The sequence below is a fragment of the Aurantiacibacter hainanensis genome (genome assembly GCF_036321025.1).
GTDB lineage: Bacteria > Pseudomonadota > Alphaproteobacteria > Sphingomonadales > Sphingomonadaceae > Alteraurantiacibacter > Alteraurantiacibacter hainanensis.
In genome coordinates, this window is sequence record NZ_JAZAPB010000001.1 from 897,620 (window position 1) to 1,007,363 (window position 109,744).

120 protein-coding genes and 2 pseudogenes (2 of these 122 cut by a window edge) are annotated in these 109,744 nt (G+C 65.4%); 69 read left to right on the forward strand and 53 right to left on the reverse strand.

The features are described 5' to 3' along the window. On the forward strand, nt 1–707 hold the 3' portion of the coding sequence (locus AAA989_RS04440; protein WP_338241399.1) for a prephenate dehydratase. It extends 190 nt beyond the left edge of the window; the window shows 707 of its 897 coding nt (coding positions 191–897); the start codon falls outside the window, past its left edge; the stop codon is at nt 705–707. Nucleotides 708–709: 2 nt separating this feature from the next. Further along, nucleotides 710–1,186 carry a GNAT family N-acetyltransferase gene (locus tag AAA989_RS04445; protein ID WP_338241400.1) on the forward strand — a complete coding sequence of 159 codons (477 nt, stop codon included), beginning with the start codon at nt 710–712 and terminating at the stop codon, nt 1,184–1,186. On the opposite strand, the gene AAA989_RS04450 is transcribed toward AAA989_RS04445, so the two are convergent. Continuing rightward, nucleotides 1,183–2,748: a tryptophan halogenase family protein gene (locus tag AAA989_RS04450; RefSeq protein WP_338241401.1), complete on the reverse strand. Its 1,566-nt coding sequence runs from the start codon at nt 2,746–2,748 to the stop codon at nt 1,183–1,185. The two genes, AAA989_RS04445 and AAA989_RS04450, sit on opposite strands and share 4 nt — an antisense overlap. Before the next feature lie 80 nt (nt 2,749–2,828). Here AAA989_RS04450 and AAA989_RS04455 point away from each other — a divergent pair, with 80 nt between their 5' ends. Genes AAA989_RS04455 through AAA989_RS04490 form a run of 8 tightly spaced genes read left to right on the forward strand, consistent with a single transcriptional unit; the run spans nt 2,829 to nt 10,872 of the window. Beyond that, on the forward strand, nt 2,829–3,503 hold the full coding sequence (locus AAA989_RS04455; protein WP_338241402.1) for a hypothetical protein: 675 nt from the start codon (nt 2,829–2,831) through the stop codon (nt 3,501–3,503). Then, nucleotides 3,500–4,753: a DUF4350 domain-containing protein gene (locus AAA989_RS04460; RefSeq protein ID WP_338241403.1), complete on the forward strand. Its 1,254-nt coding sequence runs from the start codon at nt 3,500–3,502 to the stop codon at nt 4,751–4,753. The genes AAA989_RS04455 and AAA989_RS04460 overlap by 4 nt, the downstream gene beginning before the upstream one ends. Further along, entirely contained in the window at nt 4,750–5,727 is a 978-nt protein-coding gene (locus AAA989_RS04465; protein ID WP_338241406.1) for an AAA family ATPase, read from the forward strand. The genes AAA989_RS04460 and AAA989_RS04465 overlap by 4 nt, the downstream gene beginning before the upstream one ends. A gap of 17 nt (nt 5,728–5,744) precedes the next feature. Continuing rightward, entirely contained in the window at nt 5,745–7,097 is a 1,353-nt protein-coding gene (locus AAA989_RS04470) for a DUF58 domain-containing protein (RefSeq protein ID WP_338242180.1), read from the forward strand. Then, nucleotides 7,097–8,149 (forward strand): stage II sporulation protein M, encoded by a 1,053-nt coding sequence (locus tag AAA989_RS04475; protein ID WP_338241407.1) that lies wholly within the window; start codon nt 7,097–7,099, stop codon nt 8,147–8,149. The genes AAA989_RS04470 and AAA989_RS04475 overlap by 1 nt, the downstream gene beginning before the upstream one ends. After that, a complete protein-coding gene (locus tag AAA989_RS04480; RefSeq protein WP_338241409.1) occupies nt 8,146–9,039 on the forward strand; it encodes an RDD family protein in 894 nt (297 codons plus the stop codon). The genes AAA989_RS04475 and AAA989_RS04480 overlap by 4 nt, the downstream gene beginning before the upstream one ends. Then, complete coding sequence (locus AAA989_RS04485; protein ID WP_338241411.1) at nt 9,036–9,566, forward strand: GNAT family N-acetyltransferase; 531 nt, start codon at nt 9,036–9,038, stop codon at nt 9,564–9,566. Before AAA989_RS04480 ends, AAA989_RS04485 begins: the two co-directional genes overlap by 4 nt. A 52-nt stretch (nt 9,567–9,618) precedes the next feature. Continuing rightward, nucleotides 9,619–10,872 (forward strand): sensor domain-containing phosphodiesterase, encoded by a 1,254-nt coding sequence (locus AAA989_RS04490; RefSeq protein ID WP_338241412.1) that lies wholly within the window; start codon nt 9,619–9,621, stop codon nt 10,870–10,872. Between the two features lie 9 nt (nt 10,873–10,881). Here the strand turns inward: AAA989_RS04490 and AAA989_RS04495 are convergent, their stop codons facing one another. Continuing rightward, on the reverse strand, nt 10,882–12,636 hold the full coding sequence (locus AAA989_RS04495) for a cation:proton antiporter domain-containing protein (RefSeq protein WP_338241414.1): 1,755 nt from the start codon (nt 12,634–12,636) through the stop codon (nt 10,882–10,884). Nucleotides 12,637–12,664: 28 nt separating this feature from the next. Continuing rightward, nucleotides 12,665–13,675, reverse strand: coding sequence for a zinc transporter ZntB (locus tag AAA989_RS04500; RefSeq protein ID WP_338242181.1), 1,011 nt, complete (start codon nt 13,673–13,675; stop codon nt 12,665–12,667). A gap of 101 nt (nt 13,676–13,776) precedes the next feature. On the opposite strand from AAA989_RS04500, the gene ispG reads away from it, so the two are divergent. The 7 genes from ispG to AAA989_RS04535 are packed head-to-tail and all read left to right on the forward strand — an operon-like array spanning nt 13,777 to nt 19,029. After that, nucleotides 13,777–14,916, forward strand: a complete 1,140-nt coding sequence (gene ispG, locus AAA989_RS04505; protein WP_338241416.1) for a flavodoxin-dependent (E)-4-hydroxy-3-methylbut-2-enyl-diphosphate synthase — start codon at nt 13,777–13,779, stop codon at nt 14,914–14,916. Beyond that, entirely contained in the window at nt 14,913–15,437 is a 525-nt protein-coding gene (locus AAA989_RS04510) for a thioredoxin family protein (RefSeq protein ID WP_338241418.1), read from the forward strand. Before ispG ends, AAA989_RS04510 begins: the two co-directional genes overlap by 4 nt. Before the next feature lie 8 nt (nt 15,438–15,445). Then, on the forward strand, nt 15,446–15,799 hold the full coding sequence (locus AAA989_RS04515; protein WP_338241420.1) for a hypothetical protein: 354 nt from the start codon (nt 15,446–15,448) through the stop codon (nt 15,797–15,799). A gap of 34 nt (nt 15,800–15,833) precedes the next feature. Beyond that, nucleotides 15,834–16,727 (forward strand): histone deacetylase family protein, encoded by an 894-nt coding sequence (locus AAA989_RS04520; RefSeq protein ID WP_338241422.1) that lies wholly within the window; start codon nt 15,834–15,836, stop codon nt 16,725–16,727. A gap of 11 nt (nt 16,728–16,738) precedes the next feature. After that, nucleotides 16,739–17,272 (forward strand): retropepsin-like aspartic protease family protein, encoded by a 534-nt coding sequence (locus tag AAA989_RS04525; protein ID WP_338241424.1) that lies wholly within the window; start codon nt 16,739–16,741, stop codon nt 17,270–17,272. Between the two features lie 11 nt (nt 17,273–17,283). Next, nucleotides 17,284–18,207, forward strand: coding sequence for a hypothetical protein (locus AAA989_RS04530; protein ID WP_338241426.1), 924 nt, complete (start codon nt 17,284–17,286; stop codon nt 18,205–18,207). Between the two features lie 54 nt (nt 18,208–18,261). After that, nucleotides 18,262–19,029, forward strand: coding sequence for a murein L,D-transpeptidase catalytic domain-containing protein (locus tag AAA989_RS04535; protein ID WP_338241428.1), 768 nt, complete (start codon nt 18,262–18,264; stop codon nt 19,027–19,029). A 7-nt stretch (nt 19,030–19,036) separates the two neighbouring features. On the opposite strand, the gene AAA989_RS04540 is transcribed toward AAA989_RS04535, so the two are convergent. Next, the gene (locus tag AAA989_RS04540) at nt 19,037–20,392 is read right to left on the reverse strand and encodes a L,D-transpeptidase family protein (protein ID WP_338241430.1); all 1,356 of its coding nucleotides are present in this window, start codon (nt 20,390–20,392) and stop codon (nt 19,037–19,039) included. Between the two features lie 154 nt (nt 20,393–20,546). On the opposite strand from AAA989_RS04540, the gene AAA989_RS04545 reads away from it, so the two are divergent. Beyond that, nucleotides 20,547–21,446: a DMT family transporter gene (locus tag AAA989_RS04545; RefSeq protein WP_338241431.1), complete on the forward strand. Its 900-nt coding sequence runs from the start codon at nt 20,547–20,549 to the stop codon at nt 21,444–21,446. A 12-nt stretch (nt 21,447–21,458) separates the two neighbouring features. On the opposite strand, the gene AAA989_RS04550 is transcribed toward AAA989_RS04545, so the two are convergent. Then, nucleotides 21,459–21,635: a hypothetical protein gene (locus AAA989_RS04550; protein ID WP_338241432.1), complete on the reverse strand. Its 177-nt coding sequence runs from the start codon at nt 21,633–21,635 to the stop codon at nt 21,459–21,461. A 179-nt stretch (nt 21,636–21,814) separates the two neighbouring features. Here AAA989_RS04550 and acnA point away from each other — a divergent pair, with 179 nt between their 5' ends. The 3 genes from acnA to AAA989_RS04565 all read left to right on the forward strand — a co-directional run bounded on the left by acnA (nt 21,815) and on the right by AAA989_RS04565 (nt 26,088). Next, nucleotides 21,815–24,490: an aconitate hydratase AcnA gene (gene acnA / locus AAA989_RS04555; protein WP_338241433.1), complete on the forward strand. Its 2,676-nt coding sequence runs from the start codon at nt 21,815–21,817 to the stop codon at nt 24,488–24,490. Between the two features lie 116 nt (nt 24,491–24,606). Further along, nucleotides 24,607–25,314, forward strand: coding sequence for a 2OG-Fe(II) oxygenase (locus AAA989_RS04560; protein ID WP_338241434.1), 708 nt, complete (start codon nt 24,607–24,609; stop codon nt 25,312–25,314). Nucleotides 25,315–25,374: 60 nt separating this feature from the next. After that, nucleotides 25,375–26,088: a prolyl hydroxylase family protein gene (locus AAA989_RS04565; RefSeq protein WP_338241435.1), complete on the forward strand. Its 714-nt coding sequence runs from the start codon at nt 25,375–25,377 to the stop codon at nt 26,086–26,088. Nucleotides 26,089–26,153: 65 nt separating this feature from the next. Here the strand turns inward: AAA989_RS04565 and AAA989_RS04570 are convergent, their stop codons facing one another. Then, complete coding sequence (locus AAA989_RS04570; RefSeq protein ID WP_338241436.1) at nt 26,154–26,417, reverse strand: PEP-CTERM sorting domain-containing protein; 264 nt, start codon at nt 26,415–26,417, stop codon at nt 26,154–26,156. On the opposite strand from AAA989_RS04570, the gene AAA989_RS04575 reads away from it, so the two are divergent. Further along, on the forward strand, nt 26,305–27,174 hold the full coding sequence (locus tag AAA989_RS04575) for a hypothetical protein (protein ID WP_338242200.1): 870 nt from the start codon (nt 26,305–26,307) through the stop codon (nt 27,172–27,174). The two genes, AAA989_RS04570 and AAA989_RS04575, sit on opposite strands and share 113 nt — an antisense overlap. Nucleotides 27,175–27,516: 342 nt before the next feature. On the opposite strand, the gene ruvB is transcribed toward AAA989_RS04575, so the two are convergent. Genes ruvB through ruvA form a run of 4 tightly spaced genes read right to left on the reverse strand, consistent with a single transcriptional unit; the run spans nt 27,517 to nt 30,072 of the window. Beyond that, nucleotides 27,517–28,557, reverse strand: a complete 1,041-nt coding sequence (ruvB, locus tag AAA989_RS04580; protein ID WP_338241438.1) for a Holliday junction branch migration DNA helicase RuvB — start codon at nt 28,555–28,557, stop codon at nt 27,517–27,519. Then, nucleotides 28,554–29,102 (reverse strand): DsrE family protein, encoded by a 549-nt coding sequence (locus AAA989_RS04585; protein WP_338241440.1) that lies wholly within the window; start codon nt 29,100–29,102, stop codon nt 28,554–28,556. Before AAA989_RS04585 ends, ruvB begins: the two co-directional genes overlap by 4 nt. Continuing rightward, a complete protein-coding gene (locus AAA989_RS04590) occupies nt 29,099–29,470 on the reverse strand; it encodes a hypothetical protein (protein ID WP_338241442.1) in 372 nt (123 codons plus the stop codon). Before AAA989_RS04590 ends, AAA989_RS04585 begins: the two co-directional genes overlap by 4 nt. Then, nucleotides 29,467–30,072, reverse strand: coding sequence for a Holliday junction branch migration protein RuvA (ruvA, locus tag AAA989_RS04595; RefSeq protein WP_338241444.1), 606 nt, complete (start codon nt 30,070–30,072; stop codon nt 29,467–29,469). The genes AAA989_RS04590 and ruvA overlap by 4 nt, the downstream gene beginning before the upstream one ends. Before the next feature lie 246 nt (nt 30,073–30,318). Between ruvA and aroC the strand changes: the two genes are divergently transcribed. After that, on the forward strand, nt 30,319–31,389 hold the full coding sequence (aroC, locus tag AAA989_RS04600; RefSeq protein WP_338241446.1) for a chorismate synthase: 1,071 nt from the start codon (nt 30,319–30,321) through the stop codon (nt 31,387–31,389). A 112-nt stretch (nt 31,390–31,501) separates the two neighbouring features. Here aroC and AAA989_RS04605 read toward each other — a convergent pair whose 3' ends face one another. Next, entirely contained in the window at nt 31,502–31,951 is a 450-nt protein-coding gene (locus AAA989_RS04605) for an META domain-containing protein (RefSeq protein ID WP_338241448.1), read from the reverse strand. Between the two features lie 256 nt (nt 31,952–32,207). Between AAA989_RS04605 and AAA989_RS04610 the strand changes: the two genes are divergently transcribed. Continuing rightward, a complete protein-coding gene (locus AAA989_RS04610; RefSeq protein ID WP_338241450.1) occupies nt 32,208–32,951 on the forward strand; it encodes a hypothetical protein in 744 nt (247 codons plus the stop codon). Between the two features lie 10 nt (nt 32,952–32,961). Next, complete coding sequence (locus AAA989_RS04615; RefSeq protein ID WP_338241452.1) at nt 32,962–33,633, forward strand: hypothetical protein; 672 nt, start codon at nt 32,962–32,964, stop codon at nt 33,631–33,633. On the opposite strand, the gene AAA989_RS04620 is transcribed toward AAA989_RS04615, so the two are convergent. After that, on the reverse strand, nt 33,597–33,965 hold the full coding sequence (locus tag AAA989_RS04620) for a hypothetical protein (protein ID WP_338241455.1): 369 nt from the start codon (nt 33,963–33,965) through the stop codon (nt 33,597–33,599). The two genes, AAA989_RS04615 and AAA989_RS04620, sit on opposite strands and share 37 nt — an antisense overlap. 64 nt (nt 33,966–34,029) lie before the next feature. On the opposite strand from AAA989_RS04620, the gene AAA989_RS04625 reads away from it, so the two are divergent. The 4 genes from AAA989_RS04625 to katG all read left to right on the forward strand — a co-directional run bounded on the left by AAA989_RS04625 (nt 34,030) and on the right by katG (nt 39,435). Further along, nucleotides 34,030–34,518, forward strand: coding sequence for a hypothetical protein (locus AAA989_RS04625; RefSeq protein ID WP_338241458.1), 489 nt, complete (start codon nt 34,030–34,032; stop codon nt 34,516–34,518). Nucleotides 34,519–34,693: 175 nt separating this feature from the next. Further along, on the forward strand, nt 34,694–35,260 hold the full coding sequence (ahpC, locus tag AAA989_RS04630) for an alkyl hydroperoxide reductase subunit C (protein ID WP_338241459.1): 567 nt from the start codon (nt 34,694–34,696) through the stop codon (nt 35,258–35,260). Nucleotides 35,261–35,410: 150 nt separating this feature from the next. Continuing rightward, nucleotides 35,411–37,003 (forward strand): alkyl hydroperoxide reductase subunit F, encoded by a 1,593-nt coding sequence (ahpF, locus tag AAA989_RS04635; RefSeq protein WP_338241462.1) that lies wholly within the window; start codon nt 35,411–35,413, stop codon nt 37,001–37,003. A 212-nt stretch (nt 37,004–37,215) separates the two neighbouring features. After that, nucleotides 37,216–39,435 carry a catalase/peroxidase HPI gene (katG, locus tag AAA989_RS04640; protein WP_338241464.1) on the forward strand — a complete coding sequence of 740 codons (2,220 nt, stop codon included), beginning with the start codon at nt 37,216–37,218 and terminating at the stop codon, nt 39,433–39,435. A gap of 81 nt (nt 39,436–39,516) precedes the next feature. On the opposite strand, the gene AAA989_RS04645 is transcribed toward katG, so the two are convergent. After that, on the reverse strand, nt 39,517–40,869 hold the full coding sequence (locus AAA989_RS04645) for a S41 family peptidase (protein ID WP_338241466.1): 1,353 nt from the start codon (nt 40,867–40,869) through the stop codon (nt 39,517–39,519). Nucleotides 40,870–40,946: 77 nt separating this feature from the next. Here AAA989_RS04645 and AAA989_RS04650 point away from each other — a divergent pair, with 77 nt between their 5' ends. Further along, complete coding sequence (locus AAA989_RS04650; protein WP_338241469.1) at nt 40,947–41,423, forward strand: Lrp/AsnC family transcriptional regulator; 477 nt, start codon at nt 40,947–40,949, stop codon at nt 41,421–41,423. Between the two features lie 17 nt (nt 41,424–41,440). Beyond that, nucleotides 41,441–42,445, forward strand: coding sequence for an amidohydrolase family protein (locus AAA989_RS04655; RefSeq protein ID WP_338241471.1), 1,005 nt, complete (start codon nt 41,441–41,443; stop codon nt 42,443–42,445). A 7-nt stretch (nt 42,446–42,452) separates the two neighbouring features. On the opposite strand, the gene AAA989_RS04660 is transcribed toward AAA989_RS04655, so the two are convergent. Then, nucleotides 42,453–43,247, reverse strand: a complete 795-nt coding sequence (locus AAA989_RS04660; protein WP_338241474.1) for a LytTR family DNA-binding domain-containing protein — start codon at nt 43,245–43,247, stop codon at nt 42,453–42,455. A 164-nt stretch (nt 43,248–43,411) separates the two neighbouring features. Here AAA989_RS04660 and AAA989_RS04665 point away from each other — a divergent pair, with 164 nt between their 5' ends. Further along, nucleotides 43,412–43,945 carry a DUF2306 domain-containing protein gene (locus AAA989_RS04665; RefSeq protein ID WP_338241475.1) on the forward strand — a complete coding sequence of 178 codons (534 nt, stop codon included), beginning with the start codon at nt 43,412–43,414 and terminating at the stop codon, nt 43,943–43,945. 3 nt (nt 43,946–43,948) lie between these two features. On the opposite strand, the gene AAA989_RS04670 is transcribed toward AAA989_RS04665, so the two are convergent. From AAA989_RS04670 to AAA989_RS04680, 3 genes are read right to left on the reverse strand one after another with little or no spacing between them, the layout of a single operon-like run. Further along, nucleotides 43,949–44,518: a Smr/MutS family protein gene (locus AAA989_RS04670; protein WP_338241477.1), complete on the reverse strand. Its 570-nt coding sequence runs from the start codon at nt 44,516–44,518 to the stop codon at nt 43,949–43,951. Further along, the gene (gene mltA / locus AAA989_RS04675; protein WP_338241479.1) at nt 44,515–45,705 is read right to left on the reverse strand and encodes a murein transglycosylase A; all 1,191 of its coding nucleotides are present in this window, start codon (nt 45,703–45,705) and stop codon (nt 44,515–44,517) included. Before mltA ends, AAA989_RS04670 begins: the two co-directional genes overlap by 4 nt. 14 nt (nt 45,706–45,719) lie before the next feature. Beyond that, nucleotides 45,720–46,379, reverse strand: a complete 660-nt coding sequence (locus tag AAA989_RS04680; protein WP_338242182.1) for a Tim44/TimA family putative adaptor protein — start codon at nt 46,377–46,379, stop codon at nt 45,720–45,722. Nucleotides 46,380–46,613: 234 nt separating this feature from the next. Between AAA989_RS04680 and secB the strand changes: the two genes are divergently transcribed. The 5 genes from secB (at nt 46,614) to AAA989_RS04705 (ending at nt 51,698) form a co-directional block, all read left to right on the forward strand. Beyond that, the gene (gene secB, locus AAA989_RS04685; RefSeq protein WP_338241482.1) at nt 46,614–47,171 is read left to right on the forward strand and encodes a protein-export chaperone SecB; all 558 of its coding nucleotides are present in this window, start codon (nt 46,614–46,616) and stop codon (nt 47,169–47,171) included. Between the two features lie 28 nt (nt 47,172–47,199). Continuing rightward, nucleotides 47,200–48,789, forward strand: coding sequence for a murein biosynthesis integral membrane protein MurJ (murJ, locus tag AAA989_RS04690; RefSeq protein ID WP_338241483.1), 1,590 nt, complete (start codon nt 47,200–47,202; stop codon nt 48,787–48,789). Continuing rightward, nucleotides 48,786–49,835, forward strand: coding sequence for a tryptophan--tRNA ligase (gene trpS / locus AAA989_RS04695; RefSeq protein WP_338241485.1), 1,050 nt, complete (start codon nt 48,786–48,788; stop codon nt 49,833–49,835). Before murJ ends, trpS begins: the two co-directional genes overlap by 4 nt. Before the next feature lie 155 nt (nt 49,836–49,990). Next, nucleotides 49,991–50,713: a DUF4136 domain-containing protein gene (locus AAA989_RS04700; RefSeq protein WP_338241487.1), complete on the forward strand. Its 723-nt coding sequence runs from the start codon at nt 49,991–49,993 to the stop codon at nt 50,711–50,713. 106 nt (nt 50,714–50,819) lie between these two features. Next, the gene (locus tag AAA989_RS04705) at nt 50,820–51,698 is read left to right on the forward strand and encodes a hypothetical protein (protein ID WP_338241488.1); all 879 of its coding nucleotides are present in this window, start codon (nt 50,820–50,822) and stop codon (nt 51,696–51,698) included. 17 nt (nt 51,699–51,715) lie between these two features. Here AAA989_RS04705 and AAA989_RS04710 read toward each other — a convergent pair whose 3' ends face one another. Next, the gene (locus AAA989_RS04710) at nt 51,716–52,738 is read right to left on the reverse strand and encodes a winged helix-turn-helix domain-containing protein (RefSeq protein WP_338241491.1); all 1,023 of its coding nucleotides are present in this window, start codon (nt 52,736–52,738) and stop codon (nt 51,716–51,718) included. A 125-nt stretch (nt 52,739–52,863) separates the two neighbouring features. Here AAA989_RS04710 and AAA989_RS04715 point away from each other — a divergent pair, with 125 nt between their 5' ends. After that, a complete protein-coding gene (locus AAA989_RS04715) occupies nt 52,864–53,418 on the forward strand; it encodes a hypothetical protein (RefSeq protein ID WP_338241493.1) in 555 nt (184 codons plus the stop codon). On the opposite strand, the gene dut is transcribed toward AAA989_RS04715, so the two are convergent. From dut to AAA989_RS04735, 4 genes are all read right to left on the reverse strand, one after another. Continuing rightward, the gene (gene dut, locus AAA989_RS04720; protein WP_338241494.1) at nt 53,415–53,885 is read right to left on the reverse strand and encodes a dUTP diphosphatase; all 471 of its coding nucleotides are present in this window, start codon (nt 53,883–53,885) and stop codon (nt 53,415–53,417) included. The genes AAA989_RS04715 and dut overlap by 4 nt on opposite strands. Continuing rightward, nucleotides 53,878–55,596: a bifunctional phosphopantothenoylcysteine decarboxylase/phosphopantothenate synthase gene (locus AAA989_RS04725; protein WP_338241496.1), complete on the reverse strand. Its 1,719-nt coding sequence runs from the start codon at nt 55,594–55,596 to the stop codon at nt 53,878–53,880. Before AAA989_RS04725 ends, dut begins: the two co-directional genes overlap by 8 nt. A gap of 159 nt (nt 55,597–55,755) precedes the next feature. Continuing rightward, a complete protein-coding gene (gene ubiB / locus AAA989_RS04730) occupies nt 55,756–57,309 on the reverse strand; it encodes a 2-polyprenylphenol 6-hydroxylase (protein ID WP_338241497.1) in 1,554 nt (517 codons plus the stop codon). Between the two features lie 4 nt (nt 57,310–57,313). After that, nucleotides 57,314–58,045, reverse strand: coding sequence for a class I SAM-dependent methyltransferase (locus AAA989_RS04735; protein ID WP_338241498.1), 732 nt, complete (start codon nt 58,043–58,045; stop codon nt 57,314–57,316). Between the two features lie 56 nt (nt 58,046–58,101). On the opposite strand from AAA989_RS04735, the gene mutM reads away from it, so the two are divergent. The 5 genes from mutM (at nt 58,102) to AAA989_RS04760 (ending at nt 62,762) form a co-directional block, all read left to right on the forward strand. Then, the gene (mutM, locus tag AAA989_RS04740; RefSeq protein WP_338241499.1) at nt 58,102–58,917 is read left to right on the forward strand and encodes a bifunctional DNA-formamidopyrimidine glycosylase/DNA-(apurinic or apyrimidinic site) lyase; all 816 of its coding nucleotides are present in this window, start codon (nt 58,102–58,104) and stop codon (nt 58,915–58,917) included. Between the two features lie 165 nt (nt 58,918–59,082). Then, on the forward strand, nt 59,083–59,343 hold the full coding sequence (gene rpsT / locus AAA989_RS04745; protein ID WP_338241500.1) for a 30S ribosomal protein S20: 261 nt from the start codon (nt 59,083–59,085) through the stop codon (nt 59,341–59,343). Nucleotides 59,344–59,874: 531 nt separating this feature from the next. Then, nucleotides 59,875–61,278, forward strand: a complete 1,404-nt coding sequence (gene dnaA, locus AAA989_RS04750; RefSeq protein ID WP_338241502.1) for a chromosomal replication initiator protein DnaA — start codon at nt 59,875–59,877, stop codon at nt 61,276–61,278. 88 nt (nt 61,279–61,366) lie between these two features. After that, on the forward strand, nt 61,367–62,152 hold the full coding sequence (locus AAA989_RS04755) for a HesA/MoeB/ThiF family protein (RefSeq protein WP_338241504.1): 786 nt from the start codon (nt 61,367–61,369) through the stop codon (nt 62,150–62,152). 145 nt (nt 62,153–62,297) lie between these two features. Next, on the forward strand, nt 62,298–62,762 hold the full coding sequence (locus tag AAA989_RS04760) for a hypothetical protein (protein ID WP_338241506.1): 465 nt from the start codon (nt 62,298–62,300) through the stop codon (nt 62,760–62,762). A gap of 96 nt (nt 62,763–62,858) precedes the next feature. On the opposite strand, the gene AAA989_RS04765 is transcribed toward AAA989_RS04760, so the two are convergent. Both AAA989_RS04765 and AAA989_RS04770 read right to left on the reverse strand, forming a co-directional pair. Continuing rightward, nucleotides 62,859–63,620 (reverse strand): hypothetical protein, encoded by a 762-nt coding sequence (locus AAA989_RS04765; RefSeq protein WP_338241507.1) that lies wholly within the window; start codon nt 63,618–63,620, stop codon nt 62,859–62,861. A gap of 42 nt (nt 63,621–63,662) precedes the next feature. Next, nucleotides 63,663–64,361, reverse strand: coding sequence for an NAD-dependent deacylase (locus AAA989_RS04770; protein WP_338241510.1), 699 nt, complete (start codon nt 64,359–64,361; stop codon nt 63,663–63,665). A gap of 35 nt (nt 64,362–64,396) precedes the next feature. Here AAA989_RS04770 and dapB point away from each other — a divergent pair, with 35 nt between their 5' ends. From dapB to AAA989_RS04800, 6 genes are all read left to right on the forward strand, one after another. After that, entirely contained in the window at nt 64,397–65,128 is a 732-nt protein-coding gene (gene dapB, locus AAA989_RS04775) for a 4-hydroxy-tetrahydrodipicolinate reductase (RefSeq protein ID WP_338241512.1), read from the forward strand. A 25-nt stretch (nt 65,129–65,153) separates the two neighbouring features. Continuing rightward, nucleotides 65,154–66,332 carry a M48 family metallopeptidase gene (locus tag AAA989_RS04780; protein ID WP_338241514.1) on the forward strand — a complete coding sequence of 393 codons (1,179 nt, stop codon included), beginning with the start codon at nt 65,154–65,156 and terminating at the stop codon, nt 66,330–66,332. Next, on the forward strand, nt 66,329–67,126 hold the full coding sequence (locus tag AAA989_RS04785; protein ID WP_338241517.1) for a potassium channel family protein: 798 nt from the start codon (nt 66,329–66,331) through the stop codon (nt 67,124–67,126). Before AAA989_RS04780 ends, AAA989_RS04785 begins: the two co-directional genes overlap by 4 nt. A gap of 4 nt (nt 67,127–67,130) precedes the next feature. Continuing rightward, nucleotides 67,131–67,781 carry an endonuclease III gene (gene nth, locus AAA989_RS04790; protein ID WP_338241519.1) on the forward strand — a complete coding sequence of 217 codons (651 nt, stop codon included), beginning with the start codon at nt 67,131–67,133 and terminating at the stop codon, nt 67,779–67,781. A gap of 71 nt (nt 67,782–67,852) precedes the next feature. Next, nucleotides 67,853–68,626, forward strand: coding sequence for a DUF2189 domain-containing protein (locus AAA989_RS04795; RefSeq protein ID WP_338241521.1), 774 nt, complete (start codon nt 67,853–67,855; stop codon nt 68,624–68,626). A gap of 112 nt (nt 68,627–68,738) precedes the next feature. Then, the gene (locus tag AAA989_RS04800) at nt 68,739–68,942 is read left to right on the forward strand and encodes an LPXTG cell wall anchor domain-containing protein (RefSeq protein ID WP_338241524.1); all 204 of its coding nucleotides are present in this window, start codon (nt 68,739–68,741) and stop codon (nt 68,940–68,942) included. Nucleotides 68,943–68,957: 15 nt separating this feature from the next. On the opposite strand, the gene AAA989_RS04805 is transcribed toward AAA989_RS04800, so the two are convergent. Genes AAA989_RS04805 through AAA989_RS04820 form a run of 4 tightly spaced genes read right to left on the reverse strand, consistent with a single transcriptional unit; the run spans nt 68,958 to nt 72,417 of the window. Then, the gene (locus AAA989_RS04805; protein WP_338241525.1) at nt 68,958–69,356 is read right to left on the reverse strand and encodes a GFA family protein; all 399 of its coding nucleotides are present in this window, start codon (nt 69,354–69,356) and stop codon (nt 68,958–68,960) included. A gap of 9 nt (nt 69,357–69,365) precedes the next feature. Beyond that, entirely contained in the window at nt 69,366–70,601 is a 1,236-nt protein-coding gene (locus AAA989_RS04810; protein WP_338241526.1) for a dicarboxylate/amino acid:cation symporter, read from the reverse strand. After that, a complete protein-coding gene (gene dapE / locus AAA989_RS04815; RefSeq protein ID WP_338241527.1) occupies nt 70,598–71,755 on the reverse strand; it encodes a succinyl-diaminopimelate desuccinylase in 1,158 nt (385 codons plus the stop codon). The genes AAA989_RS04810 and dapE overlap by 4 nt, the downstream gene beginning before the upstream one ends. Continuing rightward, nucleotides 71,752–72,417: a glutathione S-transferase family protein gene (locus AAA989_RS04820; protein ID WP_338241528.1), complete on the reverse strand. Its 666-nt coding sequence runs from the start codon at nt 72,415–72,417 to the stop codon at nt 71,752–71,754. The genes dapE and AAA989_RS04820 overlap by 4 nt, the downstream gene beginning before the upstream one ends. A gap of 299 nt (nt 72,418–72,716) precedes the next feature. Between AAA989_RS04820 and AAA989_RS04825 the strand changes: the two genes are divergently transcribed. Next, nucleotides 72,717–74,918, forward strand: a complete 2,202-nt coding sequence (locus AAA989_RS04825) for an EAL domain-containing protein (protein WP_338241530.1) — start codon at nt 72,717–72,719, stop codon at nt 74,916–74,918. 203 nt (nt 74,919–75,121) lie between these two features. On the opposite strand, the gene yihA is transcribed toward AAA989_RS04825, so the two are convergent. From yihA to AAA989_RS04855, 6 genes are all read right to left on the reverse strand, one after another. After that, nucleotides 75,122–75,763: a ribosome biogenesis GTP-binding protein YihA/YsxC gene (gene yihA, locus AAA989_RS04830; RefSeq protein WP_338241532.1), complete on the reverse strand. Its 642-nt coding sequence runs from the start codon at nt 75,761–75,763 to the stop codon at nt 75,122–75,124. Next, the gene (gene yidC / locus AAA989_RS04835; protein ID WP_338241533.1) at nt 75,760–77,526 is read right to left on the reverse strand and encodes a membrane protein insertase YidC; all 1,767 of its coding nucleotides are present in this window, start codon (nt 77,524–77,526) and stop codon (nt 75,760–75,762) included. The genes yihA and yidC overlap by 4 nt, the downstream gene beginning before the upstream one ends. Before the next feature lie 20 nt (nt 77,527–77,546). Beyond that, nucleotides 77,547–77,774 (reverse strand): membrane protein insertion efficiency factor YidD, encoded by a 228-nt coding sequence (gene yidD / locus AAA989_RS04840; protein ID WP_338241534.1) that lies wholly within the window; start codon nt 77,772–77,774, stop codon nt 77,547–77,549. Then, nucleotides 77,771–78,151, reverse strand: a complete 381-nt coding sequence (gene rnpA, locus AAA989_RS04845) for a ribonuclease P protein component (RefSeq protein ID WP_338241536.1) — start codon at nt 78,149–78,151, stop codon at nt 77,771–77,773. The genes yidD and rnpA overlap by 4 nt, the downstream gene beginning before the upstream one ends. A 189-nt stretch (nt 78,152–78,340) precedes the next feature. Next, nucleotides 78,341–78,475, reverse strand: coding sequence for a 50S ribosomal protein L34 (rpmH, locus tag AAA989_RS04850; RefSeq protein ID WP_137676786.1), 135 nt, complete (start codon nt 78,473–78,475; stop codon nt 78,341–78,343). A 70-nt stretch (nt 78,476–78,545) separates the two neighbouring features. After that, nucleotides 78,546–79,283, reverse strand: coding sequence for an alpha/beta hydrolase (locus AAA989_RS04855; protein WP_338241539.1), 738 nt, complete (start codon nt 79,281–79,283; stop codon nt 78,546–78,548). 138 nt (nt 79,284–79,421) lie between these two features. On the opposite strand from AAA989_RS04855, the pseudogene AAA989_RS04860 reads away from it, so the two are divergent. Beyond that, nucleotides 79,422–80,336 (forward strand): annotated as a pseudogene (locus tag AAA989_RS04860) (YifB family Mg chelatase-like AAA ATPase); the annotation flags it as partial. Between the two features lie 38 nt (nt 80,337–80,374). Here AAA989_RS04860 and AAA989_RS04865 read toward each other — a convergent pair. Both AAA989_RS04865 and AAA989_RS16405 read right to left on the reverse strand, forming a co-directional pair. Next, nucleotides 80,375–81,307 carry a hypothetical protein gene (locus AAA989_RS04865; RefSeq protein WP_338241541.1) on the reverse strand — a complete coding sequence of 311 codons (933 nt, stop codon included), beginning with the start codon at nt 81,305–81,307 and terminating at the stop codon, nt 80,375–80,377. Further along, nucleotides 81,259–81,492 carry a DUF6471 domain-containing protein gene (locus AAA989_RS16405; RefSeq protein WP_353527002.1) on the reverse strand — a complete coding sequence of 78 codons (234 nt, stop codon included), beginning with the start codon at nt 81,490–81,492 and terminating at the stop codon, nt 81,259–81,261. The genes AAA989_RS04865 and AAA989_RS16405 overlap by 49 nt, the downstream gene beginning before the upstream one ends. A gap of 105 nt (nt 81,493–81,597) precedes the next feature. On the opposite strand from AAA989_RS16405, the gene AAA989_RS04870 reads away from it, so the two are divergent. Next, the gene (locus AAA989_RS04870) at nt 81,598–82,557 is read left to right on the forward strand and encodes an IS1595 family transposase (RefSeq protein ID WP_338241543.1); all 960 of its coding nucleotides are present in this window, start codon (nt 81,598–81,600) and stop codon (nt 82,555–82,557) included. On the opposite strand, the gene AAA989_RS04875 is transcribed toward AAA989_RS04870, so the two are convergent. From AAA989_RS04875 to AAA989_RS04885, 3 genes are all read right to left on the reverse strand, one after another. Further along, entirely contained in the window at nt 82,554–82,775 is a 222-nt protein-coding gene (locus AAA989_RS04875; RefSeq protein ID WP_338241545.1) for a hypothetical protein, read from the reverse strand. The two genes, AAA989_RS04870 and AAA989_RS04875, sit on opposite strands and share 4 nt — an antisense overlap. Then, entirely contained in the window at nt 82,776–83,039 is a 264-nt protein-coding gene (locus AAA989_RS04880) for a hypothetical protein (RefSeq protein ID WP_338241547.1), read from the reverse strand. Between the two features lie 158 nt (nt 83,040–83,197). Further along, the gene (locus tag AAA989_RS04885; RefSeq protein ID WP_338241548.1) at nt 83,198–83,632 is read right to left on the reverse strand and encodes a hypothetical protein; all 435 of its coding nucleotides are present in this window, start codon (nt 83,630–83,632) and stop codon (nt 83,198–83,200) included. Nucleotides 83,633–83,695: 63 nt separating this feature from the next. On the opposite strand from AAA989_RS04885, the pseudogene AAA989_RS04890 reads away from it, so the two are divergent. From AAA989_RS04890 to AAA989_RS04900, 3 genes and pseudogenes are all read left to right on the forward strand, one after another. Then, nucleotides 83,696–84,289: pseudogene (locus tag AAA989_RS04890) on the forward strand (ATP-binding protein); the annotation flags it as partial. A 45-nt stretch (nt 84,290–84,334) separates the two neighbouring features. Next, on the forward strand, nt 84,335–84,898 hold the full coding sequence (locus tag AAA989_RS04895) for a manganese efflux pump MntP (RefSeq protein WP_338241550.1): 564 nt from the start codon (nt 84,335–84,337) through the stop codon (nt 84,896–84,898). A 48-nt stretch (nt 84,899–84,946) separates the two neighbouring features. Then, on the forward strand, nt 84,947–85,444 hold the full coding sequence (locus AAA989_RS04900; RefSeq protein ID WP_338241552.1) for an MgtC/SapB family protein: 498 nt from the start codon (nt 84,947–84,949) through the stop codon (nt 85,442–85,444). Nucleotides 85,445–85,476: 32 nt separating this feature from the next. On the opposite strand, the gene AAA989_RS04905 is transcribed toward AAA989_RS04900, so the two are convergent. Then, the gene (locus tag AAA989_RS04905) at nt 85,477–85,764 is read right to left on the reverse strand and encodes a hypothetical protein (protein ID WP_338241554.1); all 288 of its coding nucleotides are present in this window, start codon (nt 85,762–85,764) and stop codon (nt 85,477–85,479) included. Between the two features lie 35 nt (nt 85,765–85,799). Beyond that, nucleotides 85,800–86,273 carry a winged helix-turn-helix transcriptional regulator gene (locus AAA989_RS04910; protein ID WP_338241557.1) on the reverse strand — a complete coding sequence of 158 codons (474 nt, stop codon included), beginning with the start codon at nt 86,271–86,273 and terminating at the stop codon, nt 85,800–85,802. Between the two features lie 154 nt (nt 86,274–86,427). On the opposite strand from AAA989_RS04910, the gene AAA989_RS04915 reads away from it, so the two are divergent. Continuing rightward, entirely contained in the window at nt 86,428–86,739 is a 312-nt protein-coding gene (locus tag AAA989_RS04915; RefSeq protein ID WP_338241559.1) for a DUF8200 family protein, read from the forward strand. An 89-nt stretch (nt 86,740–86,828) separates the two neighbouring features. Here AAA989_RS04915 and AAA989_RS04920 read toward each other — a convergent pair whose 3' ends face one another. From AAA989_RS04920 to galE, 3 genes are all read right to left on the reverse strand, one after another. Continuing rightward, nucleotides 86,829–87,452, reverse strand: a complete 624-nt coding sequence (locus AAA989_RS04920) for an HAD family hydrolase (protein WP_338241561.1) — start codon at nt 87,450–87,452, stop codon at nt 86,829–86,831. A 69-nt stretch (nt 87,453–87,521) separates the two neighbouring features. Next, complete coding sequence (gene ykgO / locus AAA989_RS04925; protein WP_007165381.1) at nt 87,522–87,647, reverse strand: type B 50S ribosomal protein L36; 126 nt, start codon at nt 87,645–87,647, stop codon at nt 87,522–87,524. 89 nt (nt 87,648–87,736) lie between these two features. Then, nucleotides 87,737–88,744 (reverse strand): UDP-glucose 4-epimerase GalE, encoded by a 1,008-nt coding sequence (galE, locus tag AAA989_RS04930; protein WP_338241571.1) that lies wholly within the window; start codon nt 88,742–88,744, stop codon nt 87,737–87,739. 88 nt (nt 88,745–88,832) lie between these two features. Between galE and AAA989_RS04935 the strand changes: the two genes are divergently transcribed. The 3 genes from AAA989_RS04935 (at nt 88,833) to AAA989_RS04945 (ending at nt 91,644) form a co-directional block, all read left to right on the forward strand. After that, nucleotides 88,833–89,441, forward strand: a complete 609-nt coding sequence (locus tag AAA989_RS04935) for a DUF4136 domain-containing protein (protein WP_338241572.1) — start codon at nt 88,833–88,835, stop codon at nt 89,439–89,441. Then, entirely contained in the window at nt 89,438–90,583 is a 1,146-nt protein-coding gene (locus tag AAA989_RS04940; RefSeq protein WP_338241573.1) for a M14 family metallopeptidase, read from the forward strand. The genes AAA989_RS04935 and AAA989_RS04940 overlap by 4 nt, the downstream gene beginning before the upstream one ends. A 77-nt stretch (nt 90,584–90,660) precedes the next feature. Next, nucleotides 90,661–91,644: an endonuclease/exonuclease/phosphatase family protein gene (locus AAA989_RS04945; RefSeq protein WP_338241574.1), complete on the forward strand. Its 984-nt coding sequence runs from the start codon at nt 90,661–90,663 to the stop codon at nt 91,642–91,644. 7 nt (nt 91,645–91,651) lie between these two features. Here the strand turns inward: AAA989_RS04945 and AAA989_RS04950 are convergent, their stop codons facing one another. Continuing rightward, nucleotides 91,652–92,350: a glycoside hydrolase family 25 protein gene (locus AAA989_RS04950; protein ID WP_338241575.1), complete on the reverse strand. Its 699-nt coding sequence runs from the start codon at nt 92,348–92,350 to the stop codon at nt 91,652–91,654. A gap of 19 nt (nt 92,351–92,369) precedes the next feature. After that, nucleotides 92,370–92,861 carry a UPF0262 family protein gene (locus AAA989_RS04955; RefSeq protein WP_338241576.1) on the reverse strand — a complete coding sequence of 164 codons (492 nt, stop codon included), beginning with the start codon at nt 92,859–92,861 and terminating at the stop codon, nt 92,370–92,372. 155 nt (nt 92,862–93,016) lie between these two features. Between AAA989_RS04955 and AAA989_RS04960 the strand changes: the two genes are divergently transcribed. Both AAA989_RS04960 and AAA989_RS04965 read left to right on the forward strand, forming a co-directional pair. Continuing rightward, the gene (locus AAA989_RS04960; protein WP_338241577.1) at nt 93,017–94,537 is read left to right on the forward strand and encodes a replicative DNA helicase; all 1,521 of its coding nucleotides are present in this window, start codon (nt 93,017–93,019) and stop codon (nt 94,535–94,537) included. Nucleotides 94,538–94,601: 64 nt separating this feature from the next. Further along, the gene (locus AAA989_RS04965) at nt 94,602–96,737 is read left to right on the forward strand and encodes a S9 family peptidase (protein ID WP_338241578.1); all 2,136 of its coding nucleotides are present in this window, start codon (nt 94,602–94,604) and stop codon (nt 96,735–96,737) included. A gap of 3 nt (nt 96,738–96,740) precedes the next feature. On the opposite strand, the gene AAA989_RS04970 is transcribed toward AAA989_RS04965, so the two are convergent. Beyond that, nucleotides 96,741–97,910 (reverse strand): phospholipase D-like domain-containing protein, encoded by a 1,170-nt coding sequence (locus AAA989_RS04970; protein WP_338241579.1) that lies wholly within the window; start codon nt 97,908–97,910, stop codon nt 96,741–96,743. 99 nt (nt 97,911–98,009) lie between these two features. On the opposite strand from AAA989_RS04970, the gene rpoZ reads away from it, so the two are divergent. Then, nucleotides 98,010–98,354, forward strand: a complete 345-nt coding sequence (rpoZ, locus tag AAA989_RS04975; protein WP_338241580.1) for a DNA-directed RNA polymerase subunit omega — start codon at nt 98,010–98,012, stop codon at nt 98,352–98,354. A 163-nt stretch (nt 98,355–98,517) separates the two neighbouring features. Beyond that, complete coding sequence (locus AAA989_RS04980; protein ID WP_338241581.1) at nt 98,518–99,246, forward strand: ParA family protein; 729 nt, start codon at nt 98,518–98,520, stop codon at nt 99,244–99,246. A gap of 9 nt (nt 99,247–99,255) precedes the next feature. On the opposite strand, the gene AAA989_RS04985 is transcribed toward AAA989_RS04980, so the two are convergent. Continuing rightward, nucleotides 99,256–99,489 carry a DUF3072 domain-containing protein gene (locus AAA989_RS04985; protein WP_338241582.1) on the reverse strand — a complete coding sequence of 78 codons (234 nt, stop codon included), beginning with the start codon at nt 99,487–99,489 and terminating at the stop codon, nt 99,256–99,258. A gap of 111 nt (nt 99,490–99,600) precedes the next feature. On the opposite strand from AAA989_RS04985, the gene AAA989_RS04990 reads away from it, so the two are divergent. Beyond that, entirely contained in the window at nt 99,601–100,737 is a 1,137-nt protein-coding gene (locus tag AAA989_RS04990) for a DUF3667 domain-containing protein (RefSeq protein ID WP_338241583.1), read from the forward strand. A 70-nt stretch (nt 100,738–100,807) separates the two neighbouring features. On the opposite strand, the gene AAA989_RS04995 is transcribed toward AAA989_RS04990, so the two are convergent. The 3 genes from AAA989_RS04995 to AAA989_RS05005 all read right to left on the reverse strand — a co-directional run bounded on the left by AAA989_RS04995 (nt 100,808) and on the right by AAA989_RS05005 (nt 104,568). After that, nucleotides 100,808–101,086 (reverse strand): hypothetical protein, encoded by a 279-nt coding sequence (locus AAA989_RS04995; protein WP_338241584.1) that lies wholly within the window; start codon nt 101,084–101,086, stop codon nt 100,808–100,810. A 56-nt stretch (nt 101,087–101,142) separates the two neighbouring features. Continuing rightward, entirely contained in the window at nt 101,143–103,095 is a 1,953-nt protein-coding gene (gene ftsH, locus AAA989_RS05000; protein ID WP_338241585.1) for an ATP-dependent zinc metalloprotease FtsH, read from the reverse strand. A 276-nt stretch (nt 103,096–103,371) separates the two neighbouring features. Continuing rightward, nucleotides 103,372–104,568, reverse strand: a complete 1,197-nt coding sequence (locus AAA989_RS05005) for a winged helix-turn-helix domain-containing protein (protein ID WP_338241586.1) — start codon at nt 104,566–104,568, stop codon at nt 103,372–103,374. A gap of 90 nt (nt 104,569–104,658) precedes the next feature. On the opposite strand from AAA989_RS05005, the gene AAA989_RS05010 reads away from it, so the two are divergent. From AAA989_RS05010 to AAA989_RS05030, 5 genes are all read left to right on the forward strand, one after another. Further along, nucleotides 104,659–106,776 (forward strand): TonB-dependent receptor, encoded by a 2,118-nt coding sequence (locus AAA989_RS05010; RefSeq protein ID WP_338241587.1) that lies wholly within the window; start codon nt 104,659–104,661, stop codon nt 106,774–106,776. A gap of 220 nt (nt 106,777–106,996) precedes the next feature. Then, a complete protein-coding gene (locus tag AAA989_RS05015; protein ID WP_338241588.1) occupies nt 106,997–107,179 on the forward strand; it encodes a hypothetical protein in 183 nt (60 codons plus the stop codon). Further along, entirely contained in the window at nt 107,176–107,787 is a 612-nt protein-coding gene (locus AAA989_RS05020; RefSeq protein ID WP_338241589.1) for a hypothetical protein, read from the forward strand. The genes AAA989_RS05015 and AAA989_RS05020 overlap by 4 nt, the downstream gene beginning before the upstream one ends. Continuing rightward, the gene (locus tag AAA989_RS05025) at nt 107,784–108,209 is read left to right on the forward strand and encodes a hypothetical protein (RefSeq protein ID WP_338241590.1); all 426 of its coding nucleotides are present in this window, start codon (nt 107,784–107,786) and stop codon (nt 108,207–108,209) included. Before AAA989_RS05020 ends, AAA989_RS05025 begins: the two co-directional genes overlap by 4 nt. Beyond that, complete coding sequence (locus tag AAA989_RS05030; protein WP_338241591.1) at nt 108,206–108,403, forward strand: helix-turn-helix transcriptional regulator; 198 nt, start codon at nt 108,206–108,208, stop codon at nt 108,401–108,403. Before AAA989_RS05025 ends, AAA989_RS05030 begins: the two co-directional genes overlap by 4 nt. Before the next feature lie 14 nt (nt 108,404–108,417). Here the strand turns inward: AAA989_RS05030 and AAA989_RS05035 are convergent, their stop codons facing one another. Beyond that, nucleotides 108,418–109,401, reverse strand: coding sequence for a hypothetical protein (locus AAA989_RS05035; RefSeq protein ID WP_338241592.1), 984 nt, complete (start codon nt 109,399–109,401; stop codon nt 108,418–108,420). 11 nt (nt 109,402–109,412) lie between these two features. Beyond that, nucleotides 109,413–109,744, reverse strand: the 3' portion of a protein-coding gene (locus AAA989_RS05040) for an NHL repeat-containing protein (protein WP_338241593.1). The gene runs 886 nt beyond the window's last position; 332 of the gene's 1,218 nt are visible here — the last part of the coding sequence; its start codon lies beyond the right edge, outside the window — the gene reads right to left on this strand; the stop codon is at nt 109,413–109,415.

Sequence of the window (109,744 nt, forward strand, 5' to 3'; positions counted from 1 at the left end):
AGGACGGACTGGCCTCGTGCGCGATGATTCCCATCGAGAATTCGCAGGCCGGCCGCGTCGCTGACATCCATTTCCTGCTGCCGGAAAGCGGGCTTTCCATCGTCGGCGAACATTTCCTGCCGATCCACCATGCATTGATGGCGCTCGACAGCGAGGGGCCGTTCGATGCCGCCTACAGCCATCCCCACGCGCTCACCCAGTCGCGCCACTACCTGCGCGACAGGGGAATCGTGCCGCTCAGCCATGCCGATACGGCCGGGGCCGCAGCGCACGTCGCCGCCCTGGGCGACCCCAGCATCGCCGCCATTGCGCCGAAACTGGCCGCCGACCTCTACGGGCTCACCATCGTCGACGAAAACGTGGAAGACGCCGAGGACAACACCACGCGCTTCGTGATCCTGGCGCGCGAGCCGTTGTATCCTGCCTCTTTGCGCGGACAGGACGCGATGACGACGTTCGTCTTCGAAGTAAAGAACATCCCCGCCGCGCTGTACAAGGCGCTGGGCGGCTTCGCCACCAACGGCGTGAACATGACGAAGCTGGAGAGCTACCAGAAGGGGGCGAGCTTCGCGGCCACGATGTTCTATGCCGATATCATCGGCGCGCCCGGCGATCCTGCGGTGGACCGCGCGCTGGACGAGCTTTCGTTCTACTGCGAGGGGGTGCGCATGTTCGGCACCTACCCCCAGGCCCGGCCGCGGGGATAGCCATGACGACGGCGTCCGATGCCTTTGTCATCGCGCCCGATCCGGTGGAGGCGCCCGAGGTTCTTGCCCTGCTGGAGCGTCACCTCGAGGAAATGCATCGCTGTTCTCCCGCCTGCAAGGTCCATGCCCTGGACGCGCAGCGGCTTAAGGAGCCCGGCGTCACCTTCTATGCCGCGCGGCGAAACGGCGAGCTGGCCGCGGTAGGAGCGCTGAAGCGGCTGGGCGAGGGCATGGGCGAGATCAAGTCCATGCGCGCGGCCGACGCCTTTCGCGGCACCGGAGCGGGGGAAGCGATCCTTCTTCACCTGATCGCGACGGCGCGAGCCGAGGGGCTTCGCTGGCTGGGCCTGGAAACGGGCCGCCACCCGGTTTTCGAACCGGCCCAGCGCCTTTACGCCAAGCATGGCTTTGCCCCCTGCGATGCCTATGCCGATTACGTTCTCGACGATTTCAGCATGTGCATGGGTATGGACCTCTAGGCCATTTCCCTCGCGGCACAGTTGCGTGCGATGAACTCCTCGTGCGGCGGCAGGCGGTCGGCGGCCTGCGCGCATTCCTCCGCAATCCGGCGAACCTGACCCGCAATCTCGACTGGGTCGGCTCTGTCGGCCAGCGCGTGGACGCCTTTGGGCAGGAAGCGCTGCCCGATCATCATGGATGCCCAGCTGCCGATCTTGAACAGGTGCCCGCCGTTTACCGCCAGGTGCCCCCGCGCGCGCCAGACCTCCAGCGTCTCCGCCAGCGTTTCGGGCACATCCATGCTGCGCGTGTAGCGCCAGAATTCGGAATCGTCCCGCTCGGTCAGCTTGTAGTGGCCGATGATGAAGTCGCGGACCTGCTCCCACTCCAGCTGCGTTCGGGCGTTGAACTGATCGCGCAGCACCGGATCCATCGCGCGTGTGGGGAACAGCTCCACCAGCCGTTCCAGCGCGGTCTGGACGAAGTGGATCGAGGTCGATTCCAGCGGCTCGAGGAAGCCCGAAGACAGGCCCACGGCCACCACGTTGCCCACCCATGCGCGCTCGCGCCGCCCGGTGGCAAACTTGATCAGGCGCGGTTCGGCCAGCGGGTCTGCGTCGAGGTTGCCCAGCAACCGCTCCTCCGCCTCGCTCTCGCTGGAAAAGGCGCTGGCGAAGACGTGACCGTTGCCGGTGCGATGCTGCAGGGGAATGCGCCACTGCCAGCCGACGCTGTGCGCGATCCCCTGCGTATAGGGTTTCAGGCCACCCTCCGCCCGCCTGGTCGGCACGGCAAGCGCCCGGTCGGAAGGAATCCACTTCGACCAGTCCGTCCACTTCTCCCCCAGTTCGCTGCCCAACAACAGCGAACGAAAGCCGGAGCAGTCGATGAACAGGTCGGCTTCCAGCGTCCGCCCGTCCTGCAGGGTGACGCCGGTGACGAAGCCGCTTTCCCCGTCGCGCTCGACACCCGTGACCATGCCTTCCACGCGGTCAACCCGGCGGCTTTCCGCCACGCGGCGCAGCAGAGCGGCATAAAGGTGGGCGTCGAAGTGATAGGCATGGGTGTAGCGGTTGGGCAGTTGCTGCTTGTCCGGCCCGGAGGGGGCGAAGCGATTTTTGCGCGCTGCGTGATAGGCGACATGGCAATCCTGCCATTCGGGATAGTCCTCGCGCGTGTCTGCCCTGCGCCCCAGCAGCCACCAGTGATGCAGAGCGACCAGCGCATCCAGTTCCCGCCCCACGGTGCCGAACTGGTGCAGGTAGCGATCCCCCACCCGGCCCCAGTTGTGAAATTCGATCCCCAACTTGAAGGTGCCGTTGGTCTCGGCAACGAATTGCCGTTCGTCCAGCCGCAGGAAGCGGTTGAACTTCTGCATCGGCGGAATTGTCGCCTCGCCCACGCCGACGATGCCGATTGCATCGCTTTCGACCAGCTGCACCTGGATGTCGCGCGAAAGCGCCGTCGCCAGCACCGCCGCCGCCATCCATCCCGACGATCCTCCACCCACGATCAGCACCTTGCGAACGCGTTGTTCGCGCGGGGACTGTAGCGGGTATTCTCCACCTGCAATCTGCGTCATGCGCGTCCTTTTGCGGATTTGTTTGCCGCGATGCAATGCGGACCGTTGCTTCGCCTGCGTCCCCATGCAACCAGTACGCGGTGACGACGGGTCAGGGGAATGCCGCGCCGCCTGCAAGGGCAGAGGACTTCGCTTCGGCGTGGCGGGAGCTGCGGGCCGATGGCGAAACCCAGTTCGCGCCTGTCGAAATCCCGGAAGAAGAGCCGCCGCCCGACTGGCTGACGCAGTTCCTCGACTGGCTGGGAGACGTTCTTTCGCCGGTGACCGAGACGCTGGTGGCAGGCTGGCCCGTCATCGCCTGGATCCTGATCGGCGCGGCCGTGCTGGCAGCGGCGTACTTCCTGTATCGCACCTTCGGGCCCGACCACAACAAGCGCCGGGGCGAGCGCAGTGGCGATGAGGGATGGGTTCCGCCGGAGGACGAGGCGCTGGCCTTGCTGGAAGAGGCTGACCGGCTGGCGGCGGCAGGCGATTACGACGAGGCCACCCACCTGCTGCTGAAGCGGTCGGTGAGTCAGATCGCCGAGGCGCGCCCCGACCTGGTGGAACCGTCCAGCACCGCCCGCGAACTGGCATCCGAACCGCGCCTGCCGGAAGCCGCGCGCACGGCATTCGGCCTGATCGCCGCGCCGGTGGAGCGCAGCCTGTTCGCCCTTGCGCGGCTGGAGGAAAGCGACTGGAAGGCCGCCCGCGCCGCCTATGCCGATTTCGCCCTGGCGCACAAATCGATGTCCAGGGGGGCGCTTGCCGCATGAGCCGCCGGGCCAATCCCTTCAGTCCCGGCACCGTGCTCGCCATGCTGCTGGTTGGCAGCCTCGCCTTCCTGCTGCTGCTCTATTCGCTGGGCCAGGGCTGGACTGGCGGGGAGAACCGCGACGGTGGCAGCCATGCCGCCTCCAACGGGTTGAACGGCTACTCCGGCCTTGCCGCGCTGCTGGAAAGCGCAGGCAGCAAGGTCACGCTGACGCGCAGCCAGGCCGAACTGCAGGACTATGGCCTGCAGATCCTCACGCCCCCGCTGTTCAGCGACGTCGAGGAGATCGACGCCATCATCGAACGGCGCATGAACTATGCCGCAGGGCCAACCGTGCTGATTCTGCCCAAGTGGATGGCCATGCCGGTGCCCGATGGAGCGGGGATCGAGAGCCCGGACGGCTGGGTGATGCTGCTGGGCGCCGTTTCGCCCGGATGGTTCGGCGATCTGGAGATCACCGACGGCACCAGCCTCGCCGTCGGCGAGACCGGGGGATGGCAGGGCTTCGGGCTCGAGGGCGACCTTCCGGACGAGAGCCAGGTGCAGGCGCTGGTTGGCGACAGGGCCGGAGTCATGCGACCGCTGGTGGTGGACGATGAAGGCGATTTGCTGGCCGCCGAACTGGTGCAGCAAGGCGGCTACGACGATTACGACCCGTGGCCGGTGATCGTCGTGTTCGAACCGGACCTGCTCAACAACTACGGCATGGCGGACCGCGATAGGGCGCAGGCCGCGATGCGGCTGGTCGAAAGCGCGACCTTGGGCGAAACCATGCCGGTTCGCTTCGATCTCACGCTGAACGGCCTCGGCGCTGCGGAAAACCTGCTCACGCTCGCCTTCCGCCCGCCCTTCCTCGCCGCCACCCTGTGCATGCTGCTGGCCGCGCTGGTGATCGGCTGGCGCGCGTTCCGGCGGTTCGGCCCTCCCGTGGCGGAGGCTCCCGCCATGGCGCAGGGCAAGCGCCAGCTTGCCCGCAACGGCGCGGCCCTGCTGGAGCGCGTGAAGCGCTGGCACCTGCTGACCGGACCCTATGAAGACATGACGGGGCGGCGCCTTGCCAGGGCGCTGGGCCTGCGCGACACCGACGGCGAACATCGCGAAGCCGCCATCGACATGGCCCTGCAACGCCGCGGCCACGATGGGCCGACCTTTTCCCGCCTCGCCGCCGATCTGCGCGAGGCCCATAACCCGAAAGACATCGTTCGCGCGGCACGCGCCCTGCGATCATTCGAAAGGACGCTGACACCATGAGCGAAACGCCCGCCACCATGACGCTGGAAAAGACCGCCGATCTCGCCCGATCGATCCGGGCCGAGGTCGGCAAGGCGATCGTCGGGATGGACGAAATCGTCGATCACCTGCTGATCGCGCTCGTGGCGCAGGGGCATGTCCTGCTGGAAGGACCGCCGGGAACCGCCAAGACCTTCCTCGCGCAGTGTTTCGCCCACGCCACGGGAATGGAATTCGGCCGCATCCAGTTCACGCCCGACCTGCTGCCGGGCGACATCCTCGGATCCAACCTGTTCAACTTCCAGACCAGCCAGTTCACCCTGACGCGCGGCCCCATCTTCCGCGAACTGCTGCTGGCCGACGAGATCAACCGTACTCCGCCCAAGACGCAGGCTGCACTGCTGGAGGCGATGCAGGAACGCCGCGTGACGCTGGACGGCGAGACGCACTCGCTGAGCGAGAGCTTCATGGTGGTGGCGACGCAAAACCCCATCGAGAACCAGGGCGTCTATCCCCTGCCCGAGGCGCAGCTCGATCGCTTCGCCTTCAAGCTGCTGGTGCCCTATCCCAGCATCGAGGAAGAAAAGCAGATCGTGCACCGTTTCGGCGAACGGGGCGGTCCGCAGGGGCCGCTCGACTTCGACATCGCGCAGGTTGCCAATGCCGGGTCCATTTCGGCAGCGCAGGCAGCAGTGAAGCAGGTCACGCTATCGGACGAGGTGATCGGCTATACCGTCTCGCTGGTGCGCGCGACGCGCGACAATCCCGATATCGCCAGCGGGGCCTCTCCGCGCGCCGCCGTGCTGCTGGCCAACGCCGCGCGCGCCCGCGCCGCGCTGGAGGGCCGAGCCTATGTCGTGCCCGACGACGTGAAGGCGCTCGCCATCGCCTGCCTGCGCCATCGCCTGCTCCTTTCCCCCGCTGCCGAGATCGAAGGCAAGCAGGTGGAAGACCTCGTGGCGGGCCTTGTCGAGCAGACGGAGGCGCCGCGGTAAGGCAGATCGTGAAAGCCCTGCGCGCCTTTCTTGCCCGGCTTCCCGCCGTGCCCATCGTGCCCACGCCGCGCACGCTGGTGCTGCTGGCGCTGCTGGTGCCCGTGGCCGTGGTTATCGCGGCCACGGCACCGGGCGCATGGATCGTCGCGCCTGCCGCCGCCCTCGCCCTGTTGATGGTTGCCATCATCGACGGCTGGCTGGCGGGCAGGCTGGTGTCCTTCGCGTGCCACGTTCCCGCCGATGCCGAGGTGGGGCAGGATACGGTGTTGCGGGTGGAGGCGGAAATCGAGCGCGACGGCGATGCCGCGCTGCCCGAGGCCGCGATCGGTTTCGAGCCCCGGCTGGGCAAGGACGGCAATACCGAGTTCGCGCTTCGGCCAACGGGCGATCCGGGCAAGTTTGCGGGCGAAGGCAGGATCATGCCGGTGAGGCGCGGCACGGGCAGTCTGCATGACCTGTGGCTTCGCTGGCCCGGCCCCCTTGGCCTGGCGGTCAGGCAGACGCGCGAAACGCTCGACGACCGCATCCGCGTCTGGCCGGATCTTTCCCCGGTCCGATCCCCCGTCCTGCACAGCTTCCTGCGCGACAGCCAGTTCGGCCTCGTCGCCCGCCGCGTCCGGGGCGAAGGCACCCAGTTCGAGGCGCTTTCGGAATACGAACCCGGCATGGATCGCCGCCGCATCGACTGGAAGGCCAGCGCGCGGCACACCTCGCTCTACGCGCGCGAGAACGAGGCGGAGCGCGACAACCAGATCGTCTTCGCCTTCGACTGCGGCCAGTCGATGTGCGAGCCGGTGGACGGCCTGCCGCGCATCGACCGCGCCGTTTCCGCCGCGCTGATGGCCGCCTACGTGGCGCTGAAAGGCGGTGACAAGGTAAGCCTGTTCGGATTTGCCGACCATCCGCAGCTGATGACACCGTTCGTCACCGACACCCGCGCCTTTCACCGCCTGCAAAGCGCCGCGGCGGAGCTCGACTACACCGCGCGCGAGCCGAATTTCACCCTGGCGCTGGCGACCCTGACTGCGCGCCTCAAACGGCGCTCGCTGATCGTCCTCTTCTCAGATTTCGCGGACCCCACCTCGGCGCAACTGATGGTCGAAAGCGTCGAGAGGCTGGTGCGCCATCACCTGGTGATCTTCGTGACGATGGTCGATACCGAGCTCGAGGAGCTTTCCGCTACCGAGCCCGAGACAATCGGCGATATTGCCGTGGCCGTCGGGGCGGATGCCCTTGCCCTTCAGCGCCGCCTGGTCCTCCAGCGCCTTCGCCGGCTGGGCGTCAACGTGATCGAGGCCCGTCACGAGGATATCGGTTATCGCCTGATCGACCTCTACCTCGAAACCAAGCGGGCGGAGGCGATCGGCTGATGGTCCTCCCCTTCTTCAACCGCTCCAACGAGATAACGCCGCCGGCCGATATCGAGGCCGCATCGCTGCGATCCGACCGCTTCCGGCTGGAGCGCGAGGTGGACTGGCAGCGGCTTGAGGCGATCGTCGTCGCACTGGAGAAGAACAGTCCTCGCCGGATCAGCGACGAGGACCTGCTTGAACTCCCCGTGCTCTACCGAAAGACGGCATCCAGCCTGGCCGTCGCGCGCGAGACGTCGCTGGATGCTGCGACGCTGGACTACCTGGAGTCGCTCGTCCGCCGTGCCTGGTTCCAGGTCTACGGACCGCGCATCGGCCTGTTCGGCTGGCTGCGCCGGTTCCTCGGCGGAGGCTGGAGCGCTGCGGTGCGCGCGATCTGGCTGGACATCTGCATCGCGCTGGCAGTCATGGTCGCGGGCACGATCGTCGGCTGGCTGCTCGTCGAGCAGGACGACCGGTGGTATTACGCGCTCGTGCCCGGAGCTATGGCCGGGGGCCGCGCGCCGGGAGCCGATCCCGCGCTCCTGCGCGAAAGCCTGGGCACAGCGCAGAACGCCGACGGACTCGGCGTCTTCGCCGCCTACCTGTTCTCCAACAACACCGGAGTCTGCATCCTCGCCTTCGCACTGGGATTTGCCTTCGGCGTGCCCACCCTGCTGCTGCTGGTCTACAACCTCTCGCTGCTGGGGGCGATGTACTGGGTATTCGCAGAGGCCGGACTGGGCCTCGATTTCGCCGCCTGGATCAGCGTGCACGGCACCACCGAACTCGGTGCCATCCTGCTGTCGGGCGCGGCAGGCCTGCATGTCGGGCGCACCATGGTCTTTCCCGGAGACCGGTCGATCCTGGCAGCCATGCAGGGCGCCGGCGTGCGTGCGGCCCAGGTGATGGCTGGCAGCACGATCATGCTGATCGTGGCCGGACTGCTGGAAGGCTACGTCCGCCAGCTCGTTGGCGACACGCCATCGCGGCTGGGCATCGGTCTTTGTATGCTGGCGCTGTGGATCATCTACTTTACGATGATGCCCGCCCCGCAGGAGCGCGAGACGTGAGTGCCGTAAGCCCCCGTCAGATCCTGCAGGCGGACCAGGCCAAGCGCGCGCGCACCCTGGTGACGCCCGAAGGGCTGGCCCTGCCGCTGACGGTAGGCAGCCGCGGCGGACGGGCGGGTGCCCTCCTCCTCGACCTCGTCATCCTTTTCACGGGCACGATCGCCGTACTGCTGTTCTTCTCGGCAATCGGCCTCGGGCTCTACGATATCGGGCTCAGCAGCGAGACCAACCCGCTGATGCAGATGCTGATGATCGTCATCACCATGCTGCTGTTCCTGATGCGCTACGGCTATTTCCTGTGGTTCGAACTCGGCCCGCGGGGGGCGACGCCGGGCAAGCGGATCGTCGGATTGCGGGTTGCCGCCCGCAATGGAGGGCGACTGGCGGCCGAGATGGTGATTGCCCGCAACCTGATGCGGGACGTGGAGGTGTTCGTGCCCGCCTTCTTCGTGCTGGGAGGGGGACAGAACGCCGGGATCAGCGGCCTCGCCGCATTCATCTGGCTGGCCATCTTCGTGCTCTTCCCGCTGTTCAATCGCGATGCCCTGCGCGCCGGCGACATCGTGGCGGGCACCTGGGTCGTGGAAGCGAAACAGGCGCGGCTGAAGGAGGCGATGTCGCTCGCTCCCGACCGGCGCAACGACTACCAGTTCGGAGAGGCCGAGCTTTCCGTCTACGGAGAGCACGAGCTGCAGGTGCTGGAAAACGTGCTGCGGCAGGATCGGCCCGAATCCCTGCGCGAGGTGGCGGAGGCGATTACGGGCAAGATCGGCTGGGAACTTGGCCGGGGAGACGAGCGCGAATTCCTCGAAGCGTTCTACGCCGCGCTGCGCGGTCACCTGGAAAGCAACATGCGCTTCGGCAAGCGCAAGCGGGACAAGTACTCGTGATCCTGCTGCGCGATGCCGTGCCCGAGGATGCCGAAAGCCTTGCTCGCCTCGGCCGCGACAGCTTCTGCCATGCGTTCGAGCACCTCTATCGCCCGCAGGACCTGCAGCCGTTCCTGGAGGAGGTCTATTCGGTAGAGGCCGTGGCGCGGGAAATTGCCGATCCCGGCATCCGCCACCAGCTGACGCAGGATGCGCCGGGCGCCGGGCCGAGCGCCTTCATCAAGGTGAAGTACGAAAGCCCTTACGCGGAGCATTCCAGCGCGAAAAATCCGCTTTGCCTCGGCCAGCTCTACACCGACCCCGCACGGACTGGAGAGGGACTGGGCGCGGCGCTGATGGACTGGTGCCTCGATCTGGCGAAGCAGCGCGGGTGCGACGCCGTGCAGCTGTCCGTCTACAGCGACAATCACGGCGCGCAGCGATTCTACCAGCGATACGGCTTTGGGAAGATCGCCGATATCGGCTTCTGGGTGGGAGAGCAGCGCGACCATGAATTCCTGTACGAATTGCGTCTTCAGGGCACCTAAAAAGGCATTGGGTTAAGAGGCCCTTAGGGCTTTTCGTCCATGCCTCGCGGAGATGGGAAACCTTGCACTCCAACTGCCCGATTTCGACGACACTCCGGCAGGTCCGCTTGCCGACGAACTGGTCAGCGATCCCGGCATCGACCGCATCCTTGAGACCGTGCGCGGGCACCTCGGGCTCGAGATCGCCTTCGTCTCGCGCTACGTCGAGGGCGAGCAGAGGGAACTGACGCATGTCAGCTCCGACCTCGACCTGCCGATGGGCGTGGGTTTCCGCGAGGACCGGGCCGACAGTTACTGCTGGCATATCCTGCATGGCCGCCTGCCCGAACTGATCCAGGATCCCTCCGACCATCCCCTGACGAAGACGCTCGGGATCACCGACTTCCTGCCCGTGGGATGCCACGTGAACACGCCCCTGAGGCTGGCGGACGGCACGGTCTGGGGCAGTTTCTGCGCCCTCGGCCGCGAACCGCGTCGTGACATGAACCCGCGCGACCTCGAGATCCTGAAAAGCTTCGCCGGGCTCGTCGGCGAACGTATCGAGACGGCGCTGCAGGAAGACGTACTGCTGCGCCAGGCCCGCCAGCGGGTGGAGGCCATGCTGGACGGCCATGCCATCACCATGTTCCAGCAACCGATTCACGAGCTGTCGAGCGGCCGCCCGGTCGGCGTGGAATGCCTCGCGCGTTTCCCCGATCTCAACAAGCGCGGCCCCGAAGCCTGGTTCGAGGATGCGGAGAGAGCGGGCCTGGGCAACGACCTGGAGATGACGGCCGTGCGCTGTGCCCTGGAGACCGTGGACCAGGTGCCCGACGGCATCTACGCCGCCATCAATGCCTCGCCCGCGACGATCCTGTCGGGCCGCCTGCGCGAGACGTTGCGGGAGGCGGGGGCCCGCAACCTGGTGATCGAGATCACCGAGCACCAGGAGGTCGAGGATTTCGACGCACTGGGGCGCGAGATTTCGGCGCTGAAGGAGTTCGCGAAGATCGCGATAGACGATGTGGGGACAGGTTATGCCGGCCTGCGCCACCTGATCGAGCTTCAGCCCGACATCCTGAAGATGGACATGGTGCTGACCCGCAACATCAACGACGATCCCGCCCGCCGCGCAATCTGCGCCGCCATGGTGCAATTCGCCCGGGATATCGGCGCGAAACTTGTCGCCGAAGGGATCGAGACCGAGGACGAGAAATCCGCCATGACGGACCTTGGCGTCGACTACGGCCAGGGTTTCCTGTTCGCGCGCCCGTTGCCGGTGGTGGCGGCGCAGCAGCATCTGCTGGGGGTCACGATGGAAGAGTAAGCCCCGGCATCACTTTTCGCGGCGCAGTTCGCGCTGCTGCTCGCGCGTCATTTCCTTGGCCGCGTAGATATCGCCACCCTCGATCTGCACGTTCATCCGCTTGCGATCGTTTTCGCGATATGTCGTTTCGGCCTGATCGATCTCGCGCTCGTTCAGGCCGACGTCCTCCAGCGCCATCCGCGCCAGCGTGATGGCGCTTTCGTACACCTCGCGCATCACGTAGGCCGCCTTGCTGTTGGCCAGATTGATCACGCTCGTCCGGTCGAAACCGCGGACATAGATCGTCGCCTTGGGAAAGGCGTCGGCCACCGAATTGATGAATTCGGCATCGGGCACCTCGTCGATGCAGAACATGATCAGTTCGGCATCCTGCGCCCCGGCCTGGCGAAGCATGTCGAGCCGCGTGCCGTCGCCGTAATAGACCTTGCTGCCGAACTCTTCGGCGATGTCGATCTGCGAAGTCTTCTTGTCGATCAGCGTAACCGTCAGGCCCCCGGCAAGCAGCGTTTGCGCAACGGTCTGCCCAAAGCGGCCGAACCCTACCACCAGCGCCCCCGCGCTCTCGTCGTGCGGCTCCTCGCGCCCGCCATCATCGGACTTGGGTTCCTGCCGGATCCTGCGGGTGGCGATCATCAGGAACGGCGTCGTCGCCATCGACAGCGTCACGATCGCGCCGAACAGGCTCGACTGTTCGAGCGAGATCAGCTGCCCCTGAACGGCCTGGGTATAGAGCACGAAGGCGAACTCGCCGCCCTGGCTGAGCAGCAGGCCAAGCGCCAGTGCGGCGCGCCAGGTCATCTTCAGGGCGAGGCCCAGAGCCATGATGATCGCCGTCTTCACGACGATGAGAAGCGCGGCGAACCCGATCACGAACAGCGGGTTCTCGGCGATCACGCCAAGGTCCAGCATCATGCCTACGGCGACAAAGAAAAGCCCCAGCAGGATGGCGCGGAACGGCTCGATATCGGCCTCCAGCTCGTGCCGGTACGGCGTATCGGCCAGCATTACGCCGGCGATGAAGGCCCCCAGCGCCGCCGACAGGCCCAGGAACTCCATCGTCACCGCGCTCGCCAGCACGGTGAACAGCGCCGCGACGATGAACAGCTCGCGCTCGCCAAGGCCGCCGATCAGGCTGAACAGCGGCCTGATGAGAAGGCGTCCCGCCGCGATGAGGCCCACGACGGCCACCACCGTGAGCAGACCCAGCATCCATCCCGAAGGCCCTTCCTCCGCGCCTGCGCCCAGCGCGGCGACGATGGTGATGAGCGGGATGATCGACAGGTCCTGGAACAGCAGGATGGCAAAGGCGCGCTCCCCGAAGGGTGTGCGCAGGCGGCCGCCGGCCTGCAGCATGGGCAGCACCTGCGCGGTGGAGGACAGGCCTAGCGGCAGGCCGATGGCCAGCGCCGCCGCCAGCGGATAGCCCGCCAGCGCCAGTACCGTCGCGCTTATCGCCAGCCCGCAGGCCGTCACCTGCGCCAGGCCGAGGCCGAAGATCGCGCCTTTCAGTCGCCATAGCCGGGCGGGGCTGAGCTCGAGGCCGACGACGAAGAGCAGCATGACGATGCCCAGTTCGGCGACCTCGGCCATCTCCTCTGCCCCGTCGACGAGGCCAAGTACTGACGGCCCCAGCAGCGCGCCGGCGACGAGGTAGCCAAGCGTGGCGCCCAGCCCCGCGCGGCGGAAGGCCAGGACAGCCACCAGGGCGAAGCCCAGCATCAGCAGCGCATCGCGCAGCAGCAGGCCGGTTGCATGTTCTTCCATCAGGCGCGCCCCCCAGACCCAGCCGGAACTAGAGCCATTTCCATTTCCAGAACAGCATGAGTTGCACCAGCAGGATCGCGCCGCACATGCCCACGACGATCCAGAAGGCATCGGCATCGTTCACCCCGGGCACCCCGCCCACGTTGATGCCCAGCAAGCCGGTGATGAACCCCAGCGGCAGGAAGATCGCGGCAACGATGGTGAGGAGGTAATTGGTGCGTTCGGAGCGTGCGACGGACCGGGCGCGGATGTCGTCCTGCAGCACAAGCGCGCTTTCCTTGGAGATATTGATATCCTCTAGGAAACGGCGAAGCCGGTCGATGCTCTCGGCGATCTCGCGACGGTCTTCCGCCTCGAACCAGTCGGGCGCGGTGCGGGCGATGGTCTCCAGCGCTTCGTGCTGCGGAGCCATGTGGCGCTGGAGGCCCAGGCAATTGCGCCGGATCGCCGCGATGCGCTCCAGCATCTCGTCGGTCTCGGCCTCGGTGCCCTCCTCCTCCATCGCGTCGATCGTGTCGTTCATGTCGACGATGGAGGAGTTCATGCGATTGATCAGCCCTTCCACCAGGTCTGTGATCACCCTGCCCGCATCGCGCGGTCCGCGCCCGGCATCCACCATCGCGCAGACGTCGCGTGGGGATTGCAGGCGGCGGCGGCGCAGGGTGAACACGCGGTCGCCGTCGCTCCAGACCTGCAGGGCGACCATGTCCTCCGGCTCCGCGCCGGGGTTGAAATTGATCCCGCGCAGCGTGGCGACCAGCGCGTCGCCCTCGCGAAAGGCACGCGGCCGGGTTTCGTCGCTGATGAGCAGTTCCACCGTGGGCTCGGGGATGCCGAGGCTCTCCAGCCATTCCTGCACGCCGGGACGGTTGCGACAGACGTGCAGCCACAAGACCTCTCCCGGCCCGCCGGGTGTCCAGGCCTGCGCATCGGCCCAGCTGATCGGTCGACCGGATCCCTTGCCGTCGAGCACGCGCCCGAACAGCATGGGTCCGTCGAGAATTTCCTTGGGATCTGTTTCGTCGGTGGCCATGTGCATCCGATCAAAGACCATTGTGGGCCTGCGGGCAATACGCGCATGACGGCGAGGCGCGAAACCATGCCTTTAACCTGTCACCGCAAGGCCCTATAGTAGTGGCCATGTCTTCCGTACGCCCATGGCGCGATATAGAGCGCCGCCAGTCCCGCCAGATCATGGTCGGCAACGTCCCCGTCGGCGGCGATGCCCCGATCACCGTGCAGACCATGACGAACACGCCGACAGAGGACGTGGGCGCCACCATCGACCAGATTCGCCGGTGCGAGGAGGTGGGGGCCGACATCATCCGCGTGTCCTGCCCCACGGCGGAATCGACCCGGAACTTCGACCAGATCACGAAAGCGGCGAACATCCCCATCGTCGCCGACATCCATTTCCACTACAAGCGGGCGCTGGAAGCTGCCGACAAGGGCGCCGCCTGCCTGCGCATCAATCCGGGCAATATCGGCGACGACAAGCGCGTTGCCGAAGTGGTCCGCGCGGCCAAGGCCAACGGCTGCGCCATCCGCATCGGCGTGAACGCGGGCAGTCTGGAAAAGGACCTGCTGGAGAAATACGGCGAGCCCTGCCCGGAGGCGCTGATCGAGAGCGCGCTCGACCACATCAAGTTGCTGCAGGATCACGATTTCCACGAATTCAAGGTGGCGGTGAAGGCGAGCGACGTCTTCCTGGCGGTCGCGGCCTATCACGGACTGGCGGAAACGGTGGACTGCCCGCTGCACCTCGGCATTACAGAGGCCGGCGGACTGATCGGCGGCACGGTGAAGAGCTCCATCGGTATCGGCAGCCTGCTGTGGGCGGGCATTGGCGACACCATCCGCGTCTCGCTTTCGGCGGAGCCGGAACAGGAAGTGCGCGTCGGCTTCGAGATGCTGAAGGCGCTGGGCCTGCGTACGCGCGGCGTGCGCGTCGTTTCCTGCCCCTCCTGCTCGCGCCAGGGTTTCGACGTGATCCGCACCGTGGAGGCGCTGGAGGCCCGGCTGGAGCACATCAAGACGCCGATGAGCCTTTCCGTGCTCGGCTGCGTGGTGAACGGCCCCGGCGAAGCGCGCGAGACCGACATCGGCATCACCGGCGGCGGCGCTGGCAAGCACATGGTCTATCTTTCCGGCGTGACCGACCACCACGTGGAAAGCGATGCCATGCTCGATCACATCGTCGAACTGGTGGAAAAGAAGGCCGCCGAGATCGAGGCAGGCACGGCGACCGCTTTCGATCCCCACGCCGAGGCGGCGGAATGAAGCCGCTGGCGGCGCTGGCTGCCCTCGCCGCCGCTTTCTCCCTTGCCGCATGTGCCACATCAGGCGAGCCGCGGGCCGAAGGCGCTGCTGCCATCGTGCATCCCGAGGGCGCCATCTTCGATCCGTCCCTCGATGCGCACGAGGCGGTCGATACCGCGCTGGCGCGCGCGGCGGGAAGCGATCGCCTGGTGCTCCTGGTAATGGGCGCCAACTGGTGCCACGACAGCCGCGCCCTGACGAGCTACCTGATGGAACCGGAACACGCCGCCCTGCTCGAAGAGCATTACGAAACGGTCTACATCGACGTCGGCCTCCCTCAGACCGGCGACGGCTTCAACCTCGACGTGGCGGAGCGGTTCGGCGTCACGCCCGAAGGCACGCCTAGCGTGCTGGCGCTGACGCCTACAGGTGAACTGGTGAACACGCCCGAGGACGCGATTTCCTGGCGCAACTCTGCCAGCCGCTCTCCGGCTGCCGTTCTTGCGACGCTCGAAGACTGGGTCGCACAAGGAAGCCGGTAGTTCGGATCGTGCAGGAGATCTGGGCCATCCTGAACTATCCCGGCGACTTCACTCTGGCCGGAATCTGGATTGCCGCCGTTTTCGGTCTCGCGGCGACGGCCATCGTCTGCGCCTGGTGCGACCGCATGCCCCGGCTCGTCTATCGCTGCATCTTCCAACCGCTGGAAATCTGTGTCGCACTTGGACCGGCGGGACTCATCGCCGCGCTTGCGTTCAATCACAGGGGCGAAACCGGCGAGGCGGTAGTGTTCATCTTCGCCGTCCTGACCTTCTTTGCCACCATCCTGGCGATCGAGCGCTGGAGCCGAAGCTTCTTTCACTACGCCGCCGACCTCAGGGCCGGCAGTAACGCGGACCGCTGACGCCTTGCTCCACGTCGTCCACCACGCAGACTACATGGCCCCGCGGCCCGAACGCGGTTCCTTCAGGTTCGACAAGTACTACCTCGTGATGGAGGAACTGCGCGCGAGCGGCGAACCTGTCACCGAGCACGCCCCGGATCCCATGCCGCGCGAATGGCTGGAGGCGGTGCACTGTCCAGACTATGTCGAACAGGTGTTCGCCGCCCAGGTCCCGCGCGAGAAGGAGCGGCGGATCGGCTTTCCGGTCACCCCGCACATCGCCAGCCGCGTGCGACATACCAACGGCGGCACCTGGCTCGCCGCGCAGCTGGCCATGGAGCATGGCTATGCCGCCAACTCGGCGGCAGGCAGCCACCATGCCCTGCACGATACCGGCGCGGGTTACTGCGTCTTCAATGATCTTGCCGTCGCGGCCAATCGCCTGATCGCGCAGGGCGATGCCGAGCGGATCCTGATCGTCGATCTGGACGTCCACCAGGGCGATGGAACCGCCAGCCTGACGGCGCTGCGCGACGACGTCTTCACCCTGTCGATCCATGCCGAGAAGAATTTCCCGGCGCGCAAGGCACGGTCCAGCCGCGATATCGGTCTGCCGGACGGAACCGACGACGATGGCTATATGGCTGTCCTGGAACGCGAAATTCCCGCCCTTATGGCCGACTTCGCACCAGACCTGGTGCTTTACCAGGCGGGCGTCGACCCGCACGAGAACGACAAGCTGGGAAGGCTTGCCCTGACCGACGACGGCCTTGCCCGGCGCGACCGGTTCGTCGTGGCGCAGGCACGCAGGCGCGGCCTGCCGATCGCCAGCGCGCTGGGCGGCGGATACGGGCCGGATCAACGCGCCGTCGCCCGGCGTCATGCCGCCTCCATGCTGGCCATGGCCGACGAGAACCGCCTTTACCCCTCGGCAATGCTTGCCCGCTAGAATGGGGCGTGATGGACACGCGTCTTCCCATAGCCTGTGTGCTGATCGTCGGCGGTGCGATCGGCATTGCCATGCCCATTTCCGAGGCAGGCCGGCAATTCTCGCCGGAGCAGGTGCAAGGGGGCGACGAGGTCGTCACGCTCGCCGCGACGCAGGAAATCCAGAGCTCCGGCTGGGGCAACGAGTTCTCGCTCAATCGCGAGCCTGACGGACATTTCTATGCCGATGTCCATGTCGACGGCGTGCCCTCGCGCATGCTGGTGGATACCGGTGCCAGCGTCATCGCCCTGACCGGAGACGATGCGCAGGCCATGGGGATTTACTGGGATGACAGCGAAGTCGCTCCGGTCGCGCAGGGGGCGAGCGGCACGGTCTATGGCGTCAACACCCAGCTCTCGCGCGTCCGCCTGGGCGATTTCGAGGCGCGCGACGTCAGGGCCATCATCGTGCCGGAGGGGCTCAGCATCTCGCTGCTCGGGCAGTCGTTCCTGGAAACCGTGAATTCCGTCCGCATCGCGAACGATCGCATGGTGCTGGAGAACTGACTGCCATGAACATGAGCAGCCTTCTCCCCCGGCGCTGGCGCTCGCGCAAGGAAGCCACGCGCCACGCGGAGGCCATCACCGAAATTCTCGAGACGCCGCCAATCGCGCCGAGGCAGGACGGCGTCGTCCTGTTCTCCATGATCGGAACCGAAGTGCTGCTGCCCTACCTGGTGGCGGTCAAGTCGCTCTGGCACCACCTGCGGCGCGGACGCGTCGCCATCCTCGACGATGGAACGCTGACCGCACCCGACCGCGCGATCCTGGCGCATCATTGCGGCGACCCGCAGATCATCCGCATCGGCGATGTGAGGCTGGGTGACTTCCCTTCGGGCGGAACCTGGGAACGGCTGCTCACGATCCTGGACAATCGCGCAGGCGAGTACTGGATACAGCTGGACAGCGATACCGTGACCATCGGTGACCTGCCCGAAATCGCGGAGGCCATTGCCCGCAACCGCAGCTTCCTGTTCCTTGGCGACAAGGACGCCGAAATCGGCCCCTTGCCGCTGCATGAATTTCGCGAGCGGTTCTATCCTGACGGCGCGGCAGACGGGCATGTGCAGGTGCGCATCGAGTCACGTCTCGACAGCATCGATGTGCGCAGGGACTGGAAATACGTTCGCGGCTGCTCCGGCTTTGCCGGATTCGCCGCGACGGGCAGCGGCCGCCCGCTTGCGGCGGCCTTCCTTGCCGAGATGAAGCGGATGATCGGAAACGAGGACGTGACCATCTGGGGCACGGAGCAGGTCACTTCGAATTTTCATCTCGCCAACGAGGCACAGCCGGTCGTGCTGCCCTACGCCCGCTATCTCAACTACTGGAACGAGCCCTGGGGAGAGGATGCCCGCTTCGTCCACTTCGTCGGCACGCACCGGCACGACAACGGGGCCTATATCGATGCCAGTCTCCAGGCCATCGGCCAGCTGAAGAGCTAACGGGCGCAGCTTCGTATGGACAAGGTTCACCTTCGTCCTGCAATATATGCCACCATGAACAGGCGCCAGATTCTGAAAGGAACGCTTGCCGCCGGCGTAACGCTGGCTGCGGCACCCTCTCGCGTGTTCGCGCAGGCCGCACCGGACCTGCAGGCGCGCAGGCTGCTCGACATTGCCCGGCGCGAGGTCGAGCGGGCGGGTGCGCAGCTGTGGCGACGCGATCTGGTGGGCATCGCCGATTTCGGCCTGCACTCCAGCGTTCCGCGGTTCCACTTCGTCGATCTGGAGGCGGGCGCAGTGAACAGCGTGCTCGTCACCCACGGCAGCGGCTCCGATCCCGAGCACGACGGCTGGCTCAACGACTATTCCAACATGCACGACAGCTGGGCGACCAGCCGCGGGGCCTACATCACCTGGGAGTGGTACGAGGGGCGTTTCGGCACGTCGGTTCGCCTGGGCGGGCTCGACCGGAGCAATTCCAACGCCTTTCCGCGCGCCATCGTGATGCACAAGGCCGACTATGCGACGCCCGAACACGTCGCACGCTGGGGTCGCCTCGGCCGCTCCAACGGCTGCTTTGCCTACGGGCCCGATGTCTTCCCGCAGGCCATGTCGCGCCTCATGGGCGGACGCCTGCTCTATGCAGAGACGCTGGGTATCGGTCCCGATGGACGCGATGTCGCCCGTCCCTCGCAGCAGCCTGTCGATTTCGAAGCCGCGGTGGCCCGACGCAATGGCGGCGCGGGAGAGCAGGATCCGGGCGAACTGGAACGCGTCTATACCTCAGCCAATCCCGGCCTCGACCTGACGAGCGGCAACTAGCCGCGCATCAGGTGGTCGAGCGCGGGTCGTTCACCACTTCGATCACTTCCTCGGCGCTGAACGTCTGGCGGTTGCCCACCCGCGCGGCGTCCAGCGAGGCAAGCACCGGCGCGTCGCGGCCGTAGATATCCTCGAACTCGCGCAGCTTGCCGTCCACATCCACGCCGTAGGTGAAGTAGGTAATGTAGACCGGGATCGTGCGCTCCACCGGAACGCGGGTGTATTCCCCGCTGTCGGAGACGGAAACCGCCTCGTCACGCGTGGCGCCGCCGCCCAGGATGGCAACGGTCATGGCCAGTTCCAGCGCCCGTTCCACACGGATGCAGCCGTGGCTGCGCGCCCGGTCTTCGCTGTCGAACAGGCCCCGCGCGGGGGTATCGTGGAGGAAGATCGCATGCGGATTGGGCATGTCGAGCTTCATCTTGCCGAGCGAATTGCCGGGGCCAGGCTGCTGAATGACGGTGATGAAGCCATCGGCACCGCGAGTGGCGGTGTAGCCGTTGTTTCGCGCCCAGGTGGGGTTGTTCAGGACACGCCGACCAAGCCCTTCGCCCACGACGATGCTCTGCGGCACCGTCCAGTTGGGGTTGAAGATCACGCCCTCCACCGTTTCCGCAAGTTGCGGCGTCGCCGTGCGACCGGGTGCGCCCACGATGGTGCGATAGGTGCGGATGATCTGGTCGTTCACCATCAGCCGCAACTGGTATTCGGGCACGTTGGTGATGAGATACTGGCTGCCCAGATCGCGGGGCAGCCAGCGCCAGCGATCCATGTTGGCGCGGATGATCCGGCGCTTTGCCGTGTCGCCCGGTGCGGTTTGCGCCAGCGCATCGCGCAGCATGGCATAGTCCTCATGCCTCGGAGCGAGCATGTCGACGATTCCGGCCAGGTCGCCGCTCTCCAGCGCCTGGGCCATCAGGTCGCCGGTCGGCAGCAGGTCGCCATCGGGATCGACCACGAACCACTGGCGCCGCGAATCCATCGGCGTGCGTCCGTCGCGCAGGTCCTCCACCAGCCAGGTGAAGGCGCCGCTGGCGCGCACATCGAGCTCGCGGCTTTCCCCGCGGGCGATTTCCTCGCGCAGCTTGTCGGGGCGATAGTCGGCGGGATCCAGCCCTTCCGAGCCGATCGCTTCGAGCACCGCGACCAGCGCCCTCGCATTCTCGACGCTCCAGTGCTGGACGGCAGCCTCTCGCGGGTCCTCCTGCACGATTTCGCGCGTTTCGAAGGTGGGCGTGGCGGAAACGGTCACCGCATCGTCGTCCTGCAGCGGATCCTGCGCAGAAAGCGTCTGCGCAGCCGCAGGAAAGGCCAGCGCCGCAGCAGCCAGCAAACCAATGCCGCAGGTGCGCGACGATGCCATACGAATCGTTTCCTTGTTTACCATGTCAGTCCTGTAATTTTGCCGTCAGGCGAGCCGACGATCAAGCAAGCGTGCTTTCGTGAGTCTGAATATCGCCAGCCGGCGAACCGCGAATGGAGGTGACGCGCCCTCGTCCCGACTCTAGGACCGTCGCATGGACCGCCAGCATCATCACCTGCTGCCCCTGCTGGTGGCCTTCGCCGGAGTCGGTTTCCTGGCGCTGATGGATGCCTTGATGAAGGGGGCATCGCTTGCCAGCGGCGTCTATACTGCTTCGCTGCTGCGCTCGCTTCTTGCCGCCCTTCTGATTGCGCCCGTGTGGCTTACCACGAAAAAGGCCTGGCCAACCAGTGCCGTAATGCGATTGCATGTCGAACGCGGCGTCATTTCAGCCTTCATGGCGCTCACCTTCTTTTACGCGCTCACCAAGCTGCCGATCGCTGAAGCCATCGCCCTCAGCTTCATTGCGCCGCTCGTGGCCCTCTATTTCGCGCACCTGCTGCTGGGTGAGCAGATCAGGCGCAGCGCGATCTGGGCGTCGCTATTGGGCATCGTGGGGACGCTCGTCATCGTCAGCGGCAGGCTGGGGCGGACGCAAATGGAAGACGACGTGCTGCTGGGGCTGGCCTCGCTCTTCGTTTCGGCCCTGCTCTATGCCTACAATTTCGTGGTGATCCGCAAGCAGTCGCAGCTTGCCGGGCCCGTGGAAGTCGCCACTTTCCATGCCGGTGTCAGCGGTCTCGTCCAGTTGACGGCGGTCCCGTTCCTGTTCGTCATGCCCGGTATGGGGGCGATGAATTCGATCGTAGCCGCGGCGGGGCTGACAGTCGCTGGATCGATGGCGATCGCATGGGCCTATGCCCGGGCGGAAGCGCAGGTGCTGGTGCCGATGGAATATACCGGCTTCCTGTGGGCCGCGCTGTTCGGCTGGCTATTGTTCGAAGAGGCGGTGACCGTGCCCACGCTGATCGGCGCGGTGCTGATCATCGTGGGATGCTGGCTTGCCGCTCCCCGAGCCAGGCGCGCCGCAAGTACCGAGGCGGCCAACGTCTGACCGTCCTCCCGGTCAGCCGCCCGGCGCCTCCACGGTCACCAGCTCGTCCTGCGTTTCTTCTTCGAACCAGCCCGACTGCTGCCAGACCAGCCCCAGAGCCGCTCCCAGAAAGGCCGCTACCACGAGGCCGAACAGCATCAGGCCCACACGCAGCGACGCCGATCTCTTTCGCGGTCTGCCAATGGCCATCCTTGCTCTCTTCCCGGTTTCGGCACGGCGGAACATCCGCATCCCGTGCCGCGTTGCACCATCGTATCCATGACCTGCACACTTGACCAAACGAACGCAAACGCGCAGGTCGCCCTCGAACAGGCTCCTCCCTCGCAAGTACGGAGCCGATCCGCAACACTCTAGAGGACCAATCGCCCATGACACAGGTCGGCTCCAACTCGCTCGGCACCCGCAAGTCTCTCGACGTGAACGGCAAGACATATGCCTATTACTCGCTCGCCGCGGCGGCGGAGAAGGTCGGCGATGTCAGCCGCCTGCCCTTCAGCCTGAAGGTGCTGCTGGAAAACATGCTGCGTTTCGAGGACGAGGGTTTCACCGTCGGCGAGGAGCATGTCCGCGCGATCGTGGACTGGCAGAACAACCCCGTCACGGGCGACGAGATCCAGTACCGCCCGGCGCGCGTGCTGCTGCAGGATTTCACCGGCGTTCCCTGCGTGGTTGACCTGGCCGCCATGCGCGATGCCATCGGCAAGCTGGGCGGCGATACCGCCAAGATCAATCCGCAGGTGCCCGTGAACCTGGTGATCGACCACTCCGTGATGGTGGACGAGTTCGGCACTCCCAAGGCTTTCGAGGCGAACAAGGCGCTCGAGTACCAGCGCAATGCCGAGCGGTACGACTTCCTCAAGTGGGGCGCCAAGAGCCTCGAGAACTTCTACGCCGTGCCCCCGGGCACCGGCATCTGCCACCAGGTGAACCTGGAGCACATCGCCAAGGGCGTGTGGTCCAGCGAGGATCAGAACGGCGAACTCGTCGCCTATCCCGACACCTGCGTCGGCACCGACAGCCACACCACCATGATCAACGGCCTGGGCGTGCTGGGCTGGGGCGTCGGCGGGATCGAGGCCGAGGCGGCCATGCTTGGCCAGCCGATTTCCATGCTGATCCCGGAAGTCGTCGGCTTCAAGCTGGAAGGCAGGATGGCCGAAGGCGTCACCGCCACCGACCTGGTGCTCACCTGCGTGCAGATGCTGCGCGAGCACGGCGTCGTCGGCCGCTTCGTGGAATTCTACGGCCCCGGCGTTTCCAACCTGTCGCTGGCCGACCGTGCCACCATCGCCAACATGGCGCCCGAATACGGTGCAACCTGCGGCATCTTCGGCATCGACGAGAAGACCATGGAATACCTAGAGCTGACGGGCCGCAGCAAGGAGGATATCGCGCTGGTCGAAGCCTACATGCGCGAGCAGGGCATGTGGTTCGATCCGGATGCCGAGCCGGTCTTCTCCAGCACTCTTCAGCTCGACATGGAAAAGGTCGTGCCGAGCCTCGCCGGGCCCAAGCGCCCGCAAGACAAGATCGCCCTGCCGCTGGTGGACGAGAACTTCAACGACGACCTGAAGAAGGTCTACGGCAAGGACGCACCCGTGCGCGTCGATGTCGAAGGCTCCGGCCATGACGTGGGCGATGGCGACGTTGTGATCGCCGCAATCACCAGCTGCACGAACACCTCCAACCCCGACGTGATGATCGCTGCCGGCCTCGTCGCCAAGAAGGCGCGCGAAAAGGGCCTGCTGCCCAAGCCGTGGGTCAAGACCAGCCTCGCGCCGGGTTCGCAGGTCGTTACCGACTACCTCGTGAAGTCGGGCCTGCAGGACGATCTCGACGCCATCGGCTTCGACCTTGTCGGCTACGGCTGCACCACCTGTATCGGCAACTCCGGCCCGCTGGCCCCGCCGATCAGCAAGGCCGTGAACGAGAACGACCTCGTCGCCGCCTCCGTGCTGTCGGGCAATCGCAACTTCGAGGGGCGCATCTCGCCCGACGTTCGCGCCAACTTCCTTGCCAGCCCGCCGCTGGTGGTGGCCTATGCGCTGAAGGGCACCGTCACCGAGGACATCACCGATACCCCGATCGGCCAGGATCAGGCGGGCAACGACGTGATGCTGGCCGACATCTGGCCCACGAACGAGGAAATCCACAAGCACCGCGCCGCCAACATCGACCGGCAGATGTTCGAGACCCGCTACGCCGACGTCTACAAGGGCGATGCCGACTGGCAGGCGATCGAGGTGGAAGCCTCCGATACCTACAACTGGAACCCGTCCAGCACCTATGTCGCCAACCCGCCCTATTTCGACGGCATGGGCATGGAGCCGGCACCGGTGGAGGATATCGTCGGTGCGAAGCCGCTGGCCGTTCTGGGCGATTCCGTGACGACCGATCACATCTCGCCCGCCGGTTCGATCAAGGAAGACAGCCCCGCCGGCGAATACCTGATCAACCACCAGGTCGCGAAGAAGGACTTCAACTCCTACGGCTCGCGCCGCGGCAACCACGACGTGATGATGCGCGGCACCTTCGCCAATATCCGCATCCGCAACGAAATGGTCCCCGGCGTCGAAGGTGGCTACACCACCTACAAGGGCGAGCAGATGCCGATCTACGACGCCGCCATGAAGCACCAGGCCGACGGCACGCCGCTGGTGGTGGTCGCCGGCAAGGAATACGGCACCGGCTCCAGCCGCGACTGGGCGGCCAAGGGCACCATCCTGCTGGGCGTGCGCGCCGTGATCGTGGAAAGCTACGAGCGTATCCACCGCTCCAACCTGATCGGCATGGGCGTGCTGCCGCTGCAGTTCAAGGAAGGCGAAGGACGCCAGAGCCTGAACCTGACGGGCGAGGACAGCTTCACGATCAAGGGGCTGGCGAACCTCTCGCCGCGCCAGGACGTGGAAGTCGAAGTCACCCGTGCGGACGGCTCGACCCAGACGTTCACCGCACTCTGCCGCATCGATACCGCCAACGAAATGGAATACTACAGGAACGGCGGCATCCTGCATTACGTGCTGCGCAAGCTGGCGGCAGCCTGACGGGACGCGCTGCAACGAACGGGAGCACCGAATAGGACGACGAGCCGGGGCATGTTTGCGACGACATTGCTCCGGACGTCGTGCCAAGGACCTGCCGCCGCCGTTATTACTCCCGGATGCAACAGTTCCGTCCGCAGACTCCGTCTCTGGGCCCCGATCCAATGGCCGATCCCGCCAGGCTGGCCGCGTTCACGCAGCAGGTGCGTGCGCGGCTGGACGCCCACGATGCGGCCCGCCCGCTCGGAGGCGACAAGGCCGACCTCTATCTGCTGCCCGATTTCCTGACCCGCGCCGAATGCAAGCGCCTGCTGCGCACGGTCGATTCGCGGATCGGTCCGTCAGAACTGTTCGACGGTACGAGGATCGATGGCTTTCGCACCAGCGCGACGCACTATTTCGACCGCGACGACCAGGCCACGCGCGAACTCGAGCAGCGCATGGACGGCGTGCTGGGAATCGATCATCAGCATGCCGAGGTGCCGCAGGGTCAGCGTTATCGCACCGGGCAGCAGTTCCGCCATCACTACGACTACTTCACCACTGACCAGCCCTACTGGCAGCAGGAGCGGCAGCGCGGCGGACAACGCACCTGGACGGCCATGGTCTTCCTGAACGTGCCGGAGAAGGGTGGCGAAACCGATTTTCCCGAACTCGGCCTTAGCGTGCGGCCGCAACGCGGCGCGTTGCTGACCTGGAGCAACATGGACCGCGACGGTCGGCCCAATCCAGCCACGCTGCATGCCGGCCTGCCGGTGCTGGAAGGTGACAAGCATATCGTCACCCAGTGGTATCGCCAGGAAGCCTGGAGCCTCGAGCTTCGCTAAGGGCCTCCTGGCGAACCGCGTTAATCACCTTTTCGAACCTGGACGGTATTCCGGCGTATCATGCCGATGCCACTCTCAGGCGAAGCCGTGGACACCGCGTCCGCATCCAATGACCCGGCCGTACTCGCGCGGATCGGGCGGGACGTGCGCGCCCGGCTGGACAGGATCCCGGCCTTCGAAAGGGTCGCGACCGATCTCGCTGACTTGTACGTGGTCGAGAAATTCCTGACCGGGCCGGATTGCAGGCGGATCATGCAGGCGATCAACCGGCATGCCGTTCCCTCGACCCTGTACAGCGGTACGCAGACGGCAGGATTTCGCACCAGCCACACCCATCATTTCGAGCGCGACGATCCGCTGACGCGCGACCTCGAACATTACATCTGCGAGGTCAGCGGACTGGACATTCTTCATGCCGAACCGCTTCAGGGCCAGCGCTATCAGAAGGGCCAGGAATTCCGTCACCACCACGATTTCTTTCACGTCGGCGAGCGGTACTGGGAGGGCGAGGCCCGCCGCGGGGGCCAGCGCACCTGGACCGTCATGCTGGCCCTAAACGAGCCGAGGGAGGGCGGCGAAACCGACTTCCCGCAGCTGGGCTTTCGCTTCCGCCCCAGGACCGGGCGCCTGCTCGTGTGGAACAACATGGACCGCGACGGACGGCCGAACATGAGGACGCTCCATGCCGGGTTGCCCGTTACCAGGGGCATCAAGCATATCGTCACGCTATGGTTTCGCCAGGAGCCCTGGCGACTGCTGAACCCCGCGCACTAGCCGGACACGAAAAAGGCGGCCCCTAAGGACCGCCTTCCCCCCGTTTGATACGCGAAGTTCGCGATCTATTTCGCTTTTGCCTTCCGGCGGCGTCGCCAGCCTGCCGCGGCGCCCGCTCCCGCGCCGAAGAGCAGCAATGCGCCCGGCTCCGGCACCTGCGTACCCGAACTCGAAGGAGGCGGCGGCGGTGGTGGCGGCGGCGGTGGCGGAGGGGGCTTGCCCCCGCTGCTTGTGCTGGTGCTGGTGCTCGTACTGGTGCTGGTGCTGGTGCTCGAAGAAGTCGACGAACTCGTGCTGGAGGACGAAGACGAACTTGTCGTGCTCGACACGTTGCCCGATGTCGTGGTGGTGCTCGAGACATTCCCCGAGGTGGTCGTGCTCGACACGTTGCCGGAGGTCGAAGACGTGCTCGACACGTTGCCAGAGGTCGAGGATGTGCTGGAGACATTGCCGGAGGTCGAGGACGTGCTCGAGACATTGCCGGAGGTGGAGGACGTACTCGAGACGTTGCCCGACGTCGAACTGGTGCTCGATACATTGCCCGACGTGGTGCTGGTCACGTTTCCGGAAGTCGTGGTGGTCGTGGTGGTCGTCGATCCCGAAGCCGTTGGCGGTGGCGGAGGAGGAGGAGACGGGTCCCCGCTCGACGAGCTGGTGCTGGTGCTCCCTCCCGACGTGCTGGTGCTGCCTCCCGACGTGCTCGTGCTTCCTCCAGACGTGCTTGTGCTGGTGCCGCCCGAGGTCGTGGTGGTGGTGCTCAGGTCGACGACGGCGCTGCCGCCACCACCGCTGCCACCGAAGAAGCCGCCGAAGAAGCCGCCACCGAAACCGCCACCGAAGCCGCCGCTGCCACCGATGATGACCGGCGGACCGCCGCTGCCGCCGCTGATCGGCGCAGAGGGAAGCGGGGGAAGCGGAAGCGGCGGCTGCGCAAGAGCCAAGTGCGGCGTTTCCTCGCAGCATTCGGTTTCCACCACGCGGCGCAGGCGGGCCTGTTCGCGCGGACGCGGCGGGATCGTGCGGCGGGCTGTCGTCTCGTCCTTGACGTATAGGAGTTCGGTTTCCTCGCCCTTGTCCGACTTGTAAGCGACTTGCGCTGCCTGCGGTTCGGCAACGTGCACCGCGCCCCCGGCGACGACTGCCCCGCCCGCGGCGGCGGCAGTGAGTTTCGCAATGGCCATACGTACCGACATGCAAGGTCTCTCTCAGCTTCGCCGGAAGGCTGGCCGGGGACCATGTCGGCACCCCAAATCCTTTTCCGGTTGCTGGCAGTGAGACGTTCATTGCGCCTGTGTGCAATTGGCTTAACCATGTTTTCGGCCCTCGACGGCCAAAAAAAATGCCCCTTTTCCGGGCTTCGCGCCGCTCTGTCCCACTATGGAACCGAAACGCCCGCCCGGCTGCGCGGCATCGCGTCAATCCTGGCGCTCAGCCGTCGTCCTCGAACAGCCCGCCTTGTGCCCCGCGACCCGATTCGGCAGGCGCAGGCAGGCCAAGGTGCTGCCACCCGCCATCGTTGAGGCACCGCCCGCGCGCGGTGCGGGCGATCAGGCCGAGCTGGATGAGGTAGGGCTCGATCACTTCCTCCACCGTGTCGCGCGGTTCGGATAGGCCGGCCGCCAGCGTTTCCACCCCCACCGGTCCGCCCTTGTAGGTGGTGGCGATCATGGTGAGGTAACGCCGATCCATCGCATCGAGGCCAAGGTTGTCGATCTCCAGCCGGGTCAGCGCCTCGTCCGCGATGGAGGCGGTGACGGTGCCCGACGCCTTCACCTGCGCGAAATCGCGCACCCGCCGCAGCAGGCGACCGGCCACGCGCGGCGTGCCGCGAGAACGCCGCGCGATCTCGCGCGCGCCTTCCTCGGCAATGTCCATGCCCAGCAGCCTCGCCCCGCGCGTGACGACCCGCATCAGCTCGCCCTCTGTGTAGAACACCAGCCGCACGGGTATGCCGAAGCGGTCGCGCAAGGGGGTGGTGAGCAGGCCCTGGCGCGTGGTCGCGCCCACCAGGGTGAACGGCGGCAGGTCGATCCGCACGCTGCGCGCCGACGGCCCTTCCCCGATGATGATGTCGAGCGCGCGGTCCTCCATCGCCGGGTAGAGCACTTCCTCCACCACCGGATTGAGGCGGTGGATCTCGTCGATGAACAGCACGTCGTTGGGCTCGAGGTTGGTGAGCAGTGCGGCGAGGTCGCCCGCCTTGGCGATCACCGGGCCGCTGGTGGCGCGAAAGCCCACGCCCAGTTCGCGCGCGACGATCTGCGCCAGCGTAGTCTTGCCCAGCCCCGGAGGGCCGAAGAACAGCACGTGGTCCATCGCCTCGGCGCGGCCTTTCGCCGCCTCAATGAAGATGCGCAGGTTATCGCGCGCGGCTTCCTGCCCGACGAACTCGGTGAGCGACTTCGGTCGCAGCGCCGCGTCCGGGTCGTCCGGCTGACGGTCTGGGGAGTGGATGGGTTGATCGGTCAAAACGGGTTCACCGTGTAGCCCTGCCGTTGCAGCAGCGCATGGGCGGTCATGGCGGAGAGGGCCACTTCCACGCCGGGGATCAGGTCGTCGTTCGACACGCCCTGCCCCGCCGCGCTCTGGCCGCAGACGACGAAGCGCACGCCGGCGTCCAGCATTTCGCGAACGTTGGCGCCGCCCGGATTGGTCTCGCCCTCGAGATCGCGCGCGGCCCAGGCCTCGTCGGTCAGCAGGTCGAGCACCGCGCGGCCGTGGACCACCACCGCCACCTCGATCCTCTCCGGGTCCACGCCGTTCGCGGCGTGCATGTTGACGAAGCGCGCAGCGCTTTCGAAGCCGCGGTTGAAGCGGCCTTCCTCTGCCGCCGCGGCGACATCGAAGCTATGGCGCAGGCTGGTATCGGCGGGCAGCGGATCGGTCAGCTCGACGCTGGCATGCGGGCCGAAGTCCTCGAAAACCGGGCCGGTGGTGAAGGACGACATGTCCGCCTGCTGCGCGGCGGCGGGAGTTGCCAACGACAGAGTGATGAGCAGCAGCGGACGCATCATGTATCTTCCTTTGGACTAAACTTGCGGATCAGCGCCACCAAAGCGAGCCAAAGGAGTGCGAACGCTAGCTGGTAGATCGGCAGAAATATGAAAATCAGTCCGTCCTGCGCGTCCGAAGGCGGAATCCATGCTGTGTCGATATAGACGAGCGCACCCACAGCAGCGCTGATGGCCGCTCCGATACCATTGGAAGTTTGCGCGAATGGCAAAAGGCAAAGCAGAGCGACCGGTGCCAGCGCCCATAGTAGGAAAGGGACGAACAACACAAACCAATCCCAGTGATCGGGTCGACCCATATAGAGCATCGCGGCTGCCGTTAGAGCGAGATAGCATGACAGGATAAGACGACGCCAGTGATCAGCCATCATCCAGCCGCCTTCTTCAGCGCCACGCGGATGAGGTCGCCTTCCGCAGCGCCTTCGCCCAGTTCCTCGTGCGCGCGCGCAACGGCCTGGGCGGCGACCGCGGGTTTGAAGCCGAGGTTCTGCAGGGCGCTGACCGCGTCGGCGCTGGCGCCTCCTCGCGGCATCACCGGCGCTCCGCCCGAACCTGCGCCACCGCCCGGCAGCGCGCCGGCCTTGTCCATCAGTTCGTTGACGATGCGTCCGGCCAGTTTCGGCCCCACCCCGTTCGCCCGCGCCACGCTGGCGGCGTCGCCGCCCGCGCAGGCATCTCGCAGTTCGCCGGTCGAGAGGGCGGAGAGGATGGCCAGCGCCACCTTGCTGCCCACGCCCTGAACGCCGGTAAGCAGGCGGAACCAGTCGCGCTCTCCCGCTTCCGCAAAGCCCAGCAGGCGCATGTCGTTCTCGCTCACCTGCAGGTCCGTATAGAGCGTGCACGCCTCGCCCTTGCTGCCCAGCGCGGTGAGCGTGCGGTTCGAGCAATGGACGAGGTAGCCCACCCCGCCCACGTCGATCACGGCCCAGTCCTCGCCGGTTTCGTCGAGCGTTCCTGTCAGCTTTGCGATCATGATCTGTTCCTGCCCGCACAAGCGCGCGAAAGCCAGCGCAAAGGCGCGTTTGTCCGCAGGTGAACGGCTAATGTGGAACACCTGGAACACTGTCCTGATGGCAAAAAGTGCGGGCCGCATTCGGCCTCGCGAGATCGGACGGAGGGTGGCGGTGCAGGTCATGCCCCAATCGGTGCGCGCGCAGGTGAAGGTAGGAAAGTTTCCGAATACTCGACAGCCGCGCAACTTTCGCCCAAAGCGTGCCGCATGAGCTGGAACACATTCGGACGCGTCTTTCGCTTTACAACCTGGGGGGAAAGCCACGGCCCCGCGCTGGGCGTCGTGGTGGACGGGTGCCCGCCGGGCATCGCCCTGTCCGAAGAGGACATCCAGCCGTTCATGGATGCGCGCAAGCCCGGCCAGTCGAAATACACCACCCAGCGGCGGGAGGCGGACGAGGTGCGCATCCTGTCTGGCGTGTTCGAAGGCAGGACCACCGGCACCCCGATCAGCCTGATGATCGAGAACACCGATCAAAGGTCGAAGGACTATTCCGAAGTCGCCAAGGCCTATCGCCCCGGCCACGCCGACTACACCTACGACGCCAAGTACGGCTTCCGCGACTATCGCGGCGGCGGGCGTTCAAGCGCGCGAGAGACAGCGGCGCGGGTGGCGGCGGGCGCGATCGCCCGCAAGGTGATTCCCGAGGTCGAGATAACGGCATGGGCAGAGCAGATTGGCGAGCTGGCGATGGATTACGACCGCTTCGATGCAGGGCAGATCCGCGCCAACCCGTTTTTCTGCCCCGATCCCGACACGGCTGCCCGGTGGGCGGAGCTGGTCGATACGGCGCGCAAGGAGGGATCCTCGCTTGGCGCGCTGGTGGCCTGTTCGGCCAGGGGCGTGCCCGCCGGCTGGGGCGCGCCGGTCTATGCCAAGTTAGACAGCGAGCTGGCCGCCGCGATGATGACGATCAATGCCACCAAGGGCGTCGAGATCGGCGACGGTTTTGCCGCCGTGACCAACACCGGCGAAACCAATGCCGATGCCATGCGGCCCGACGGCGATGGCGGCGTGGCGTTCGAGGCCAACCATTCGGGCGGCATCGCGGGCGGCATCTCCACCGGCCAGCCGGTCACCTGCCGGGTGGCCTTCAAGCCAACGAGTTCGATCCTGACCCCGGTCGACACCATCACCAGCGAGGGCGAGGCCACCCAGATCCGCACAAAGGGTCGCCACGATCCATGCGTGGGCATTCGCGGCGTGCCGGTGGTGGAAGCGATGATGGCGCTGGTGCTGGCGGACCAGAAACTGCTCCACCGCGCGCAATGCGGCTGATTGCATGACGAAACGCAGTTCGCGATCCGTGCAGGTCGATACAACCGCTTAGGCGCGTGCGTGCCCGCAATCCCGGGTCGTCAGAGGGGCTATTCTGGCAGGCGAGATGAGGTCAGCGCAGCGCCTCGAAACCGAACACGGCATCCTGCGTGATGATCGTCAGGGATCCGACACCCGGAGTGATGCGGTAACCTGTCGCGCCCGGCAGGGCCGAAGCCAGCCGCTCTCCGTACGAGGGGTCGGGGCACAGGGCACGGGTCGCCGCCACCGGTCCGATGGAAAGGTCCCCGCTTCCGGCAGAGCCGGGATAGGCCCGCCAGTCGGCATTACCGCGATTGCAGTCCAGCTGCATCATCAGCGAGCCATCGGCGTCGAAGTTCAGCGTGTGGCGGTTGCTGAACTGCGGGCGCAGGCGCACGTCCTCGTTGTCGTCCATGATGGAAACGAGCGCCCATTCGTTCGCGACGAGCGCCTGTTCGTCGGGCGAGAGTTGCGGCGTCGTCGCACAAGCGGCAAGCGAACCGGCGCCCAGCGCCAGACAGCACAGTTTACCGAATTGCATGATGTTTCAACTCCTTGTCTTTCGCCCTCTAAGCAATAAGGCGAACGATACTCTGGCTTCGGGACTTTGCAACAGACAAGCAACTTGCGAATATTGATACTAGGCCTTTAGTCCATGGGTATTGACCGCCGAAAGACCTTGGATGACGATGCGACTCGGTGAAGGGGTGACCCACTTCTCGTCACCCTGCTTCGCGGGACGGGAGGTCGATATGGCTATTTCACGTATTACTGTCTTTGTTCTTGCAGCCGGCTCCATGGCTGCGCTGCCGATTGTCGCAGCTGCGGAGGAGGCACGGCAGTTGGTGGACATCAACGGCATGTATGCCTCCGAAGCGGAAAGCGCTTTGCGAAGCAGGGGTTTCTCGCACGAATCCAGTCATGACAGTCACTCCAACGGATACACCTACAGCTACTGGTGGGATCGTCAGGACGACAACTGCGTCCGGGTGGAGGAATACGTCGGCCGGGTGGAAAGCATAATAGATGCCGAGGACGGGGATTGCGGCCACGGCGGCAACGGTGTGGGCACGGCGCTGGCCATCGGCGCGGGCGCTGCCATCCTGGGGGCGATCCTTTCCAGCAAGTCTCACCACCGCGACAACGACGAAGACGACAGCGGCGACAACCGCCGGGAGTTCGACGCCGGATACCGCGACGGCCTTTACAACTATGCCTATCACAACAACAGTCGCAGCGATTCCTACTCGCGCGGATATGCGGCCGGCGTGGACGAGCGGCAGGGCAACGCAAGGCACCACACCAATCGCGGCGGATATCATCCGGCGGTGAGCTTCGGCGACCTGCAGGGCGCGCGTGCAGCCGGGGCAATGGACGAAATCGAACGGCGCGGCTTCGAACAGGTCGACAACTTCACCTCGGGCAACACGCGCTATTCCATCCAGTGGAACGACGAGACGCGCCAGTGCGTGCAGATGACCATCGCGGACGGACATATCTACGACATCCGCGATATCCAGACCCACCCGCAGTGCCGCTAGGGAGATTGCCATGCGTAGACTGATACTGGCGGGGGCGCTGTGCGCGCTCCCCCTGGCCGCCTGCAACGGCGAAGCCGCCGAAGGCGAAGCGGACGAGTTTGCCTGGCCGGATAGCGTCGCGGCATTCGGAGATGGCTACCCCGAAGCCGGCGACCCGTGCCGTCGCCTGGGCGAAAGCGCTGCGACCTCCAACTGGCTGAACGCCAGCGCCATCCTCGTCGGGTGCCCGACCCCCGCGCAGGCGGACCAGCTCGGCGGCGAGATCGTCGATACCGTCGATGGCGTCACCATGGTCTCGATCCCCATGGGCGACGAAAATGCCGGGATGGCGGAAATGCAGTCGCCGGTGGACAGCGAGGATGCCCTCGTGCCGGGCACGCAGTACAATGCCACGGCTTCGGTCCAGTGCGGCTTCGACGATGCCGAGCCGACGCAAAGCTGCGAGGCCGGGGTGATCCGCAACTGGGGCGAGGATGGCACGACGCTGGTCGAGGTGTCCAAGCCGGACGGGCGAACGCGGGCGATCTTCTTCCGCGGCACCGAGGCCTACGGCGCGGACAGCGCGCAGTCCGACGGCTCCGCCGGCTGGGACTTCGAATCCTCGATCGAAGGGGACCGGATCATCATCGACTACGGACCCGAATCCTACGTGATCGTCGATGCCCTGATCACGGGCGGCTGATGAGTGCCGGGGCCGGGGCCGGTGCCGCGCGCGTCATCGGCCCTTCGGCATCGCTCCCGCAGCCCCGGTTCGGGGCGCGCGAAGCGCCCTGAGGAAAAGCGCTTCCATATCGCGTAGAGTATTGCCGCATTCACCAGTGGTGCCAGAATGGCGACAGCCGCATTGCTCTGCCCGATGCGGTCGGCAAGCAGGTTCCAGGGCAGGCCCAGCGGCACCAGGAAGACGCCGGAAAGCGGATCCTGCTCCTGCCCGAACCAGCCGAACGTGCCGATCGCCAGCAGCAACAGGGCGATCGCATAGAGACCCACGAAAACGAAGAAGACCCACTTCATGGCAATCCGTAACCCCCGAAAAACCGCGCGGCCCGCAACGCTAGTGTTGTCCTTTGCGGCCCTGTTGTCCAGCGCTGGTGCATCAGCCCAGGAATCGTCCGCTGCCGAGGCCGCGTCCGCCCACGACTGGGACATGATCGCGTTCGAGGTGAAGAGCTGGGGAGCGCCGATGTGGCAGTGGCAGTTCAGCCCGGAATATGGCGGCGTCTGGGTAGAGGCCGTGAGCGAGGACGGCGCGCCGATGAGCGACCGCACCCTGAAATTTCACACGCTGGAGACCGATCCGCAGCGCTACGTCGCGCTGCAGGATATCTTTCGGCAACTGCCGGACCCCGCACCTGACAGCGCGGACTGCGAGCAGATGATGACCGACATGGCCTATGGCACCGTGCGCCTGACACGCGGAGCCACCACCACCGAGATCGCCTGGAACTCCGGCTGCATGGACGAGGATTATGCCGAATTCCTCGCCCTGCTGCGCGAAGCCGACCAGATGGTTTCGCAATGGGGCCGGGAAGCGCCGGTGTCGAGAACCGAGCCTTCGCGGCAGTAAATCCTCCGGGGGAGTTGCGTAAATCGCAACACCTCTTGCACTTTTCGAAACTTGCGCGTGGCTGATCGATTATTCCGATCTTCGCAATCGCACAAAATCGCTTTTTCGCATCGCAACAATCCCTACCTGAGGCGTTGAGTTCACAAACGCAACGCAACCAAAAAGGGATTTTCCAATGGGTATCATCGGCAGCCAGATCAAACCGTTCAAGGCCACCGCGTTCCAGGCCGGCAAGGACTTCTTCGAAGTCACCGACGAGGACGTGAAGGGCAAGTGGGCGGTGTTCTTCTTCTACCCCGCCGACTTCACCTTTGTCTGCCCCACCGAGCTGGAAGACATGGGCGAACGCTACGACATGCTCCAGCAGATGGGCGTCGAAGTCTATGCCGTCTCCACCGACACGCATTTCAGCCACAAGGCCTGGCACGACACCTCGGAGCGTATCGGCAAGCTGAAGTTCCCGTTCCTGGGCGACCAGTTGCACACGCTGTCGAAGAACTTCGACGTGCTGCGCGAGGAAATGGGCCTGGCCGATCGTGCCACCTTCGTGGTCGACCCCGACGGCGTGATCCAGATCATGGAGCAGACCTGCGAAGGCGTGGGCCGCAATGCCAACGAACTGACCCGCAAGATCAAGGCCGCCCAGTACGTCCGCAACAACCCCGGCCAGGTGTGCCCGGCCGCATGGGAAGAGGACAGCGAGACGCTGACCCCGTCGCTGGACCTCGTCGGCAAGATCTAAGTCAACCGAACGTGGGCGGTCCTTACCGGCCGCCCGCTTTCCTTCCCGCTGCCACCAACCCGGCTCGGGTCGCGAAGAGGCCCGGAGCATCCCCCCCTCCCCCCGCTCCGGGCCTCCACGTTTTTCCATCCCCTTTCGAAGGAGACCGAAATGCTCGATGCGAACATGACGCAGCAGCTCGAGAGCTATCTTGGGAACTTGCGCGAACCGATCGAACTCGTCGCCTCGCTGGGCGATGACGACAAGAGCGCGCAGACGCGCGAACTGCTGGAAGAGATTGCCGCGCTGAGCGACAAGGTTTCCGCCTCGTTCGACGGCGACGACGCGCGCAAGCCCAGCTTCATCATCCGTCGCGGCTCCGATGCCACCAAGTGGGTCCGCTTTGCGGGCCTGCCGATGGGGCACGAGTTCACCAGCTTGGTGCTGGCCCTGCTGTGGGCCGGTGGCCATCCGCCCAAGGTGGAGCAGGAGGTGCTGGACCAGATCGCCGCGCTGGAGGAAGACCTCGAGTTCGAGATGTATTTCTCGCTCTCGTGCCACAACTGCCCGGACGTGGTGCAGGCGCTGACCCTGATGGCGCTCGTCAACCCGCGCATCACCGCCACGCTGATCGAAGGCGGCACCTTCAAGGACGAGGTCGACAGCCGCGACGTGATGGCCGTGCCCGCCACCTTCCTCAACGGCGAGAGCTTCTTCAACGGCAAGATGAGCCTGGAGGAAGTGCTGGCCAAGGTCGACACCGGCGCCAGCGACAAGGCGGCCGAAAGGCTTTCCGCCAAGGACCCGTTCGAGGTGCTGGTGGTGGGCGGCGGCCCCGGCGGCGTTGCCGCGTCCATCTATACCGCGCGCAAGGGCTTTCGCACCGGCATCGCTGCCGAACGCTTCGGCGGTCAGCTGAACGATACGCTGGGTATCGAGAACCTGCCCGGCACCGAATACACCGAAGGCCCCAGGCTGACGGCCGACCTGGAACGCCAGGTGAAGGCGCAGGACGCCATCGACCTGATGAACCTTGCCACGGCGAAGAGACTGGTGCCGGCCGGGAAACCCGGCGGCATGCACGAACTGCACCTGGAAAACGGTGCCGTGCTCAAGGCGCGCAGCCTGATCCTTTCCACCGGCGCTCGCTGGCGTGCACTGGGCGTGCCGGGAGAGCAGGACTATCGCAACAAGGGCGTGGCCTATTGCCCGCACTGCGACGGACCGCTGTTCAAGGGCAAGCGCGTGGCCGTGATCGGCGGCGGCAATTCCGGCGTCGAGGCCGCGATCGACCTTGCCGGCATCGTCGGCCATGTCACCGTGATCGAATTCGACGCGAAGCTGCGCGCCGACGAGGTGCTGCAGAAGAAGCTGCGCTCGATGTCGAACGTCGAAGTGCTGCTGAACGCCCAGACCACCGAGATTACCGGAGACGGCAACAGGGTGGGCGGCCTGACCTACAAGGATCGCGCCTCTGGCGATGAGCACCACGTCGAGCTCGAAGGCGTCTTCGTGCAGATCGGCCTGGTGCCCAACACCGAATGGCTGAAGGACAGCGGTATCGAGTTGAGCGAGCACGGCGAAGTGGTGATCGACAGCCACGGCGCGACCAACCTGCCTGGCGTCTTTGCCGCGGGCGATTGCACCACCGTGCCCTACAAGCAGATCGTGGTGGCCATGGGCGCAGGCTCCAAGGCGGCCCTGTCCGCCTTCGACTACCTGATCCGCAACGAGGCAACGGACGATATCGCAAAGGCGGCCTGACCCGCCTGCCAGGACATCGGCCGGACATTCGAAGGACCCGGCGCTGCCCGATGCAGCGCCGGGTCTTTTCGTGTCGGCGCACATTTCCAACGGCCAATCGTCAAAGCGATCAAAGCGATCAATAAGTGCCAACTTATCGATTGGACGAATTACAGGATGAGCGCCATCCTCTCTCCTGCAAGCGAGTCGAAATTTCACAAGAGGAGAGAACAATGGATGTAGAAACTGGTTCGATTTCCGGAGGCTGTCCGTTCAGCGGCGATGGCGGCACCCGCAGCCTGCACGGCCGCACCAACAAGGATTGGTGGCCCGATGCGCTGGACCTCGGCATCCTGAAGGAGGACGGTCGCCGCGCCGATCCGCACGATCCCGATTTCGACTACGCCGAGGCATTCAACACCGTCGACTACAAGGCGCTGAAGGAAGACATCAAGGCGCTGATGACCGACAGCCAGGAGTGGTGGCCGGCGGACTACGGGCACTACGGCCCGTTCTTCATCCGCATGGCCTGGCATGCCGCGGGCACCTATCGCACCGGCGACGGTCGCGGCGGTGCCTCCAGCGGGCAGCAGCGCTTCGCGCCGCTCAATTCCTGGCCCGACAACGGCAACCTCGACAAGGCGCGTCGCCTGCTGTGGCCGATCAAGCAGAAGTACGGCAAGAACGTGAGCTGGGCGGACCTGTTCGTTCTCACCGGCAATGTCGCCATCGAGAGCATGGGCGGCCCGGTCTTCGGCTTCGGCGGCGGACGCAAGGACGTGTTCGAGCCGGAAACCGTCTACTGGGGCACCGAAGACCAGTGGGTGGACGAAGGCGTGGAAACCCGCATCATCCCCGATGAGGGCAAGGCGCTGGAAAACCCGCTGGCGGCGATCCAGATGGGCCTCATCTACGTCAATCCCGAAGGCCCCGGCGGCAATCCGCACGATGCCGAGGGCATGGCCCGCGACATGCGCGAAACCTTCTCCCGCATGGCCATGAACGACGAGGAAACCGTAGCCCTTACCGCCGGCGGCCACGCCTTCGGCAAGTGCCACGGCGCAGTTCCGGCAGACCAGCTGTCCGGTTCGCCCGAAAGCGAGTCCCTGCAGCACCTGGGTTTCGGCTGGGCGACCGATGCCGAGCAGATCGAGAAGGGTCACATCACTACGTCCGGCATCGAGGGTCCGTGGACACCGAACCCGACGCAGTGGGGCGGCGACTATTTCCGCCTGCTGTTCAAGTACGAGTACGAGCTGACCGAAAGCCCTGCCGGGGCCAAGATGTGGACGCCGATCGATCCCGATCCGGAAGACATGGCGCCCGACGCGCGCGATCCTTCCAAGAAGGTGCCCACCATCATGACCACGGCCGACATGGCGCTGAAGCGTGACCCGGAATATCGCAAGATTTCCGAGCGTTTCCGCGACGACCAGGCCGCGTTGGACGATGCCTTCGCCCGCGCGTGGTTCAAGCTGACCCACCGCGACATGGGACCCAAGGCGCGCTACATCGGTGGCGAGGTTCCCGACGAGGACCTGATCTGGCAGGACCCCGTTCCGGCCGGCACCACGCCGTCCGACAGCGACGTCTCGGCCTTCAAGTCGAAGGTGCTCGACAGCGGTCTTTCGGTTTCCGAACTGGTGAAGGCGGCCTGGGCCTCGGCCTCGACCTACCGCAATTCGGACCATCGCGGCGGTGCCAACGGTGCGCGCATTCGCCTCGCCCCGCAGAAGGACTGGGCGGTCAACGATCCGGAAGAACTGTCGAAGGTCCTGTCCAAGCTGGACGAGATCCGCGGCAACCTGTCGATGGCCGACGCCATCGTGCTGGCAGGCGCCGCGGCGATCGAGAAGGCGGCCAAGGCCGGCGGCCATTCGGTGAGTGTCGATGTGACCACGGGTCGCGGCGACGCGGGCGACGAGCATACCGATGCCGATAGCTTTGAGCCGCTCGAGCCGTTTGCCGACGGTTTCCGCAACTACCTGAAGACCAAGGCTTCGGTGAAGACCGAGGACATGCTGGTCGACCGGGCGCACCTGCTGGGCCTGTCCATTCCCGAGATGACCGCGCTGGTCGGCGGGATGCGGGCGCTGGGTGCGGTTACCAAGCACACCGTGCACGGCAATTCCATCGGTGTTCTCACCGATCGTCCCGGCGTCCTGTCCAACGATTTCTTCGTGAATCTGCTGGGCATGGATACCAAGTGGGAAGTGATCGACGAGAGCGGCGACGAGGAATTCGTCGGCAGGGATCGCAAGTCGGGCGAGGACAAGTGGCATGCCACGCGCACCGACTTGGTCTTCGGCTCCAACTCGCAGCTGCGCGCCGTGGCTGAAGTGTTCGCCGAAAACGGCGGAGAGGAGAAGTTCGTCAGGACCTTCGTGTCCGCCTGGACCAAGGTGATGGACGCCGACCGCTTCGACATTCGTTGCGCGAAGTACCACAAGTAAGGCGGCCATCCCGCCGAAACGCGAAAGGCCCCCGGCAGCGATGCCGGGGGCCTTTTGTCTGCCCGCGGTGCAGCCGGACGCCTAGTCCGCCGCAGGACCTCGCTGATAACGAGCCCGCGCCGGGGCATCCACGGTGCCGAGCTCGAAGCCCGTCACTTCCTCGCCTTCCACCACGAATGTCAGCAGACGCGAGGGATCGCTGCGCCAGGTGAAGCGGTCGCCGCCAAGCGGCACCAGCGGTTCCTCAACCCGGCCTTCCCGCATGTAGGCGAGCGTTTCGCCCGCCAGGCGCACGCCGCGCGTGCCGTAGGTGCCGGCATAGCGATCGAGAGAGCGCGCGCTCGGGCGGCTTTGCGAAAGGGCCGCGACGTTGTCGGCCAGCGCGGCAAGACGGTCTCGGTCAGGTCCTTCCCCGTCCTGCGCAAGCCGCGCCAGGGCCGTGTGCCAGGCGACGTTCATTGCCGCGTCCGCACTTGTGGGGATGGTCGGTGCATGGCCCGTGCCTTCCCAGTCGCGCCCGGTCGATGCGAGCACGGCACGCCCGATGGAAACGCTCAGCGCGAAACCGTCGCCCACGGGCTCGTAGGTGTTGCGAAAGCCCGCCCCGGCGGTGTTTTCGCCAACGAGCTCACCGATTCCGAAACCCGACACGTGTCCGGCGAACTCCTCCGCCGCGCTGCCCGTGCCGCCGGAAATCAGGACGTAGAGCGGCATTCCCACCATGCGCGGCGCAGCAAGATTGTCCAGCGTGTGCGGCACGCCGGGCTCTGCCTCGCCTTCCATGTAGAACGTGACCAGCGGCTGCCCCGCTTTCAGGAAATGGCTCACCATGTGCTGCACCGCTTCGGGGCTGCCGCCGCCGTTCCGGCGCAGGTCTATGATCGCCGCATCGCCTCCAGCCAGGAACCGCATCGCGGTATCGATGGCCTCGGCGCTCTCTTCGCCGATCCAGTCGAAGCCGGTGTACTCGAGGTAGCGCACGTTGCCCGGCAGGTTCAGCAGGCGGGTGACGCCGTGATTGCCCGAGCGCACTTCCGTCTCGTAGGCCGCCAGGTCGAATTCGCCGCCTTCTTCGCCCGAGCGCAGGGCGGCAAAGGTGCGCGGATCGTAGGAGAGGGTGAGATGCTTGTCCTGTCCCACGCGCGAGAGATCGGCGTTGATCCGGGCGGCGAGTTCCACCGGGTCCGTCACGTCATAGCGGCCCGCCGCCAGCCCCTCCGCCAGCACGGCGTCGAGCGCCGGCCGTTTCTCGGGCAGCACGTAGCGCCGCGCGATGACGCGGCGGACATCCTCCACCACCGCTGCGGGTCGCACGACGGGGGCCTCCTGCGCCGCGACCGGCGCCGGCGTCGGCGCAAGCAGCGCGAACAGCGTGCTTCCCAGGCTGAGGAGCACGGCCCAGCCCAGGCGTACGAACAGGGTGCGATACGTCATCGTCATGTGCGCCGACTAGTCCCGGCGGCGCGACAGTTGCTGGCAAAGGCAGCTTGGTGCTTGCCAGAATCTGGCAAATGCCTATCCATCGTTCGATGACCCTCGACGGTATCGACCGCGCCATTCTCGCCTGGTTGCAGCGCGACGCCCTGATGACGGGCGATGCACTGGCGGAGAAGATCGGGCGTTCGCCCTCGGTCATCGCCCGGCGCATCCGCCGACTGCGCGCCGAGGGGGTGATAGAGCGCGACACGGCGATCCTGCGCCCCGACCTGACCGGCTATCCCTTCACCACCCTGGTGAAGATCTACCTGCAGCGGCACGAAACCGAGGAAAGCGGCAAGCTGCGGCGCCGATTGCAGGCAGAGCCGCGCGTGCAGCTGATGCTGGATATCGCGGGGGAGCTGGACATGGTCCTGCTGGTCGTCTCGCGCGACATGGCCGATTACGATGCCTTTGCCGACGCCACGCTGGAAGCCTCGCCCGCCGTGCGCCGGTTCGAAAGCCACGTCGTCAAGAAACGGCACAAGGCAGACTACACCATACCGCTGTAACCTTCCGGGGGACCACCATGCGCCGATTGTCGCTCGCCACCATTGCCGCCGCGCTGGCCGCCGGCCCCGCCTATGCCCAGCAGCCGGTGATCGACATGCATGTCCATGCAGAGACGGTGGCGGACTACCCTCCCGGAATGCAGTACTGCATTCCCCTGATGGCGAACGAGCCGGTGCTCGATCACTCGCGTCCCTATGTCGATCAGTATGGAGAGGCGTGGTTCGATGCCGCCTGCGACGATCCGCTGGTGGCCGTGGAGACGGACGAGGAACTGCTCGCCCGCACCATCGCGCGGCTGGAGGCGAACAACGCCATCGCGCTCCTGCAAGGCCCGCCGGACCGCGTGCGCCAATGGGTCGCCGCCGCGCCGGACCGCTTCATTCCCAGCCTGGGCTTCCGCATCGGACGCGGCGACGCATACGAGGATGTGGAGGCCATGCGCGAACTGTTCGCCAACGGCGGTTTCGTGATGCTGGGCGAAGTGACCAACCAGTATCACGGCATCGAACCCGACGATGCGCGCATGCGGCCCTTCTGGGCGCTGATGGAGGAGCTGGATGTGCCGGTAGGCTATCACATGGGCCTCGGCCTGCCCGGCGTGATCGCCTTCTACCCCGATTTCCGCGTCAGCGCGGGCAATCCGCTGCTGCTGGAACCCGTCCTGCACCGTCATCCGGACCTTCGGATATCCATTCAGCACATGGCCTCGGGCTTCCATGACGAACTGAAGATGATGCTGTGGTCATACCCGCAGCTCTATGTCGAGATCAGCGGCCCGATCACCTGGTCGGACGACTTCCATGTCTATCTGCGCGACCTCGTCGACGCCGGGCTGGCGGGCCGCATCATGTTCGGCACCGATTCCCTCGTCTGGCCGGAAATGCTCGACCGGTCGATCGCGATCATCGAGGAAGCGGATTACCTCACCGATCAGCAGAAGCACGATATCCTGTTCGGCAATGCCGTACGGTTCCTGGAGCTGGACGAGGCGGCCATGCGCGCCCGCGCGATGGGCGAATAGGGCGCGGCTAGATCCAGCCGCGATCCTTCAGCAGCGAGACGTTGGCGCGGCTGACCGGAGCCTCCAGGCCGTTGTCGAGCACCAGGCGCACGTTGCGCCCGTCGCGTTTCACCTCGGCCACGGCGCCGCGGGCGACCCACCAGCTGCGATGCACCTGCTCGCCTTCCAACCCGGACAGTTCGGCAACCGCATCGCGCATCCGCATCAGCACAAGGTCGCTGCCCAGCGCGGTATGCGCGCGCACGTAGTGGTCTTCCATCTCCAGCGCGATCAGGTCCGTCCCGATTTGCGCGGGCAGGCGATCGAGGAAGGCGGGAGCGCTTGCTTCCGTGTTCTGCACGGGCCCGGGTGCTTGCGCCGGCCCCGGGGCGGGACGCGGCGCGGGATGACGATTCAGCAAGTGAAACAGCACGGTGATGCCTGCGCCGATCACCAGCACGTTGAGATAGGTGCCGAAAGCCTCGCCCAGCTGCGGCCATCGGAAGTCGCGACCGACGAAACCCAGCGTCCAGATGGCCAGTGACATCGGAACGGTGGCGATCAGCACCGAAGCCATCCAGAGCGCCCATTCGGGGAAATCGAGTCGCCTGCCCCAGGGCACCACCAGGCCGTTGATGGGGAAATAGCAGGCATAGCCCGCAACCGCGAGGCCGACCCAGTAGACCAGCCGTTCCTCGATCGGATCGGCAAAGCTGCCGAACGGGCCGAGCAGCGCCAGTACCACGCCGATGACCAGCATGATCGACAGATCGATGATGAAGCGGCGCAGCTGCGGCGAACGCGAAGGGCCGGTATCGGTCATGGTGCGGGCGAGACTAGCGCCAGTTCGCGCTTCGTAAAGTGGCGTGTCCCCGGAAATCCGCGCTTTTCGCGAAGGATCGCGCCATCCGCCGCAGGCGCCGTTGCCGGCAAACCGGCAACGGGCATCACGGCGGGGCAAGCAACGAACCACACGGAGTTTCCGCAATGAATGCGCTGACCTATGCCAACCCGTTCCACCGGCCTTTCGGCACCCTCGATCTGGGACCGCTTACCCGCGGCCTGGTGATCGTGTCCGGCACCGTGATGAGCGTCCTGTGCGTGCTCGCCCTCGGCCGTGCGGTGCTGGGCCTCTCGCCCGACCTGCCGCATCTGCAGAACCTGGCCATCGCTTTCCACGTGACCACGGTCGTCCCCTGTGTTCCGCTGGGGCTCTACCTGCTGCTGGCCCCCAAGGGCACCGCCATGCACAAGCAGCTGGGCAAGCTGTGGGTGGCGCTGATGGTGATAACCGCCACCAGCACGCTGTTCATCCACGGCCTCGGCACCTTCAGCTGGATCCATATCTTCGTGCCGATCACCTACCGCGCGGCATGGATGACCGTCGCCAAGGCGCGCCGGGGAGACATCAAGGGACACCGCAACGAGATCGTCACCCTGTTCCTCGGCGCGCTGATGATCCCCGCCGTCTGGGCCTTCGCCATCGAGGGCCGCCTGATGCACGACATGCTGCTGGGCTGATGCCTAGCGCGGCCTTCGCAGCACCAGGTAGAGCGCACCCTCGCCCCCGTGGCGGCGGTGCGCGTTCCTGACGGCGGCGATGTCGGAGGCGTGCTGCCCCACGGCAAGCCAGTCGAGGATCTTGGCGCGGATGGCCCCGCGCTTCTCGCCCCGGTCGGCGGCCTGGACGGGACGCGGCTTGCCGGTCACCACCAGCACCAGCCGCGCGCCCATGGCCTTGGCCTGCACCAACCCGCTGTCGAGCCGGCGATAGGCCTGCTCGAGCGTGTGGCCATGCAGGTCGAGCGTGAAATCGGGCTGGGCACCGGCGCGCGACAGACGCCGCTCCCAGTGGGAATCGAGGCCCGGTCCGGGACCGGGCGCGGGTTTGGGCTGCTGGAGAGGGACGACAGGTTTCCTGGCCGACAGCTTCGTGGGCTGCGGAACTACCGGGCGCGCGTCTCCTGCCTGCTTCGCCTGGCCTTGCTTGCTCGCAGCGGGAGGATCGGGGCGCAGCGGCTTCACCGTTGCCGCCAGCTTGTTCCACAGCGCGGTTTCCTCCGGCGACAGGCCGCGCGGGGCGCGTCCGCTCACAGCCCCAGCCTTCGGGCGGAGGCACGCGGCAACAGCACGACGGCGCGTCCCCGCCCGCTCATGCTGCCAGCAACCTCGCGTGCGCGTTCGCCTGCGCCCCAGAAGGTATCGAAGCGGTTCGCCCCGGTAATCGCCCCGCCGGTATCCTGCGCTACCCACAGGCCGTCGGCCTCGTTCCTGTCGAGGTCGAGGAACACCGGCGCGCCGTAGGGCACGAAGTCGGGATCGACGGCGACGCTGTTTTCCGCGGTCACCGGCACCCCGATGGAGCCGAGCGGACCGATCTGCGCTGCCGGCCCGTCGAGCACGCGGAAGAAGACCCAGCTTTCGTTCTCGCGCATCAGCGCAGTGCCCGCTGGGGGGTTCTCGCGGATGTAGTCCATGATGCCCTGCATCGATCCGGGATACTGGCCCGGCCCGTCTCCCAGCAGCCCACGTTCGCGCATCAGCGCGCCGATGCTGGTGTAGGCGTGGCCGTTCTGCCCGGCATAGCCGATGCGAAGCACGTCGCCTTCGGGGCTGATCAGCTGGCCGCTGCCCTGGATCTGCAGGAAGAAGAATTCCAACGGGTCTGCCGCCCAGCCGATTTCCAGGCCGCGCCCTTGCAGCGCGCCGTCCTCTATTTCCGCGCGGGTATGGTATTCGACGCAGCGCCCGTCTGGCATGCGGCGAGAGAGGGGAGCGCGGCCTTCGCGCTCGCTTGCGGGAATCTCGTCGCGCCAGCAGCGCTCCAGATCGTCCGGCACGGCGTAGACCGGCACATCGTATCCCGGACGGCGCGTGCGGCTGCCGGCGATCTGCGGTTCGAAGTATCCGGTGGCAAAGCCCTGCCCATCACCAACGACGACCGGGGTGAAGTGCCGTGCGAAGAAAGCTGCGGCATCGGTGCGGGGCCAGTTGGCTGCGGCATCGCAGGGCGTAGTCCAGTCCTCCAGCCGGGTTAGGCCCGACAGGTCCTCCCGGCTGCGCGGCACGTGGCAACTGGCGACGAAGGCGCCCAGCGCGTTGCCGGCATCGACGGCCCGGATCGGCAGGCTTGCGAGCGAAGGCCCGGCGGCCACGCCGAGGCTGGCCGCGTTGTAAGCGATCGGACCTGGCTGCTGCGGCCCGCTCTCGGGCACGATGCGCGAACAGGCCACGACCAGCGCGAAGAGGGCAAGGCAGGAAAGAAGGCGCGCCGTGTTCACGCGCCGGGCCGCTATCAGCCCTGATCGGTCTCGTCGAGCAGCCACTGCGGATCGTTGCTGCGCACGTCGCGGCTGAACGTCCAGATGTCGCGGCTTTCCACGGCATCGTCCAGCGATCCCGCCACGATGTTGCCATCCCTGTCGCGGCTGAGGCTGGCGATGTCGGAGATGAACAGCACCGCGATGCGCGCGGTTCGTCCGTCGAGCTGCGCCGAATGGATCGTCGTGTCCTCGATGCGGATCAGGCGATTGTCCATGGTGATGCCCGCTTCCTCACGCTCGTCGATGACGGCAGCGAAGCTTTCGTACACGTCCTCGTCGCACAGCTCGCGCAGTTCGTCCTTGTCGCCGCGCCAGAACGCATCCAGCACCACTTCGTAGGCGCCCTTGGCACCTTCCATGAAGCCGAGCAGTTCGAAATTGCGATCCGCCGCGGAGATTTCGCGCAGGCCGCGTTCGATGGCGGGCGGGAAACCGGCGATGGCGCGTTCGTTCTGCGCGCTTTCGGCGTTGGGCTGCGTCAGGGTGTGCGGCGCGGACTGCTCGTCCGGCCGGTCGAACCGCTTGGTGGGAATGACCTCTTCCTCATGCTCGGCCCGACGGCCCAGCACCGAATAGAGGCGCATGCCGAGGAAGGCGGCAATCATGGCGAGGATGACGATTTCGATCATAATCACGCGGTAATCCCATTCTGTCCGCATCGAATTACGGCGGCGGACGCGCCCGACCACTATTGTGAACCAGATAGTGGCCAATATCAAATGAACAACCGTCCCTTAAGTATCCCTGAAGCGCGCAGGCCACACTTCGCCGCGCCATTGCGGCGCCGGGCAAGGGGTGATAGGCGCGCGCCAGCATTTATCCGCGCGATTCCAATGCGCACATCCAGCAGTGAAAGACGATCGATCATGGCCGACGAAGGCGACGTTCTCAAGAATCTCGACGATGCAGCGACTGCCGCCAGCAATGGCAACGACACGGCGCCCGTGGCCGGCATCATCTCGCAGTACGTGAAAGATCTCTCGATCGAGAATCCGCACGCCCCGCAGTCCTATCGCTGGCAGGACCAGCCGCAGATGGACGTGCAGTTCAACATCGGCGCCAAGCAGGCCAGCGACGACGTGACCGAGGTGGAACTGAAGATCACCGTCACCGCCAAGATGGAACAGGGCACTGCCTACATCGTCGACCTGGCCTATTGCGGGCTGGTGGGGATGCGCAACATGAACGAGGCGCAGAGCCACGCCTTCACCTATGCGGAAGCGCCGCGGATCCTGTTTCCGTTCGCCCGCCGCGTGGTGTCCGATGCGATCCGCGACGCCGGCTTTGCCCCGCTGATGCTCGATCCGATCGACTTCAACGGCCTCTATGTCCAGCGCATGCAGCAGCAGCGCACGGCCGAACAGGGCCAGGGCGGCACGGCTCCGGCGACGACGGGCGATACACCCGCCGGCGGCGAAGGCTGATTTCACCGATCAAGGCGGGCACTGACCGATGAGCCTGCTCAAGAACGTCGGCACGATCGGCTCGCTCACCATGGTGAGCCGCGTGGCGGGCATGGCGCGCGAGATGATCTTCGCGCGCGTGCTCGGCGCGAACGACGTGACGGATGCCTGGTTTCAGGCACTGATCATCCCCAACGTGTTCCGCCGCCTGTTCGCCGAAGGGGCCTTCTCGGCCGCCTTCGTGCCGATGTTCTCCAAGCGGCTGCACAGCAAGGATGGCGAGGACGGCCTGGACGAAGCGCGCAGCTTCTCGCAGGACGTCATATCGGTCTTCGTTCCGGTGCTGATCGCGCTGACGGCGATTTTCGAGATCGCCATGCCGGGCGTGATCTGGCTGCTGTCGGACAAGCCGATCAATCCCGACGAATTCGACTACGCGGTCGATTTCGCGCGGATCATGTTCCCCTACATATTCCTGGTCAGCGTGGTGACGCTGCTGACGGGCATGCTCAATTCCGTCTCCCGCTTCGGACCCGGCGCGAGCTTCCCGATCATTCTCAACGCGGTGCTGATCGCCACCCTTCTCTGGGTGGAAGCAACCGGCGGCGTGGAACAAAGCGTGGAGGCGATGGGCTATGTCGTCGCCTGGGCGATCCCGGTGGCGGGCGTGCTGCAGCTCGCCTGGCTGGTCTACTGGGCGCATGTCGAGGGGTTTCGCCCCCGCTGGATAAGCCGGCCCAGGCTGACGCCCGAGGTTAAGCGACTGGGCATCATCGCCCTGCCCGCGGCGATCGGCGGCGGCGCCTACCAGATCAACACGCTGCTGCAGGTCTACTTCCTCAACCAGCTGGAAGGCAGCGCGGTGAGCTGGATGAACTATGCCGACCGGCTGAACCAGCTGCCGCTGGGCATCATCGGCATTGCCCTTTCCACCGCCATCCTGCCCACGCTTTCCAAGTTCGTGGGCGCGAACGACAAGCAGGGCGCGGCCCGCGTGCAGTCCAACGCCATCGAGCTTGGCATGCTTCTCACCCTGCCCGCGGCCGTTGCACTGGCGATCTGCGCCGTGCCGTTCATCACCATGATTTTTCAGGGCGGCCGCTTCGATGCCGCCGATGCCGCGATAACCGGCAACGTGCTGGCGGTGCTGGTGGCGGGGCTGCCTGCCTACGTGCTGGTAAAGGTCCTGGTGCCCAGCTTCTACGCCCGCAGCGATACGCGCACGCCGGTCTATGCCGCCTTTGCCGCGCTGGTGGTGTTCGTCGGTTTCAACGTGGCCTTCCTGCAGCGTTTCGGCGTGGAAGGCGTGGCGGCTGCCAGCGCCATCGGCGCATGGCTCAACTGCGGCATCCTTTACGCGGTGCTGCAGGCGCGCGGGCATTACCGGCTCGACTGGCCGCTGCTGGGGCGGCTTGCCCGGCAACTGATCGCCGCCGCCGCAATGGGCGCGGCCTTGTTCTATGCCCGCGACTTGCTAACGGAGTTCTATGCCGCCGGGCTGTTCGCACGGCTGCTGGCGCTGGGCGCGCTCGTCGCCTGCGCCGTCGTCGTCTATTTCGGCGTTGCCTTCGCCATCGGCGCGGTCAGCCGGGAACGCATCGCCATATTCATGAAGAAGAGAGAGCCGAAAGTCTCATGATCGTCGTATCGGGAATCCAGCCCACCGGGAACCTGCACCTTGGCAATTACCTCGGCGCGATCCGCAACTGGGTAAAGATGCAGGACGAGATGGATGCCCGCGCTCAGGCAGCCGAAGGCGGCAGCGCACAGGAATCGAGGTGCCTGTTCTTCCTGGCCGACCTGCACGCCCTCTCGCAGCCGCACGTTCCCGCCGAACTGCACGCGAACTCGCTGGAGATGACCGCCGCGCTGGTCGCCTGCGGCCTCGACCCGTCGCGATGCGTGCTGTTCAACCAGGCGCAGGTGCCCGCCCATGCCGAGCTGCAATGGCTGCTGATGGGCACCGCGCGCATGGGATGGCTCAACCGCATGACCCAGTGGAAGGACAAGGCCGGCAAGAACCGCGAGGGCCAGTCCGTCGCACTGTTCAGCTACCCGGTGCTGCAGGCAGCCGACGTGCTGCTTTACCAGGCCACCCACGTGCCGGTGGGCGAAGACCAGAAGCAGCACCTGGAACTGGCCCGCGACATCGCGCAGAAGTTCAACAACGACTTCGCTTCCGAGGGCGATCCGGTCTTCACCCTGCCCGAACCCTTCATCCCGCCCGCCGCCGCGCGCATCATGAGCCTGCGCGACGGAACGAAGAAGATGAGCAAGTCGGACCCGTCCGAGATGAGCCGCATCGCCCTTGCCGACGATGCCGACACCATGGCGCAGAAGGTGAAGAAGGCGAAGACCGATCCCGAACCCCTGCCCAGCGAGGTCGAAGGGCTGGAGGGCAGGCCTGAGGCGCTGAACCTGGTGACGATCTACGCCGCCCTGACCGAAACCACGCCCGAGGCGGTGCTGGCCGAGCATGGCGGACAGGGCTTCGGCCAGTTCAAGCCCGCGCTGGCGGAGCGGATGGTCGAGACGCTCGGCCCCATTCGCGATCGATTCGTGGCGCTGAAGCAGGATCGGGAGGAACTCGATGCGATTCTTGCACGCGGCGCGTCGCGCGCACGCGAACTGTCGGCGCCTACGCTCGACAGGGCCTACAAGTCGCTGGGCCTCGTGAGAGGCTGATTTCCGGTCAATCTCACTGAAATCGCTGAACTTTTGGCCTAAACCAGTTCAACTTCGGTTCACTCTGCCCTTGCTATTGCACCAGTCATCGCAGAATCATGCGCGCTGGAGCTGAGGAGCCTCGCGCGCTGCCGCAGCAAGTGAGAGAGTTTGAAATGCTGAAATCCCTGTTTAACCCGAAAGGTGCGAAGCTGGCCGCCGTGCCCGCCCTGGCGCTTGGCCTTGCCGCCTGTGCCACGCCGTTCCGAGCGGACGTGTCTCGCTTCGAAAGCCAGCTGCCTGCACCGCAGGGACAGAGCTTCTTCGTCGTGGCCGACGATCCTGCCCTGGCCGGCGGTCTCGAGTTCGCGCTCTATGCCGACGAGGTGGAGGAAGAGATGGCGCAGCTGGGCTATGTCCAGGCCGCCTCGCCCGAAGACGCCACCCTGCTTGTCCGCTTCGACTACGGCGTCGACGACGGGCGCGAGCGAATCCGTTCGACCGGCTTCGGCTACGGCTATCGCGATCCGTTCTACAGCCCGTGGCGCAGCTATGCCCGCCCTGTCGTCTTCCGCGACCGTGATGGCAACCGCCGCGTGGCCTATGTCCACGACCGGGCATGGGGCTTCGGCTGGCATGACCCGTTCTTCAACCGCGGGCCGGACATCACCAGCTACACCGTCTACACCAGCGGCATCGACCTGAAGATCGACGACGCGGCGACGGGCGAGCGACTGTTCGAGGGCAAGGCCCAGGCCGCATCCACCTCGGATCGCCTGCAGTACCTGGTGCCCAACCTGGTGGAAGCCATGTTCACCGATTTCCCGGGCAACTCCGGCGAAACCGTGCGCATCTCCATCGCCCCGGAAGACCAGCCGGTGCGCCGCAACGAGCGGTAAGGCGCAGCCAGACCGGAACATGCGAAAGGGCGGCCCTCCGATCCGGTGGGCCGCCCTTTTCTTATGCGATTCAGCAAGCTATTCTCCGCGCAAGGGGGGATGTCGCATGATCGCACCGAAATGGATGGCGGCCGTAATCGGCGCAGCCATGCTGTTCGCCACGGGGCCTGATGCACAGGCACAGGAGCGCGTGCTAGAGCCGCTGGACGAGTGGAACTGGGGCAAGACCGACGAATACTGCGGCCTCGTCCGCAACTTCGGCGATGCCGACAGCCCGGTTCGGATGGTGATCTACAGCTACGGCCCGACGGGCAGCTATCGCATCATGATCAGCGGGGATGACCTGCCGCGCAACGACGAGGCCGCCGAACAGGGCAGCGCTGCCTTCGGCGATGTCGAGGACATGCAGAACATCCACATGATCGTGGGGAAGCGCGGCGATGGCGGGGAGATCAACTTCGTCGTCCATCGCGCGTCCGGCCTGCACTTCGTCTATGCCTGGTCGGGAGAGAGCGACACGCGCGGAAGCATCCCGCTCGATCCCGACGCGACGCGGGTCAGTTTCGATACGCCCGAGATGGAGCCGGTCACGCTGATGCTCGGCTCGCTGGAAAGCCCCCTGGCAGACCTGCGTGCCTGCGAGCAGGAATTGATGGCGGGCTGGCAGGTCGATGTCGTCACGCCGGAAGCCGTCGCCACGCCGGCTACGATCGACAACATCTCTGTCGTTGCCCAGGCGATCCGCAGGCCCCCCGCCATGCTGGTGAACAGGGCCAGCCAGCTCATGCAGCTCCGCCTTGTCATCGACGCGGAAGGAAACGCGACCGATTGCGTTTTGCAATCGCCCAACTGGCGCGATCGCGATGTGCGCGGCGTATGCACCGCATTTACCGGCCCTGGCGAGTATACGGCTGCCCGCAACGCCGCGGGAGAGGCTGTGCCCAGCCTCCTGCGCGCTTCATACCTGATGCTGATCTACGACTAGGACGCGCGGGCCCAAGGCTATCGCGTGCGCTGCAAGGCCAGCGCCACGCAGGTAACGAACACCGCCGCTTCCAGCGCCGAACTTGTGGTCAGGCTCGCCTGGCCGAACTGCGGTTCTCCCAGCAACGCGCCCAGGCCGTCGATCCGCAGCCGCGAATCGGCCACCGTGTGATCCAGCAGCAGCAGACTGCCTGCCATCAGCCTGCCGCCGGCCAAGGCCAGCAGCGCGCCTCCGGACGCGCCCAGCAGCGCCGCCAATGCAGCGCCCTTCCATCCGCGGTATCGCAGGGTGAGCGCGCAGGCTCCGCCCGCCAGCATGCCGACCACGCCGCCTTCGAGGAGCCCCGTCACCGGACCGACCCCAACCCCTGCCAGCACCTCGAACAGGTCCACCCCCACGAGGCGTCCCAGCGCGCCGACGACAATGCCGCCGATGCCGCCGCCAAGCGTCAGCGTCGCCGTGCTCGTCCCGCGCAGGGCGGTGGCAAGCGCCATGCCAATTCCCACGCCGGCGCCGCCCAGTACGCCCACTGCTAGGCACAATGCCACCATGGCGAGAAACAACGCGCTGCCCGCCCCCTCGTCCTGCGAGGAAAGCAGAAGACCATAAAGCAATCCGCCGAACACGCCTGCCAGCGCGCCGCCGATGGTGGATGCCGCGGCGATGCGGCCCGCGGATCGGTGCGCCGGCATGGCCGGGGGTGCGTCGGGCTCGGCTTGCCCCTCGAGCGATCCGACGAAGCGGTAGCCGTGCTTGGGAACGGTGGCGATGAAGCGCGGGCTCGCGGCATCGTCGTCCAGCGCGCGGCGCAGGGTGCGGATGCACTGGGTCAGCGCCTCGTCCGTCACCGGCACGCCGCGCCATACCTCGTCCATGAAGCGATCCTTGGAAACCAGCGCGCCGCGCGCTTCCACCAGCAGCGTCAGCGCGTCGAAATAGCGACTGCCGATCTCCACCTCGTGCCCGCCCCGCGTGAGCCGGCGATTCGCGCGGTCGAGCGCGAAACGGTCGAAATGGAGAATGGCGGCCTCGTCCTGCATCCAGTGCCGATTCCTATGCCAGCAAAAAGGATAGCGGAAGGTTTTCAGCGATTGCTCACGATTTCCTCATGCCGCTCACCCGCGCTGCGCGGCAGTTTGGCGAGGTCAATCGAAAGGATTTTGCCATGACAGTCGAGACCCGATCTTCCCGCTCCCTGCTCAATGGCTGGCGCATCGCCGGCTGGGGCAGCGCGCTGGCGCTGCTGCTGCTTCCCGCGGTCGCCATGCAATTCACCGCCGAAGTGAACTGGACGCCGTTCGACTTCCTCGCGGCGGCGCTGATGCTGCTGTTCCTTGGCGGCGCAATCGAGCTGGCGGTGCGCACCGCCCGCACCCTGCCAGCCAGGGCCGGCCTGATGATCGCCGGCCTTGCCGCCTTCCTCACGTTCTGGATCAACGGTGCCGTGGGCTTCATCGGCTCGGAGGATGAAGCGCTCAACCTCGGTTTCTACTGGCTGGTGCTGGCCGCGCTGCTGGCCACGCTCTTGGCCTGGCTCCGTCCATCGAGGATGCGCTGGATCATGGGCGCGATGGGCCTGGCCCAGCCGCTGATGGGAGTGCTGGCTCAGCGAATGATGCCAGGACACGCCGTGGAATGGGGCGTCCTGCTGTTCTTCGCCGCGATCTGGCTGGCATCGGCGGCATGCTTCCACCGCGCGACGATTCAGGAGCGGTCCTAGAGCGCGCCGTGTCCGCCGGTGGAACCGAAGCCGCCCGCCCCGCGCGCGGTTTCGTCCAGGCTGTCCACTTCGTCCCACGCTGCCAGGGTGACCGGGGCCAGCACCAGCTGCGCGATCCGGTCGCCACGCTCTATGGCGAAATCGTTAGCCGAGTGGTTGATCATGATGACCTTCACCTCGCCCCGATAGTCGCTGTCGATGGTGCCCGGCGTATTGGGCACGGATATTCCGTGCTTCAGCGCCAGACCGGAGCGCGGACGCACCTGGATTTCGTATCCCGGCGGAATGGCGACGGCGAACCCGGTGGCCACCGCGTGGCGCGAGCCTGGCCCCAGGATGATGGCCTCGGCCGCCACCACGTCCATGCCCGCCGCGCCGTCGGTGGCGTAGGCGGGCAGGTCCAGTCCCTCGCCATGCGGCAGGCGCTTGATCTTCACGGGCACGCGGCCGGGGACAGGCTCAGTCATCCTTGTTCAGTTTCTCCGCAATTTCCTCGATCAGCTTGGTGGCGACGTCCTGCTTGGTCATCGGATCCCAGTGCTCCACCTTGCCTTCGCGCACCAGGTGCACCTGGTTGCTGTCGCCGCCCATCACTTCGCCCGAGACATCGTTGGCGACGATCCAGTCGACGCCCTTGCTCTTGCGCTTCTTGCGGGCGTTTTCGACCACGTCGTTGGTTTCGGCGGCAAAGCCGATCAGCAGGTCGGGCCGCTTGGGATTGGCGGCCACGCTGGCAAGGATGTCGGGGTTTTCGGTCAGCACCAGCGCGGGCGGCGCGGAACCGCGCTTCTTGATCTTGACGGCATTGTAATCCTTCGTGCGCCAGTCGGCGACGGCGGCCACCATGACCGCGGCATCCACCGGCAGCGCGTCGCGCACGGCCTTGGCCATGTCTTCCGCGCTTTCCACGTCGATGCGCTCCACGCCCAGCGGCGTGCGCAGGTGCACCGGCCCCGCGACCAGCGTGACCTTCGCTCCGGCTGCTGCTGCTGCGGCGGCGATGGCAAAGCCCTGCTTGCCGCTGGACCTGTTGGCCAGGTAGCGCACGGGGTCGATCGCTTCGTGCGTGGGGCCGGCGGTGACGAGCACGTGTTTGCCGTAGAGCGGACGGTGCTCGATATCCTGCTCGAACCCCGGCTGGCCCGCCAGCGGATCGAAAGTGTCGATCGGGTCGAGTTCGGGCGACTGCACGTGGCCCGGCTCCAGCGGATTGACCGGGGCCGCGGCTTCCTCGCCCTCGAACGGCTGCGGTGCTTCCTGCCTCGCGTTGACCTCGTGGTTGATCGCCTCGCGGTCGGTCGGCGGGGCGGCCTTGGCCTTGCCCTTGGTCGCCATCAGGTGTTCGGAGCCGGTGTAGTCCGGTTCGGGCAGGTCCGGCCCGGTATTAAGGGCGTTTTCGCCTTCCAGCTCGCCGTCTTCCAGTTCCTCGCCTTCGAAGGTGACGTCGTCCTCGTCAACCTTGCGCGGGGTGGAGCGCGGGATGATGCTGGCAAGCATTCCGGCCAGGCCGCCGGGATGGTCCTTGCCCAGGTCCGCGTCGTCCTCGTAATCTTCCTCCTCCGCACCCGCTTCGAAGGCGCGCAGGTATTCCTCGATGTCGGCCCCCGCGACGCCGGGATCGAGACCCAGCATGTCGGCGATTTCCAGCCAGACCATTTCCGGCTCGGGCAGGCGTCCGGGGCCGAATTCACCGCAGGCCATCGCGCCCTCGTCGGGCGTCATCACCCGCACTCCCGCTTCGCGCAGCGATTCGATGTTGCGCTGCGTCGCCTCGTGCTCCCACATCTTCACGTTCATGGCGGGCACGGCGAGCACTGGCTTGTCGGTGGCGAGGATCAGCGTGGTGGCCAGATCGTCGGCGATGCCGGCGTTCATCTTGGCCATCAGGTCTGCCGTGGCAGGACAGACGACCACCAGATCGGCATCGCGCGAAAGCTGGATATGGCCGATCTCGGCCTCGTTCTTCAGGTCCCACAGGGATGTGTGGACCTGGTTGCCGGAAAGGGCGGCCAGCGCCATCGGCGTGACGAACTGCGCACCGCCCTGCGTCAGCACGCAGGAGGTCTCACCCCCACCCTTGGCGATCAGGCGGACGAGCTCGCACGACTTGTAGGCGGCGATGCCGCCGCCCACCACAAGCAGGATTCGAGGACTGGTCGACTGTCCCTCCTGTTCCATCACGTCAATCCGCTGCTCAAGCATCGGTTCATAGGCCCGCTAATAGTCCAAGCAGTCCTCATGGCAAATCTTGGTTAAGGTTGCCTTTCCCTTTTCGCGCCGGTCTTTGGAGAAAGTTTTCCGCTGGATAGGCCTCGGCCCGTCTGCCCGGCGTGGCGATCAGCCGATCAGCCCGGCGAGGCCTGCCGCCCAGACGGCCGCCCCGCCCAGCACGGCGGCGATGCCATAGCCCACCCAGGCCCTGCCTTCGCGGCGGCGTTCCCAGACCAGCTCGACCTCGGGCAGCGGCGGGGGTTCCGGCGCGCCGCCCTTGGGCGGAAAACGGTCTTCTATCCGGCGCAACAGGTCGGGAAGGCGCAGCAGGGTGTCGATATCGGTGCGGATACGGTTGGCGATCGCCGCTTCCGGACCCAGTTCGTCGCGAATCCAGCTGCGCACGTAGGGGGCGGATACGTCCCACATGTTGATCTTCGGATCGAGCTGCGTTGCGATGCCCTCGACCATCACCATGGTCTTTTGCAGCAGCAGCAGGTGCGGCTGGGTCTGCATGTCGAAATCGCGGGTGATGGCGAACAGGCCGTCCAGCATCTGGCCCACCGAGAGCTCGCTTACCGGCTTGCCGCGCATGGGTTCGCCCACGGCGCGCAGCGCGGTCGCGAATTCCTCTACCGAGTGATAGCTGGGGACGTATTGCGCCTCGAAATGGATTTCGGCCACGCGGCGGTAGTCGCCCGTGATCAGGCCGTAGAGAATTTCGGCCAGCCATTGCCGCGCGCGGCGATTGATCCGGCCCATGATGCCGAAGTCGATGGCCGCGATGGTGCCGTCCGCCTTCACGAACAGGTTGCCCTGATGCATGTCGGCGTGAAAGAATCCGCCGCTGATCGCCTGGGTGAGGAAGGCCAGCACCAGCCGCCGCGCCAGGTCCGGAAGGTCGTGCCCGGCCTCTCGCAGTTCGTCGGTCTTGCTGATCTTCACGCCGTCGATCCACTCGATCGTCAGCACGCGGCCGTTGGTACGGTCCCAGTCGATCTCCGGAATGCAGTAGCCGTCCACCCCGCGCATGGTTTCCGTCAGTTCGGACGCGCTGGCGGCCTCGCGGCGGAAATCCAGTTCGGAATTGGTCCAGCGCTTGAAGTTGGCGATGGTCAGGCGCGGGCGCAGGCGGCGCGCCTCGCCGCCCATGGCTTCCAGGTGCGCGGCGGCCCATTCGTAGGTGGCAATGTCGCGCTCGAACTTTTCGCGGATGCCGGGGCGCAGCACCTTGATCGCGACGACCTTGCCGTCGGTCGTGATGCCCTTGTGAACCTGCGCGATGGAGGCCGCGCCTACCGGATCGGGATCGACTTCGCTGAATATGTCCTCAAGCGGACGCTCGAAGCTGTCCTCGATCTGCTTGCGGATCGCCGCGAAGGGCACCGGCGGCAGGCTGTCCTGCAGGCTCAGCAGGTTCCTGGCCGCCTCGTCTCCCACCAGGTCTGGCCGGGTGGCCAGGGTCTGCCCCAGCTTGATGGCGGCGGGGCCGATCTCGCGGAAGGCGCCGGCATAGTCGGGCTCGCGCGATTTGAGCGTGCCGATGCTGAAGACGGCGATCAGCCGCTTGACCGGTGCAGGCGTGTTCGGATCGTTCTGGATACCGCGCAGGGCGCCGTGCCGCGCAAGGATGCGCGCCCACTTGCCAAGCCGCCAGACATGAGTGGCAGGTCTTGCCACCCCTTCAGACTTTCCAGCCCGAATGGATGCACACCGCGCCGCCGAGGATCTTCTCGACCCTCGTCCGCGCGAAACCCGCATCCCTGATCATCGCCTCGAACTCGGCGGGCCTGGGAAAGCGGCGGATCGATTCGGCGAGGTAGCGATAGCTGTCCTCGTCCCCGGCGATGGCCTTGCCGATCTTGGGCATCAGCTTGTGGGAATAGGCGTCGTAGACCTCCTTGAATCCCGGCCACTCGGTGGTGCTGAATTCCATGCAGTAGAACCGCCCGCCGTATCTCAGCACGCGGTGCGCCTCGCGCAGGGCCTTGTCGATGTGGGTCACGTTGCGGATGCCGAAGACGATCGTGTAGGCATCGAACTGCCGGTCGGGATAGGTCAGCGTCTCGGCATTCTGGCACGACCACGAAAGGCCATCCAGCCCCCGTTCCATCGCGCGCTCTATGCCTACGTCCAGCATGTCCTGGTTGATGTCGGCCACCACCACCTCTGCCCCGCGCGCAGCCATGCGGAAGGCGATGTCTCCCGTGCCGCCTGCCATGTCGAGGATGGCCTCGCCCGGTTGCGGCTTCACGCGGCGGACGAACTGGTCTTTCCACAACCGGTGCATGCCGCCCGACATGGCATCGTTCATGATGTCGTACTTGCGGGCGACGTTGGAAAAGACGGCGCCCACGCGGACGGTCTTCTCTTCCGGGGCGACGTCTTCGTAGCCGAAGGAGACTGTGTCGGTCATGGCAGCCCACTTAGGGGCAATTGCCCGCAGCGCAAAGGGTGATAAAGGGCTGCCCCATGCCGGAGCTTCCCGAAGTCGAAACCACCGTGCGGGGCCTCGCGCGTTTCCTCGAAGGGGAGCGGATCGAGCGCGTGGTGCTGGGCCGGCCGGACATGCGCTTTCCCTTCCCCGAAGGATTGGGCCAGGCCCTGACAGGAGCGCGCGTGACGACGCTGGGACGCCGCGCCAAGTATGGCCTTATACATACGGACCGTGCGCACACGATGATCTTCCACCTCGGCATGAGCGGGCGGTGGCGGATCGACCCGGAGGCCGCGGACCGGCACGACCACCTGCTGCTGGAGACCGCCGATCACCGCTTCGCGCTGAACGATCCGCGCCGCTTCGGTTACGTCGACCTCGTCGAGACACAGGCGCTGGAGAGCTGGCCCGCCTTCGCCGCCATGGGGCCGGAGCCGCTGGGAGACGGGCTGACGGTGGATCACCTGCGCGCCGCGATCAGGGGGCGGAAACAGGCGATCAAGCTGCTGCTGCTGGACCAGCACGTGGTGGCGGGCCTTGGCAACATATACGTGTGCGAGGCGCTGCACCGCGCCGGCATCCACCCGCGCAAGGCCGGCGGCCGCGTCTTTCGTCCCGCGCTGGAGCGGCTGGTTCCGGCCATCCGCGACGTGCTGCAGCAATCCATTCTCGATGGCGGATCGACCCTGCGCGACTATGCCCGTCCCGACGGCGAGCTTGGCTACTTCGCCACCCGCTTCAAGATCTATGGGCGCGAGGGCGAGGCATGCGTGACTTGCGCCCAGGGCACCGTGCGGCGCATAGCGCAGGGCGGGCGCAGCACCTGGTTCTGCCCGGCCTGCCAGAAATAGCGGGTTTGGCGCGCCCGGTGCCTGCAGAGGCGGCCGCGCAAACAAACCTTGCATTTTCGCCCCTGACGCACTAATTGCGCCGCTTTCCGGCGGTTCGCTGCCGATTCAGCTAAACACATAAACGAAGATGCAAGGGCGGTGCCGCTGCCCGAAACAAGGACAGACATGGCCAATACGCTGCAATCCAAGAAGCGCATCCGTCGCAACAACCGCCGCTCCGAAATCAACGGTGCGCGCAAGAGCCGCATCCGCGGCTTCATCAAGAAGGTCGAAACGGCCTGCACCGAAGGCAAGAAGGACGAGGCCCAGGCCGCGCTGAAGCAGGCGCAGCCCGAGATCGCCAAGGGCGTTGCCAAGGGCGTGCTGCACAAGAACACGGCGGCCCGCAAGATGAGCCGTCTGAGCAAGCGAGTCTCCGCTCTCTGATTCGGATTTGGCCGACATGATTCGGCCTTGCTGAAGTCGCTTCGGCAGAACGAAATCGGAACACGATATCGAAGGGGCCGGTGGTTTTTCCACCGGCCCTTTTCGCATGTGCAAAAGGGATGCTGACCCCTTGAGCTTAAGTCTAGGAAATCTCGCGATTCGCCAGACTGTCACACGGAAATCGCTGTTTTTCAGTGGCTTGCACGCAAGTCTGCGGCACTGCGGGGTGTCAATGGCCATTTTTTAAATATTTTTGACAGCCGCTACTTGAGCTTCCTTCGGTAAGGTTCATAACAGTCTTCCGGCCGCGAGATTACCATCGCGGCCATCAACAGACGGGCGGTCGACAAGTGGTTCGGTGAGGGGAAAATGCCTTCGCCGGATGGGGAAGTTTTGTCGCAGGTCGACGCCTTTGACGGGGCATATCGGGCAGGCCGAATTAACGAGCATTGGGGTAATAATAAGATGATTCGGATGGGGCCGCATGGCGGGCGCAATCAATCGGCGAAACGTGAGGATGTTGAAGCAAAGATGGAAGAGCAGGAAGCGATCGATCTCGCAGCCGACTGGGCGGACATCAGCCAGGGCCTGCGAAAGGATCTCGGTCACCAGCTCTTCACCCAGTGGATCAAGCCGATCCAGCTGGGCAAGCTGAACCACGAGACGGGCACGCTCGACCTTTTCCTGCCGACGGAATTTTCCGCCAGCTGGGTGGAGGATCGCTATCACGATCGCCTGTCGCTGGCATGGAAGATCGCCAGCAGCGAAGTGCGTCACATCTCCATCAAGGTGCACCCCGGTCGCCGCAAGATCGCCGACCTCGATCTTCGCGGGCAGGACGGCTTCGGCCACCGCGCCGCGAACGACGCCAGCCTGGCGATGGAATCGATCGGCGATGACGGCTTCACCGCCAGCGTCGGCCTCGACCCGACGCAGACCTTCGCCGCCTTCGTCACCGGCAGCACCAACGTGCTGGCCAAGAACGCAGCCGAGCGCATGTCGCGCGCCGAGAAGCCGCAGTTCAGCCCGCTCTACCTCAAGGCCGCCACCGGCCAGGGCAAGACGCACCTGCTGCACGCCATCGGCCATGCCTACCTGCAGACGCACCCGCGTGCGCGCATCTTCTACTGCTCTGCCGAGCGGTTCATGGTGGAATTCGTGCAGGCCCTGAAATCGAACGAGATGATCGAGTTCAAGGCCCGCCTGCGCGGTTTCGACCTGCTGCTGGTGGACGACATCCAGTTCATCATCGGCAAGGCCTCGGCGCAGGAGGAACTGCTCTACACGATCGACGCGCTGCTGGCCGAGGGCAAGCGGCTGGTCTTCGCCGCCGACCGTGCCCCGCAGGCACTGGACGGCGTCGAGCCGCGCCTGCTCTCCCGCCTGTCGATGGGCCTGGTGGCCGACATCCAGCCCGCCGATATCGAGCTTCGCCGCGCGATCCTCGAATCCAAGCTGACCAAGTTCGCGCCGTTGGAAGTGCCCGGCGACGTGATCGACTTCCTCGCCCGCACCGTATCGCGCAACGTGCGCGAACTGGTGGGCGGCCTGAACAAGCTGATCGCCTATGCCCAGCTGACCGGGCAGGAAGTCTCGCTGCAGCTGGCCGAGGAACAGCTGACCGACATCCTGTCGGCCAACCGTCGCCGGATCACCATCGACGAGATCCAGCGGACCGTCTGCCAGTTCTATCGCATCGACCGCGCGGAAATGAGCAGCAAGCGCCGCGCCCGCGCGGTGGTGCGTCCGCGCCAGGTGGCGATGTATCTTGCCAAGGTGCTCACTCCGCGCAGCTACCCGGAAATCGGGCGCAAGTTCGGCGGCCGCGATCACTCGACCGTGATCCACGCCGTGCGCCTGATCGAGGACCTACGCCAGCGCGACGCCGACATGGACGGCGACGTGCGCAGCCTGCTGCGGCAGCTGGAAAGCTGATCGAACGCCTTCCCGCGGGCCCTGGCCCCGGGAAGGTTTTCCACCTGATATCGACAGTCGCTCCACGGCGTGCCAACAGCGCTGTCCCATGTCAGACGCACCGCACCCCCTCACCGAAGAACGGCTCGACCGCTTCGCCCGCCACATCGTGCTGCCCGAAATCGGCGGCGCGGGACAGGCGGCGCTCGCACGTTCGCACGTCGTGCTGGTGGGCCTCGGCGGGATCGGTGCCCCGGCGTTGCAATACCTCGCCGGAGCGGGCGTCGGGCAACTTACCCTGATCGACGACGACAAGGTCTCTGCCAGCAACCTGCAGCGCCAGACGATCTACACGACGCGCGACATCGGCCACGGCAAGGCGGTGTCCGCGCGCCGCTGGCTGGCGAACTTCGACGAGAAACTTAGCGTCTCGATCCACGACCGGCGCATCGGCGCAGAAAATGTCGGGACCATGATAGAGGGTGCCGACCTGGTGCTCGACGGTACGGACAATTTCGCCACGCGTCTGACCGTTTCCGACGCCTGCGTGGCCGCCGGAATCCCTCTGCTTTCCGCCGCCGTGGGCCGTTTCCAGGGCCAGGTCGGTGCCTTTGCCGGGCACAGGCCCGATCAGAGCTGCTACCGCTGCTTCGTGGGCGATGCCTTCGATGCCGAGGACTGCGATACCTGCGCCGAGGACGGGGTGCTGGGCGCCATGGTCGGCTGGGTCGGCACCTTCGCCTCCATGCAGGCGATCCGCCTGCTGGTGAGCGGGAGCGGCGCGATGGGCGATCCCCAATACGGCATGCTGCACCTGATGGACGGACTGAAGCCCGGCATGCGCACGCTTTCCATTGCGAAGGACCCGGGCTGTTCGGGCTGCTCCGCCACCTGAACGCGTCACCGCCGATTGACACGGCGGCATGTAAGGCCGACACTTCAATGCGTCAGGGGGGCGGCCAGTGCTAGGGGTCGCATGGGTCGCCCGTCCCTTTGGCCGGCACGCCGTGGTGGCGTGCGTCTTACCAAAGGGGAATATTATGAAAAAGCTTGCACTTGGCACATTGGCGGCAGCAATCGCGCTTACGACCGTGTCCACACCGGCTGCGGCGCAACTTCGTGAATACGAAGACTACGAATATTCCGATTCGGTGGTGGAATTGACCACCGTGCGCGTCGATCCTGGCCAGATGGACACATATCTGGAGGGTCTGCGGCAAACATGGGTTGCCGCCAACGAGGTCGCCAAGGGCCTCGGACATATCGAAGATTACGGCATCTACGCCAACATGGCGCCGGCCGGCGATTCCTTTCACCTGCTGCTGGTGATCGAGTTCCCGGGCGAGAACCTGCAACCCTCGCGCGCACGCTATGACGCGTTCATGACCGCCTGGGGCAATGCCAACATGGAAAGTTCCAACGAAACGGTCACCAATCTCTACAACGAGATTCGCGAGATCGGCGGAGTCTACCTGACCCGTGAAATCGAGATGATGCCGAACTGAATGAACTGACGAACACGCCGCCGGGCCACTCGGTCCGGCGGCAGCGTCGGTTGGCCTGCTCTTCCTCGACACATAGACCGGGCCGGTGTCAGTCCATCATTGCCCGGCCATTTCCGCGCGAACCAACTCCGCGAGTTCCACGGCAGAGCGTTCCTGCTGCATGGAATCGTCTCGTAGCCTTTGCTGCAAGGCACCCATGGCGTGGAGTGACTCGGCAATCTCCGGTCGCGCGATGACCCGGCGCAGGAATTCGTCGCGATCGAATTCGATCCCGGCGGGGAGAACGGGATCGCTCGCCATTGCGTTTGCACGCGCCCAGCTGGCCTGGTCACGGGTCAGCACGCCTCTGATGGCATCGTTGTATGCCATCTGCTCGGCACGCAGCAGGTCGTTCCACTGCCTGCCCGCCTCCATCAGCTCATAGTAACCCGCCAACCGGCGCTTGAAATCGGCATCGTCGATGGATCCGAGAGCGCCGGTGCTGATCATCTCGTCATAGGTCGTGGAAGTGGCGTCGGGGATGTAGGCATACCCGGCGAGCAGCAAGGCAGTAAGCAACCTGCCGTCACTGATCGCCGACGCCCCGGCATCGCCGGCGATACTCATGAGGACGACATCGGCCGCCTCGTCGATGGCATCCGCGTTGCGGACCCCTCGACGGCCAGTCTCGGCATCGGCCTCGAGGTCGATCAACAATTGCTCGTTGTAGGCCTGGCTGCGTTCAAGCTGGAGGCGATGGTCATTCCAGTTGGCGACCTGGATGGCGATGAAGACGCCGCTCACGACGATAAGGAAATCGAGGACGACCGCGGTCCAGTTCTGCTCCCTGAGATTCTCTGCCAGGCGCCGCAACCGCATCAGACTTCCCCCTTGCCCGTCCAGACTCGCGTCAGGCCGATATTACCCCAGTATCTCGTCGACCCAAACAGGCACCAGTTCGCTGGCAGCGCCCAGCCGCGTCTCGTCGAAATGGCGGCTGCCCAGGCTCTCTTCCAGGTTCAGCTCCAGCGTGCGCGCGCCGTTCGCGCCCGCCTTTTGCACGAATCCTGCGGCGGGGTAGACCGCGCCGCTGGTGCCGATGGAGACGAACAGGTCTGCCCGCGCCAGTGCGTCGAAGATCCGGTCCATCTGGTAGGGCATCTCGCCGAACCAAACGATGTCGGGGCGCATCGCCACTTCGCCGCAGGCGGGGCATGAAGGGCCGTCGCCCAGCGATCCTTCCCAGGCGTGGCGCGCGTCGCAGGCCCGGCACCACGCGCTCAACGCCTCACCGTGCATGTGCAGCACGCGCGATGCCCCGCCGCGTTCGTGCAGGTCGTCGATGTTCTGCGTGACGATCAGCAGTTCGCCAGAAAACTCGCGGTCCAGTCGGCCCAGCGCCTCGTGCGCGGGATTGGGCCTGGCGGCGCGGATCTGCGTGCGGCGTTCGTCGTAGAAGCGCTGGACCAGCGCCGGGTCGCGGGCGAACCCCTCGGGCGTGGCGACTTCCTCGACCGGATGGTTTTCCCACAGGCCGTCCTCGGCGCGGAAGGTCTTCAGCCCGCTCTCGGCGGAAATCCCCGCCCCTGTCAGGATCACGATGTTGCGGATATCGGTCATGACGCGCATGAAGCACGGGAACGACAGGAGTATCAATGGCGCGCATCGGGATCATCGGCAGCGAAGGACGCATGGGACAGGCCATCGCCGAGGTCCTGGAGAGAGGCGACCACGCCTGCGCAGGCGGGGTGGACAGGGATCACGATCCCGCAGACCTTGCGGGCCATGCCGATGCCCTGGTGGATTTCTCCGCCCCCGGCGCGCTGGCCGAAAACCTGGCCGCGGCGAAGAAGGCCGGCGTGCCAATCCTGATCGGCACGACCGGGCTCGACGATACCCATCACGCCGCGATCGACGATGCCGCCCACGCCATTCCCGTCCTGCAGACCGGCAACACCTCGCTGGGCGTCACCCTGCTGGCGCACCTGGTGCACGAGGCCGCCGCCCGGCTTGGGCCGGACTGGGACATAGAAGTGCTGGAAATGCACCACCGGATGAAGGTGGACGCGCCCTCGGGCACGGCCCTGCTGCTGGGCGAGGCGGCGGCCGATGCGCGCGGCATCGCCCTGCAAGGCAACAGCGAAAGCGGGCGTGACGGGCATACCGGCAGGCGGACCGAGGGAGCGATCGGTTTTGCCGCGCTGCGCGGCGGCACCGTGGCGGGAGAGCATTCGGTGATCTTCGCGGGAGAGCAGGAGCGCATTACCCTTTCCCATTCGGCGGAAAGCCGCGCGATCTTCGCCCGCGGCGCAGTGAAGGGCGCCGCCTGGCTGATCGGCAAGCCGCCGGGCCGCTATACGATGCGGGACGTGCTGGGCCTCGACTAGGCCCGACGACAAGGGGGGGTAAGATATGACGGCAAGCCGGGTCGAACTCGAGACGCAGGCGTGGATGGATACGCTTAGCACGCAGGAACTAGCGCTGGCGCGCGACTACACCACGGGCAACCACTGGCTGATCCTTGGCGGACTGCTGGTTTCCGCGCTGGTCGCCTGGCTCATCGTACGCAGCGGCGTGCTCGACAAGGTGGCGGATCGCCTCGGCAATCGCGGCTGGGCACTGCGCACCTTCCTTGTCGCGGCGGTGTTCATCGTGGTGGATACCCTGATCAGCCTGCCGTGGTCGATCTACAGAGGATGGTGGCGAGAAAGTGCCTACGGTCGCACCAGCCAGCCGCTGGGCGACTACCTGGCGCAAGGCGCGATATCGCTGCTGCTCACCGCCCTGATCGGCGGCCTGTTCCTGCTCGGCGTCTACTGGCTGATCCGCAAGACGGGGCGCTGGTGGTGGGCATGGGGCGGCGCGCTGGTGGCGGCGGGCGTTTCCTTCATGCTGCTGCTCTCGCCCGTGCTGATAGAGCCGCTGTTCAACCAGTACGAACCCATCCCCGAAGGCGAGGTGCGCGAGGCCGTGCTGGCGCTGGCGCAGGATGCCGGCGTGCCGGAGGACCGTGTTTTCATGTTCGACGGGTCGCGTCAGTCGAACAATTTCACCGCCAACGTCTCGGGCGTCGGCGGCTACGCGCGCATCGCCATATCGGACGTTGCCATGGACGAGGCCTCGCTGGACGAGGTGGTTGCCGTGACGGGGCACGAGATCGGTCACTACGTTCTCGGCCACGTCTGGCGCAGCATCGCCGTCATCAGCTTGCTGGCCGTGGCTATCTTCTGGCTGACGGCGCGGCTCTACCCGTGGTTCGCCCGCAAGTTCGGCACCGACGCACCCCTGGCGGACCCGCGCGGCCTGCCGGTTTTCGTCTTCGTCCTGAGCCTGCTTTTAATCCTCGCCCAGCCGATCACCAACACCATGACCCGCATCGGCGAGCGCGAGGCGGACGCCTATTCTCTGGCCACCGCGGGGCTGCCCGATGCGCTGTCGGGCGCGCTGATCAAGACGGCGGAATACCGCTATCCGCTGGCCGGCCCGGTGGAAGAGGCGCTGCTCTACACACACCCGACCGTCGAAAACCGCATCCGCGCGGCAATGGAATGGAAGGTGCGGAACGAAAACAGCGCCGGCGGCGGCCCATGACCGGGACACTGCGCCGCCGCGTCTTTTGCCAGCTGTTCGCCTCCGCCAACCCCGATGGCAAGCTGACGCTCACCAACCAGATACTCATCGCCGTCATCCTCGCCTCCGTGGTGATGGCGGTGCTGGGCACCGAGGCCGCGATAGCCAGCGAGCGCCGGCAGTTCTTCATCGGTGCGGAAATGCTGTTCGGCGTGGTGTTTCTGGTCGAATACGTCGCCCGCGTGTGGTCCGCTGCCGAAAGGCAGGGCGATGAATCCAAGTGGCGCAAGCGGCTTGGATTCATCATCTCGCCCTTCGGCCTGCTGGACCTCGCCGTGGTGCTGGCCTCGCTGTTCCCGCTGCTCGTCACCGGTGCGCCGCTATTCCGCCTGCTTCGCGTGCTGCGACTGGCGGCGCTGATGAAATTCGGCCGCTTCAGCATGGCGCTGCGTGAACTGGGCGGAGCCATTTCGGAGCGGCGGTACGACCTGTTCGTCACGCTGGCGCTGGCAGGTGCCCTGCTGCTGTTCGGCGCGGCGGCGCTGCACTGGGCGGAAGGGCGCGTGCAACCCGAGGCCTTCGGTTCCATCCCGCGCGCGATGTGGTGGGCGATCATCACCCTGACGACGGTCGGCTACGGAGACGTCTCGCCCATCACGCCGCTGGGCAAGGTGCTGGCGGCGATGGTGGCGCTGGGCGGCATCGGGCTGGTAGCAATGCCCACCGGCATCATCGCAGCCGCCTTCTCGGATGCGATGCAGCGCCACCGCGAAAAGACAGAAGCCGTCCGCCACGCGCAGAACCATCACGATTGAGGCCATGACCAAGGACCAGCTTTTCGAGTTCTTCCGCCGCCTGGCGGAGAACAACCCCGAACCCGAGACCGAGCTTGAATACGGCAATGCCTACCAGCTGGTGGTGGCCGTGGCCCTTTCCGCCCAGGCGACCGACGTCGGCGTGAACAAGGCCACGCGTTCGCTGTTCGCCAAGGTGGAGACGCCCCAGCAGATGCTGGACCTTGGCGAGGAAGGCCTGATCGAGCACATCAAGACCATCGGCCTGTTCAACTCCAAGGCAAAGAACGTCATCGCGCTCAGCCAGCTGCTTGTCGACGAATACGGCGGCGAGGTGCCCGGCACCCGCGAAGACCTCGTCCGCCTGCCGGGCGTGGGCCGCAAGACGGCGAACGTGGTGCTCAACTGCTGGTTCAGGCAGGAAACCTTCGCGGTCGACACCCACATCCTGCGCGTAGGCAACCGCACGGGTCTCGCCAAGGGCAAGACGCCCGAGCAGGTGGAGGCCAAGCTTGAAAAGCGCGTGCCCCAGCCTTTCCGCCTGCACGCCCATCACTGGCTGATCCTGCACGGCAGATACATCTGCAAGGCGCGCACGCCCGAATGCTGGCGGTGCCCGGTGGTGGACCTGTGCAGCTATCGCAAGAAGGTGCTGGAGAAGCCCAAGGGGCGATAGGCGCGCAAATTTGATCTGGCGCATGGTCGCCGCCCCTCCCCCGCGCCATGACAAGGCCGGGGAGGATTACCGTGGCAACACATCCGGCAAGTGCGGCGCCGATCGTGGCTGACAACCTGACCGCCGCAGACCTGCGCGCGGCATTGGGCGCTGGCTTTCGAGATTTCCTGGCCTGTCCGCTTTACGGCCTGTTCTTCGGCGCCATCTACGTGGTGACGGGTCTGGCCGTCGCCTACGCCCTGTTCTGGCGCGGAGAGGCCGGGTGGCTGGTGCCGGTGACTGCCGGTTTCCCGCTGATCGCGCCCTTTGCTGCCGTCGGTCTCTACGAGGTCAGCCGCCGCCGCGAACTGGGCGAGCCGATCGGCTGGGGTTCGGTGCTGGGCGCGCTGCGGGGGCGCGGGGACGAGCAACTGCTGATGATGGGCGGCTTCGTATTCGTGGGCTTCAGCTTCTGGGTGATCATCGCACACGCCATCTTCTCGATCTTCATGGCCGAGAGCGGCCTCGGCGGGGAATCGCTGGCCGTCTTGCGGACGCAGGCGGGCCTGTGGATGCTGCTGGTGGGAACAGCAGTCGGCGCGCTGCTGGCCTGGGGGTTCTACTGCATCACCGTGGTTAGCCTGCCCATGCTGGTGGACCGCGACGTGGATTTCATCAGCGCCATCATCGCCAGCATCCGCGCGGTGCGCGCCAATCTGGGCGTGATGCTGGCTTGGGCGATAATCGTCGCCGCCAGCCTTTTCGTCGCGATGATACCGCTGTTCCTCGGGCTGCTGGGCGTATTGCCGGTGCTGGGCCATGCGACGTGGCACCTTTACCGGAGGGCGATTACTTCTGCGCCCTGACGCAGGGCCAGAGCACCTACCGGGCGGCTCCCGGAACAATGCCGGGACCTGCACGTTATCAAGCCGTTAGCCGAAAACCGAAATGACGGCTCCGCCGTCGGAAGGTACCACCATGACCGAGACCGGCCTCGTATCGTCACTCAATATCGTCACCCTTGTTGCAATCCTCGTTATTGCCGCGGGCCTGTTCTTCTATTTCATGCGCAAGCGATCCAATCGCCATCCCATGGATACGCCAGAGGGCAAGAAAGCCGAGGAGATGCGCCGTCAGGAAGCAGAGGAAGAGCGAACGGAAGAAGGGCGTCCGAAGATCTGACGGACGCGGTGCGCGCTAGAGCGTCTCCGTCTCGCGCACATATCCGAATTCGCCCGCGCCCGCCCAGTTGCGGCCATCGGGATAGCGTAGCTCAACTCCGGCAAGATCCGCAGGAACGGCCAGCAGCATGTTCACGCCCATCATGGTGTTGCCAGGCGCGGCGACCGCGCTTTCGGTCAGCACGAAATGGGTGGTCGCCCCGCAGCGAGCGCAGGAATGCACTTCCGCCGCGGGCTGGTCCTTGTCCGCGCGGCGATAGCCTTTCGTGGAGCCCGAGACCGTCACCTGGTCGGGGTGGAAGTAACTCCACCGCGCACCCATTTTGGCGCACAGCGTGCAATTGCACGCGTGGACGAAGTCGGGCTTTTCCGACACGGTGATGCAAACGTCGCCGCAAAGGCAATCGAGAGTCATCGCTCGCTCCTAGACGTCGTCCGCGCTGATCATTTCCTCGCGGTCGATATCGCCCGTCATGCTGGCAACGGTGGTAGCCACCGCCGCGTCGCCGCTGACGTTGGTTGTGGTGCGCATCATGTCCATGATCCGGTCCACGCCCGCCACGAAGGCGATCGTTTCCAGCGGCACGCCGACCGCGCCGAACACCAGCGCCATCATGATCAGGCCCGCGCCGGGAATGCCCGCCGCGCCCACGGCACCAAGCGTGCCGAGCAACGAGATCATGAAGTAATCGCCCCATGAAAGATCGACGCCGAAGATCTGCGCGCCGAACAGCGTCGCCAGGCCCAGGTACATGGCGGTGCCGTTCATGTTGATCGTCGCGCCGAGGCTGATCACGAAGCTGGCCACCGAGTTGCTGATGCCCAGGTTCCGCTCCGCGCAGCGCAGGGTAACCGGCAGCGTGGCGTTTGAACTGGCGGTGGAATAGCTGACGGCAATGGCGTCGACGATGCCGCGGAAGAAATCCACGACCGGCAGCCGGGCGATGAACTTGATCATCCCGCCGTAGACCAGCCCGATGATCAGCAGGCAGCCGAGATAGTTGAGGAACACCAGCTTGCCGAGCGCGGCCAGCGCCTCCAGCCCCAGTGTGCCCGCCACCCAGGCCATCAGCGCGAAAACGCCGAAGGGGGTGAGTTCCATCACCACCATCGTCACCTTCTGCATCACCACGGAACCGCTATCGAAGATCTTCAGCACGGGCTGGCCGTCTTCCTTCGCCATCAGGATGCCTATGCCCAGCAGCAGCGAGAAGATGATCAGCGGCAGCACGTTGACGTCGGCCATCACCTGCACCGGGCTTTGCGGCACCATGCCCAGCAGCATCTCGCGCCAGGTGGTCTCGTTCGGCTCGGGCACGGCGCCCATCTCGATCGACGACGTATCGACGCCCGATCCGGGGGCGACCACGGTGCCCAGGAACAGGCCCAGCCATACCGCGATCTGCCCCGTCACCACGAAGAGCAGCAGCGCGCGCCAGCCGATCCGGCCCAGTTTGCGGATATCGCCGATGGAAGCGACGCCAGCGACCAGGCTGAAGAAGATCAGCGGTACCACCAGCATCTTGATGAAGGCGACGAAGATGTCGCCGATGATCTTGATGCTCTCCGCACCCGGCCCCCACATGCGCCCGGCGATGACGCCCAGCACAAGGGCAACGATGACCCGCTGCCAGAGCGGGGTGGCGAACCAGCGTTTCATGAAATCGTAGTCTCCTGGGCCGAGAGCGCGGCCGTTGCGATCCGGCGGTAGATTGCCGTCAGCGTGGCAAGGTCGTCAACCGCTACGGCTTCGTCTGTCTTGTGCATGGTGGCGTTGACAAGGCCGAACTCGATCACCGGGCACAGGTCCTTGAGGAACCGCGCGTCGGACGTGCCGCCCGTGGTGGACGGCTCCGGATCGATGCCGGTCTCGGCCTTCACCGCGTCGGCGATGATCTGCGAAAATGTGCCCGGCGGGGTGAGGAAAGGCTCGCCGCTGATGACGGGCCGCGCGGTTCCGCCGTGCTTCTCGGCGATGGCGATCACCTTTTCCGATAGCGATGCGCCCGAATGCAGATCGTTGAAGCGGATCGAAATGCGCGCCTTCGCCTTGCCGGGAATGACGTTGTGCGCGCGGTTGGGCACGTCGAATTCGGTGATTTCGAGATTGCTGGGCTGGAACCACTCGGTCCCCTCGTCCAGTTCCAGCGCGTGCAGTTCTGCCAGGATGGCGACCATGCGCGGCATCGGGTTGTCGGCCAGGTGCGGATAGGCGACATGGCCTTGCGTGCCCTTCACCTCCAGCCAGATGTTCACCGAACCCCGGCGCCCGATCTTCATCATATCGCCCAGCCGGTTCACGCTGGTGGGTTCGCCCACCAGGCACAGGTCGGGAATGTCGCCGCGCGCGCGCATCCGGTCGATCAGCGCGCGCGTGCCGTGCAGTGCCGGGCCTTCCTCGTCGCCCGTGATGACGAAGCTGAGGGTGCCCGCCTCCCGCGGAATGTCGGCCACCGCGGCCACCATGCAGGCGATCGCGCCCTTCATGTCCACCGCGCCCCGGCCGTAGAGGAGGTCACCGCGAATGTCGGGTCCGAAAGGTTCGCTCGACCAGCCCTCCCCCGGCGGCACGACATCGACGTGGCCGGCAAAGGCGAAATGCGGCATGCCCGCAGGTCCGCGGCGAATGGCAAAGAGGTTCTCGACCGGCTCCTCGTCGGTTCCCTCGGCTCCCTCGCCGCGGGAAAAACGATCCACCTCGAACCCCAGCGGCGCGAGCATTTCCTCCAGCATGTCAAAAACCGGGCCGCGCGCGGGCGTCACGCTTTCGCACGATATCAGGTGCCGGGCATTGGCGAGGGGGTCGGCACTCACGCAGGGTCGCCGATCTCGAACTGCGAGATGGTCCACTGTTCGGCCATCGCCGCCTCGATCCACTGCTGCATCCAGTCATGCTCCCACAGCGCCTGCATGTAGGCTTGGGCAAAGCCGGGTACGCCGATACCGTAGGTGAGAAAGCGGCTGACCACGGGTGCGTAGAAGATGTCGGCCGCGCTGAAGGTGCCGAACAGGAACGGTCCGCCCTTGCCGAAACGCGCGCGCGCTTCCGCCCACAGGCCCAGGATACGCACGATATCGGCCGTGGTGTCGCCGGCCAGGTCCACCGATGCGCGAGCGCGGATGTTCATCGGGCAATTGCGCCGCAGCGACAGGTAGGACGAATGCATCTCGGCCACCATGGCGCGCGCCATGCCGCGGGCGGCATCGTCCTTCGGCCAGAACCGGTCGCGACCGACCTTGTCGGCAAGGTATTCGAGAATGGCCAGGCTGTCCCACACCACGACTTCGCCGTCCCACAGCACCGGCACCTTGCCCGCCGAGGGCTGGAATTCGCCGTCCTGCCGCTTCATCGCCTGCCAGTCGTCGCCGTCGATGTGGACCGTCAGTTCCTCGAAAGAGAGGCCGCTCTGCTTGGCCGCCAGCCAGCCGCGAAGCGACCAGCTGGAGTAGTTCTTGTTACCGATGATGAGTTTCATGGATGCGCCTGTCCCCGTTTGTGGCGGGCGTAACGGTTAAGGCAGAACGTGTCGAGCATGAACAATGAATTGCTCCGCGGGCATCACCGACAATGCTTAACCGGCATATTGCCGCTTTATTAACCATCACATGGCAAGACGGACGCTGCCCAGCGATCCGCGGGCGCGAAGAAAGGTGAAGAGTGGTCGAACAGACCTCCACAACCGGAAAAAGGGCCAGCCGGCTCGAGCGCGTCCGCCACGTCGCTTGGGCGGCGCTGATTGCTCTCGTCTTTCACGCAATTACCGTACTGGGTCCCGTGGACCAGGTGCTCTGGATCGCGCAATCCCGCCTTCATTCGGAGCCAGCCTCGGGCGACATCGTGTTCATCGGATCGGACATCGACCTGGCCGCAGCCAATTCCCCGACAGGGCGTGAAGACCTGGCCGAGCTGATCAATCGACTGGATGAAGCGGGTGTGGGCGCGGTCTACATCGATTTCGTGTTCGAGAACACGAGCGATGCCGAAGCCGATCGCGCGCTCAACAGTTCCTTGCGCAATTTCACGGGCGAGAGTTACCTCGTCCGCGACGTCGAGACCGGTTTGAACGGGCAGGAAGTGCTGCGCGACAGCGTGCCGCAGGTGGCGGGCGGTGTGGACCATGTCGCGTCCGAGGAGTGGGTCAGCTACCTCGGCTACACCTGGGACATGCGTTACGAAGTGCCCGTCAATGGCGAGACGCTTCCGAACTTTGCCACCCAGTTGGCCGGTGAGGAGAGCCGCAGCGACGCGATCTACCCGGTGAACTACGTTTTCGACCTCGCCTCGATACCTGCCTATCGCTTTGCCGATCTTGCCGGAGGCGAAACGGTCATGCCCGATCTTCGCGGCAAGTCCGTCGTGATCGGGCAGAGCGCCATCTCGGAAGTGCGGGGCCGCAACATCCCCGGACATCGCGCCGTGCCCCCGTCCATGGTGGCTATCTACGGCGCGGAAACCCTGAAGGCCGGCCATACCCGCTACATCGGCGGTCTCCTGATGATCCTGGCGGCAGTTGCCGCCTTGCTGCTGGTCGGCGCCGTCCATCGCCAGCGTTGGCGTTATGCTGCTTATGCGGGCGTTGTAGTGGCCTTTCCCGCGGTGATGGTGGCTGGCGCTTCCGTAGCCGTCCGCACGAGCGTGGCCGACGCGCTGCTTCTGCTGATGATCTACGGTCTCTATCGCATGCGCGCGGCCATGGGTCGCAAGATGCTGCTGGTCGATGCCGAAACCAATCTGCCGACGTTCGCCGCCCTGGAGACGGACAAGGACGTTTCCGAAGACGTGCCCGCCATCATCGTCGCCAAGATCCACCGGTTCGAGGAAGTGCGCCGCACCCTGTCTGAAGACCTGCACTCGGCCTACCTGCTGGCCATAACCGCGCGCCTGAAGGCCGCCACCCAGGATGCGACGATCTATCTTGGCCAGGGCCACCTGATCGCCTGGACCATGGCGGAGAAGGATCCCGCCCTGCTGCGCGAACACCTGGAAGGCCTGCGCGCGCTGTTCGCCTCGCCGCTGATGGTCGGACAGGAGCAGGTGGACGTCGGCATCACCTTCGGCATCGACATCACGCCGAGCCCCAATGTCGTGCGTCGCCTGGCCTCGGCGATTGCCGTGGCGGAAAAGACCAACGAGACCTTCGAGCCGATCGCCATTGCCGATTCCGCCTCGCAGGAAGACCTGATCTGGAACATCTCGCTGCAGGCGCGCATCGATGCCGCGCTCAGCAACGGCGAGATCTACCTCGCCTTCCAGCCCAAGATCATGGTGCAGTCCGGCGAGATCATCGGGGCAGAGGCGCTGGTGCGCTGGAAGGATCCCGTGAAGGGGCACATTCCCCCCGACCACTTCATCCGCCAGTGCGAAACCGCCGGGCGCATGAGCCAGCTGACCCGCTTCGTTCTCGAGGAGGCCTGCAGGGCCGGCATTGCGTTCGAGGAAGAGGGGCTGCACCTGCCCATCGCGGTCAACATCTCGGCCACGCTGCTGCACGAGCGCTCTATCGTCAGAATGGTCTCCGACATCCTCGACCGGAGCGGCTTCGAGCCTCACCGTCTGACGCTGGAAATCACCGAGACCTACCGCATTTCCAATCTCGACCTGGCGGCCGAAATCCTGGGCGAGCTGAAGGCGCTGGGCACGAAGATCTCGATGGACGATTTCGGCGTTGGCGCGGCCAGCCTCGAGGCGCTTCTGCGCCTGCCCTTCTCCGAACTGAAGATCGACCGGATGTTCATCGCCCCGATGACCAGCGATCCAAAGGCACTGGGGATCGTGAAGAACGTACTCCAGATGGGCCGCGATCTGCGAATCATCGTGGTTGCGGAAGGGGTTGAAGATGCGGGAACGTTAACCCTCTTGCGGGATTCGGGGTGCGTAGTGGCACAGGGTTTTGCGATTTCTCGACCCCTCAAATTCGATAAAATCCTTGGAAATCATAGGGCTAGCAAAACCGAAGGCTTAAAGAACATAGTTTAAACTTTACAAACATCTTTGGTTAATGCACGAAACTCCTGACGCAACAGGAGATTCGCTATGGGTCGAGGTATCTGGGACTGGCTGCTGGGCGGAAAGCACGGCTAAGTCAGCTGACAATCGAATAGAAAAAAGGCGCCCTTCGGCGCCTTTTTTGTGCCTGCAATCGACTTAAGGGCTGCCCCCGGGGCCGCCCCGTTATGGGCTCAGTCGCTGAGATCGCGCAGGATCGCGGCCCGCAGCTCGGCTATGCCCATGCCCTTCTCTGCGCTCGTCACGTGCATCTGCGGATAGGCCGCCGGGTGCTTGCGTGCTTCGTCGGCCACCTTCTGCGCCACCTGCTCCAGCGCGCTGGCCTTGATCTTGTCGGCCTTGGTCAGCACCAGCCGATAGCCCACGGCGGCCTCGTCCAGCATCGTCATCATGTCGCGGTCTGAATCCTTCAGGCCGTGGCGGCTGTCCACCAGTACCAGCGTGCGCCGCAGCGGAACGCGCCCGCGCAGGTATGTGCGCACCAGCTTGCGCCACTGTTCCACGACCTTCAGCGGCGCCTTTGCGAAGCCATAGCCCGGCATGTCCACCAGGCGGAACTGCGTGGGGTCGCCCACTTCGAAGAAATTCAGCTCCTGCGTGCGTCCGGGCGTAACCGACGCGCGCGCGATGGCCTTGCGGTTCACCAGCGCGTTGATCAGCGAGCTCTTGCCGACGTTGGATCGGCCGCAGAAGGCGATCTCCGGATAGTCGGGATCGGGCAGGTGCTTCAGCTGCGGAGCCGACAGCAGGAATTCCACCCGGCCCGAAAACAGGCGGCTCGCCTCCTTGGCAAGGTACTCGTCCTCGGGCGTCACTCCGCGGCCTTCTCACGCTCGGCAGCGCGCGCCTTTTCCTCGCGCTCCTTCGCCATCTGCGCCTTCAGTTCGGGATTGCGGGAATAGAGATACCACTGCTGCGCCAGCGTCAGGATGTTGTTGCTGATCCAGTAGAGCAGCAGGCCTGCGGCGAACGGTGCCATGACGAACATCAGCACCCACGGCATGATCATGAAGATCTGCTGCTGCATCGGGTCCATCGCCGCCGGGTTCAGCTTGAACTGCAGCCACATCGTGAAGCCTAGCAGCACGGCAAGCACGCCGATCGCCAGGAAGCCGGGCGGATCGAACGGCAGGAGGCCGAACAGGTTGAGGATGGTGGCGGGATCGGGCGCGGAAAGGTCGCGCAGCCAGCCGAAGAACGGCTCGTGCCGCATCTCGATGGCCAGCAGCAGCACCTTGTAGAGCGCGAAGAAGATCGGGATCTGGATGAAGATGGGCAGGCAGCCTGCCAGCGGGTTCACCTTCTCCTCGCGGTACAGCTTGGCCATTTCCTGCTGCAGCTGTTGCTTGTCGTCCTTGTAGCGTTCCTGCAGCGCCTTCATCTTCGGCTGCACCGCGCGCATCTGCGCCATGGAGTGGAACTGCTTCTGCGCCACGGGAAACAGGATCAGGCGGATGATCAGCGTCAGCGCGATGATGGCGACGCCGAAGTTGCCGAACAGGCCGAACAGGAAGATCAGCACCTGCCACATCGGCCAGGCGATGAAGCGGAACCAGCCCCAGTCGATGGCCAGTCCGAAGCGCTCGACGCCCTGCGCCTCGTACTCGTCCAGCACGGCGCTTTCCTTGGCCCCCGCGAACAGGCGGGTCGTGCGCGAGACGGTTTCGCCCGCAGGCACGGTCACCGCGTCGTAGATCAGGTCGGCGCGAAAGATGTCATTGCCGGTATGGCGGAACGTGCCGTCGGCGGCACCGGCCTCGTCGGCGATCAGCGCGCTCATCCAGTAGATGTCGGTGAAGCCGAGCCACTGCGTGGTGCCGGCGAGGTCCACCGGGCCTTCCTCGGCCACCTCGTCGTAATCCCAGTCGAAGTTCACTTCGCCCGAACCTTCGGCAATCGGGCCGGAGTGCACGTTCCAGGTGGAGGCGCTGGCGGTTTCGCTGGTGCGGTTCACGAAGGCATAGGGACGCAGCGCGATCGAGTCATCGCCCGTATTGCGCACGGCCTGGCGCACCGTGAACATGTAGTGCTCGTCGATCGCGAAGGTCAGCGTGAACTGCTGTCCCGCGCCATTGTCCCAGCCCAGCGTGACCGGGGTTTCCTGCGTCAACGTATCGCCGCCGATCACGCGCCACGGCGTCTGCGCGTCCGGCACCGAAACGCCCTCGCCCACCCAGCCGAACTGGGCGAACTGCTGGGCGCCGGTTCCGGCGGGCGCGAACATGCGGATGGGGCCGCTGTCCTGCTCCACCGTCTGACGGTGCGTCTTCAGCACGATGTCGTCGATCCGCGCACCGACGGGGTTGATGGAACCGGCGATTTCCGGCGCGTCCACGGTGATGCGTCCGGTCGCGCCCAGCTCGGTATCGAGGTCGCGCGCCTGCATTCCCTCGCCGACATCAATGCCGGTGGCCGCCACTTCCGGACCCGCACGATCCGTCGGCGCGTCCTCGCGGCTGGCCATGTTGGCGGGCACTTCCTCGGGCTCGGGGAAATAGGTTCGCATGGCGAAATCCCACCCGAACAGCAGGATCGCGCTCAGCACGACGGCGATGATGAGGTTACGCTGGTTGTCCAAGGTCGAAAATTCCGTCGCGTCTAGTCGTTGTGCGGTGCATCGGGCACAGGATCATGGCCGTGGCCCCCCCAGGGATGGCAGCGCATTATACGCTTGGCGGCCAACCATCCACCCCTGATTGCACCGTGCTTTTCCAGCGCCTCTACCGCGTAGGCACTGCACGAGGGCTGGTATCGGCAGGTTGGCGGCAGGATGCGGCTGGGTCCAAGCTGCCAGCCGCGCGCGAGAAGGATCAGCGCGCGCTTCACCGCTGGCCCTTCTTGTTGCCACGACGAGGGCGGCGGGCCGGATCGCCCTTCCCTTCCGCGGCATGCTCCAGGCAGATCGCCAGTTCCTTGCCCATCTGCGCAAAATCGCGGCCGATCCCGCCCTCGCGTCCGATCAGCACGTGGTCGTGATCGGGCAGGCCGTGCTCTGGCAAGGCCGCGCGCAGCAGTTCGCGAAAGCGCCGCTTCATGCGGTTGCGCACCACGGCGTTGCCGATCTTCTTGGTCACCGTGATCCCGTAGCGCACGCCCTGCCCATCGTTGGGCCGGGTCAGCAGCACAAAGCCGGGCCGCGCATTGCGAAGCCCGCGATTCGCGGCGAGAAAATCCGCGCGCCGGGTGAGGACCGTGGGGGTCATGGTGTGTTAGATAGGAAAGACACTTGCGCAGCGGAAGGTGGCACGCGCAAAAACGGGCTCCCAGAGGAGCCCGCGAGACCTGACGGCCGCCCGGAGCGGGCGCAGGTTGTCCCGGTCTTGGCGGTTAGGCTTGGCTTTGCCTGCGCGCCTGGCGATGACGCTCGCCCGAAGGGACGAGCGACAAACGAATCAGGCGCTCAGCTTCTTGCGACCGCGACGACGGCGGGCGCGCAGCACCTTGCGGCCACCCGGAGTGGCCTTGCGGGCGAAGAAGCCGTGGCGGCGGGCACGCACGAGATTGCTCGGCTGGAAAGTGCGCTTCATGGTCGAATACCTCGAGTATCAAAAAGAAAAGGGCCGCCAATCGAGGGGCGGCCTCACATGCAGCGCGCGATTACTGGAGGTCAGCCCCGAAGTCAAGATGGGCGAGCGCTTCCACGGCGCCGATTTCGCGGCTGCCGCCTGCGCCCTCGCCCACCCATTCGCGCATCTCGCGGCCCGTGAGCCAGCGCGCCTGTTCGAACGGCACCGAATTGGTCATGGCATAGAATTCGCGCGCCTGCACATCGTCCATGCCCATTTCCACGTAGTAGTCTATATAGCGGCGATGCTCGGGCGCGCCGGCGGGATAGTCTTCCGCGCCCCGGCCCCAGTCGTCCAGCCAGCCGTGCACGGCAAATTCGCTGCCCGGCGCAATCTCGCGCTTCGTGCCCGCCAGGAACAGCTCCACCGCGCCGGAGCGGACCGATCCGCCCTCGGCAGCGCGCGTGGCGATGCCGCGAGCGCGGATCGTGCGGCCCAGCGCCAGGTTGGCGCGGTCGTCGTGCGTGCCGGGCGCTTCCACGAATTCCAGCGTGTCCACCTGCGGAAAGGCTCGCAGCAGGGCCTCGAATTGCGCGGGCGAGGCGGCATCGGTGATGTCCACCAGCGCCGCCGTCTGGCGGTCGATCACGCGGAACGGACCGAAGGCGGCAATGGCGGCCTGCTCGGTACGGGCCTGCAGGGGCGAGACGTAGCGGGAGGCCGTGGTCTCCACCTCGACCCATTCCTCTACCACGGTCACGCCCTGCGCCGCGGCGGGCGCAGCAAGCGTGGCGGAGAGGACGGCAAGACATGACAGGACGCGCTTCATGCCGCCCAATCTGGCGTATCCGGCCTACGTCGTTCCCAACGAAAGAGGTTGCCACCGGGTTAACGACAACCGCGCCGCGCTTCCCCCTCGACAGCGGCCAGCTACGCGCTATCACGTTGCAAAAACGGGGATTTAAACTTGGTCGCATTGGTTCAGACGGTCGCCTATCTCGGCCTGGAAGCGCGCAGCGTGGAGGTGCAGTGCCAGCTGGCCGCGGGCATGCCGCGCTTTTCCGTGGTCGGCCTGCCGGACAAGGCTGTGGGGGAAAGCCGGGAGCGCGTGCAGTCCGCGCTGGCGGCGATGGGCCTTTCCCTGCCGCCCAAGCGCATCACAATCAATCTCTCCCCCGCAGACCTGCCCAAGGAAGGCAGCCACTACGACCTGCCGATCGCGCTGGCCCTGCTTGGCGCTATGGGAGTGGTCGATGCGGAGGAGCTGAGCGAGTGGGTGGCCGTGGGCGAACTCTCGCTCGACGGCAGGATCGTCGCATCGCCGGGGGTGCTGCTGGCCGCGCTCCACGCCAGCGAAAGCGACCTCGGCCTGATCTGCCCTGCCAAACAGGGACCGGAAGCGCGCTGGGCGAGCGGCGTGCGCGTGTGCGCCGCGCCCAACCTGGTGGACCTGCTGGCGCACCTTTCCGGCAAGCAGCAATTGCCCGAGCCCCAGCCGGGCGACGTGGAGGAGAACCACCACGGGCCTGACCTGAAACAGGTGAAGGGGCAGGAAACCGCCAAGCGGGCACTGGAAATCGCCGCGGCGGGCGGACACAACCTGCTGATGAACGGCCCGCCCGGCGCGGGCAAGAGCCTGCTCGCCAGCTGCCTTCCCGGCATCCTGCCTCCACTTTCCCCGGCTGAAGCGCTGGAGGTGAGCATGGTGCAATCGGTGGCTGGCCTGCTGGAAGGCGGGAAGATCAGCCGCAGCCGCCCGTTCCGCGCCCCGCACCACTCGGCCAGCATGGCGGCGCTGACGGGCGGCGGGCTGCGCGTGCGCCCCGGCGAAGTGAGCCTGGCGCACCTAGGCGTCCTCTTCCTCGACGAATTGCCTGAATTCCACGGCATTATGTAGCAAGCGCACCAATGCGTAGATGGTTATCCATCTGCGCGATGGCGGCTGTCATCATTTGCGGGGCTATCGTCTGCAAAGAGGTCGCCGGTCGTATCCAAGGGCTCACGTCTCGACAGGTAGAACAAGCCGCCGTTGCGGAGGCTACCAATGTCGGCCCAACGGTATTCGCGGACGGTTTTGTTCTTCCGAAATCGCGTGTCGAAGACGATCTTAATGCCCAACAAGAATTGCGTTTTGAACGACTCGAATTCATCCACTTGGGCGCGCGTGAGGATCAAACGCTCGAACACCTTGCGCGTTACGCCCTGTGGGCAGGCGGAAATCTCAATGGCCTTTTCGGTAAATTCGGCGTTGACCGGTTCCCAGCGGTCAAGAACGGCCGAGTATGTCCAAATTCGCAGATTTGTCGCCGGCAGAACGCCGAGATTTTTGATGAAGAACGTGAAGCCATAGCCCACTCCCTGTTCGTCAAAATCGAATCTCTCGTGCTCAACTTTGTCCAGATACAGGAATGGGCGCGTCTGGATTTCCAGCGAACGCTCGGACGTATCGGCAGCGCGCTTAGTGTCGCGCCAGGTCGCCAGCACCAAGTAAGCAACAATGGCACTGAGAGCGATGCCCAATACCGCCATCCCGCCCATTACACCCGTCCAGAGCGCCATCGTGCGCTGGGCGGCCAGATCATATTCGTTGCGTTGATGTTCGCGTGCGGAGTCGTTTATTTCATCCGCGCAAACATCGCGCTGCTGTCCGGCAAGACCCGAACATTCGAGCGCGATCTTGTCATTGGCATTTTCGGAATAGTCGGCGGCGTTGCGGGTAGCCTCAGTGTAGGCTTCGCGTTGCTCTAGATAAATCGGCCAAGCTACCAGCACTGCTAACAGCGCCGAGCCCGTTATGATGGCGACTAGTCCCCATCCAATCTTACTGAATTTACCCCTATTGCCGTCAAACATTGGACGAGAAACACCGCCGTGAATTTACCCCGGCTGATCTTGTTCCTGATATTCGGCTCCGAGTCCATCACCCCAATGTCAGCCAGCTTCCCGGCAAGCTCCGAATAAGTCACGCCTTTGCGTTTCAACTCGACTTTCAGGAGGGTCTTCACGTGATCCTCCCATTCCTTTTCTTGCACCGGCATATGTCGCTCCGTGTAGTGTGAATGTCACTATAGGCGATGCATTTGCACTTTACAAGGTGCGCTAATGTCGCTATATACGATGCATAAGCAACGGATATAATGACAATGGCACAACATTTCCTCCTCTCGGCCAAGGCCCGCACTCTCTCATTGGCGAAGGTATTTCGCATGGGCGAGGACGCGGCTTACGGGCTGTTCTGCGAAATGCGTTGGCCGGAAACCGATGGCGAACCCATCTGCCCGCGCTGCGGCTGTGCCGAGTCTTATCACATTTCCACCCGTCGCAAGTTCAAGTGCGTTGGCTGTCACCACCAGTTCAGCGTGACCAGCGGCACGATATTTGCCTCGCGCAAACTGTCCTTCACAAACCTGCTGGCGGCAATCGTGATCTTCGTGAACGGCGCCAAGGGCATCAGCGCCCTCCAGGCATCGCGCGATCTGGACGTGCAATACAAGACTGCCTTCGTGCTATTTCACAAGCTGCGCGAAGCGATGGCTCGCGAGTTCAAGAATACCAAGCTGAACGGCACCGTGGAAGTCGATGGCGGTTACTTCGGCGGCTATGTGAAGCCGGAGAACCGGAAGGCTGATCGCAAGGACCGTCGCCTTGTCGCCAACCGCAACAATAAGCGCCAGTGCGTTGTCATTATGCGCGAGCGCGAGGGCCGTTCGCTGCCCTTCGTTGTCGCCAATGAGGGCGATGCGGTGCCGTTCGTTCGCGATCACGTTGGCACTCTCGCCACGATCTACGCCGATGAAGGTTCAGGCTGGGATGCGCTTCACGCTGGTTGGGACACTAAGCGCGTCAATCACTCCGTTGCGTTCATGGACGAAGGAGTTTGCACCAACCAAGCCGAAAGCTATTTCAGCCGCCTCCGCCGCATGGAAGTTGGCACCCATCACCATATCGCGGGCCGCTATCTCTACGCCTACGCTGGCGAAGCTGCGTGGCGCGAGGATATGCGCCGCGAAAGCAATGGCGATCAGGCTATGATGCTGACTGGTGCTGCGATGACTTCGCGCCAGAGCCGTAGCTGGACGGGCTACTGGCAACGCGGCGCTTAATGCTCGTTATTTTCCGGTGGAATGGGGATTATTTCCGAACCAAGAACAGCCGCGTCATTTATGTCCTCCACCACGACGAACGGATCGTCCTTGTCGACAATCACGTCCTCGCCATAGTGCCGATAAATCTTGTAGGCCTCGCCCTCTTCAATGAGGACGAAGCCTGCAAGCAAGAGCGTCCCATCATCGACGCCATCTAGGCTAACGTAGAAACCCACTTAGACGGCGTGCGCGTATTCCTTAAAGGGAACGGCTCTCTTGTTTTTCCAATTGTTGACCGTTGCAGTGGCCCGCTTTTGCATAGCGGGCTTTTCGCCGCATACGCTGTAGTAATAGGTCAGCGCGGCATCCACCTTCGCCAACACATCATCTTCCGACTGAGCACGGAAGCAGAAGTATGGTGACGAATTGGACGCAGCAACGAATTTGCCATCTGGCAACTCGCCGACAAAAAAATGTCCCTTTTCAATCAGTTCCGTCACTTCTCGTCCTTTCGTTTCAAGCCCATCTCGGACTTGCGTCAACGCTAGCATAGCCAACGTTAACAGTGCATTTGTGGGGGATAACGACCCAAAAGGCAACAAAGTTTCATTTGGGTCTAGAACGCTGAATCTAAATGTTGCAATTTTGATTCATTGATTCAAGCACGGAGAATAGACCACAGCAGCAGTCCGCCCTTACCTTGCTCACTGGTGGCAAGCTGCCTCTCCCGCAAATTCCGCAACGCCGCCCCAATTCGCTTGTGCATCGCCTTCACCAGCGTCTTGTCAGCGGTATTCAACTCCCGCTCCCCCATCAGCCGTATCGTGATGGCCTTTGCGTCCATCGGCCCTTCCTTGCGTAGCATGGCGAGGATGGAGCGCGTTACCTGCCCCTTGAAGGCGTGATGCCGTGGCGGGAGCGGCTTCGGCTTAATCTCGTCCAGTTCGATGTCGGGATCGAACAGCCGCAAGGTGCAATCTACATGGTCCAGGTCGATCATCGCTTGGCGAAGCTGGTCCTGTAGCCCGTCGATCTGTCCGGCGAGTTCGCCCCGCTTGTCGCGTAGGGCGGTGATAACGTGCGGTGTAGCCATATGCGATACATAGTGGATTACAGGCGATTATGTCTGTAATTCATTTGGTGCGCTTGCTACATAATGCCGGAATTCCAGCGCGCCGTACTCGATTCGCTGCGCCAGCCGCTTGAGACCGGCAAGGTGGACGTGGCCCGCGCCAATGCCCACGTCGCCTACCCCGCCCGCGTGCAGCTGGTGGCGGCGATGAACCCGTGCCGTTGCGGGCACCTGGGCGACCCGGCGCTGGCCTGCAGCCGCGCGCCGAAGTGCGCCGTCGACTACCAGTCCAAGGTATCGGGCCCCATGCTCGACCGGATCGACCTGCATGTGGAAGTCGACCCCGTCAGCGCCGCCGATCTCTCCCTCCCCCCGCCTGCAGAGGGGAGCGCGGAAGTCGCCGCGAGGGTTGCCGCCGCGCGCAGGGTGCAGACCGCGCGCGGCATCCGTTCCAACGCCGAGCTGGAGGGCGAGGCGCTGGAGCAATTCGCCACGCCCGACGAGCAGGGCCGCGACCTGCTGATGCAGGCGGCGGAAAAGATGCGCCTGTCGGCCCGCGCCTATACCCGCATGCTCCGCGTCGCGCGTACCGTGGCCGATCTTGCAGGTGCGCAGCAGGTGGGCCGCATCCACGTGGCCGAAGCGCTCAGCTACCGCAGGCAGGCACCGAGGGCCTGAAGCGGGGCCTTGCGCCGCGCGGCTTAGCTGGCCAAGGCGCGTCGCATGATCGCCGTCCTCATCCTTGCGCTTGCCCTTGCGATGGATGCCTTTGCCGTCGCCCTCGTGCGCGGAGCGGCAGGCCCGCATTCGCTGGCGCGGGCGGCGGAGACCGGCCTTGCCTTCGGTGTCGCCCAGGGGGTGATGCCCTTGTTCGGCTGGGCGCTCGGCGCGCTGTTCGTAGGCTGGCTGGAGGCCATCGACCACTGGATCGCTTTCGCCCTGCTGTCCTTCCTGGGATTCAGGATGCTGAGCGAGGGGCTGGAAGCCGACGAGACCGAAACTGCGACTGCGCCCGAAGGCCGTTCCCGGTTCGGCGCCCTGCTGATTGCTGCCATTGCAACTTCGATAGACGCGGCCGCCGCGGGCCTCACGCTCGAGCTGTTCGGGCTCCCCGTGCTGCTGTCCTGCCTGATCATCGGCGCGGTCACGCTGGTCCTGTGCACCCCGGCATACTGGTTCGCCGCCCGGATCGGCCCGGCGCTGGGGAAGAAGGCGGAGGTTGCTGGCGGCGTCGTGCTGATCGGGCTGGGCGTGAAGATCCTGGCGGAGCACACCGGCTGGCTGTGATGGGCAGCGTGGCGCGAAACCATCGCCAGCGCCGCTCATTGTCATTTCATGGAAGAACTGGCCGGACCCGATACCGTGACGTGGACGCAGGTCGTCGTGCGACTGGGCGCGGCGGCGCTGCTGCCGTTCCTGATCGGGCTGGAGCGCTTCCTGCGCAAGAAGCCGATCGACTTTCGGCCCTTCGTCATCATCGCCGTGGGCGCTGCGGGCCTGATCATGGCCTCGATCGAATTGCTGCATTCCACCGCCGATCCGCAATCGCGCATCGATCCCACGCGCGTGGTGGAAGGCGTGATCACCGGCATCGGCTTCCTTGGCGCTGGTGCCATGTTCCGCGAGGGCAATTTCGTGCAGGGAGCAGGCTCCGCCGCAGCGATCTGGACGGCAGGTGCCATCGGCCTTGCCTGCGGCATGGGCGAGGTGTGGCTGGGCGCGATCATGGCCGGGCTGGTGCTGGTGCTGCTCATGGCCAGCGGACCTTTCACCGCGAAGTGGGATTCCACCTCTCTCGATGACAATGCCGAGCCGGCCGGCAAGAACGAGTGAAGGCGGGTTCGATGGTCTGACACAGGGCCTGACTACGGGCCGGACGCACCGCCGACATCCTTCCACCATTGGGCATAGGGCGTGTTCCTTGCCATGTGGCGATTGTAGTCGGGCGCGCCGTCATCCCACCAGACCGGCCCGCGCTCGCCCAGCGCGACCTTGGCCGCATCCACGCGCTTGCGGGCGGACTTCAGCGCCTCCTCGTCCCCCTTCGCATCGCGCACGGCGCGGCGCGCATCCATCAGGTCGCTGACAAGGCGCTGGCGCTGGTCTTCAGAGAGGGCCGGGTCGCTGGCACGCCAAAGGCGACCGCGTACCACAATATAGCGGCCGTCAGGTGTTGTCGGCGGATCGCTCAGCAGCAGTCCGTGGCGGACTTGGCGGTCTTCTCGGTCTTGGACCAGGCCAGGTCGTGCCAGCCGATCTCGCGCCCGTCGTGCGCATGTAGCGCCACGGGCGCAATGGGTTTGCCGTCGCGCTTGTCCACCAGCACCAGGTCGGGAGAGATGCCGGTTCCGTAGCGTTCGCCCCACTGGCGCAGCGCCAGCATGGCGGGCAGCAGGTCCAGCCCCTTTTCCGTGAGCCGGTATTCCACCTTGCGCCGATCGCTTTCGCACGGATGGCGCTCCATCACTCCGTGATCGACAAGCTTGGCCAGTCGGTTGGAGAGAATGTTGCGGGCGATGCCCAGCTCGCTGGAGAATTCTTCGAAGTGTTTCAGGTCGTTGAAGGCGGCGCGCAATATCAGGAACGACCAGCGTTCCCCAATCACTTCCAGAGCATGCGGCAGGCCGCAACCAAGTTCACGCAGCGGTTCTCTAATACCCATTCAAATTCCTGTGTCCCGCGTATGTCCTACAGGCAAACGAGGGAAAGCCAAAAAAAATCGCAATGAAGGGTTGCGTTTTGAAACGTGGTGGGTAGGTCTGCGATTGCAACCGGTTTTGTGTTGCAACTTACAATGCTGTCAAAGGAGCCCCGCCGTGACCCGTCTTCCCGCTCTCGCCATTTCCGCCGCGCTTGCCCTGTCGGCTGCGCTGGCTCCCGCAGCGCTGCAGGCCCGCAGCGCCGCACCGTGGTTCACCGTCGAACTGGCCCAGCCCGCCAGCGAAGGCCGGGCCATCGCCGGCGGCGTGGTGTTCCGCTGTGAAGGCACGACCTGCACCGCCCCGCGCAGCGGCGACCGGCCCTTGCGCGTGTGCAGCGAACTGCGCCGCGAAATGGGCACCATCGCCAGCTTCAATGCCAATGGATCGCCGCTTTCCGAAGATCAGCTGGCGCGCTGCAACGGCTGACGAACCCCTCCGCCCGCCTCTCTCCACTCCGGGCGGACACTTCACGAAGGGCCTCGGCACCCACGTGCCGGGGCCTTCTTTTTTGCGGATCAGTCCAGCAGGCCCCTGGCGAGAAGATCCGCCTCGAGCGCGTCTGCATCGGTAAACACGTGGCCATGCCAGCCCCTTGCCCGGGCAGCGGCGATGTTTTCCGCCTTGTCGTCGATGAAGAACAGGGCGCCCGGCGGCATCGCGAACCGCTCTTCCGCCAAGGCATAGATCCGGGGATCGGGCTTGGCGCACTTCTCGTGGCCCGAGACGACGATGTCGCGAAAGCCCTCGAACACCGGCTGGCGGGCGAGGAATTCGTCCCAGAAGTCGGCGCCGAAGTTGGACAGGCCGAACAGCGGCACGCCGCGCGCCTTCAGCCGCGCGATCAGGTCCAGCGTACCGGGAATATTCTCGGGATAGGTTTCCGCGAACCGCGTGGCATAGGCATTTATCAGCGGCGCATGGTCGGGAAAGCGGGCGATGCGTTCGGGCACCATCTCGGCCAGCGGGCGGCCCTCGTCCTGCTGGTGGTGCCATTCCTCGGTCACGACGTTGGCCAGGAACCAGTCCAGTTCCGCCGGCTCGTCGATCAGCTTTTCGAACAGGAACCGCAGGTCCCAGCGGATGATGACGCGACCGATGTCGAACACCACCGCGGAGGGGTTTGCGCGGATGTCAGACATGCAAAAAGCCCCCGTGGTGGCGGGGGCTTTGCAAAAGACCGGTGCCGCGTTGCAGCGGCACGGCGTTCATCAGCCCTGGCGGGCCTTGAAGCGACGGTTGGTCTTGTTGATCACGTAGGTGCGACCGCGACGACGAATCACGCGGCAATCGCGATGGCGGTTCTTCAGCGACTTGAGGCTGTTGCGGATCTTCATTGGTCTGTTCCCGAAAAATAATCGGCACCGGAGATGGCCTCCGATGCCGTAATTTCAAGGCGCGCGGATAGTGCGACACCCGCGGCAAGTCAAGCTTCGCCGCGAATTGCATCCAGCTTGCGCTCCCACGCAAGGGCATGGGCGACGATGGAATCGAGCTCAGCATGTTTCGGCTGCCACGGCAGGGTCGCCCGGATTCGCGCGGGATCGGAAACCAGCGAATCGGGATCGCCTGCGCGGCGCGGGGAGAGCACGCGTTCGATTGTCACGCCGGCCACCCGGTCGACCGCGTCGAGCACCTCCAGCACCGAAAAGCCGCGACCGTAGCCGCAGTTCATAGTCAGGTTGCGCTCCGGCTGCTCCAGCAGCGCCTCCAGCGCCAGCACATGGGCATGGGCCAGGTCGCTGACGTGGATATAGTCGCGCACGCCCGTTCCGTCGGGCGTATCGTAATCGGTGCCGAACACGCTCACGCTGTCGCGCTTGCCCAGAGCGGCCTCCACTGCGACCTTGATCAGGTGCGTCGCTCCGCTCGTCGACTGGCCGCTGCGGCCCTGCGGATCGGCCCCCGCGACATTGAAATAGCGCAGCGCGCAATAGTTGAACGCGTGCGCGGCGGACGCGTCGGCCAGCATCTGCTCCGTCATCAGCTTCGACCAGCCATAGGGATTGATCGGCTGGCGCGGCGCGTCTTCCGTGACCGGCGAGGTCTCGGGAATGCCGTAGGTCGCCGCGGTCGAGGAAAAGATCACGTGCGGCACGCCCGCGCGCACCATCGCCTCGATCAGCGCGCGGCTCTTGGCGGTGTTGTTGTGATAGTACTTGAGCGGGTTCTCGACGCTCTCCGGCACCACGATGGACCCGGCGAAATGCATCACCGCGCCGATGTCCTGCTCGGCCAGGATGCGGGCCACGAGGCCCGCGTCGGCAATGTCGCCCTCGTAGAAGGGGACCCCGTCCGGCACGGCGAAGCGGAAGCCCGTCGAGAGGTCGTCGATCACCGCCACCGGCCAGCCGGCATCGCGCAGCGCCAGCACGGCGTGGCTACCGATATAGCCGGCACCCCCGGTTACCAGGACGGGACATTGGTTCGCCATGGGGCGGCGGTTAGCATGTCTGCGTTAAACGGCAATTGATGCGAATATCGCGCGGGCACTTTTCGCCCTTTTGCTGCGTTACCGTTGCATGAAAAAGAAAGCCGCTTCCGCCCCCATCCTTGCCGCCCTGGCCGGTGCCGCGCTACTTGGTGGCTGCGCCACGCCCGCCTACGTCTCGCCGGTAGACGTCACCCGCTTCGTTGGCGATCAGCCCGCGTTTCTTGGCCAGGGGACGATACAGATCGTGCCCGCCACGGGCCTGTCGGCGGAAAGCCTCGAGTACGGCCTCTATCGCGATGCGCTGCGGCTAGAGCTGGAGGAGCTTGGCTACAGGGTCGTGATGGTGAACGGCTCACAGGTCGCCCGGCTGGCCATCGATCAATACGTTCTCGGCGAAGGCGAGCGTCGCAGCCCCGTGGACGTGGGCGTGGGCGGATCGACCGGCACCTACGGCTCCGGCGTAGGCGTGGGCATCGGCTTCAATCTCGGCGGTCGGCCTTCTGAGCGGATCGCGCGCGAGGTTTCGGTGAGCATCCGAGAAGCCGGTGGAGACCAGAACCTGTGGGAAGGCCGCGCCGGAATGACGGCTACCGCGAACAGCGATTACGCCGCCGATGCGGTCGCCGCGCCGCACATCATCGATGCGCTGTTTTCGGACTTTCCCGGAACGAGCGGGGAGACTATCGCGGTCGAATGAGTACATCTGATATCAATATCGACGCCGCTTTCGACAGCGGCAATATCGAGGTCGTGTCCATCGACGGGGCAACCGCACACCTGCGCATCCCCCGCGATCGCAACAGCGAATTCGCGCAGTGGTTTCATTTCCGCGTGTCCGGCGCGGCGGGCCGCGAACTTGTGCTGACCATCGACCAGCTCGCCGACAGCGCCTATCCGGAAGGCTGGCCCGGCTACAACGCCTGCGTCACCGAAGACCGCGCATGGTGGGGCCGCGCGGAGAGCTCGTACGACAAGACAAAGGGCAACGGCACGCTCACCATCCGCTACACGCCCGCCTCCGACATGGCATGGTTCGCCTACTTCGCGCCCTATTCGATGGAACGGCACAACGATCTTGTCTCGGAAGCGGCAAGCACCCCCGGCGTTACCTACCGGCGGCTGGGCGAGACGCTGGACGGCCGTCCGCTCGATTGCCTGGAAATGGGCGAAGGCGATACGCAGGTGTGGTTCTACGCCCGCCAGCATCCGGGCGAATCCATGGCCGAATGGTGGATGGAAGGCGCGCTGGAAGTTCTCACCGATCCCGCCGACGCGGTGGGCCGCGTGCTGCGCGAGAAGTGCCGCCTGCACGTCGTGCCCAACTGCAATCCCGACGGCTCCTTCCGCGGCCACCTGCGCACCAATGCCGACGGCGTGAACCTGAACCGCGAATGGGCCGAGCCAAGCGCGGAGAAATCGCCCGAAGTGCTCGCCATCCGCAACGCCATGGACGAAAGCGGCGTGGATTTCGCCATGGACGTGCACGGCGACGAGGCGATTGCCGCGGTGTTCCTGGCCGGGTTCGAGGGCATCCCCTCGTGGACCGACGAGCAGGGCGAGCGGATGTACCGCTACCAGCGTATCCTCGAACGGCGCACGCCCGAATTCCAGAGCGCCAAGGGCTATCCCAAGTCCGCAGCGGGCAAGGCCAACCTGTCCATCAGCACGAACCAGGTGGCCGAGCGCTATGGCGCCACGGCGATGACGCTGGAAATGCCGTTCAAGGACAATGACGACTGGCCCGATCCCGAACAGGGGTGGAGCCCGGAACGGTGCAAGCTGCTGGCGCGCGAATGCCTCGGCGCGTTGGTGGAATGGCTGGAAACCAGGGATAGCTGATCCAGCCAAACCGGTGTTTATCGGAACACCCGCCCGGTTCGTCGGTCAATTGACTGGCACAAACCGGGGGAACAACCATGCGCCGATTCTTTACTGTCACGCTGATCGCCATTGCCGCGCTGGCCCTTATCGCCACGCTTATCTCGCTGGTCCCGAGCAACTACTGGCTGGTTCGGACGGTGGATCTCGTAAGAGAGCCGCTGACCTACGCGGCCGTGCTGCTGGGCGTTGTCGCCCTGGTGCTGAACGGCAAGGGCCGCTGGGTGGCGGTGGCCCTTTTCGGTTTCACTGCCCTGATCAACACCTGGCGAATCTGGCCCTATTCCGGGCTGGCCGGCGAGGAGATCGAGCGGATCGCGGCGAACGAGGCTGAGATGGCGCAGTGCTTCACCGTGCTTTCGGTCAACGTGAAGGTCAAGAACACCGGCTATGCCGAGGTCGCCGCGCAGATCGAGGATGTCTCGCCGGACCTGCTGCTGCTGATGGAGACGGACCAGACCTGGCTCGACGAATTGCAGGGAACGCTGGCCGACTATCCTTTCACCATTACGGAGCCGCAGCCGCACGCTTTCGGCATGGCCTTTGCCAGCCGCCTGCCGGTCGCCGACGCGCGCATGGTGGAAAACACCTACCGCGATACGCCCACGCTCTACGCCACGATCGATCTTCCCAACGGCGAGACCTTCGAATTCATCGGCCTGCACCCCAAGCCGCCGCTGCCCGACTGGAACACCGAGGAGCGTGACGAGAGCATCGTGCGTGCGGGCACGCGCACGCCCGCCAACGACCCCGACGGGTTGACGATGGGCGATTTCAACGACGTGCCCTGGTCCAGCACGACCACGCGCTTTCGCGAGGAAGGCAACTGGCGCGATCCGCGGATCGGGCGTGGCACCTATCCCACCTTCCCTGCGAACCTGACGCTGCTGGGCTGGCCGCTGGATCAGATCATGCTGCGAGGGAACCTGGACCTGCGCGAATTCACCATCATGCCCGATAGCGGTTCGGATCACCGCGCCGTTCGCGCCACGCTTTGCCAGGGCGAAAGACTGGCTTCCTGACGCGCCCTCAGGGCTGCACCACCACCCAGCGCAGCGGACCGTCGCTGGCCTCGCCCCGCAGGTACGATGTGGCGGTCCACAGGGTCCACGGACGACCGGCATAGTCGGGCTGCAGGAAGTCGCGCTCCAGCCAGAGGTTGCGCTCCACCCGCGCGGCGATGGCATGCTCCGCCTCGAACGCCGGGCTGATCTTCAGCACCACCGGTTGCCCGGCGTGGCCTTCCACCTGGTTGATGAAGGTCGTCAGCTCGCTTTCCAGCCCGGCCTCGACGATCGGGTCGGCACATTCGCTGGCCAGCTTGTCCAGCGCGATGGCGGGCGGCAGCAGCTGCGGATCGCGCGGCACTATGGTGACGAAGTTGGCAGCCTGCCGCTGGGCGGGCACGCAGGGATCGTAGGCGTGGACCGCGCCGTGCGGCAGCGGCGCATCGGTGGCGGCGGCAAGGTTGCGCGGAAACTGCGGGTCGCGCCCTTCCGCGCCGTGGCTGGCCTCCAGGTAGACGAAGTCCGCCCCCGTCGCGCGCAGGGCGTTGAAGTCCACCGCTCCGTCGTCCGCGCCTACGAGCGCCCCTTGCATCGGATATTCGGCGCGCGGCGGCTGCCAGCCGATGGCGCGCCACCAGCCGTATGTGCCCGCCACGATGGCGGCCAGCAGCAAAAGCGCGGCGATACGCCAGCGCCAGACCGATTTGCGCTTTCGACCCATTGCAATCCCGATGTTCGAATCAGGCCTTGATATGCAGCACGCAGATCAAGGTGAAAAGGCGCCTGGCGGTTTCGAAGTCGGTTTCCACCTTGCCCTCCAGCGCATCCAGCAGGTGGCGCGTGCCGCGGTCGTGGATGCCGCGGCGGGCCATGTCGATGGTTTCGATCTCCTGCGCGCTGGCGCGGCGCAAGGCCTTGTAATAGCTGTCGCATATGGCGAAGTAGTCGCGGATCGCCCGGCGCATGCGCGCCATGCCGAGGCCGATGGTGCCCGCCGCCTCGCCCGCGTTGTCGGTCAGGTGCCAGGCCAGCATGCCTTCCACCACTTCCAGGTGCACGCTCCAGGGGCCCTCGTGCCCGTTGTCGGTGGCGCGCATGGGGCGGAAGAAGTTTTCCTCCACCAGGTCGCGCAGGGCAACCTCGCGCTCTTTCTCGATGTCGTCGCTGCGCGCGAGAACGGTCGCCTCGTCCAGCGTGATCGTCTCGATACGGTTGGCGGTTTCCTGGTTCATGGCCGGTGCCCTCCTGCCCGAGCACGGCCCCGCGTTCAATTGCCAAAAGCGCTGGCCGGGTTTCTCCCCGCTATCCACAGGCACAATAGTCACACCCGGAAAGGTTTCGTGCTGTCAATCTTGCCGTTGGCGTTCGTCCGGAGCATCAGAGCCGGATGCCCGATCACGACCTGCTCACCCGCACCGACCGCAACGCCAGCGACGCCGCCCCGCAAGGCCGCTCCCTCCCCGCCAACCTGGAGGCGGAGGCGGCGTTCCTGGGTGCCGTGCTGATCGACAATTCCGTGCTGGAAGAGCTGCCGGTGGAGATCCGCGCGGGGCATTTCTTCGCCCCCATCCACGGGCGCATCTTCGATCGCATCCTGACGCTGGTGGACCGGCAGATGGTGGTGACCCCGGTCACTCTGAAGCCCTATTTCGAAAGCGACGAGACGCTGAGCGAACTGGGCGGCACGGCCTACCTGGCGCAGCTGACCGCCGACGGGCAGGGCCTGCTCGCCCCGCGCGAGCTGGCCAAGCAGATCTACGACCTCGCCCTGCTGCGCGAACTGGTGGGCGTAGGCCGCGAACTGGTGGAAAGCGCGCTCGACACCTCGGAAGAGGTGGAACCGCAGCGGCAGATCGAACATGCCGAGGCGCGGCTGTTCGAGGTTGCCGAGGGCGCCACCAGCGAGAAGGCGGGCATCTCATTCCGCAGCGCCTCGATGGATGCGATCCGCCTGGTCGAAGCGGCGATGAATTCGGGCGGCAAGCTGTCGGGCAAGACCACCGGCCTTGTCACCATCGACAACAAGACCGCCGGCCTGCACAATTCCGACCTCGTGATCCTCGCCGGTCGCCCGGGCATGGGCAAGTCGTCGCTGGCCATGAACATCGCCTTCAACTGCGCCGAGGAGCACCTGAAATTCCTGCGCGACGGCGGTCCGCACAACTACGGCGCGCCCGCCGCCTTCTTCAGCCTGGAAATGAGCGCCGACCAGCTGGCCACGCGTATTCTGGCGGAGCAGGCGGAAATCTCGTCCGAGGCGCTGCGCTCGGGCTCGCTGAAGCGCGAGGAGTTCCAGAAACTGTCCTATGCGGCGCAGAAGCTGGCCGAACTGCCGCTCTACATCGACGATACCCCGGCGCTTTCCATCTCCGCGCTGCGCACCCGCGCGCGCCGGCTGAAGCGGCGCCACGATATCGGCCTGATCGTGGTCGACTACCTGCAACTGCTGCAAGGGTCGAACCGCAGCCAGGACAACCGCGTGAACGAGATTTCGGAGATCAGCCGCGGCCTGAAGACGCTGGCCAAGGAACTGCAGGTGCCGGTGATCGCGCTCTCGCAGCTGTCGCGCGCGGTGGAACAGCGCGAGGACAAGCGCCCGATGCTTTCCGACCTGCGCGAATCCGGCTCCATCGAGCAGGACGCCGACATGGTGTGGTTCATCTACCGCGCCGACTATTATCACGAGGCCCTGCGCCCCGACATGCCGACTGAGACGAGCTCCGAAGCCGACAAGGAAAAGTACCGCACCTGGGAAGACCGCTACCTGGAGCTGCGCAACAAGGCGACGCTGATCGTCGCCAAGCAGCGCCACGGCTCGACCGGCAACGTGCCCCTGCTGTTCCAGAGCGAGTTCACCAAGTTCACCTCGCCCAACATGAAGGACTATTCGGACTACGGTTTCGAGTAGGGGCCGATTGACCGCTCTTGCCGCAACGCTAAGACCCCGGGGGTAACGTTTCACGGGGAACCACATGCAATACGGTCTTTTCGCCGCCGCCAGCGCCTTTGCTCTCATCCTGGTGCCGATCGCAGCGCAGTCGCAATCCTCCATTCCACAGGACCAGCAGCCGGTCCCGATGTCGGCCTCGGCGCAAGGATCCGATCGTACCGGCCCCAACCGCACCTTTACCGGCGAGGACCTGTTCGATCTCGCCATAGCCGCCGATCCGCAGATCAGCCCCGATGGCGACCACATCGTCTACGTGCGCCAACAGAACGACATCATGTCGGACCGGGCGGTCAATTCCATCTGGATGATCGATGTTGCAAGTGGCGCGGAAATGCCTTTCGCTGGCCAGAACGGCGATGCCTACTCTCCGCACTGGTCACCCGATGGAACCCGCGTTGCCTACGTTTCCACCGAAGGCGGCAATTCGCAGTTGTGGGTGAAATGGCTGGCAAACGGGGAGGCCGTTCGGCTGACCGGGCTGCCCAACAGCCCTTCGAGCATTGCCTGGTCTCCCGACGGCCGGTCCATCGCCTATACCATGCTGGTGGAGGACGACGCGCCATCGCTCGGGTCCGCCCCTGCGAACAAGCCCGAAGGAGCCGAATGGGCCGAGAGCTTGGAAATCACGGATCTCGTCAATTTCCGGGCCGACGGAGCGGGAGAGATCACGCCCGGCTATGAGAAGATCTTCGTCATTCCCGCCACGGGAGGCGCACCGCGGCAGCTGACCTTCGGGGAATACCACGACGGAGGTCCGCTCAGCTGGTCTCCCGACGGCGATACCATCTACTTTTCCGCCAACCGCAATGCCAACTGGCAGACCGATCCGGTGGAGGGAGATGTATGGGCGCTCGATGTCGCGACGCTCGGTCTCACGAAATTGACGAACCGCGATGGCCCTGATGGGGGCGCACAGGTTTCGCCCGATGGGCGCCTGATCGCCTACGTCGGTTTCGACGATGTCGGCCGCGCATACGAGGCAAGCGAACTCTACGTGATGGATGCCGATGGCTCCGACCGCCGCCTGCTGACGCAGGACTGGGACCATGACGTGGGCGCTTTCGAATGGGACGCCGATTCGCGCGGTATCTACGTGCAATATGACGAGCGCGGCGAGACCAAGGTGGCGCGGATCGAACTCGATGGCGATGTCAGCACGGTCGCCACCGGCCTTTCCGGCGGCGGGCTGGATCGCCCCTACACCGGCGGCAGCTTCTCGGTCTCCGACGACGACACGATCGCACTTACAGGCGGCACGCCTACGCGCCCGGCGGACGTGCAGGTCATCCGCGCTGGCGGCGAAGCTCGCTATCTCACCAATCTCAATGCCGGACTGTTATCGACGAAGGCATTTGGCGAAGTGCGCGAAATCACCGTTGCCTCGAGTTACGACGGGCAGGAAATCCAGGGCTGGCTGACTCTTCCGCCCGGCTATGTGGAAGGCACGCGGGTCCCGCTGATTCTGGAAATCCATGGCGGCCCCTTCGCTGCCTACGGCCCGCATTTCGCAACCGACAACCAGCTATACGCTGCCGCCGGGTACGCCGTGCTTTCCGCCAATCCGCGTGGTTCCACCAGCTATGGCGAAGCGTTCGCGCAGGAAATCGACAAGGCCTATCCCGGTAACGACTACGACGATCTGATGAGCATCGTGGACCGGGCGATCGAACTGGGGATCGCCGATCCGGATCGACTTTTCGTCACCGGCGGGTCTGGCGGCGGTGTGCTGACATCCTGGATCATTGGCAATACCAACCGTTTTCGCGCGGCGGCCACGCAGAAGCCCGTCATCAACTGGACTACACAGGCGCTGACAGCGGATGGCACGGGCTACTTCGGCCTCTACTGGCTCGGTTCGCGCCCGTGGGAAGATCCGCAGACGTTCTGGAACAAGTCGCCGCTGTCCCTGGTGGGCAACGTGGAAACGCCTACTCTGGTGGTGGTCGGCGCGCAGGACTATCGCACTCCGGTGAGCGAGGCCGTCCAGTATTACTCGGCCCTGCAACTCGTAGGTGTGCCTACCGCACTGGTCCGCGTACCTGGCGCAAGCCACGGCGGGATCGCCGCGCGCCCTTCCCAAAGCGCGGCGAAAGCTTCTGCCATCCTGGCGTGGTTCGAACGCTACGCAGAGGGTTGGACACCGGACGCAGCGGAATAGGGGTTATGACAGCCCCAGATTCAGCTTCCGGCTGACGGTGTAGTCCACCACCGAGACGAGGAACCAGCACGCCCACCACTTCGTCCGCGTCCACATGGTGGCGCGCCGCGCGTGCAGTTCGGGCGTGACTTCTTCGCTGGCGGGAAGATGATCGTGAATGAAGCCGCGCATGCGTTCGGCAAGGTCAGCGTCCTCTATGCGCAGCACGATTTCCAGGTTCACGTAGAGGCTGCGCATGTCGAAATTGGCGCTGCCCATGTAGACGGCATCGTCGAGCACGATCAGCTTGGTGTGCAGCTTGCACGGCTGGAATTCGTAAACCGCGGCGCCCGCCTCCAGCAGGCGGCGGTAAAGCGCGCGCGCCGCGCCGATGGTGGCGGCATTGTCGCTCTTGCCAGCCAGCAGCAGGGTGGTCTTTCCCTTGCGGGCAATCGTGCGGATGCATCGGCGAAGCCGTTTGTTGGGGGAGAAATAGGCCATCATCATGTCCAGACGCTCGCCCTCGTCCATGTCCTCCGTCACGCAGCGGGCCCAGTTGGACAGACCCCTCGTCGGTCCGCCGATCAGCAGCTGCACCGGGCCGGTGCCGCCGTTCCAGCCCCGCACCCGGTGACGGATGTCGTGAAACTGCGCCTTTTCGTCGCTGGCCCATTCCACCAGCTCGCCAAACCATTCGGAGACGCGCGCGACCACCGGGCCTTCCAGCCGGAAGCCCAGGTCGTTCCAGCCGTTGGTCTGCGGCGAAGCGAAGTAGTCGTCCTCTATGTTGAAGCCGCCCATCATGGCCACGGCATCGTCGGCCACCATCATCTTCTGGTGGTTGCGGATCAGCGCACGTCGGCTCCACTTGGCCATGAACACCAGGAAGGTTCCGCCCGCCTGAGTCAGCTCGGCGAAGAATTCCTCGTCCGCCTGCGCGCCGAAGCCATCGACGATGAGGGTCACTTCCACCCCGCGCCGGGCGGCAGCGACCAGGGCATCGCGCACTTCCTTGCCCACCTCGTCGCAGGCGAAGATGTAGAACGCCACCTTCAGTGTGCTGCGCGCGCCTTCGATGATGTCCAGCACGGCGCGGCGACGGTCCTTGCCGTCGGGGTAGAAAGTGAAGCTGTGACCCTGCGCCTCGGCGGAGAAGGGTTCAGGGTCCCGATAGCCTTGAGCGATGTCCATCATCGCCTGTTACCACGCCGCGCACGGAGGGAAACCTTGACGAGAGCGTTCTCCGCGCCTAACTGCATCGCTTTCCGAAACACCAGATTATCCGGAGTGCCCATGGCGCGCGTTACAGTCGAAGATTGCGTCGACAAAGTTCCCAACCGTTTCGATCTCGTCCTGCTGGCTGCCCAGCGGGCACGCGAGATTTCCGGCGGCGCGGAAATGACCGTCGATCGCGACCGTGACAAGAACCCGGTCGTCGCCCTGCGCGAGATCGCGGAGCAGACCGTGAAGCCCAAGCACCTGCAGGAATCGCTGGTGCAGTCGCTGCAGCGCGTTCTCCCCGATGAAGAGGACGAGGCGGATGAAGTCGGTTCGCTGAGCCAGTCGGCAGAGGCCATGCGCCTGTCCGCCGCCGCGCCGACCCGCTCCACTTCGATCGGAGCCGACTACGACGGCTAAGGCCGCCGGCTGATCACAGAATTTGCAAGGGGCCGTGCCGCGAGGCGCGGCCCTTTTGATTTTCAGCTTTCCTGCGCCTGCCCCAGCCCGGCACGCCTTGTCGCCCGTCGGTTGAAATGCCGCCCTCCCCGCGCAATACCCCGCGCGCGGAAAGGGCTCGTGCATGGCAGTCATCGCGATCTACAGTGCCAAGGGCGGCGTGGGCAAAACCACCATCGCGGCCAACCTCGCCTGGTGCTCCGCCACGACCTCCTGCCGCAAGACCCTGCTGTGGGATCTCGACGTGGCCGGCGGGGCCGGCTTCCTCTACGGTGTGGAGCCCGAACAGGGGCGGGCGCGATCGGTCTTCGCCCGTGACCTGAAAGCGCGCCACGCGATCCTCAAGACCAGCTACGACCGGCTCTCCATCCTTCCGGCCGACGACAGCATGCGCGAACTCGATCACCTCTTCACGCTGGTCGGCAAGCGCAAGCAACTGGCCAAGCTGGCGAAGGACCTGTCAAAGACCTACGAGCGCATCATTCTGGACTGTCCGCCCGCCCTGGGAGAGATCAGCGCGCAGATCATGCGGGCGGCGGACCTGGTGATCGTGCCCTTGCCGCCCTCCCCGCTCTCGACACGCGCATTCGATACCGTCGTCAGCGAGATCAAACGGCACGCGAAGCGACACCCGCCGATCCTGCCGGTGCTCTCGATGATCGACATGCGCCGCAACCTGCACCGCCAGGCGCGCGAGGCGAATCCGACCTGGCCGGTCATCCCGCAATCGAGCGCCGTCGAGCAGTGCGCCGTGCGGCGGGAGCCGGTTGGCGTATTCGCGCCCGGCAGCCCGTCGGCGCGCGGGTTCAACCAGCTATGGGCCGCGATCGAGCGGAAACTGGCCCGGGGCTAAGCGTCGGGCCTACTGGCCACGTCCGGTAACGGCCTGCATCTCGTCGATCCGCTTGGAGGCATCGGCCTTGCTGAGTTCGGGATCGTAGGCTTCGGGCTGCCCGGCTTCCTCGCACAGCGTCTTGAGGTAGCTGGCCTGGGCTCCGGTCATCCGTTCGTCGCCGGTCGTCCAGTTGTCGGGCTGCTTCTCAGCGTTGGAGACCGGTTCGGCCTTGGGATGCATGTCGGGCTTGTCGGCTGCCATGATGAGTTTCTCCTTTGCCCAGTCAACGGGCTTCGATCTTGTTTTGTTCCGTCTCGACCTTGTTGCCATGCCGGGTTAGGTTGCACTGCGATAGGAAGGGGGCCCTGCGCCATGAGCGACATTTTCGGCGGACTTGGTACGGCCGCGGAAGGGGGGCTGTTCGCCCGCGCCATCGAGCCTGACTCCGGCGCCAAGCCGCCGCACCCCGACCAGCCGGAAACGTGCCTGAACTGCGGCACGCCGCTGACGGGGGCATATTGTCATGCCTGCGGGCAGCAGGGCCATATCCACCGCACGATCGGGGCCTTCCTGCACGAACTGATGCACGGCGCGCTGCATTTCGAGGGGAAGCTGTGGCGCACGCTGCCCATGCTCGCTTTCCGGCCCGGCAGTCTGACGCGGCGCTATATCGACGGGGAGCGCGCACGCTTCGTCTCGCCCATGGCGCTGTTCCTTTTCACCGTGTTCCTGATGTTCGCCATCTTCCAGATGGTGGGCTTCACCGCGCCAAGCGACCTGCCGAGGCAGGAAGCCGTGGAGGGCGCGGCGGCAGACATTCGCGAGGGTGCCGCAACCGAACTCGCCAACCTGCGGGAGCAGCTGGAAACCGGCGAACTCGATGCGGTCGAGCGCGGCGAGGTCATCGCGGAAATCCGGGTGCTGGAAAGCCTGGTCGACCGTCCCGATGCCGAGACCGCAGGCAGTCCCGACACAGCGGCAGACAGCGCCGCCGAACCGGCGGTCGAACCCAGTGTGGTGGCCACCAGTTCGCCCGAAGTGCGGGCGACCCTCGAGCAACTGGCCCCCGATGGGACGGGAGTTCAGTGGCTCGACGCCGTAGTCGAGAAGTGGCGCGATAACCCCAGCCTCATGCTCTACAAACTGCAGGCCAACGCCTACAAGTTTTCCTGGCTGCTCATCCCGATTTCCATCCCCTTCGTATGGCTGCTGTTCGCATGGAGGCGGCGTTTCAAGGGATACGACCACGCGATCTTCGTCACCTATTCGCTCAGCTTCATGACCCTGCTGTTCATCCTGCTATCGGTTCTCGGCATTGCCGGTACGCCCGGCAGCATCATCACCCTTGCAGTGCTCATCATACCGCCCGTCCACCTCTACAAGCAGTTGCGCGGAGCCTACGAGTTGAGCCGCTTCTCCGCGTTCTGGCGCCTGCTGGCCCTGAGCGCGTTCATATGGATTGTCGTGGGCCTGTTCGTCCAAGTACTGCTCTGGCTCGGGTCATTCTGAACCGGCAAGGGCGGCACATCGCTGTACCGCCCCAGTTCGAATTGCAGGCTGTAGGGAAGCCGCCTCGCGACTAGTCCGTGCCGTCGAGTTCGCCGTCGCCGACGTCGGTATCGGCGGCGTCCTCCTCGGCAAGCTCGTCGCTCAGTTCTGCCGCGCCTTCGCTCAGTTCGTCGGCTGCGACGATCGCGCCCTCGCGCAGTTCATTGCCCACGACCTCGGCGTTTTCCTCGGCATCGGCAGCGGCGCGCTCTGCCATTTCCTCGGCATTGCGTTCGGTCTGGTCGGAGCAGGCTCCGGCGAGGGCAAGCGTCGATACGGCAGCGAGGGTAGCGAAAAGCGGGCGTTTCATGACGAGACTCCTTTGTTCAGTCTCCTCAACGCCTCAACGCCCGCCAGGCTCCCGCCCTATGCGCCCTGGGGCGCTTCGCCGCCACCAAACCGCTTGCCGGCCTTGGGGATCGAGGACCCCTGCGAAGGCTGCACGGGAACCGGGCCAGAGGGGCCATCCGGACGGTCGATCTTGCCGGTATCGAGCAACACCTTGATCTCTTCGCCGGTCAGCGTCTCGTATTCCAGCATGGCCTGGGCCAGCAGGTGCAGCTGGTCCTCGTGCTTGGTCAGCAGTTCGGTAGCCCGCTTGTGCGCGCCTTCCACAAGATCCTTGATCTCCTGGTCGATCAGCTTGTTGGTCTCGGCCCCGGCCATGGTGCGCGTGGTCTGACCCATGCCGAGATAGCCTTCCTGGCTCTGCTCGTACATCAGCGGACCTAGCTTGTCGCTCATGCCCCACTTGGTGACCATGTTCTTGGCCAGATCGGTGGCGTACTGGATGTCGGACGAGGCACCGCTCGATACCTTGTCGTGACCGAAGATGATTTCCTCGGCCACGCGGCCGCCCATCGAGACCGACAGGTTCGCGTGCATCTTGTCGCGGTGGTAGGAGTAGTTGTCCCGCTCCGGCAGGCGCATCACCATGCCCAGCGCACGGCCGCGCGGGATGATGGTGGCCTTGTGGATCGGGTCGGACGCCTCTTCGTGAACCGCGACGATGGCATGGCCGGCCTCGTGATAGGCGGTCATCTTCTTCTCGTCGTCGGTCATCACCATGGACTTCCTCTCGGAGCCCATCATGACCTTGTCCTTGGCGTCCTCGAATTCCTGCATGGCGACCAGGCGCTTGTTGCGGCGCGCGGCCAGCAGGGCGGCCTCGTTCACGAGGTTGGCGAGGTCCGCGCCGGAGAAGCCCGGCGTGCCGCGCGCAATGGTGCGCGGGTTCACGTCGGGCGCCAGCGGCACCTTCTTCATGTGCACGGCAAGGATCTTCTCGCGTCCGTCGATGTCGGGGATCGGCACGACAACCTGGCGGTCGAAACGGCCCGGACGCAGCAGCGCCGGGTCGAGCACGTCGGGACGGTTGGTGGCGGCAATGATGATGATGCCTTCGTTGGCCTCAAAGCCGTCCATCTCCACCAGCAGCTGGTTCAGCGTCTGCTCGCGTTCGTCGTTGGAATTGCCGATACCGTTGCCGCGATGGCGGCCCACGGCGTCGATCTCGTCGATGAAGACGATGCACGGCGCGTTCTTCTTGGCCTGCTCGAACATGTCGCGCACGCGGCTGGCGCCGACGCCCACGAACATCTCGACGAAGTCGGAACCCGAAATGGTGAAGAACGGCACGCGCGCCTCACCCGCGATGGCGCGGGCCAGCAGCGTCTTGCCGGTACCCGGCGAGCCGACCAGCAGCGCGCCCTTGGGAATCTGTCCGCCCAGCTTGGAGAAGCGCTGCGGATCCTTCAGGAACTCGACGATCTCCTGCAGTTCCTCGCGCGCCTCGTCGATGCCGGCCACGTCCTCGAACGTGACGCGGCCCTGCTTTTCGGTGAGCAGCTTGGCCTTGGACTTGCCGAAGCCCATGGCGCCGGACCCGCCACCCTTCTGCACCTGTCGCAAGGCGAAGAAGGCGATGCCGAGGATCAGCAGGAAGGGAAGCGCCTGAATCAGCACGACCAGGAGCACATTCATCTGCTCGGGCTGGGTGCCGGTATACTGGACGCCGGCCGCTTCCAGCTGCTGCGTCAGCTGGGTATCGCCGGGTACGGGCGTGGTGGTGAAGCGTTCCTCGTTCTTGAGGACGCCGGAAATGCGGTCGGCCGCGATGGTGACTTCGGCAACGGAGCCTTCGGCAACCTTGTCCTTGAAATCGGAATAGAGGATCGCCGTGCCCGGCGCCTCTCGCGGGCCGCCGAACATGGATACCGCCAGCAGCAGGGCCAGGAAGATACCGCCCCATACCATCAGGCTCTTCATCCAGGGATTGCCCCCGCCGCCGCCATTTTCCGGCTCTTGATTGTCACTCATCGGAGAACACGTCCTTTCAGGTTCTCAATGTAGGACTGTGCGGGTGAATGACAAGATAATGGCGACCATGGGCTTTGGGCCAGAGACGAAGCGCAATTCAGAGTCCGGGCTAAATTTACGAAGTCGACATCGTCACGCTGGCTACATGAGGCAAAAACGCCGGATTTGCGCGGATTCTTCACCTCCTGCGAAGTTGGCTCCCTGCACGCAGGAACAGTCAGCGATGGACAGCTGGATTTGCGTGCGAGTGGCCCACGGCCACGAACGCAGGAAAGGTCAGCGCCTTTCTCGCGCAAGAATCACGCGGTCGTCGAGGTCGGCGCCCTGCTGGCCGGTAACCTGGACCAGGGCATCGAACGGGGGCGAAGCGGCCACCTCGGCGATCTCGTCGGGCAGGCTGTCGGACATGGCCAGCGGGCTGATGCCGCGCAGCCCCGTCTCGCGCTGGCTGGCGATCACCACGACGTGCGCGCCGGTGGATGCGGTGAACGCGGCCAGGTAGGCATAGTCGCGGTAGAACGCGGGCGATGCCAGGCTGCGCGCCTCGTCGCTGGTCCAGATCTGTCCGCTCTCCCTGTCGACCAGCTCGTCATAGCTTTCGCCGACGCGCAAGGTGCTGTCCGCGAAAACCTGGTCTTCGAGCAGGCCCATACCTGACAACAGGCCGACATAGACCACGTCGAAGCGGTTGAGCATGTCGGGTTCCAGTTCGCTGGCGGCGATCACCTCCACGTCCTTCCCCGCGTCGGCCAGCACCGGCATCACTGCCTGCAAGCCGTAGGCGGCCGAAAACGGCAGGTAGGTGAGGCCGACATCCTCGGCAAAGCCGTAGCGGTCTGGCTCCGCTTCCTGCAGCGCGGCGAGGTCCTGTTCGGAATCGACGCGGAAATCGCGGATCAGGCGGCTCTGCTCGGGCCGGACGGGATCGATTTCGCCGTAGATGTAGTAATCGCCCAGCACGAGCAGCACCGGTCGGTCCGACGCGACAATGGTTTGCCACAGGGCATTGGGCGCGGAGTCCCGGTTGAGCAGGTAGAGCGAGGTGCCCGCCAGCAGCGCGAGCAGCAGGATGCCAAGCAGAACGATACTGCTAGGTCGGCGGCTGGCTTGAGCGCTTGCAGCGGCAATCGGGCCCGGCGCGGTGGATGCGGCATGCACGCCCGCGAGGCGCAGGGCATAGGTCCCGCTCGGCAACTCCACCCGCGCGCCGGCCTCTCCCGGCTCGTTGGCGGCGTAGAAGTCTTCCAGCTTCTTGCGCAGGCGGTGGATGTAGACCCGCACGGTCGCATCGTCTGAATCCGACTGCTGCTGGCCGAAGACCCGGCGCGCGAGTTCGTCCTGCGTGGCGCTCTCGGCATGGGGGCCGCGCGCCGCGAGCCAGTCGAACAGTTCGCGCACGCGGCCGCTCTCACCCGCCACTCCAGCGGCGCGCAGGCGGTCGATTTCCGCTTCGAAGAGGCGTGTAACGTCCATGTAACGTGCCGATTACCGTAATTTACGTAGAGGAGCCAGCAGGGCCGGGCCATCTGGTGATTGACTTTGACCAACCAGAAAACGGACCTGATGAAAATCCCCATCCGCCTTGCCCTACTTGCGTCCACCTGCACAGTCCTGATTGCCCCCTCGGTCGCCGCGCAGGAGGACCAGGACGCCCCGGCGGAGCGCGAGGCGACGGCCGCCGACATCGCCGCGGCGCAGGCCAGTCCCGACGACACCAGTGTCGTGCGCGACACCGACACCGGGGAGATCATCTACGTCTACGGTCGGGGCGAGCGGCGCATCGGCATGGCAGGCGCTGCCAACGAAGGCGGGGTGGCCGGTGCCGACATCGAGATCCGCCCGCTGCTGCGCCCCGGCGAGCTGCTGGAGGCGACGCCCGGCCTGATCGCGACCCAGCATTCGGGCGGGGGCAAGGCCAACCAGTTCTTCCTGCGCGGCTTCAATCTCGACCACGGTACCGATTACTCGGTCTACATCGACGATATGCCGCTGAATTTCCGGACCCACGGACACGGCCAGGGCTATCTCGACGTGAACGGCCTGATCCCCGAGACCGTGGCCCGCGTCGATTACCGCAAGGGTCCGTATCGCGCCGATGCAGGCGACTTCTCGTTCGTCGGGTCCTCGCAGGTCACGACCCACGACCGCCTGCAGCCCTTCGTCAGTGGCGAGGCAGGCAGCTACGACTACTTTCGGCTGGTCGCCGGTGGCTCGACGCCCCTCGGCGCGGGTGACCTGCTGGTGGTGGGGCAGGCCAAGTTCAACAACGGGCCGTGGGAGCTGGCCGAGGATTTCGACGGCTACTCGGCGTTCGTGAAATTCTCGCAGCCATTGGGCGATGGCGACCTGTCGCTCTCCTACAACTATTACAACGCAAGCTGGGCGCCGACCGAGCAGCTGCCCGAACGCGTGATCGGCACGCCGCTGTGCGAGGACCGCTTCTGCGCGCTCGACACGACGCTGCGCGGCACATCCGAACGCGGCATCTTCACGGCGGGCTACCGTTCGGACAGCTGGCGGGTGACAGCCTATGCCCAGCACTACGACTGGGAGCTGCTCTCGAACTTCACCTACTTTCTCGAAGACCCGGTCAACGGCGACCAGATCAACCAGTACGACGAACTCTGGACCTTCGGCGGACGGATCGAACACACGGCGCGTGTATCCGACAGCCTTTCGCTGCGGTTCGGAGCGGAGGGACGCTACGACGACATTGCCGAAGTCGGATTGGACGAGACGATCGACGGCGTGAAGGAATTCACCGTCGGAGCCTTCGCCGTCGACGAGGCCTCGCTGGGCCTTTACGCCGAAGCCATCTGGCGACCGACCGAGCGACTGATGGTCATCGGCGGTGTGCGCGGCGACTGGTACGATTTCGAGACCCGCGCCCTGGGCGGCGCGCTCAGCTGGTCGGGTGACGTTTCGGACGACACCTTCGCGCCCAAGATCGGCGTCAACTACGAGGTCGCCGATGGCTTCGCGCTCTATGCCAACTATGGCGAGGGCTTCCATTCCAACGATGCGCGCGGCGTGACCGCGCCCGTCGATCCCGCGCCGGGCCTGGTCGAGGGCGATTTCGAGGAAATCGGCGCCCGCTTCGAGCGCCCCGGCCTGATCGTCACGGGCGTCTACTGGTGGTCCCGCATCGACAGCGAACTGATCTACGTCGGCGACGCAGGCGCGGTGGAGCCCAGCGATCCGGGCCGTCGCAACGGCTACGAATTCACGGCCTTCTGGCGACCGACAGGCTGGCTGGCGGTGGATGCCGTCTGGACCGGCACGAACTCGCGCTTCGTCGGCCTGCCCGATGGCGAGGACTACGTGCCCGGCGCGCTGGAGAACTCGGGGGAACTGGGCCTGTCCGCCATCTTCGCCAACTGGAATGCCGCCGCGCGGCTGCGCTATCTCGGCCCGCATCCGCTGGTGGAAGACAACTCGGTCCGCGGCGACGCCACCACCCTGCTGAACGCGCGTATCGCCTGGACGCCGCAGGATATGTCGGTGCTGCGCGGATGGGAGTTCCACGCCGAACTGCTGAACGTGCTCAATTCCGACGACGACGATATCGACTACTTCTACGCCACGCGCTTTCCCGGCGAACCCGCAGCCGGGGTGGAGGGCCTCAACAGCCGCATCGTGGAACCTCGGCAAGTGCGAGTCGGCGTGACCCGGCGCTTCTGAGTGAAGGTTTATAGTGGGAGAGCGCATTGCGGGCGCTCCTCTGCTTCGGAAGCCCCGCCTGATTGCCCCGACTGCATGGGGGGTGACGGCGGGGCTTCTTCGTTTGCTTTCAGGTAGTTGCCATTCTCGCAATCAACCGTCCTTGTCGATTTGACAAGGTTCCTTGACATTTTCAGCGGAGAAGTCTAGTTTCCTTTACATGGTTTCAAGGGAGCTTGACATGAACACTATCGCAAAAGGGCTTGCCTGGGCCCTGGTCATCATTCTCACCGCCCTTGCGGGCCAGGCGGGGCTGATCGGCGGCGACGCCGCGAGGACGATGCTCATCGTTCTGCCCATCCTTGCCGTCGTCACCCTCAACCGGTCACGCACCTGCCGCCTCGCCCGGAACGATCAGGCATGAGCGCGCAGGCCGCCCAGTCGCGCCCCCGGCCGTGGCTATGGGCGGGGCTCTTCGTCGCCAACATGGCGCTGATCGCCGCCCTCTACGAACTGGGCGCGATAGAGCCGCCGACCCCCGCCATCCTGATCGCCGCCAACTTCATCCTGCTCGTGCCGATGGTGCGGGCGGGCAAGCAACACCAGGAAAACAAGGGTGCGATGAGCCCGGCGCTGCGCACCTACAACCGCCGGGTGCTGGCCTGCATGGCGGTCTACATGGTTGCCATGCTGGGCGGCGGCACGCTGCACGACCGGCTGGAGCCGGAAGGCCCGCTGCTGTGGTTGCTGGCGCTGCTTCCCCTTCCGCCCCTGCTGGCCTTCATCTGGACGATGGTGCGCTACTATTTCGAGGAGAGCGACGAATTCCTGCGCCACCGCGCAGTCACCGGCGCGCTCGTGGGACTGGTGCTTGTCCTCGTCGTGGGCACGGTCTGGGGCTTCCTGGAAATGTACGGCCTCCTCCCGCACATGTGGAACTGGTGGGTCTTTCCCATCTGGGCCATCGGTCTTGGCATCGGCACGTGGTGGCCGGCCCTCAGCGCACGGTTCGAGAAAGGAGATGCCCGATGATCGGCGATCTGAAGAGAAGGCCCGAAGTGCGGCGTTACCTGCTGCGGATCGCCGTCGCTATGGTGATCTATCTCGGCTCGCTTTACGCGGCTGAGGTGCTGATCGAGGATGGCGGCCTCTCGGGCGTCCCGGCCTTCGCCCTGGCAGCCCTTCCCGGCCTTGCCTTTGCCGCGGTGTTCTGGATCCTCGCCCGGCTGGTGGTGGAGGAGCGCGACGAGTTTCAGCGGCTGCTCTATGTGCGGCAGATGATCCTCGCCACAGGTATCACGCTGACTGCCGCTGCGGTCTGGGGGTTTCTCGAAACCTACCTGCCCGTTCCGCACATTGCCGCCTTCTGGTGGCCCACGATCTGGTGCTTCGGCATCGGCGTGGGTGCGATCTACAACAAGCTGACTCTCGGCGCTTCGGGGAACTGCCTGTGAAGAACCGCTTGCGCGTGCTGCGCGCCGAACGCGAGTGGAGCCAGCAGGACCTTGCCGAACGGCTGGACGTGAGCCGCCAGAGCGTGAACGCCATCGAGACCGGCAAGTACGATCCCTCGCTTCCCCTCGCCTTCCGCATCGCCGACCTGTTCGGCCTGGCGATCGAGGAGATTTTCCTCCGCGACGAAGGGTAGGAAAGCGCCCTGTCCTAGAACAGGGTCTGCCCCAGTGGCACCGCGAGCCCTGCCTGCTGCGCGATCATGCCTGTCCACTGCTGCATCTGCTCGATCTCTTCGGTGACGATGGCGGGCGTGCCGTCGCCGTCGGCGAACTCTCCGCCAAGCTTGGAATGGCTGCGGAAGCGGGGGCCGTCGACCACCTGCTCGATCCGCTCGGGCGATACGGCCATGCCCGCATGGTCGAAGACCGCTTCCAGTGTGGCGGCCCGCTCGATGTCGAACCGGTCGCCGTCGAGCAATTTAAGCCGCGCACCCTGCGGACCCGCACGCAATCCGGCGAAGTAGCGCTGCGACAGGAACCAGCCGAGGCTGGCGGCCTGAAGATCGCTCATGCTGAACTGCTCGCGAGGGTCCATGCCGAAATCCATCCCGGCATAGCCCATCATCTCGAGATAGAGCTGCCGCCCCCAGCGCCGCCCCATCAGCCCGCGCCTTGCGACGCTGCGCAGGAACGACGGCAGATCGTTGGTCATCAGCACCGCCTTCGCATCGGGCCGCGCGGCCAGCAGTGAAGCGATCAGCCTGTTGGCATGGTTGGTTGGCTTGACGAACACCCCTTCGCCCTTGCCCCACGGACGTGAGAGCAGGTCGCACACCGGCTTGACCAGCGACTGCGCCGCGTCGCCTGCTTCCGCCAGCCGGGCGATGATGCCCGGCTCCGCCAGTCCCGCCGAAACGCCTTCAATCTCCAGCGCGCGCACCAGCAGGGTGGAGCGACAGAACGCGGTGTGGAAGATGAAATGCAAGGGGCCGGTTTCGGGCTTCAGCCCCTGCACTTCGTCGAAGGTCAGCCAGGCCTCGTCCTGCGGGCCGGCCGGCTTGCAGTCCGCTAGAAAGGTGGGCGCGGCCAGCACCTCGCGCTCGACCCGCACGAACTGCATGCGCCGGCCGGCAAGGTCCAGCGCATGCGGCAGCCAGCGCGGGTCGCGCCCTATCTCGGTCAGGTTGGTCACGCGAAGAAGCGTTAGTCGGTCATGCCCGTCATGACAAAGCGTTGGACGCGGCGACCGGTGCTGACCTCGGTGGTATAGACGTTACCGTGGCTGTCGACATCGACGCTGTGCAGCCAGATGAACTGCCCGGGATAGCGCCCGTTGCGCCCGAAGTGGCCGATGATCTCGTGCGTTTCGCGCAGCAGGATCCACACCCGGCCGTTCATCATATCGGCCACGTAGACGTACTTGCCGTCCGGGCTGAACGCGACGTCCGACGCGGTGCGGGTGCCGCCGGTTTCCTCGGCGATCACCACGTCTTCGAGGAATTCCACCCCGTCGGCGGTCTCGCGGAAGACCTGGA

Excerpts from the sequence above, each read along its gene's own strand:
- AAA989_RS04445 (WP_338241400.1), top strand. The coding sequence starts at position 710 with ATGACGACGGCGTCCGATGCCTTTGTCATCGCGCCCGATCCGGTGGAG.
- AAA989_RS04450 (WP_338241401.1), bottom strand. The coding sequence starts at position 2,748 with ATGACGCAGATTGCAGGTGGAGAATACCCGCTACAGTCCCCGCGCGAA.
- AAA989_RS04460 (WP_338241403.1), top strand. The coding sequence starts at position 3,500 with ATGAGCCGCCGGGCCAATCCCTTCAGTCCCGGCACCGTGCTCGCCATG.
- AAA989_RS04465 (WP_338241406.1), top strand. The coding sequence starts at position 4,750 with ATGAGCGAAACGCCCGCCACCATGACGCTGGAAAAGACCGCCGATCTC.
- AAA989_RS04475 (WP_338241407.1), top strand. The coding sequence starts at position 7,097 with ATGGTCCTCCCCTTCTTCAACCGCTCCAACGAGATAACGCCGCCGGCC.
- AAA989_RS04490 (WP_338241412.1), top strand. The coding sequence starts at position 9,619 with ATGGGAAACCTTGCACTCCAACTGCCCGATTTCGACGACACTCCGGCA.
- AAA989_RS04495 (WP_338241414.1), bottom strand. The coding sequence starts at position 12,636 with ATGGAAGAACATGCAACCGGCCTGCTGCTGCGCGATGCGCTGCTGATG.
- AAA989_RS04500 (WP_338242181.1), bottom strand. The coding sequence starts at position 13,675 with ATGCACATGGCCACCGACGAAACAGATCCCAAGGAAATTCTCGACGGA.
- ispG (WP_338241416.1), top strand. The coding sequence starts at position 13,777 with ATGTCTTCCGTACGCCCATGGCGCGATATAGAGCGCCGCCAGTCCCGC.
- AAA989_RS04510 (WP_338241418.1), top strand. The coding sequence starts at position 14,913 with ATGAAGCCGCTGGCGGCGCTGGCTGCCCTCGCCGCCGCTTTCTCCCTT.
- AAA989_RS04520 (WP_338241422.1), top strand. The coding sequence starts at position 15,834 with ATGGCCCCGCGGCCCGAACGCGGTTCCTTCAGGTTCGACAAGTACTAC.
- AAA989_RS04525 (WP_338241424.1), top strand. The coding sequence starts at position 16,739 with ATGGACACGCGTCTTCCCATAGCCTGTGTGCTGATCGTCGGCGGTGCG.
- AAA989_RS04530 (WP_338241426.1), top strand. The coding sequence starts at position 17,284 with ATGAGCAGCCTTCTCCCCCGGCGCTGGCGCTCGCGCAAGGAAGCCACG.
- AAA989_RS04535 (WP_338241428.1), top strand. The coding sequence starts at position 18,262 with ATGAACAGGCGCCAGATTCTGAAAGGAACGCTTGCCGCCGGCGTAACG.
- AAA989_RS04540 (WP_338241430.1), bottom strand. The coding sequence starts at position 20,392 with ATGGCATCGTCGCGCACCTGCGGCATTGGTTTGCTGGCTGCTGCGGCG.
- AAA989_RS04545 (WP_338241431.1), top strand. The coding sequence starts at position 20,547 with ATGGACCGCCAGCATCATCACCTGCTGCCCCTGCTGGTGGCCTTCGCC.
- AAA989_RS04550 (WP_338241432.1), bottom strand. The coding sequence starts at position 21,635 with ATGGCCATTGGCAGACCGCGAAAGAGATCGGCGTCGCTGCGTGTGGGC.
- acnA (WP_338241433.1), top strand. The coding sequence starts at position 21,815 with ATGACACAGGTCGGCTCCAACTCGCTCGGCACCCGCAAGTCTCTCGAC.
- AAA989_RS04560 (WP_338241434.1), top strand. The coding sequence starts at position 24,607 with ATGCAACAGTTCCGTCCGCAGACTCCGTCTCTGGGCCCCGATCCAATG.
- AAA989_RS04565 (WP_338241435.1), top strand. The coding sequence starts at position 25,375 with ATGCCGATGCCACTCTCAGGCGAAGCCGTGGACACCGCGTCCGCATCC.
- AAA989_RS04585 (WP_338241440.1), bottom strand. The coding sequence starts at position 29,102 with ATGATGCGTCCGCTGCTGCTCATCACTCTGTCGTTGGCAACTCCCGCC.
- AAA989_RS04590 (WP_338241442.1), bottom strand. The coding sequence starts at position 29,470 with ATGATGGCTGATCACTGGCGTCGTCTTATCCTGTCATGCTATCTCGCT.
- ruvA (WP_338241444.1), bottom strand. The coding sequence starts at position 30,072 with ATGATCGCAAAGCTGACAGGAACGCTCGACGAAACCGGCGAGGACTGG.
- aroC (WP_338241446.1), top strand. The coding sequence starts at position 30,319 with ATGAGCTGGAACACATTCGGACGCGTCTTTCGCTTTACAACCTGGGGG.
- AAA989_RS04605 (WP_338241448.1), bottom strand. The coding sequence starts at position 31,951 with ATGCAATTCGGTAAACTGTGCTGTCTGGCGCTGGGCGCCGGTTCGCTT.
- AAA989_RS04610 (WP_338241450.1), top strand. The coding sequence starts at position 32,208 with ATGGCTGCGCTGCCGATTGTCGCAGCTGCGGAGGAGGCACGGCAGTTG.
- AAA989_RS04615 (WP_338241452.1), top strand. The coding sequence starts at position 32,962 with ATGCGTAGACTGATACTGGCGGGGGCGCTGTGCGCGCTCCCCCTGGCC.
- AAA989_RS04620 (WP_338241455.1), bottom strand. The coding sequence starts at position 33,965 with ATGAAGTGGGTCTTCTTCGTTTTCGTGGGTCTCTATGCGATCGCCCTG.
- ahpC (WP_338241459.1), top strand. The coding sequence starts at position 34,694 with ATGGGTATCATCGGCAGCCAGATCAAACCGTTCAAGGCCACCGCGTTC.
- ahpF (WP_338241462.1), top strand. The coding sequence starts at position 35,411 with ATGCTCGATGCGAACATGACGCAGCAGCTCGAGAGCTATCTTGGGAAC.
- katG (WP_338241464.1), top strand. The coding sequence starts at position 37,216 with ATGGATGTAGAAACTGGTTCGATTTCCGGAGGCTGTCCGTTCAGCGGC.
- AAA989_RS04645 (WP_338241466.1), bottom strand. The coding sequence starts at position 40,869 with ATGACGTATCGCACCCTGTTCGTACGCCTGGGCTGGGCCGTGCTCCTC.
- AAA989_RS04650 (WP_338241469.1), top strand. The coding sequence starts at position 40,947 with ATGCCTATCCATCGTTCGATGACCCTCGACGGTATCGACCGCGCCATT.
- AAA989_RS04655 (WP_338241471.1), top strand. The coding sequence starts at position 41,441 with ATGCGCCGATTGTCGCTCGCCACCATTGCCGCCGCGCTGGCCGCCGGC.
- AAA989_RS04660 (WP_338241474.1), bottom strand. The coding sequence starts at position 43,247 with ATGACCGATACCGGCCCTTCGCGTTCGCCGCAGCTGCGCCGCTTCATC.
- AAA989_RS04665 (WP_338241475.1), top strand. The coding sequence starts at position 43,412 with ATGAATGCGCTGACCTATGCCAACCCGTTCCACCGGCCTTTCGGCACC.
- secB (WP_338241482.1), top strand. The coding sequence starts at position 46,614 with ATGGCCGACGAAGGCGACGTTCTCAAGAATCTCGACGATGCAGCGACT.
- murJ (WP_338241483.1), top strand. The coding sequence starts at position 47,200 with ATGAGCCTGCTCAAGAACGTCGGCACGATCGGCTCGCTCACCATGGTG.
- trpS (WP_338241485.1), top strand. The coding sequence starts at position 48,786 with ATGATCGTCGTATCGGGAATCCAGCCCACCGGGAACCTGCACCTTGGC.
- AAA989_RS04700 (WP_338241487.1), top strand. The coding sequence starts at position 49,991 with ATGCTGAAATCCCTGTTTAACCCGAAAGGTGCGAAGCTGGCCGCCGTG.
- AAA989_RS04705 (WP_338241488.1), top strand. The coding sequence starts at position 50,820 with ATGATCGCACCGAAATGGATGGCGGCCGTAATCGGCGCAGCCATGCTG.
- AAA989_RS04710 (WP_338241491.1), bottom strand. The coding sequence starts at position 52,738 with ATGCAGGACGAGGCCGCCATTCTCCATTTCGACCGTTTCGCGCTCGAC.
- AAA989_RS04715 (WP_338241493.1), top strand. The coding sequence starts at position 52,864 with ATGACAGTCGAGACCCGATCTTCCCGCTCCCTGCTCAATGGCTGGCGC.
- dut (WP_338241494.1), bottom strand. The coding sequence starts at position 53,885 with ATGACTGAGCCTGTCCCCGGCCGCGTGCCCGTGAAGATCAAGCGCCTG.
- AAA989_RS04725 (WP_338241496.1), bottom strand. The coding sequence starts at position 55,596 with ATGGAACAGGAGGGACAGTCGACCAGTCCTCGAATCCTGCTTGTGGTG.
- AAA989_RS04735 (WP_338241498.1), bottom strand. The coding sequence starts at position 58,045 with ATGACCGACACAGTCTCCTTCGGCTACGAAGACGTCGCCCCGGAAGAG.
- mutM (WP_338241499.1), top strand. The coding sequence starts at position 58,102 with ATGCCGGAGCTTCCCGAAGTCGAAACCACCGTGCGGGGCCTCGCGCGT.
- rpsT (WP_338241500.1), top strand. The coding sequence starts at position 59,083 with ATGGCCAATACGCTGCAATCCAAGAAGCGCATCCGTCGCAACAACCGC.
- dnaA (WP_338241502.1), top strand. The coding sequence starts at position 59,875 with ATGGAAGAGCAGGAAGCGATCGATCTCGCAGCCGACTGGGCGGACATC.
- AAA989_RS04755 (WP_338241504.1), top strand. The coding sequence starts at position 61,367 with ATGTCAGACGCACCGCACCCCCTCACCGAAGAACGGCTCGACCGCTTC.
- AAA989_RS04760 (WP_338241506.1), top strand. The coding sequence starts at position 62,298 with ATGAAAAAGCTTGCACTTGGCACATTGGCGGCAGCAATCGCGCTTACG.
- AAA989_RS04765 (WP_338241507.1), bottom strand. The coding sequence starts at position 63,620 with ATGCGGTTGCGGCGCCTGGCAGAGAATCTCAGGGAGCAGAACTGGACC.
- AAA989_RS04770 (WP_338241510.1), bottom strand. The coding sequence starts at position 64,361 with ATGACCGATATCCGCAACATCGTGATCCTGACAGGGGCGGGGATTTCC.
- dapB (WP_338241512.1), top strand. The coding sequence starts at position 64,397 with ATGGCGCGCATCGGGATCATCGGCAGCGAAGGACGCATGGGACAGGCC.
- AAA989_RS04780 (WP_338241514.1), top strand. The coding sequence starts at position 65,154 with ATGACGGCAAGCCGGGTCGAACTCGAGACGCAGGCGTGGATGGATACG.
- AAA989_RS04785 (WP_338241517.1), top strand. The coding sequence starts at position 66,329 with ATGACCGGGACACTGCGCCGCCGCGTCTTTTGCCAGCTGTTCGCCTCC.
- nth (WP_338241519.1), top strand. The coding sequence starts at position 67,131 with ATGACCAAGGACCAGCTTTTCGAGTTCTTCCGCCGCCTGGCGGAGAAC.
- AAA989_RS04800 (WP_338241524.1), top strand. The coding sequence starts at position 68,739 with ATGACCGAGACCGGCCTCGTATCGTCACTCAATATCGTCACCCTTGTT.
- AAA989_RS04805 (WP_338241525.1), bottom strand. The coding sequence starts at position 69,356 with ATGACTCTCGATTGCCTTTGCGGCGACGTTTGCATCACCGTGTCGGAA.
- AAA989_RS04810 (WP_338241526.1), bottom strand. The coding sequence starts at position 70,601 with ATGAAACGCTGGTTCGCCACCCCGCTCTGGCAGCGGGTCATCGTTGCC.
- AAA989_RS04820 (WP_338241528.1), bottom strand. The coding sequence starts at position 72,417 with ATGAAACTCATCATCGGTAACAAGAACTACTCCAGCTGGTCGCTTCGC.
- rnpA (WP_338241536.1), bottom strand. The coding sequence starts at position 78,151 with ATGACCCCCACGGTCCTCACCCGGCGCGCGGATTTTCTCGCCGCGAAT.
- rpmH (WP_137676786.1), bottom strand. The coding sequence starts at position 78,475 with ATGAAGCGCACTTTCCAGCCGAGCAATCTCGTGCGTGCCCGCCGCCAC.
- AAA989_RS04855 (WP_338241539.1), bottom strand. The coding sequence starts at position 79,283 with ATGAAGCGCGTCCTGTCATGTCTTGCCGTCCTCTCCGCCACGCTTGCT.
- AAA989_RS04865 (WP_338241541.1), bottom strand. The coding sequence starts at position 81,307 with ATGTTTGACGGCAATAGGGGTAAATTCAGTAAGATTGGATGGGGACTA.
- AAA989_RS16405 (WP_353527002.1), bottom strand. The coding sequence starts at position 81,492 with ATGCCGGTGCAAGAAAAGGAATGGGAGGATCACGTGAAGACCCTCCTG.
- AAA989_RS04870 (WP_338241543.1), top strand. The coding sequence starts at position 81,598 with ATGGCACAACATTTCCTCCTCTCGGCCAAGGCCCGCACTCTCTCATTG.
- AAA989_RS04885 (WP_338241548.1), bottom strand. The coding sequence starts at position 83,632 with ATGGCTACACCGCACGTTATCACCGCCCTACGCGACAAGCGGGGCGAA.
- AAA989_RS04895 (WP_338241550.1), top strand. The coding sequence starts at position 84,335 with ATGATCGCCGTCCTCATCCTTGCGCTTGCCCTTGCGATGGATGCCTTT.
- AAA989_RS04900 (WP_338241552.1), top strand. The coding sequence starts at position 84,947 with ATGGAAGAACTGGCCGGACCCGATACCGTGACGTGGACGCAGGTCGTC.
- AAA989_RS04910 (WP_338241557.1), bottom strand. The coding sequence starts at position 86,273 with ATGGGTATTAGAGAACCGCTGCGTGAACTTGGTTGCGGCCTGCCGCAT.
- AAA989_RS04920 (WP_338241561.1), bottom strand. The coding sequence starts at position 87,452 with ATGTCTGACATCCGCGCAAACCCCTCCGCGGTGGTGTTCGACATCGGT.
- ykgO (WP_007165381.1), bottom strand. The coding sequence starts at position 87,647 with ATGAAGATCCGCAACAGCCTCAAGTCGCTGAAGAACCGCCATCGCGAT.
- galE (WP_338241571.1), bottom strand. The coding sequence starts at position 88,744 with ATGGCGAACCAATGTCCCGTCCTGGTAACCGGGGGTGCCGGCTATATC.
- AAA989_RS04935 (WP_338241572.1), top strand. The coding sequence starts at position 88,833 with ATGAAAAAGAAAGCCGCTTCCGCCCCCATCCTTGCCGCCCTGGCCGGT.
- AAA989_RS04940 (WP_338241573.1), top strand. The coding sequence starts at position 89,438 with ATGAGTACATCTGATATCAATATCGACGCCGCTTTCGACAGCGGCAAT.
- AAA989_RS04945 (WP_338241574.1), top strand. The coding sequence starts at position 90,661 with ATGCGCCGATTCTTTACTGTCACGCTGATCGCCATTGCCGCGCTGGCC.
- AAA989_RS04950 (WP_338241575.1), bottom strand. The coding sequence starts at position 92,350 with ATGGGTCGAAAGCGCAAATCGGTCTGGCGCTGGCGTATCGCCGCGCTT.
- AAA989_RS04955 (WP_338241576.1), bottom strand. The coding sequence starts at position 92,861 with ATGAACCAGGAAACCGCCAACCGTATCGAGACGATCACGCTGGACGAG.
- AAA989_RS04960 (WP_338241577.1), top strand. The coding sequence starts at position 93,017 with ATGCCCGATCACGACCTGCTCACCCGCACCGACCGCAACGCCAGCGAC.
- AAA989_RS04965 (WP_338241578.1), top strand. The coding sequence starts at position 94,602 with ATGCAATACGGTCTTTTCGCCGCCGCCAGCGCCTTTGCTCTCATCCTG.
- AAA989_RS04970 (WP_338241579.1), bottom strand. The coding sequence starts at position 97,910 with ATGATGGACATCGCTCAAGGCTATCGGGACCCTGAACCCTTCTCCGCC.
- rpoZ (WP_338241580.1), top strand. The coding sequence starts at position 98,010 with ATGGCGCGCGTTACAGTCGAAGATTGCGTCGACAAAGTTCCCAACCGT.
- AAA989_RS04980 (WP_338241581.1), top strand. The coding sequence starts at position 98,518 with ATGGCAGTCATCGCGATCTACAGTGCCAAGGGCGGCGTGGGCAAAACC.
- AAA989_RS04985 (WP_338241582.1), bottom strand. The coding sequence starts at position 99,489 with ATGGCAGCCGACAAGCCCGACATGCATCCCAAGGCCGAACCGGTCTCC.
- AAA989_RS04990 (WP_338241583.1), top strand. The coding sequence starts at position 99,601 with ATGAGCGACATTTTCGGCGGACTTGGTACGGCCGCGGAAGGGGGGCTG.
- AAA989_RS04995 (WP_338241584.1), bottom strand. The coding sequence starts at position 101,086 with ATGAAACGCCCGCTTTTCGCTACCCTCGCTGCCGTATCGACGCTTGCC.
- ftsH (WP_338241585.1), bottom strand. The coding sequence starts at position 103,095 with ATGAGTGACAATCAAGAGCCGGAAAATGGCGGCGGCGGGGGCAATCCC.
- AAA989_RS05005 (WP_338241586.1), bottom strand. The coding sequence starts at position 104,568 with ATGGACGTTACACGCCTCTTCGAAGCGGAAATCGACCGCCTGCGCGCC.
- AAA989_RS05010 (WP_338241587.1), top strand. The coding sequence starts at position 104,659 with ATGAAAATCCCCATCCGCCTTGCCCTACTTGCGTCCACCTGCACAGTC.
- AAA989_RS05015 (WP_338241588.1), top strand. The coding sequence starts at position 106,997 with ATGAACACTATCGCAAAAGGGCTTGCCTGGGCCCTGGTCATCATTCTC.
- AAA989_RS05020 (WP_338241589.1), top strand. The coding sequence starts at position 107,176 with ATGAGCGCGCAGGCCGCCCAGTCGCGCCCCCGGCCGTGGCTATGGGCG.
- AAA989_RS05025 (WP_338241590.1), top strand. The coding sequence starts at position 107,784 with ATGATCGGCGATCTGAAGAGAAGGCCCGAAGTGCGGCGTTACCTGCTG.